The 115,343-nt window shown below is 43.7% G+C and carries 104 protein-coding genes, 1 tRNA gene and 1 other RNA gene (2 of these 106 running past the window's edge); 30 read left to right on the top strand and 76 right to left on the bottom strand.

Features of this window, described 5'->3' with window-relative positions; genetic code table 11:
* The 3 genes in view from NQ546_RS10200 to NQ546_RS10190 are tightly spaced (at most 45 nt apart) and all read right to left on the bottom strand, a layout consistent with a single transcriptional unit that may run on beyond the window.
* Positions 1 to 282 carry the 5' portion of an efflux RND transporter periplasmic adaptor subunit gene (locus NQ546_RS10200; RefSeq protein WP_004294768.1) on the bottom strand. It extends 966 nt beyond the left edge of the window, so only the first 282 of its 1,248 coding nucleotides appear in the window; the start codon lies at positions 280 to 282; its stop codon lies off the left edge, out of view.
* A 16-nt stretch (positions 283 to 298) separates the two neighbouring features.
* A complete protein-coding gene (locus NQ546_RS10195) occupies positions 299 to 619 on the bottom strand; it encodes a hypothetical protein (RefSeq protein WP_147293903.1) in 321 nt (106 codons plus the stop codon).
* 45 nt (positions 620 to 664) lie between these two features.
* Positions 665 to 1,585 (bottom strand): glucosaminidase domain-containing protein, encoded by a 921-nt coding sequence (locus tag NQ546_RS10190; protein ID WP_004290046.1) that lies wholly within the window; start codon positions 1,583 to 1,585, stop codon positions 665 to 667.
* A 99-nt stretch (positions 1,586 to 1,684) separates the two neighbouring features.
* Here NQ546_RS10190 and cdd point away from each other — a divergent pair, with 99 nt between their 5' ends.
* The 6 genes from cdd to NQ546_RS10160 all read left to right on the top strand — a co-directional run bounded on the left by cdd (position 1,685) and on the right by NQ546_RS10160 (position 8,962).
* Positions 1,685 to 2,167, top strand: a complete 483-nt coding sequence (gene cdd, locus NQ546_RS10185) for a cytidine deaminase (protein WP_004290045.1) — start codon at positions 1,685 to 1,687, stop codon at positions 2,165 to 2,167.
* A gap of 263 nt (positions 2,168 to 2,430) precedes the next feature.
* Complete coding sequence (locus tag NQ546_RS10180) at positions 2,431 to 3,939, top strand: 4Fe-4S binding protein (RefSeq protein WP_004290043.1); 1,509 nt, start codon at positions 2,431 to 2,433, stop codon at positions 3,937 to 3,939.
* A 42-nt stretch (positions 3,940 to 3,981) separates the two neighbouring features.
* Positions 3,982 to 5,373, top strand: coding sequence for an aldo/keto reductase (locus NQ546_RS10175; protein ID WP_004290042.1), 1,392 nt, complete (start codon positions 3,982 to 3,984; stop codon positions 5,371 to 5,373).
* Positions 5,374 to 5,378: 5 nt separating this feature from the next.
* Positions 5,379 to 7,271, top strand: coding sequence for a TonB-dependent receptor (locus NQ546_RS10170; RefSeq protein WP_004290041.1), 1,893 nt, complete (start codon positions 5,379 to 5,381; stop codon positions 7,269 to 7,271).
* Positions 7,272 to 7,389: 118 nt separating this feature from the next.
* Positions 7,390 to 7,902 (top strand): hypothetical protein, encoded by a 513-nt coding sequence (locus tag NQ546_RS10165; RefSeq protein WP_004290040.1) that lies wholly within the window; start codon positions 7,390 to 7,392, stop codon positions 7,900 to 7,902.
* A gap of 247 nt (positions 7,903 to 8,149) precedes the next feature.
* Entirely contained in the window at positions 8,150 to 8,962 is an 813-nt protein-coding gene (locus NQ546_RS10160) for a TrmH family RNA methyltransferase (protein WP_004290038.1), read from the top strand.
* Positions 8,963 to 9,023: 61 nt separating this feature from the next.
* On the opposite strand, the gene NQ546_RS10155 is transcribed toward NQ546_RS10160, so the two are convergent.
* The 16 genes from NQ546_RS10155 to NQ546_RS10080 all read right to left on the bottom strand — a co-directional run bounded on the left by NQ546_RS10155 (position 9,024) and on the right by NQ546_RS10080 (position 30,598).
* Positions 9,024 to 10,370 carry an MFS transporter gene (locus tag NQ546_RS10155; RefSeq protein ID WP_004290037.1) on the bottom strand — a complete coding sequence of 449 codons (1,347 nt, stop codon included), beginning with the start codon at positions 10,368 to 10,370 and terminating at the stop codon, positions 9,024 to 9,026.
* A gap of 148 nt (positions 10,371 to 10,518) precedes the next feature.
* The gene (locus NQ546_RS10150; RefSeq protein WP_004290035.1) at positions 10,519 to 11,418 is read right to left on the bottom strand and encodes a glycerophosphodiester phosphodiesterase family protein; all 900 of its coding nucleotides are present in this window, start codon (positions 11,416 to 11,418) and stop codon (positions 10,519 to 10,521) included.
* A 38-nt stretch (positions 11,419 to 11,456) separates the two neighbouring features.
* Complete coding sequence (locus NQ546_RS10145) at positions 11,457 to 12,329, bottom strand: sugar phosphate isomerase/epimerase family protein (RefSeq protein ID WP_004290034.1); 873 nt, start codon at positions 12,327 to 12,329, stop codon at positions 11,457 to 11,459.
* Complete coding sequence (locus NQ546_RS10140; protein WP_004290033.1) at positions 12,329 to 13,408, bottom strand: MBL fold metallo-hydrolase; 1,080 nt, start codon at positions 13,406 to 13,408, stop codon at positions 12,329 to 12,331. Before NQ546_RS10140 ends, NQ546_RS10145 begins: the two co-directional genes overlap by 1 nt.
* A 27-nt stretch (positions 13,409 to 13,435) precedes the next feature.
* Positions 13,436 to 15,442 carry an outer membrane protein assembly factor BamB family protein gene (locus tag NQ546_RS10135; protein WP_021940694.1) on the bottom strand — a complete coding sequence of 669 codons (2,007 nt, stop codon included), beginning with the start codon at positions 15,440 to 15,442 and terminating at the stop codon, positions 13,436 to 13,438.
* 28 nt (positions 15,443 to 15,470) lie between these two features.
* Complete coding sequence (locus tag NQ546_RS10130; RefSeq protein WP_004290031.1) at positions 15,471 to 16,865, bottom strand: RagB/SusD family nutrient uptake outer membrane protein; 1,395 nt, start codon at positions 16,863 to 16,865, stop codon at positions 15,471 to 15,473.
* Between the two features lie 24 nt (positions 16,866 to 16,889).
* The gene (locus NQ546_RS10125; RefSeq protein WP_004290030.1) at positions 16,890 to 20,285 is read right to left on the bottom strand and encodes a TonB-dependent receptor; all 3,396 of its coding nucleotides are present in this window, start codon (positions 20,283 to 20,285) and stop codon (positions 16,890 to 16,892) included.
* A 103-nt stretch (positions 20,286 to 20,388) separates the two neighbouring features.
* Positions 20,389 to 21,381, bottom strand: a complete 993-nt coding sequence (locus tag NQ546_RS10120) for a FecR family protein (RefSeq protein ID WP_239463479.1) — start codon at positions 21,379 to 21,381, stop codon at positions 20,389 to 20,391.
* Positions 21,381 to 22,013: an RNA polymerase sigma factor gene (locus NQ546_RS10115; RefSeq protein WP_004294751.1), complete on the bottom strand. Its 633-nt coding sequence runs from the start codon at positions 22,011 to 22,013 to the stop codon at positions 21,381 to 21,383. Before NQ546_RS10115 ends, NQ546_RS10120 begins: the two co-directional genes overlap by 1 nt.
* A 163-nt stretch (positions 22,014 to 22,176) precedes the next feature.
* A complete protein-coding gene (locus NQ546_RS10110; protein WP_004290027.1) occupies positions 22,177 to 23,400 on the bottom strand; it encodes a clostripain-related cysteine peptidase in 1,224 nt (407 codons plus the stop codon).
* A gap of 21 nt (positions 23,401 to 23,421) precedes the next feature.
* Positions 23,422 to 23,814, bottom strand: a complete 393-nt coding sequence (locus tag NQ546_RS10105) for a hypothetical protein (protein ID WP_004290026.1) — start codon at positions 23,812 to 23,814, stop codon at positions 23,422 to 23,424.
* A 186-nt stretch (positions 23,815 to 24,000) separates the two neighbouring features.
* Positions 24,001 to 24,861, bottom strand: coding sequence for a sigma-70 family RNA polymerase sigma factor (locus NQ546_RS10100; RefSeq protein WP_002561589.1), 861 nt, complete (start codon positions 24,859 to 24,861; stop codon positions 24,001 to 24,003).
* A gap of 190 nt (positions 24,862 to 25,051) precedes the next feature.
* The gene (locus NQ546_RS10095) at positions 25,052 to 26,581 is read right to left on the bottom strand and encodes a trypsin-like peptidase domain-containing protein (protein WP_004290025.1); all 1,530 of its coding nucleotides are present in this window, start codon (positions 26,579 to 26,581) and stop codon (positions 25,052 to 25,054) included.
* 237 nt (positions 26,582 to 26,818) lie between these two features.
* Positions 26,819 to 28,153, bottom strand: coding sequence for a transglutaminase-like domain-containing protein (locus NQ546_RS10090; RefSeq protein WP_004290024.1), 1,335 nt, complete (start codon positions 28,151 to 28,153; stop codon positions 26,819 to 26,821).
* Between the two features lie 52 nt (positions 28,154 to 28,205).
* Positions 28,206 to 29,375 carry a dipeptide epimerase gene (locus tag NQ546_RS10085; protein WP_004290023.1) on the bottom strand — a complete coding sequence of 390 codons (1,170 nt, stop codon included), beginning with the start codon at positions 29,373 to 29,375 and terminating at the stop codon, positions 28,206 to 28,208.
* Positions 29,376 to 29,395: 20 nt separating this feature from the next.
* Positions 29,396 to 30,598 carry a C40 family peptidase gene (locus NQ546_RS10080; RefSeq protein ID WP_004290022.1) on the bottom strand — a complete coding sequence of 401 codons (1,203 nt, stop codon included), beginning with the start codon at positions 30,596 to 30,598 and terminating at the stop codon, positions 29,396 to 29,398.
* A gap of 104 nt (positions 30,599 to 30,702) precedes the next feature.
* Between NQ546_RS10080 and rnpB the strand changes: the two genes are divergently transcribed.
* Positions 30,703 to 31,073: RNase P RNA component class A (gene rnpB, locus NQ546_RS10075), an RNA gene on the top strand.
* A gap of 15 nt (positions 31,074 to 31,088) precedes the next feature.
* The gene (locus tag NQ546_RS10070) at positions 31,089 to 32,408 is read left to right on the top strand and encodes a YihY/virulence factor BrkB family protein (RefSeq protein ID WP_004290021.1); all 1,320 of its coding nucleotides are present in this window, start codon (positions 31,089 to 31,091) and stop codon (positions 32,406 to 32,408) included.
* Between the two features lie 6 nt (positions 32,409 to 32,414).
* Here the strand turns inward: NQ546_RS10070 and NQ546_RS10065 are convergent, their stop codons facing one another.
* The 6 genes from NQ546_RS10065 to pstC all read right to left on the bottom strand — a co-directional run bounded on the left by NQ546_RS10065 (position 32,415) and on the right by pstC (position 37,680).
* Entirely contained in the window at positions 32,415 to 32,954 is a 540-nt protein-coding gene (locus tag NQ546_RS10065; protein ID WP_004290020.1) for a nitroreductase family protein, read from the bottom strand.
* Positions 32,955 to 32,957: 3 nt separating this feature from the next.
* Positions 32,958 to 33,560 carry a riboflavin synthase gene (locus tag NQ546_RS10060; RefSeq protein ID WP_004290019.1) on the bottom strand — a complete coding sequence of 201 codons (603 nt, stop codon included), beginning with the start codon at positions 33,558 to 33,560 and terminating at the stop codon, positions 32,958 to 32,960.
* A gap of 521 nt (positions 33,561 to 34,081) precedes the next feature.
* Entirely contained in the window at positions 34,082 to 34,777 is a 696-nt protein-coding gene (gene phoU, locus NQ546_RS10055) for a phosphate signaling complex protein PhoU (RefSeq protein ID WP_004290018.1), read from the bottom strand.
* A 70-nt stretch (positions 34,778 to 34,847) separates the two neighbouring features.
* Positions 34,848 to 35,612 (bottom strand): phosphate ABC transporter ATP-binding protein PstB, encoded by a 765-nt coding sequence (pstB, locus tag NQ546_RS10050; protein ID WP_004290017.1) that lies wholly within the window; start codon positions 35,610 to 35,612, stop codon positions 34,848 to 34,850.
* Between the two features lie 12 nt (positions 35,613 to 35,624).
* A complete protein-coding gene (gene pstA, locus NQ546_RS10045; RefSeq protein WP_004290016.1) occupies positions 35,625 to 36,485 on the bottom strand; it encodes a phosphate ABC transporter permease PstA in 861 nt (286 codons plus the stop codon).
* A 7-nt stretch (positions 36,486 to 36,492) separates the two neighbouring features.
* A complete protein-coding gene (gene pstC / locus NQ546_RS10040) occupies positions 36,493 to 37,680 on the bottom strand; it encodes a phosphate ABC transporter permease subunit PstC (RefSeq protein ID WP_004290015.1) in 1,188 nt (395 codons plus the stop codon).
* A 222-nt stretch (positions 37,681 to 37,902) separates the two neighbouring features.
* Between pstC and NQ546_RS10035 the strand changes: the two genes are divergently transcribed.
* From NQ546_RS10035 to NQ546_RS10020, 4 genes are all read left to right on the top strand, one after another.
* Positions 37,903 to 38,721 carry a PstS family phosphate ABC transporter substrate-binding protein gene (locus tag NQ546_RS10035; protein WP_004290014.1) on the top strand — a complete coding sequence of 273 codons (819 nt, stop codon included), beginning with the start codon at positions 37,903 to 37,905 and terminating at the stop codon, positions 38,719 to 38,721.
* Positions 38,722 to 38,830: 109 nt separating this feature from the next.
* Complete coding sequence (locus NQ546_RS10030; RefSeq protein ID WP_021940732.1) at positions 38,831 to 40,570, top strand: glutamine--tRNA ligase/YqeY domain fusion protein; 1,740 nt, start codon at positions 38,831 to 38,833, stop codon at positions 40,568 to 40,570.
* 21 nt (positions 40,571 to 40,591) lie between these two features.
* Positions 40,592 to 42,007 (top strand): tetratricopeptide repeat protein, encoded by a 1,416-nt coding sequence (locus tag NQ546_RS10025; RefSeq protein WP_004290012.1) that lies wholly within the window; start codon positions 40,592 to 40,594, stop codon positions 42,005 to 42,007.
* 27 nt (positions 42,008 to 42,034) lie between these two features.
* Positions 42,035 to 42,679, top strand: coding sequence for a DedA family protein (locus NQ546_RS10020; protein WP_004290011.1), 645 nt, complete (start codon positions 42,035 to 42,037; stop codon positions 42,677 to 42,679).
* A gap of 76 nt (positions 42,680 to 42,755) precedes the next feature.
* On the opposite strand, the gene tpx is transcribed toward NQ546_RS10020, so the two are convergent.
* Positions 42,756 to 43,259, bottom strand: coding sequence for a thiol peroxidase (gene tpx / locus NQ546_RS10015; protein ID WP_004290010.1), 504 nt, complete (start codon positions 43,257 to 43,259; stop codon positions 42,756 to 42,758).
* A 126-nt stretch (positions 43,260 to 43,385) separates the two neighbouring features.
* Here tpx and NQ546_RS10010 point away from each other — a divergent pair, with 126 nt between their 5' ends.
* The gene (locus tag NQ546_RS10010) at positions 43,386 to 43,961 is read left to right on the top strand and encodes an HdeD family acid-resistance protein (protein ID WP_004290009.1); all 576 of its coding nucleotides are present in this window, start codon (positions 43,386 to 43,388) and stop codon (positions 43,959 to 43,961) included.
* 126 nt (positions 43,962 to 44,087) lie between these two features.
* On the opposite strand, the gene NQ546_RS10005 is transcribed toward NQ546_RS10010, so the two are convergent.
* The 19 genes from NQ546_RS10005 to NQ546_RS09915 form a co-directional block, all read right to left on the bottom strand.
* Positions 44,088 to 44,684, bottom strand: coding sequence for a master DNA invertase Mpi family serine-type recombinase (locus tag NQ546_RS10005; protein ID WP_004290008.1), 597 nt, complete (start codon positions 44,682 to 44,684; stop codon positions 44,088 to 44,090).
* Positions 44,685 to 44,878: 194 nt separating this feature from the next.
* On the bottom strand, positions 44,879 to 45,466 hold the full coding sequence (locus NQ546_RS10000; protein WP_004290007.1) for a sugar transferase: 588 nt from the start codon (positions 45,464 to 45,466) through the stop codon (positions 44,879 to 44,881).
* 15 nt (positions 45,467 to 45,481) lie between these two features.
* On the bottom strand, positions 45,482 to 46,711 hold the full coding sequence (locus NQ546_RS09995; RefSeq protein WP_004290006.1) for a DegT/DnrJ/EryC1/StrS family aminotransferase: 1,230 nt from the start codon (positions 46,709 to 46,711) through the stop codon (positions 45,482 to 45,484).
* Between the two features lie 134 nt (positions 46,712 to 46,845).
* Entirely contained in the window at positions 46,846 to 47,046 is a 201-nt protein-coding gene (locus NQ546_RS09990) for a hypothetical protein (protein WP_004290005.1), read from the bottom strand.
* A gap of 100 nt (positions 47,047 to 47,146) precedes the next feature.
* Positions 47,147 to 50,044, bottom strand: a complete 2,898-nt coding sequence (locus tag NQ546_RS09985) for an FAD-binding and (Fe-S)-binding domain-containing protein (protein ID WP_004290004.1) — start codon at positions 50,042 to 50,044, stop codon at positions 47,147 to 47,149.
* Between the two features lie 52 nt (positions 50,045 to 50,096).
* Positions 50,097 to 51,119 (bottom strand): glycosyltransferase family 2 protein, encoded by a 1,023-nt coding sequence (locus tag NQ546_RS09980; protein WP_004290003.1) that lies wholly within the window; start codon positions 51,117 to 51,119, stop codon positions 50,097 to 50,099.
* A gap of 31 nt (positions 51,120 to 51,150) precedes the next feature.
* Positions 51,151 to 52,287: a glycosyltransferase gene (locus NQ546_RS09975; RefSeq protein WP_004290002.1), complete on the bottom strand. Its 1,137-nt coding sequence runs from the start codon at positions 52,285 to 52,287 to the stop codon at positions 51,151 to 51,153.
* Positions 52,277 to 53,179: a hypothetical protein gene (locus NQ546_RS09970; RefSeq protein WP_147293902.1), complete on the bottom strand. Its 903-nt coding sequence runs from the start codon at positions 53,177 to 53,179 to the stop codon at positions 52,277 to 52,279. Before NQ546_RS09970 ends, NQ546_RS09975 begins: the two co-directional genes overlap by 11 nt.
* Before the next feature lie 347 nt (positions 53,180 to 53,526).
* On the bottom strand, positions 53,527 to 54,603 hold the full coding sequence (locus NQ546_RS09965; RefSeq protein WP_004290000.1) for a glycosyltransferase: 1,077 nt from the start codon (positions 54,601 to 54,603) through the stop codon (positions 53,527 to 53,529).
* 9 nt (positions 54,604 to 54,612) lie between these two features.
* A complete protein-coding gene (locus NQ546_RS09960) occupies positions 54,613 to 55,746 on the bottom strand; it encodes an N-acetyl sugar amidotransferase (protein ID WP_004289999.1) in 1,134 nt (377 codons plus the stop codon).
* Between the two features lie 17 nt (positions 55,747 to 55,763).
* Positions 55,764 to 57,176 (bottom strand): lipopolysaccharide biosynthesis protein, encoded by a 1,413-nt coding sequence (locus NQ546_RS09955; RefSeq protein ID WP_004289998.1) that lies wholly within the window; start codon positions 57,174 to 57,176, stop codon positions 55,764 to 55,766.
* A 27-nt stretch (positions 57,177 to 57,203) separates the two neighbouring features.
* The gene (locus NQ546_RS09950) at positions 57,204 to 58,109 is read right to left on the bottom strand and encodes a glycosyltransferase family 2 protein (RefSeq protein ID WP_004289997.1); all 906 of its coding nucleotides are present in this window, start codon (positions 58,107 to 58,109) and stop codon (positions 57,204 to 57,206) included.
* Positions 58,110 to 58,116: 7 nt separating this feature from the next.
* A complete protein-coding gene (locus NQ546_RS09945; RefSeq protein WP_004289996.1) occupies positions 58,117 to 59,406 on the bottom strand; it encodes a nucleotide sugar dehydrogenase in 1,290 nt (429 codons plus the stop codon).
* Positions 59,407 to 59,442: 36 nt separating this feature from the next.
* Positions 59,443 to 60,015, bottom strand: coding sequence for an acyltransferase (locus tag NQ546_RS09940; RefSeq protein ID WP_004289995.1), 573 nt, complete (start codon positions 60,013 to 60,015; stop codon positions 59,443 to 59,445).
* A 19-nt stretch (positions 60,016 to 60,034) separates the two neighbouring features.
* Positions 60,035 to 61,168: a DegT/DnrJ/EryC1/StrS family aminotransferase gene (locus NQ546_RS09935; protein WP_004289994.1), complete on the bottom strand. Its 1,134-nt coding sequence runs from the start codon at positions 61,166 to 61,168 to the stop codon at positions 60,035 to 60,037.
* A 26-nt stretch (positions 61,169 to 61,194) separates the two neighbouring features.
* Positions 61,195 to 62,160, bottom strand: coding sequence for a Gfo/Idh/MocA family oxidoreductase (locus tag NQ546_RS09930; RefSeq protein WP_004289993.1), 966 nt, complete (start codon positions 62,158 to 62,160; stop codon positions 61,195 to 61,197).
* A 487-nt stretch (positions 62,161 to 62,647) separates the two neighbouring features.
* Positions 62,648 to 63,241, bottom strand: coding sequence for a zeta toxin family protein (locus NQ546_RS09925; protein ID WP_004289992.1), 594 nt, complete (start codon positions 63,239 to 63,241; stop codon positions 62,648 to 62,650).
* Positions 63,241 to 63,429, bottom strand: a complete 189-nt coding sequence (locus tag NQ546_RS09920; RefSeq protein WP_039953223.1) for a hypothetical protein — start codon at positions 63,427 to 63,429, stop codon at positions 63,241 to 63,243. Before NQ546_RS09920 ends, NQ546_RS09925 begins: the two co-directional genes overlap by 1 nt.
* Positions 63,430 to 63,717: 288 nt before the next feature.
* The gene (locus NQ546_RS09915) at positions 63,718 to 64,233 is read right to left on the bottom strand and encodes a UpxY family transcription antiterminator (protein ID WP_004289990.1); all 516 of its coding nucleotides are present in this window, start codon (positions 64,231 to 64,233) and stop codon (positions 63,718 to 63,720) included.
* A gap of 375 nt (positions 64,234 to 64,608) precedes the next feature.
* Here NQ546_RS09915 and NQ546_RS09910 point away from each other — a divergent pair, with 375 nt between their 5' ends.
* The 3 genes from NQ546_RS09910 to NQ546_RS09900 all read left to right on the top strand — a co-directional run bounded on the left by NQ546_RS09910 (position 64,609) and on the right by NQ546_RS09900 (position 66,803).
* On the top strand, positions 64,609 to 65,073 hold the full coding sequence (locus NQ546_RS09910; protein ID WP_004289989.1) for a DUF4494 domain-containing protein: 465 nt from the start codon (positions 64,609 to 64,611) through the stop codon (positions 65,071 to 65,073).
* A 65-nt stretch (positions 65,074 to 65,138) separates the two neighbouring features.
* Positions 65,139 to 65,807, top strand: coding sequence for a YggS family pyridoxal phosphate-dependent enzyme (locus NQ546_RS09905; RefSeq protein ID WP_004289988.1), 669 nt, complete (start codon positions 65,139 to 65,141; stop codon positions 65,805 to 65,807).
* A gap of 18 nt (positions 65,808 to 65,825) precedes the next feature.
* Entirely contained in the window at positions 65,826 to 66,803 is a 978-nt protein-coding gene (locus NQ546_RS09900; RefSeq protein ID WP_004289987.1) for a dihydroorotate dehydrogenase-like protein, read from the top strand.
* A 101-nt stretch (positions 66,804 to 66,904) separates the two neighbouring features.
* Here the strand turns inward: NQ546_RS09900 and NQ546_RS09895 are convergent, their stop codons facing one another.
* A complete protein-coding gene (locus NQ546_RS09895) occupies positions 66,905 to 68,809 on the bottom strand; it encodes a polysaccharide biosynthesis protein (RefSeq protein ID WP_039953175.1) in 1,905 nt (634 codons plus the stop codon).
* Between the two features lie 78 nt (positions 68,810 to 68,887).
* Positions 68,888 to 70,213: a PhoH family protein gene (locus NQ546_RS09890; protein WP_004289985.1), complete on the bottom strand. Its 1,326-nt coding sequence runs from the start codon at positions 70,211 to 70,213 to the stop codon at positions 68,888 to 68,890.
* Between the two features lie 152 nt (positions 70,214 to 70,365).
* Here NQ546_RS09890 and NQ546_RS09885 point away from each other — a divergent pair, with 152 nt between their 5' ends.
* Positions 70,366 to 71,619 (top strand): bifunctional folylpolyglutamate synthase/dihydrofolate synthase, encoded by a 1,254-nt coding sequence (locus NQ546_RS09885; RefSeq protein ID WP_004289983.1) that lies wholly within the window; start codon positions 70,366 to 70,368, stop codon positions 71,617 to 71,619.
* On the opposite strand, the gene NQ546_RS09880 is transcribed toward NQ546_RS09885, so the two are convergent.
* The 7 genes from NQ546_RS09880 to dnaN form a co-directional block, all read right to left on the bottom strand.
* Positions 71,587 to 71,961, bottom strand: a complete 375-nt coding sequence (locus tag NQ546_RS09880; protein WP_004289982.1) for a RidA family protein — start codon at positions 71,959 to 71,961, stop codon at positions 71,587 to 71,589. The genes NQ546_RS09885 and NQ546_RS09880 overlap by 33 nt on opposite strands.
* A gap of 247 nt (positions 71,962 to 72,208) precedes the next feature.
* A complete protein-coding gene (locus NQ546_RS09875; RefSeq protein ID WP_004289981.1) occupies positions 72,209 to 73,912 on the bottom strand; it encodes a tetratricopeptide repeat protein in 1,704 nt (567 codons plus the stop codon).
* Between the two features lie 2 nt (positions 73,913 to 73,914).
* Complete coding sequence (rlmB, locus tag NQ546_RS09870; RefSeq protein ID WP_004289980.1) at positions 73,915 to 74,655, bottom strand: 23S rRNA (guanosine(2251)-2'-O)-methyltransferase RlmB; 741 nt, start codon at positions 74,653 to 74,655, stop codon at positions 73,915 to 73,917.
* Positions 74,656 to 74,748: 93 nt separating this feature from the next.
* Positions 74,749 to 76,410 (bottom strand): DNA repair protein RecN, encoded by a 1,662-nt coding sequence (gene recN / locus NQ546_RS09865; RefSeq protein ID WP_004289979.1) that lies wholly within the window; start codon positions 76,408 to 76,410, stop codon positions 74,749 to 74,751.
* Positions 76,411 to 76,426: 16 nt separating this feature from the next.
* Complete coding sequence (gene coaBC, locus NQ546_RS09860; protein ID WP_004289978.1) at positions 76,427 to 77,647, bottom strand: bifunctional phosphopantothenoylcysteine decarboxylase/phosphopantothenate--cysteine ligase CoaBC; 1,221 nt, start codon at positions 77,645 to 77,647, stop codon at positions 76,427 to 76,429.
* Positions 77,648 to 77,704: 57 nt separating this feature from the next.
* Positions 77,705 to 78,475: a 3'-5' exonuclease gene (locus tag NQ546_RS09855; protein ID WP_004289977.1), complete on the bottom strand. Its 771-nt coding sequence runs from the start codon at positions 78,473 to 78,475 to the stop codon at positions 77,705 to 77,707.
* Between the two features lie 121 nt (positions 78,476 to 78,596).
* The gene (gene dnaN, locus NQ546_RS09850) at positions 78,597 to 79,721 is read right to left on the bottom strand and encodes a DNA polymerase III subunit beta (RefSeq protein WP_004289976.1); all 1,125 of its coding nucleotides are present in this window, start codon (positions 79,719 to 79,721) and stop codon (positions 78,597 to 78,599) included.
* A gap of 164 nt (positions 79,722 to 79,885) precedes the next feature.
* Between dnaN and NQ546_RS09845 the strand changes: the two genes are divergently transcribed.
* Positions 79,886 to 80,257: a DUF3127 domain-containing protein gene (locus tag NQ546_RS09845; RefSeq protein ID WP_004289975.1), complete on the top strand. Its 372-nt coding sequence runs from the start codon at positions 79,886 to 79,888 to the stop codon at positions 80,255 to 80,257.
* 112 nt (positions 80,258 to 80,369) lie between these two features.
* Here the strand turns inward: NQ546_RS09845 and NQ546_RS09840 are convergent, their stop codons facing one another.
* The 5 genes from NQ546_RS09840 to NQ546_RS09820 all read right to left on the bottom strand — a co-directional run bounded on the left by NQ546_RS09840 (position 80,370) and on the right by NQ546_RS09820 (position 85,798).
* Entirely contained in the window at positions 80,370 to 82,025 is a 1,656-nt protein-coding gene (locus NQ546_RS09840; protein ID WP_004289974.1) for a hypothetical protein, read from the bottom strand.
* Positions 82,026 to 82,097: 72 nt separating this feature from the next.
* The gene (locus tag NQ546_RS09835) at positions 82,098 to 82,862 is read right to left on the bottom strand and encodes an MBL fold metallo-hydrolase (protein ID WP_004289973.1); all 765 of its coding nucleotides are present in this window, start codon (positions 82,860 to 82,862) and stop codon (positions 82,098 to 82,100) included.
* A gap of 38 nt (positions 82,863 to 82,900) precedes the next feature.
* Positions 82,901 to 83,896, bottom strand: a complete 996-nt coding sequence (gene murB, locus NQ546_RS09830) for a UDP-N-acetylmuramate dehydrogenase (RefSeq protein ID WP_004289972.1) — start codon at positions 83,894 to 83,896, stop codon at positions 82,901 to 82,903.
* A gap of 76 nt (positions 83,897 to 83,972) precedes the next feature.
* The gene (locus NQ546_RS09825) at positions 83,973 to 84,821 is read right to left on the bottom strand and encodes a DUF4348 domain-containing protein (RefSeq protein ID WP_004289971.1); all 849 of its coding nucleotides are present in this window, start codon (positions 84,819 to 84,821) and stop codon (positions 83,973 to 83,975) included.
* A 20-nt stretch (positions 84,822 to 84,841) separates the two neighbouring features.
* Positions 84,842 to 85,798, bottom strand: coding sequence for an NAD-dependent epimerase/dehydratase family protein (locus tag NQ546_RS09820; RefSeq protein ID WP_004289970.1), 957 nt, complete (start codon positions 85,796 to 85,798; stop codon positions 84,842 to 84,844).
* Between the two features lie 156 nt (positions 85,799 to 85,954).
* Here NQ546_RS09820 and kbl point away from each other — a divergent pair, with 156 nt between their 5' ends.
* Entirely contained in the window at positions 85,955 to 87,145 is a 1,191-nt protein-coding gene (gene kbl, locus NQ546_RS09815) for a glycine C-acetyltransferase (RefSeq protein WP_004289968.1), read from the top strand.
* Between the two features lie 64 nt (positions 87,146 to 87,209).
* On the opposite strand, the gene NQ546_RS09810 is transcribed toward kbl, so the two are convergent.
* The 10 genes from NQ546_RS09810 to purU form a co-directional block, all read right to left on the bottom strand.
* Positions 87,210 to 87,692 carry a ferritin gene (locus NQ546_RS09810; RefSeq protein ID WP_004289967.1) on the bottom strand — a complete coding sequence of 161 codons (483 nt, stop codon included), beginning with the start codon at positions 87,690 to 87,692 and terminating at the stop codon, positions 87,210 to 87,212.
* 135 nt (positions 87,693 to 87,827) lie between these two features.
* On the bottom strand, positions 87,828 to 90,170 hold the full coding sequence (gene hepB, locus NQ546_RS09805; RefSeq protein ID WP_004289966.1) for a heparin/heparin-sulfate lyase HepB: 2,343 nt from the start codon (positions 90,168 to 90,170) through the stop codon (positions 87,828 to 87,830).
* Positions 90,171 to 90,296: 126 nt separating this feature from the next.
* Positions 90,297 to 91,457 (bottom strand): diaminopimelate decarboxylase, encoded by a 1,161-nt coding sequence (gene lysA / locus NQ546_RS09800; protein WP_004289965.1) that lies wholly within the window; start codon positions 91,455 to 91,457, stop codon positions 90,297 to 90,299.
* A gap of 87 nt (positions 91,458 to 91,544) precedes the next feature.
* Positions 91,545 to 92,861 (bottom strand): aspartate kinase, encoded by a 1,317-nt coding sequence (locus NQ546_RS09795; RefSeq protein WP_004289964.1) that lies wholly within the window; start codon positions 92,859 to 92,861, stop codon positions 91,545 to 91,547.
* 35 nt (positions 92,862 to 92,896) lie between these two features.
* Positions 92,897 to 93,604: a cell division ATP-binding protein FtsE gene (locus tag NQ546_RS09790; RefSeq protein ID WP_004289963.1), complete on the bottom strand. Its 708-nt coding sequence runs from the start codon at positions 93,602 to 93,604 to the stop codon at positions 92,897 to 92,899.
* Between the two features lie 20 nt (positions 93,605 to 93,624).
* Positions 93,625 to 94,233: a bifunctional phosphoribosyl-AMP cyclohydrolase/phosphoribosyl-ATP diphosphatase HisIE gene (gene hisIE / locus NQ546_RS09785; protein ID WP_004289962.1), complete on the bottom strand. Its 609-nt coding sequence runs from the start codon at positions 94,231 to 94,233 to the stop codon at positions 93,625 to 93,627.
* Between the two features lie 76 nt (positions 94,234 to 94,309).
* Entirely contained in the window at positions 94,310 to 95,068 is a 759-nt protein-coding gene (hisF, locus tag NQ546_RS09780; protein WP_004289961.1) for an imidazole glycerol phosphate synthase subunit HisF, read from the bottom strand.
* 33 nt (positions 95,069 to 95,101) lie between these two features.
* Positions 95,102 to 95,824 carry a 1-(5-phosphoribosyl)-5-[(5-phosphoribosylamino)methylideneamino]imidazole-4-carboxamide isomerase gene (gene hisA / locus NQ546_RS09775; protein ID WP_004289960.1) on the bottom strand — a complete coding sequence of 241 codons (723 nt, stop codon included), beginning with the start codon at positions 95,822 to 95,824 and terminating at the stop codon, positions 95,102 to 95,104.
* A gap of 40 nt (positions 95,825 to 95,864) precedes the next feature.
* Positions 95,865 to 96,455 (bottom strand): imidazole glycerol phosphate synthase subunit HisH, encoded by a 591-nt coding sequence (hisH, locus tag NQ546_RS09770; protein ID WP_004289959.1) that lies wholly within the window; start codon positions 96,453 to 96,455, stop codon positions 95,865 to 95,867.
* A gap of 6 nt (positions 96,456 to 96,461) precedes the next feature.
* A complete protein-coding gene (gene purU / locus NQ546_RS09765) occupies positions 96,462 to 97,319 on the bottom strand; it encodes a formyltetrahydrofolate deformylase (RefSeq protein ID WP_004289958.1) in 858 nt (285 codons plus the stop codon).
* Between the two features lie 371 nt (positions 97,320 to 97,690).
* On the opposite strand from purU, the gene NQ546_RS09760 reads away from it, so the two are divergent.
* The 4 genes from NQ546_RS09760 to NQ546_RS09745 all read left to right on the top strand — a co-directional run bounded on the left by NQ546_RS09760 (position 97,691) and on the right by NQ546_RS09745 (position 100,762).
* Positions 97,691 to 97,764 (top strand) — tRNA-Asp (locus NQ546_RS09760).
* A 211-nt stretch (positions 97,765 to 97,975) separates the two neighbouring features.
* Positions 97,976 to 98,875: a helix-turn-helix domain-containing protein gene (locus tag NQ546_RS09755; protein WP_004289957.1), complete on the top strand. Its 900-nt coding sequence runs from the start codon at positions 97,976 to 97,978 to the stop codon at positions 98,873 to 98,875.
* A gap of 23 nt (positions 98,876 to 98,898) precedes the next feature.
* Positions 98,899 to 99,795 (top strand): helix-turn-helix domain-containing protein, encoded by an 897-nt coding sequence (locus NQ546_RS09750; RefSeq protein WP_004289956.1) that lies wholly within the window; start codon positions 98,899 to 98,901, stop codon positions 99,793 to 99,795.
* An 88-nt stretch (positions 99,796 to 99,883) separates the two neighbouring features.
* Positions 99,884 to 100,762 (top strand): PfkB family carbohydrate kinase, encoded by an 879-nt coding sequence (locus NQ546_RS09745; protein ID WP_004289955.1) that lies wholly within the window; start codon positions 99,884 to 99,886, stop codon positions 100,760 to 100,762.
* 17 nt (positions 100,763 to 100,779) lie between these two features.
* On the opposite strand, the gene NQ546_RS09740 is transcribed toward NQ546_RS09745, so the two are convergent.
* The 6 genes from NQ546_RS09740 to NQ546_RS09715 all read right to left on the bottom strand — a co-directional run bounded on the left by NQ546_RS09740 (position 100,780) and on the right by NQ546_RS09715 (position 107,715).
* Positions 100,780 to 101,853, bottom strand: a complete 1,074-nt coding sequence (locus tag NQ546_RS09740; protein ID WP_004289954.1) for a PepSY-associated TM helix domain-containing protein — start codon at positions 101,851 to 101,853, stop codon at positions 100,780 to 100,782.
* A gap of 5 nt (positions 101,854 to 101,858) precedes the next feature.
* The gene (locus tag NQ546_RS09735; protein WP_004289953.1) at positions 101,859 to 103,259 is read right to left on the bottom strand and encodes a DUF4374 domain-containing protein; all 1,401 of its coding nucleotides are present in this window, start codon (positions 103,257 to 103,259) and stop codon (positions 101,859 to 101,861) included.
* Between the two features lie 53 nt (positions 103,260 to 103,312).
* Positions 103,313 to 105,610 (bottom strand): TonB-dependent receptor, encoded by a 2,298-nt coding sequence (locus NQ546_RS09730; RefSeq protein WP_004289952.1) that lies wholly within the window; start codon positions 105,608 to 105,610, stop codon positions 103,313 to 103,315.
* A gap of 247 nt (positions 105,611 to 105,857) precedes the next feature.
* Positions 105,858 to 106,313 carry a preQ(1) synthase gene (gene queF, locus NQ546_RS09725; protein WP_004289951.1) on the bottom strand — a complete coding sequence of 152 codons (456 nt, stop codon included), beginning with the start codon at positions 106,311 to 106,313 and terminating at the stop codon, positions 105,858 to 105,860.
* A 26-nt stretch (positions 106,314 to 106,339) separates the two neighbouring features.
* Positions 106,340 to 106,996, bottom strand: a complete 657-nt coding sequence (gene queC / locus NQ546_RS09720; RefSeq protein WP_017141408.1) for a 7-cyano-7-deazaguanine synthase QueC — start codon at positions 106,994 to 106,996, stop codon at positions 106,340 to 106,342.
* 38 nt (positions 106,997 to 107,034) lie between these two features.
* On the bottom strand, positions 107,035 to 107,715 hold the full coding sequence (locus NQ546_RS09715) for a queuosine precursor transporter (protein WP_004289949.1): 681 nt from the start codon (positions 107,713 to 107,715) through the stop codon (positions 107,035 to 107,037).
* A gap of 153 nt (positions 107,716 to 107,868) precedes the next feature.
* Between NQ546_RS09715 and NQ546_RS09710 the strand changes: the two genes are divergently transcribed.
* A complete protein-coding gene (locus NQ546_RS09710; protein ID WP_004289948.1) occupies positions 107,869 to 109,152 on the top strand; it encodes a porin in 1,284 nt (427 codons plus the stop codon).
* An 83-nt stretch (positions 109,153 to 109,235) separates the two neighbouring features.
* Here the strand turns inward: NQ546_RS09710 and NQ546_RS09705 are convergent, their stop codons facing one another.
* Positions 109,236 to 110,570: an OmpP1/FadL family transporter gene (locus tag NQ546_RS09705; protein ID WP_004289947.1), complete on the bottom strand. Its 1,335-nt coding sequence runs from the start codon at positions 110,568 to 110,570 to the stop codon at positions 109,236 to 109,238.
* A 481-nt stretch (positions 110,571 to 111,051) separates the two neighbouring features.
* On the opposite strand from NQ546_RS09705, the gene NQ546_RS09700 reads away from it, so the two are divergent.
* The 6 genes from NQ546_RS09700 to NQ546_RS09675 form a co-directional block, all read left to right on the top strand.
* Positions 111,052 to 112,053, top strand: coding sequence for a 2-hydroxyacid dehydrogenase (locus tag NQ546_RS09700; protein ID WP_004289945.1), 1,002 nt, complete (start codon positions 111,052 to 111,054; stop codon positions 112,051 to 112,053).
* Positions 112,054 to 112,145: 92 nt separating this feature from the next.
* Positions 112,146 to 112,850 carry a pirin family protein gene (locus NQ546_RS09695; protein ID WP_004289944.1) on the top strand — a complete coding sequence of 235 codons (705 nt, stop codon included), beginning with the start codon at positions 112,146 to 112,148 and terminating at the stop codon, positions 112,848 to 112,850.
* 80 nt (positions 112,851 to 112,930) lie between these two features.
* Positions 112,931 to 113,662, top strand: coding sequence for an MBL fold metallo-hydrolase (locus NQ546_RS09690; RefSeq protein WP_004289943.1), 732 nt, complete (start codon positions 112,931 to 112,933; stop codon positions 113,660 to 113,662).
* Between the two features lie 11 nt (positions 113,663 to 113,673).
* Positions 113,674 to 114,756: a DUF4468 domain-containing protein gene (locus NQ546_RS09685; protein ID WP_004289942.1), complete on the top strand. Its 1,083-nt coding sequence runs from the start codon at positions 113,674 to 113,676 to the stop codon at positions 114,754 to 114,756.
* Between the two features lie 30 nt (positions 114,757 to 114,786).
* Positions 114,787 to 115,164, top strand: a complete 378-nt coding sequence (locus NQ546_RS09680) for a VOC family protein (RefSeq protein WP_004289941.1) — start codon at positions 114,787 to 114,789, stop codon at positions 115,162 to 115,164.
* A gap of 57 nt (positions 115,165 to 115,221) precedes the next feature.
* Positions 115,222 to 115,343, top strand: partial view of a hypothetical protein gene (locus NQ546_RS09675; protein ID WP_004289940.1) — the 5' portion only. It continues 67 nt past the right edge of the window; only the first 122 of its 189 coding nucleotides appear in the window; it begins with the start codon at positions 115,222 to 115,224; the stop codon falls past the right edge of the window.

Below are 115,343 nucleotides of genomic sequence, written 5' to 3'. Positions count from 1 at the left end.
ACTGTCTCCACCTTTCTTATATACTTCCAGGATGCGGGTACTGATGGGCGAATTGATGATCTCCTCGAAAGCCGGGACCACCTTTCCCGAAGCGCTCACGCTGACCTCGATCGTGCCCCGGCTCACCTGTGAGAACACGAGATCTTTCTCTTTCACTCCGGCACGCATCAGCGAAATGAGCAGGCTGACGACAACGATGCCCGCAGCACCCATACCGCCATAACGAATGATTTTCTTATTACGTTCTTTGTTACGAACCTCTTTCGGAATTTCTCTATCCATATCTCTTGTTTTTTGTTTATCGGTTGATGTCTTCGCCGGTTGTCGCACCTCCGCCCCGTTCTGTTGCAGAAACGGACAACCAACGCTTCCCACCCTGATACTTGCGAAATTCGTGCCAAAAGCGTAAACCACTGAAAACAAGCATGAAGGCAAAAAAGAAGAGTGTCCGTTTTCGGACACTCTGTACATTTTCGGATAAATCCCTGACTTTTTTCGTGTATATGGATACCGGATTTCCCAATACGACTGAACGCACCTCCCAATACGACTGAAAGCATTTCCCTATACGACTGAATGAATGTCCCACAACGACGGAACAGAGTGGGACATCAACCATTCAACCAGTCAGCAAGTTACGGTTTTCATTCCGCCCGCCGTCCTGTTATCTCAAGCGCAATCTGTCTCCCACTTCCGGCACATATTCCGCATCTTTCCGATTCATCTTATACAGGTTCTTCAGGCGGATGCCGTACTTCTGCGAAATGGAGTGCATGGAGTCTCCGTCTCTCACGATATAAACGGTGTAGGGCTTGGCGGCTTTCTTGCGTTTTCCTTTCAGATAGATAATGTCGCCGGCCTCCAAAGTATAGTCTTTATGCAGGTCATTATATTTCACCAGTTTCCGCCAGCTGATGTCGAACTCCTTGCCCAAGAACTGGAAAGTGTCTCCGTCACGAGCCACAACATAGGCAATGTCATTGGCAATATACACCTGATGCGGATTGGCAAGCCAAGGCTTCTTCTTCAACTCCTTCTCCAGATTGCGGGCTTCCCGGTTGCTCAGGCCGCGCGTGTCGTACTTATATAAGTCATAATCCTCGATAATGGTTATCAGGCGGTTGGCATAGGAAGGATCTGTGGCATATCCCGCTTTTTTCAGGCCGCGCGCCCACCCTCTGTAATCGGTGATTTTCAGTTTGAACAAGAAAGCATAGCGTGCACCGCGTTTCAGGAAAAGCGAATGGTCTTCATAAGAGTCTTTCGGATTGCGATAAGCGCGGAAACACTCGTTGCGTGCATCATCATCATGCCTCACGCTGCGCCCGCGCCAGTTACTGCCACATTTTATGCCGAAATGGTTGTTGCTTTTACGCGCCAGCGTGCTTTGTCCGGCACCACTTTCCAGCAACCCCTGCGCCAGTGTAATGCTGGCCGGTATCCGGTGTTCCCTCATCTGCTCTACGGCAAGGGGGGCATATTGTTTGATGTATTCATTGTAACGGGAGTTCCTGCGCTGCGCCTGCACAGCTACGGAAATGAGGAGAAGTGCTACGATAGCAGTCAGTCTGAAAATAGGTTTCATGCTTAAAAAGTTGATTTTGACACAAAAGTCTGCAAAAGAATTGAAAAAACCAATCTCTTTCCTATCTTTGTAACATTAATTACAATAAACTATTACTCTATGAAGGACCTGAACATACAAATTGCAATCAAGATATACGAATATGAAGAATTGAGCGCTGCCGACCGCGAGCTGATAGACGCCGCCTGCCAAGCCACCCACCGCAGCTATGCTCCCTATTCGCACTTCTCGGTAGGGGCAGCGGCACGCCTGTCCGACAATACAATCGTTACAGGAACCAATCAGGAGAATGCAGCCTATCCGTCGGGACTTTGCGCGGAACGCACCACCTTGTTTTATGCCAACTCCCAGTACCCCGGCCAAGCCGTAGAGACTCTTGCCATAGCCGCCCGCAACGAGTGCGGAGAATTTCTGGAAGAGCCTATTCCGCCATGCGGGGCCTGCCGGCAGGTGATGCTCGAAACGGAAAAACGCTTCAAACATCCCATGCGTGTACTGCTGTTCGGGAAAACAGGCATCTATGAACTGGGCAGTGTAGGCGCATTGTTGCCGCTGTCGTTCGATGCATCATCCATGTTATAAACAGGAAGTCTCATTCCCTAACCTCAGCCTGTCCCCTTGCCTCGGCCTAAGTGCTGCTTCCAAAGAAAAGACTGTTCTTTGCCGCCCGTTGAAACGGATTGGGCGGTGAGGACGAATCTGTCATACCACCTATAATTCTTAAAAAAAACAAAAACAGAACCGGAAACAAGTTTTTCCTGTAAAATCGGTAAAAACAAACGTAATCCATATACAAAAACTTACCATAAACTCCGTATTTTTGTAACGATAAAACTATTATGCTTATGTTACGTACTATCAGACTGACACTTGCAATTGTATTCTTTGCGCTCATCACACTTCTGTTCCTCGACTTTAGCGGAACACTGCATGGATATATGGGATGGATGGCAAAGATACAATTCCTCCCCGCACTACTCGCACTAAACGTAGGTGTAGTACTGCTGCTTGTTGTATTGACCTTACTGTTCGGACGCGTCTATTGCTCCGTAATCTGTCCTCTCGGTGTATTTCAGGATGTCATTTCCCGGTTTGCCGGCAAACGGAAGAAAAACCGTTTCCGCTATTCCCCCGCACGAAAATGGCTGCGCTATGGAATGTTGGCATTGTTTTTCGTCACCCTCGTTGCAGGCGTACGTTTCCATGCCGTCGCTTCGCTGCTTGAGCCATACAGCTCCTACGGGCGTATCGCTTCCAACCTTTTTGCTCCTGTCTATCAATGGGGTAACAACCTGCTGGCATACCTGGCGGAGCGGGCAGACAGCTATGCCTTCTACGAAACGGAGGTGTGGATGAAAAGCCTGTCCACCTTCATCATAGCCGCAATTACTTTTATCGTACTGTTCATCTTGGCATGGAGAGGCGGGCGCACCTACTGCAACACGATTTGCCCGGTGGGTACGGTGCTCGGTTTCCTGTCCAAATACTCCCTCTTCAAACCCGTCATAGACACCACGAAGTGCAACGGCTGCGGACTTTGCGCCCGCAACTGCAAGGCGTCCTGCATCAACTCCAAAGCCCACGAAATAGATTACAGCCGCTGCGTAGCGTGCATGGACTGTCTGGATAAATGCAAACAGGGAGCTATCACCTATACCCGCCGCCATAAGTCAAACACACACCGGACATCTGCCGGAGAAGAAACCGCTTCCGCCCAACCGGTCGACGATTCCCGGCGCGCTTTTCTCTCCGCAACGGCAATATTGGCCACAACAACCGCCCTAAAGGCGCAAGAGAAAAAAGTGGACGGCGGATTGGCAGCCATCGAGGAAAAGAAAATACCTGAACGCGCCACTGCCATCACTCCTCCGGGCTCAATGAGCGCCCGCAACTTTGCGCAACACTGTACGGCCTGCCAACTCTGCGTATCGGTATGTCCCAACCAAGTGCTGCGTCCTTCCTCCGACCTCACACGACTGATGCAACCGGAAATGTCCTACGAACGCGGCTATTGCCGGCCTGAGTGCACCAAGTGTGCGGAAGTGTGTCCGGCAGGCGCCATCCGCCCCATAACGAAAGCCGATAAATCGGCCATTCAGATAGGGCACGCCGTATGGATAAAGGAAAATTGCATCTGCATCACCGACGATGTGGAATGTGGCAACTGCGCCCGTCATTGTCCGGTTGGCGCAATACAAATGGTAGCTTCAGACCCCGAAAACCCGGAATCCAGAAAAATACCGGTTGTCAACACCGAGCGCTGCATCGGCTGCGGAGCATGTGAGAATCTTTGTCCGTCACGCCCGTTCAGCGCTATCTATGTGGAAGGGCATATCATGCACAGGACAGTGTAGGATGTAATAAAATGATAGGGTGATAAACAATGATAATCAATTATGGAAAAGAACAATAACAACAATAAAATAAACCGCCGGGATTTCTTCAAACTCGCCGGCGCAGGAACACTCGCTTCGGCAACTGCATTGTACGGTTGCTCCGGCCAAAAGAACAGTTCGGACAGCGAATCGGCCGCATCAGGCGAGATACCTACCGACAAAATGGTCTACCGCACCAACCCTACAACAGGCGACCGCGTATCCATACTGGGTTACGGCTGCATGCGCTGGCCCACCCGGAAACGGGCAGACGGAAACGGTGATGAAGTGGATCAGGAAACCGTCAACGAACTGGTTGACTATGCCATTGCCCATGGCGTAAACTATTTCGATACGTCGCCCGTATATGTGCAGGGCTGGTCGGAGAAGTCAACCGGCATAGCACTGAAACGCCATCCGCGTGAGAAATTCCTGATAGCCACCAAACTGTCAAACTTCTCCAACTACACCCGCGAAAACTCAATCGCCATGTATCGGAAATCATTCGAGGATTTGCAGGTGGACTACATCGATTATTATCTGCTGCACTCCGTCGGCAATGGCGGTATCAAGACCTTTCAGGCACGATACATCGACAACGGCATCATCGATTTCCTAATGGAAGAGCGCAAAGCCGGGCGTATCCGCAATTTGGGATTCTCATATCATGGAACGGTGGATGTCTTCGACGAAATATTGGCCATGCACGACCGGATACACTGGGATTTCGTACAGATACAGCTCAACTATGCAGACTGGAAACATGCTTCGGGCAACAACGTCAACGCCGAATATCTGTATGGAGAACTCGTAAAGCGCGGCATACCCGCCATCATCATGGAACCGCTATTGGGCGGACGTCTTTCCAAACTGAACGACCACTTGGTGGCACGTCTGAAACAGCACCGACCGCAAAGCAGTACGGCTTCCTGGGCTTTCCGCTTTGCCGGAACGTTCCCCAATGTGCTGACAGTACTGAGCGGCATGACGTATATGGAGCATTTGCAGGACAACCTCCGCACTTTCTCCCCTCTCGATCCTTGTACGGAAGCCGAAATGGCTCTGCTGGAAGATACGGCGCAGATGATGCTCGCCTACCCCACCATTCCATGCAACGACTGCAAATATTGCATGCCTTGCCCCTACGGACTGGACATCCCGGCCATTCTGCTGCACTACAACCGATGCGTCAATGAGGGCAATGTCCCCAAAAGCAGTCAGGACGAGCACTACCGCGAAGCCCGCCGGGCCTTCCTCATCGGCTATGACCGCAGCGTACCGAAACTTCGTCAGGCCAGCCATTGCACCGGATGCGACCAATGCACCCCGCACTGCCCGCAAAGCATCAATATTCCCAAGAAACTACGGGAAATAGACAGCTTTGTAGAAAAACTGAAACAGGAGACGTTGTAGTACAGATGAGAAAAAAAGTAATATTACTCCTTTCGGTATCCGGCATTTGGGCTATGACAGGATTGGCGCAAACGGCCAAAGACAGCACGCGCGTTGCCCGAAGCCTGACCATAGATGAAGTAGTAGTGACGGGAACAAGAAACGAAACGGACGTACGACATCTGCCGATGACCATCTCCGTAGTCAACCGCAAGGTGCTGGAACAGAGCTTCCAGCCCTCTGTCCTGCCCGTACTGACAGAACAAGTGCCCGGCCTATTCACCACAAGCCGCGGCATCATGGGGTATGGCGTCTCCACCGGAGCAGCAGGCGGAATGAGTCTGCGCGGCATCGGCGGAAGCCCTACGGCTGGTCTGCTGGTACTGATTGACGGACATCCTCAATATATGGGACTAATGGGACACCCCATTGCCGATGCCTACCAGACGATGCTGACCGACCGGGTGGAAGTTCTTCGCGGCCCGGCTTCAGTGCTGTACGGCTCCAATGCAATGGGAGGCGTCATCAATATCGTGACCCGTAAGATGCAGGAAGACGGCATAAAGACCAATGCGCAAATCGGTTACGGCTCGTACAACACATTGCAGACGGAACTCTCCAACCGCATCAGAAAAGGGCGTTTCAACAGTATCGTTACCGGCTCGTACAACCGCACCGACGGGCATCGGGAGAACATGGAATTCGAGCAGTACGGCGGTTATGCCAAACTGGGATATGATTTCAATGCCGCTTGGAAAGTGTGGGGTGACGTAAACATCACCCGGTTCAAGGCATCCAATTCGGGCGAAACCGATAATCCATATATAGACAACGACTCCCGCATCACACGCGGCATGGCTTCATTCGCCCTCGAAAACCATTATGAAAAGAGTTCCGGCGCCCTGAGCTTCTTCTACAACTGGGGACGCCATAAAATCAATGACGGCTATCATCCCGGCGGAACACCGCAGGAATCCCACTTCAACTCTAAAGACAGGATGCTGGGCGTGTCATGGTATCAAAGCGCAACGCTCTTCGCCGGCAACCGCCTCACCGTAGGTTTCGACTATCAACACTTCGGCGGCAAGTCATGGAACAAAATGGTGGCTACCGGCGAACATATTCCGGGAGTAGACAAACAAATGGATGAGTTTGCCGGATACGTTGACTTTCGTCAGGATCTCGGCGACTGGTTGTCTCTCAATGCAGGTATCCGCGTGGACCACCACTCACATGTGGGTACGGAATGGATACCGCAAGGAGGACTCTCATTCCACCTGCCCGAACAGACGGAGATGAAAGCAATGGTGAGCAAGGGGTTCCGCAACCCCACCATTCGCGAGATGTATATGTTCCCGCCGCAAAACCCGGATTTAAGGGCGGAAAGCCTGATGAATTACGAATTGTCATTCTCACAGCGGGCATTGGACGGCGCTTTATTTTATGGCATAAATCTCTATTATATTGACGGAGACAACATGATTATGACCGTTCCCACCGACGGTAAACCCAAAAACATAAATACGGGTGAAATAGAGAATTGGGGCGTTGAAAGCAATATCAGCTACCGCATCACTTCTTGCTGGCAGATAAACGCCAATTACAGCTGGCTGCACATGGAGAATCCGGTGGTGGCCGCTCCCGGTCATAAACTCTATGCAGGGGCTGATTTCACACAAGGGCGTTGGAGGGTTTCGACGGGTCTGCAATATATAAAGGATCTATACACCAACGTGAACAAAGGCAAAGAGAGAAAAGAAAGTTTTGTTCTCTGGAACCTGCGTGCCAATTACCGTTTATGCCGGTATGCCGATATTTTCGTAAGAGGTGAAAACCTGTTGGCACAGCGCTACGAAATAAATGCCGGTTTTCCGATGCCCAAAGCGACTTTTATGGGCGGAGTGAATATCAACTTCTGACTAATTCGGACATTACTGTTGCCAAAACCGTATCTGTTTGAAATAATAGTTATAACTTTGTAAACATAAAAAATGGTTATTCTTTAAACTAAATGATTACTCTTTAAACTATAAGAATATGGAAACAAAAACTGTAAAACTCTATTCGCTGGATTACAGCAACGTAAAAACTTACTTGATAGCCGCATTGTTCATTGCAGGCAATATGGCATTACCCCAACTTTTCCACCTTATACCGCAAGGCGGCATAACATGGTTGCCCATTTATTTCTTCACCTTAATCGGCGCATATAAATTCGGCTGGAAAGTGGGATTGCTGACTGCAGTTCTTTCCCCGATAGCCAATTCATTATTGTTCGGAATGCCGCTTCCGGCAGTACTCCCCGCCATCTTGCTGAAGTCCGTATTGCTGGCAATAGCCGCCGGTTGGGCAGCACACCGTTTCAACCGCATTTCCCTCCCTATCTTATTGGCTGTTGTACTGTTCTATCAGATAGCAGGTACTTTAGGCGAATGGGCCATGGTTGGCAGCTTCTTCCAAGCTGTACAGGATTTCCGCATCGGCCTGCCGGGAATGGCAATGCAGATAGTAGGCGGATATGTATTGATCAGATACAGTGCGTCTCTGTAATACCACAAATACGTTTAATAGTTTAGATGTGTGGTGTGCATAAGATTCTGCATACATAAGTAATGAGAATATCAATTATGTATGCAGAATTTTTCTATTATAGAGTACAGAACATTTGAAACATTGGAAACAACACTCCTGTTGCCATAACAGCACATGTTTCGTTGTGATTACCTTTGCGTAATAAATCATTTATATTACAAATAACAACCAAAGCATCATTCACAAAAAGCCATTTAATAGTAACATGCCCATCATAGAAATAACCTCCCTTTCACAGCCGGGGGTAGAAATCTTCAGTACACTCACCGAAGCACAGCTACGCAACCGTATCGAACCCTCCAAAGGCATCTTCATAGCAGAAAGTCCCAAAGTTATTTCTGTCGCTATGGATGCAGGCTACGAACCGTTAGCTCTTTTGTGCGAGCAGAAGCACATTACAGGCGATGCAGCCACCATTATTGAACGCAGTGGCAACATTCCCGTCTATACCGGAGAGAGGGAGTTGCTCTCCACTCTCACCGGATATACTCTTACACGCGGTGTCCTATGTGCTATGCGTCGTCCTAAGCCGCGCTGTATTGAAGAAGTATGCCGGAAAGCCCGTCGCATCGTAGTAGTGGACGGAGTGGTTGACACTACCAATATCGGGGCAATCTTCCGTTCGGCTGCTGCCCTCGGCATAGATGCCGTACTGCTCACTCCTACTTCCTGCGATCCGCTCAATCGTCGTGCAGTAAGAGTGTCTATGGGTTCGGTATTCCTCGTACCATGGACATGGCTGGACGGCCCTCTCGGCAAACTTAATGATTTAGGATTCCGTACTGCAGCTATGGCACTTACAGATGATTCTATCTCTATTGACGACCCTATCTTGGCAAACGAGCCAAAGCTGGCTATCGTAATGGGTACTGAAGGTGACGGGCTATCACACAAAACGATTGCCGAAGCCGATTATGTAGTCCGCATCCCCATGTCACATGGAGTCGATTCGCTCAATGTAGCTGCCGCTGCTGCCGTAGCTTTTTGGCAGCTCCGCTTCCCGTTATCGCAACCTTAATTACCCCTTCCAATCGGTTTTCGAAAAGGTGATACGCTTCTTCTGTCTCCTCTAAAGAATACTACTCCCTATTCCTCGCATTCCACACCAGCAATGCCAACAATACAGACATCAATGCAGCCCCTATCCAGAACCAGTTGATATAAGTGAAGTCATAAACTTCAACACCGTTGACAACATGCTTATTACCCTCAATCAGTACACCACTCATCACATCCTGCAAACCCGCACCGATATAACTCGCAATGCCAACCACACCCAAAGCTGCCCCCGAAGCTGTGCGGGGAGCAATGTCAACAGCCATCAAGCCACCCAAAAAGCAAATCAGCACACCGATGCCAAGCCCGAAAAGCACCATGGACAAAGCATCCAGCCAAAAGTGTACACCGGGAACAAGCAGGAAGAGGCAGAGAGCCACCACATTCATCAGACCGAAAATCAATGCCGGAATATTACGGCGACCGCCGAAAAACTTATCGGAGATAACACCCGAAAACATCGTACCGACAATACCGCAAACCGAACTGATGGAAATGATGAAACTCGCATCAAGCGTAGAATAACCCTTCTCCGCCTGCAGATAGAACACACCCCAACTATTCACCGCATACCGGCTGATATACATGAAAGCACTGCTGAAAGCAAGTATCCAGATAGCAGGATTCTTCAAGACTGACTTCTGGGCCCGGTTAAACTCCTCAGTTTCCAAAGCATTCATTGCTTTTTTCGCCCGGGGGACGTTGACAGCCGGAAGACCTTTACTCTGCGGGCTATCATGGAAAAAACGCCAAATGACCAAAACTCCTATAAGCCCCACAAGACCGGCACCCAGAAAACCATAGCGCCAGCCAAAGGCACTGACTACGGAAGCCACGATGATAAATGTCATCGCCTCCCCAATATTATGGCTGGCACTCCAAAAACCATAGAAAGAACCGCGCTCCTTGTCAGTAAACCAACGGGAAAGACCGACGACGCAAGAAGCAGCGCCCATGGACTGGAACCAGCCGCTGATGCCCCAAAGAATGGCAAAAAGAATAAAGGAGTGCACAAAACCGAGGAAAAGATTTACCAATGCAGTCACAAGCAACCCGGTGGACATGAAACGGTTGATATTACTCCGGTCGGCTAGAAAACCGTTTGTGAACTTGCCTACAGCGTAGGTAAAGAAAAGCACCGCACCGATAATGCCCAGTTCGGTTTCCGAAAAGATACCTTCCTCTACAATAGGCTTCTTCACCACATTCAGGCTCAGACGGCAGACATAATACATCCCATATCCCAAGGTTGCGGAAAGGAAGGTGGACCATTGCAACCGTTTCAAACTCCTTTGCTGCATGGACAAAGGCTCCCCGCTACAAGGTTTCGGCTGAGAAACCTTGTAAAAACTTATCAAATGTTTCAACATAATACTTTTTAGTTTAAATGTTCAGAAACCGGGGAACGGATGCCTTTCCGGTGCCGGGCAATAGATTTCCCGGCGCCGGAAGGGACGTTCCCCGGTGAGGAATGCCTCTTAGGCAAAGTACCGTTTCCCCAAGAACAAGGTACAACGGTTAGTTGTGTAATTTTTTCGCTCGCAAATAATCAAGCAACAGGGCAGGACGGTCGGTCTGAATCAGCTTCGCTCCCCGGCCGATGATCCAGCCCCAACTCTCATCAGGCTCATGCAGCTCTACGGCACGATCATCATCGTGACCCCCACAGAGTTCCGGCCAAAGGCTGTTGATGAAGATACGGGCACCGCTGGAACGAACTTTATCTATCAGACGCAGTACTTCAGGACCGTCGTTGTTGAACACCAACTCAAAAGCCTTAGGGCTCATGTGCGTGAGATAGCTATCTATGACTGCTTCCGCATCCGCTTTCTGCAAATTCACAACAGGCATGAAAATCATTTTGTCCAATACATCACCGTTTTCAGACTTCACCTGCTCGTAAGGCAAACCGGCTTTCATCACACACTGCCCCACCGTACCTGTCTTTTCAAGAATTGCGTATGCTTCTTTAAAATAGTCATAGCCCTTGTCCACATTCACCATGATCTTACCTTTACATAAAGTCATAACCTCTTCAAAAGTAGGAATTTGATGGCGCGTTTTACAACCGGCACCGTTTTTCAACCTTAATGCTTTCAATTCTGCCAAGGTATAATCCTCCGGACGTCCTTTTCCGTTCATTGTACGGTTAATCAGTTTATCATGCATCAGGACAAGATGCCCGTCCTTTGTTTTCTTCAGATCTATTTCCACCATATCAACCCCCATGTCAATGCAATTCTGAATACCTTGCAAAGAGTTTTCGGGAGCATTGCGCCAATCGGCACGATGAGCGACGACTAAAAGTTGAGAAGTATTTCCACTTAAAAAAGTGTTTCTGATTTCAGTAGCCCTATCCTGCCCCCAGCTCAACTGGATACAAACACATAACAATAAAAACAAATATACTTTCTTCATAAAACATTTCTTTTAACGGTTTATTATACGGCTATTCACTACTCACTGCCTGTTATATTTTTAAAAGTTTCGTAGATACGTGACGGAACAGGACGCGCCTTATTATGGTCGCAATCTTTCATAGCCTCGTACATAAATACTCCCTTATATCCATTGCTTCTCAGTTCTTTTACAAAACGCTGCCAATCTATTTTTCCCTGTGTGGGAAGCCAATGGCTTTCGTTTACTAAGTCAAAATCCGAAGCATGGATTGTTCCTATATGCCGGCCCAATATCTTCATGAAATGCTCAATAGAACCTTTGCTATAATGATTCGTATCAAAGCAAACTTTCACTCCGGGAATACCGCAAATAATCTCCAAGAGTTCTTCAGGCGTATTTCCTAAACAAGTACGCGGCAGATTTTCAATACACAACTGCGCCCCTATACGATCGGCATATGGTTTCAGGTACATAATAGAACGCTGCGCATTCACTATACGCCGGGCACGAACACTATCCGCTATTGGTTCTGAACTTGGATGCAGAACCAACCGGGCCGGTTTGAACTGTCCGCATTGCTCTATCATCTGCGCCATGAAACGAACATTTTTTGCACGAAGCGAGTCATCCAAAACCGAAATATCCAAGGTTCGGGAAAAAGGCAGATGAATAGACCATACCTGAATACCGGCACTATCCACCCTACTCTTCATCAGTTTGATACGAGGTATCACTTCTTCTGCCGGCACTCCCCGATAACACTGGTTAAGAGCCACTTCTATATAATGCACTCCCTGCATTTTCGCTTCCATAAAATCTGCTGCCACCGGATTTTTCCAGATGGCAGTAGTTGTCCCCACTTCATACTGTTGCGCATGGCAAATGAATGAAAGAGTGGACAGTACTGTCATAAGTATATATTTCTTCATCAGTTCAATTTACCATTTTTCCAAACTAACTTTTCACCCCACATAGGCACATATGTTTGTTGACAATTAATCTTTGAAGCACGTTCCCAAGCACTCTGCACAGTCCATCGGGAATCTTCCTCATCTGCATGCGAAAGTTCAAGAACATGTGACAGCAATACATAGTCAGGAGTCACTTGTCCTGTCCCGGTACCGATAATATCATTTTCGGTCAACGCATTGGGAGCATAACGGGGAATCAAAACATTGACATGATGATTGACGTCATTGGCATCGGTAATATCAGCATACTGCACAGGCTTAAAGTTAGAATCTCCTGTATGTATTAAAGTCAAACCGCCTGCATCGTCACCGCAATCTATATAGAAAACGGTTACAAAGTTTTTTAGGCTCGCTTCATTGTGATTGGTAATACATGTGCGAATTTTAAAATTGCCAATCGTATACTCCTCGGATTTTTTAGAATAAAATGGATACGAAGCAACCGGTTGCAAATAATTAGAGAGGACCGGTTTGTCCAAATCATACATAGCCTGAATCAAATTGTTACTATAATGGTCAGAATGTTTGTGCGTAACGCACAGGAAATCCAGATAAGGAGCGAACTCCTCGGCCCAACGATGAGATATATCTATACCGAAACACCCGGAAGGAGTCTTTATTATATATCCCATATTGTAAAGCAACCATATTTGTGCAGTTCCGTTTTCTACGGTAGAGCTTTTCACACCATCCAGAACACGTTCAAACGCTGTACGATAAAAATACAATATGGAATCGGATTTAGCCATATTTAAACTTGTTTGATCATATCCGGAAAGGAAGACACTGAAGTAGTCGGCCTTGCATTTATCTGCATAATCTTGGAGTTTCTCCATTGCATCCGTACGCTTCGCATCAAGAACCAGGGGAGATGTACTCCACAACTCCTGCGACGTTGCATTTACCGATGCGGCAAGGTTATCGAGTATTCCTTCATACCCCGTTACAATGCTATTATTATCATCGTCACTGCACCCCATAATCCCCACTGCCAACAAACAGCAAAGGATATATCGTATTTTTCTTATCTTGTTCATAGATTTTCTATATCTTTAAATTTATACTTATTTCTGCCGATTGGTACCTTGAAGATCACCGCCACGCATACTCCAAGAAGATGTTTCGGAAAGTGTGTTTACAGTGACAGCCTTAACAGAACCTATATTATTACTTTCAACCGTACCAAAATACAAGCGTCTGTCCGGACCGATCGTAACTCCTGCCATCACATTTTGTCCGACATTTTGCACCTCTGTCAATGCTCCGTTACTGTTCGTGTCCAACTTCCACACTTTCTTTCCTCCGCTATGTCCTACATACAAGTAGCCATCAGCTCCCAATGTAACTCCGTTATAAGTTAACTGTTGATTGGTACCTATTTCCTTAGACCACTCCAAATTTCCCGAAGCATTTACCGCATACACATGCGCATTTTTGTTTTTTGCACCTTTATCTGTAAAATAGACCACTCCATTCTTATCCACTATCGGAAAATAAGAGTCTGTTCCTATTCCCGAATTATAAGTCCATTCTTTCTTCCCTGTTACCATATCTACAGAAATCAGTCCACCGGTAGCTTTTAATGTTGCATATAAATGATTCCCATTCAAAGCAAATGAACCACGTTCTGTCACATTGACGCCTGTCAGAGGCTCAAAGCGTTTTCCTCCCGAAGCATCGAAAAAGAAAATTCCAAGACTGGTACCGGCATATACATTGCCATCTTTGTCAACAGCCACTGCGCTGCCATTACCACCTGTACCTAATGTCTCCTGAAATAATATCTTGCCATTGTCTTTGGTATCGAGTGCATACAAAGTAATCTTATTGGTAAGACAATAGAGCACTCCATCTTTCGACAATGCAGGAAAAGCGCCTGTTGCACCGTCCAACTGTACAGTCCATTTTGTATCACCATTAGGAGTGATAGCATATACTCTATTGGTGGCATCACATTGATAAACAGTTCCATCATCACCTACCAACGCACCCCCGCCATAGGTAAGCGCATCAATACCATATACCCATTTAAAATCTCCCGTAGCCACATCTATGGCAAACAAGTGTCCGGCCGGAGTGGAAGTAGGAATATACATTGTCTTTCCATCCGGAGAGAATACAGGATTAGAGACTTTCACATATCCGGTGTAGTTACCCGATTGCAGCTTAATCGAATTCCACTTATAATTCACCACTGCAACATCCATACTTCCCGTATCAGCAGTACCGTTTGTATAAGTCACAGTTACAGATACGGTATATTTATCTTTAACAGTTCCATAGGCATGTTGAGGGCTTAGCTCGGTAGAGATTGTTCCGTCACCAAAATCCCAGCTTACCGACTGAACATCACCACCCATGAAAAACATATCATTCAGCGTAAACGTTGCAGACTCCCAAAGTATCAATTCCGTCTTATCGGATTGGTCTATCAAAATAGGAGATAACTTTCCCGGAGTAGCAGAAGCCTCAACGACTTCGGAATTTCCAGTAGGATAAGAAGCTATCATGCTAAAGGTGTATTCCGTATCATTCACCAACCCGTCTACTACATAAAACTCCAAGGAAGTATCATCCAACGTTATCACCTTACCACCCGGATTCACCGTTATCTGATAGTTAGTGAAACGTTCGCTGTTGGGCTTAGTCCAACTCAGCCGCACCCGTTCACTACCGGCGGTAGCTGACAGGTCGGTCACAGGATAACGTGCATTCTTTGGAGTGCTCTTGACGGAAGTCTTACCGGCCAGCCCGTTCGCATAACGGGGCTGTACGGAAAAGCTGTAAGTCATATCATTTTCCAGATTCTCAACAACCACACTCTTTTTACCAGCTTCCACTGTCATCTGTCCGCCATCAGATCCGGCATTTCCGGCATCCCATACAACCAGATATTCGGACGGACGGGCGTTTTCATAGTCTTCCCATGCCAGCATCACACTCATATCTCCGGCGGTCGCTTCGAGGGATTTCAACTCATACAAATCAAAATTGGCTTTCGGCAGTTCTTCTTCACATGCAATGAAAACTGCTGCAAAGACCAATAACAAACTATATATTACTTTTTTCATGGTCTGTTTCTTTAAGTTTAACAAGAAATCAATATCCGGGATTTTGCCAAAGGAGCTTTTCATTATTGACACGCTCCAGCTCTGTCTTGGGAATGGGATACAGGAACTGATAATCCTGAATTTCATGTCCTTCCGCCTTCATGGCATCTTTGGCTCCACCCATTCGTACAAGGTCGAACCACCGGTGTCCTTCATAGGGGAATTCACGCTGGCGTTCCAACATAATGGCCTTTCGGAAACTGTCTTTATCAGGAAGGTCAGCAATCTGTATCGAAGAGCTGCATGAACGCATGTGAACCGAATTCAGAGCATTCATTGCATCTGAAGTCTGCGAATTGCTGTACTCTATTTCATTTAGAGCCTCCGCATACATAAGCAGGACATCAGCATATCGGAGAACAATTTGATCATTACCCACAGTGTTATAAGTGGCACTCTTTGTATCTTTAAATTTCTTCAGCACAAAGACCTTGCTCTCCACTTGTGTATATTCTATCAATTCCTTACGTTTATCATCAGCGTCCGAATAGCATTTCTTCAAAGCCTCCGTTTGGTTAGTATCATCTCCCAGGTTTGTAATAGAAAACCAATAGCCATGTCCTTCGCCTTCTAATTCCTTATTGAAACGAACTGCAAAAATTATCTCGTTGTTCATCTTATTATCCACATCGAATACTTTATCAGGAGAAGCCATCAAACTGTATTTGCCTATAACCTGAGATAGAATATCCCTCGCTTCCTCCCATTTATGGAAAGTGAGATACACTTTACCCAAAAGCGCTTTGGCAGCCCCCAAAGTGACGCGTCCCACTTCATTGCCCGTATACGACTGAGGTAACATATTATCATCTATTATCTGTTTCAGATCACCGGTCAGGAAATCGTAGACCTGCTGTTCCGAACTACGTCCGATAGCTAAAGCCTCGGAAACAGTTACAACTTTGTCGGTCATCGGTATTCCACCCCACAAGCGATACATATTAAAATACGTTAGGGCCCGTATGAACAACGCCTCGGCCTTATACTGTTTTTTCAACGTTTCATTAAAATCCGCCCCGTCGATTTTATCCAGCACTAAATTGCAGCGGTATACACCATTGTTAAAGTTAGCCCAGGCATTTTGCAGAATACCATTCGATGGTTTATCGGAAAACTGGTCTATGTCGTACCGGTCTTGCGTACCGGTGGTGGGAGCACTTAAATACAGGTTATCACTTCGGTATTCACAACATTCTGTAAAAAAGTTCACCTGCGTTTGCAGTTTTGAGTAACATCCGATGACCGCTACATTGAAATCTTCGGCCGTTTTATAAACTTTGTCCGTAGGCACACTGCTGCTCGGCTCCAAATCAAAAAAACTATCCGTACAGGACACCGACAGGAAAGCGGTTGACAATATTAGAAAGAGTTCATATTTTTTCATATCTCATATCTTTTAGAAAGGTAATTAAAGAGTTATATTCAAACCGAACAAAAAGGTTCTTGCCAATGGATACGTTCCATAATCTTCGCCCGGTGAGAGTGAGTTGCCGGGGCGTGCATTAACTTCCGGATTATATCCGCTATAATCGGTGGATGTCCAAAGATTCTGTCCCGACACATAAATCCTCAGCTTCTCAACAAAGAAATGACGAGTCAGCTGCTGAGGCAGTGTATATCCTAAAGTGACATTTTGCAATCTCAGGTAAGATCCGTCTTCCAGATGCCAAGTAGAGGTTCTTCCGTTATACCCTTTCGATTTGCGGTTTGCACGATTCACCTGGCCGTTTCCCGGATTGTCAGCGCTTTTCCAACGGTCCAAAGCAAGCGTTGTTCCATTCACATTGCCTTCCATATTGTCGATATACCTCCTGTTCAGATTCAAGATTTCATTGCCATAGACACCCTGAAAGTTAAAGTCAAGGTCAATCCCCTTATACCATACCTTTCCACCGAAACCATACGTAAAATCGGGCATATAATTACCGACAATCGTGCGGTCCTTATCCAAATCCATCACACCGTCACCATCTACATCTACAAAGCGGAAATCTCCCGGCTTGGTATTGCTGAAATGGGGATACTTCTTAAGCTCTTCCTCATTGGAGAAAATGCCGTCCTGCACCAGCAGATAATAGCTGCCGATGGGTTCGCCCACTTTGGTGATATAATAGGCATGGTCTACGCTACCGGTAGAGATAATGGGAGCGTCACCGGGCCCCAAAGCCTTCACCTCGTTCGTATTGGTTGAATAGTTGGCATTGAATGAATATCCAAAGTCCTTTGTGAAGTTCTTCTGGGAAGTCAAGGCAATTTCCCATCCCCGGTTATTCACCTTACCAATATTCATCAAGGCTGTGCTATAACCAGTCAGATGGGGAACAGGGACGTTCAGAAGCATGTTCGAAGTATTGGTGTTGTAATAATCCACCGTGACGCCGAGCAATCCTTTAAACATCTGCACATCGATACCGGCATTGACCATCGCATTCTTTTCCCAGCTTAAATCCTCATTTTTAATGGTATTGGGTTTGTACCCGTAAACGAGTTGGCCGTTATTTGTTCCAAGTATGTAATTATCGAGCGCCATCAGTGAAAGATGATCGTAATTGCCTATCTGGAAGTTACCGGTAACACCGTAGCTGGCCCTTATCTTCAGATCGTCTATGAAAGAGAGCGCCTTGGCATTCTGAAAGAAATCCTCACCACTGATTCTCCATGCAGCAGAAGCTGACGGGAAATATCCCCAACGATTATTCTTTCCGAAACGGGAAGAACCGTCGGCTCGTATAGCGGCAGAAGCCATGTATTTACCTTTATAGCTATACTGGGCACGTGCCAGATAAGATGCTATGCTCCATTGCGTCTTGTCGGAGTTTCCTTTCGTCACCGTACCACCTCCAATAGTCTGGATATAATCGTTCGGGAAATCGGTAGCCGTCACGTTGTTACCCTTATAAGTTTCTTTCTGTGCAGACTGCACCAGTACGAGGTTCAGGGAATGATCCTCATTAATGGTTGTATTGTAATTTACCTTATTTTCTATCAACCAGTTGAAGTAGAATCCGGAAGAGCTGTAAGCTATGGGATTGGACTTCGTGTCATAATACTTCTGTCCCAGCAGCGGCAACTCCGACGAGCGATACGTATCGTTGTGCGAACCGTAATAATCCCCGCCGAAAGAAATGTTATAGGTCAGTCCTTTAAAGAACTCTATTTCCGCAAATACCTTTCCGACAATCGCCATGCGGTCCACAACATCCGATTGCAGGTTTGCCATTGCAACGGGGTTCAATATGGCGTTATGCTGATAATCGTTCCCGATTCTCCAGTAACCGTTTCCCTGATAATTATAGCTTCCGTCGGCATTATACACAGGCCATACGGGCGGCATCATCAGTGCAGACTGTACAACGCCACCTGCTCCCGATGCATCTACACGATTGGAAGTTGAATAAGACGGAGAGAAATTAACTCCAAACTTGAATTTCTTATACTGTCCGTCAAGATTCATACGCATGCTGTATTTCTTGAAATCGGAATTGATAACGACACCCTCCTTATCGTAATAATTGGCCGATACGAAATAGCCGACCGTTTTTCCACGTCCTGAAACAGAGATATTATGGCTTTGCGTACCGGCAGTACGGAAAATGGCATCCTGCCAATCAGTGTCCGTCAGTCCGCGGTCACCGTTCAGATAAGGAAACAGTTCGGTAGGGATACGTTCCCAAGAGTTGGGACGCATGCCGTTCGGATCATCGGGCGAAGCTCCCGGATTGGCATCCAGATAGGCATTATCGTGACCGTCCTTGGCAAACTCCGCAAACTGGTAGGCGTTCATCATATCAAGTTTCTTCGATACATTCTGTATGCCGTAATAGCCGTCATACTGTATCTTCACTTTTTCCGACTGCCCCTGTTTGGTCGTAATAATAATAACGCCATTGGAACCGCGGCTACCATAGATAGCGGCAGAAGAAGCGTCTTTCAACACTTCTACCGACTCAATGTCGTTGTTGTTGAGATTGGCAAAGCCACGTTCCACCGGCACGCCGTCTATGATATAAAGCGGATCGCTACCGGCATTGACGGTACTGATGCCACGCACGCGGATACTTACGTTCCCTTCCGGATCACCGCTTGGAGTAGTCACCTGTACACCCGGCATCTTTCCTGCCAATGCCTGACGGAAATCCGAAGCAGATGTCTTGGCTATGTCCTCCGCTTTCACCGAAGATATGGAAGTGGACACATCGCTCTTCTTCTGGACGCCATAGCCCACGACCACCACTTCTTCCAGCAGTTCACTATCCTCTTTCAGGGTTATGTTGGCGAGCGCTTTGTCTCCGGCCGAGAAAGTTCGTGTTTTATAACCGATAAATGAGATAACAACTTCCGCTTTTTCGGGAACACCCATCAAGGTATATTCTCCGTCAACATTTGTAATCGTTCCCAAAGAAGTTCCTTTTACGGCAATGCTCGCACCTATTACGGGCTCTCCTTTCTCGTCGACGATTACGCCGGAAATCTTTTTCACCTTCCCGCTTTGGTGTGTGGCTTCCGAAGCGGCTTTTGCTTTCAGATAGACTTTCTTCCCGCTTATCTCGTAAGTGACACCCATGCCCGCCAGTAATCTGTCAAGCACATGGGCAAGTTCTTCTTCATCGGCCCGGACAGTTACAAGTTTATCGGGATTCACCGTCGGACGGCTGTATGCCACCGTCAGTCCGGTCTGTTGGGTAATGGCATCAAAGACCTTCGCCAGTTTCACCTGCCGGAAATCCATTGAAACTTTTTGAGCAGTGGCTGTGATACAAGCCATAGAGCTTAAAAGCAGAACAAGCAGAATCTTGTGTTTCATAACTTTAATTTTAGATTAGCAATAGTATAAAATTCTCTTTATACTAAGTAGACACACAAGACTCCCGAACGGGTGAGAGAAAATCTATCTTTTTTCTAAAAAATTATTTAGTGGTGACAGTCACTTCCTTTTCGACTTCGTCATAGCGGAAGTGCAGCGGAGCAATCTTCTCCAAATCGCGCAAAACTTTTTCAAGAAGTGTATTTTCAGAAGTCAGCGTGAAATATACATTCCAAGCGTCTTGGTTCTCCACTTTAAAGTTGACATTGTACCAACGGTGCAGCACTTTGATGACCTCCACCAGAGGAGCGTCTTTGAAAGCGATCACATTTGTTTTCCATAAAGAGGAAAAGCGGGTGTCGCTGTTTCGGGAAATGGTGCAGCGGTCGTCGTCGCGATTATAAACCAACCTTTCACCGGGCCGCACCGGATATTTCTTGTCCGAAGGAAGCATGAGATTGATATGCCCCTCATCCAGACATACGGTAATATCCTTATTATCAGGATAGGCATTGACATCAAATGAAGTTCCCAATACATGGATGGCGGGCCCGTTCAGATTGACGATGAAAGGACGGGCAGGATTCTTGGACACCACAAAATAGGCTTCACCTTCCAAATAGACCTCACGACTGGAAAGAGCAAACTTCTTGGGATACTTCAAGCGGGAATCCGAATTGATATATACGCGTGTACCGTCCTGAAACATCATTTGCAGACGCTCGCCCTTCGCCACATAGATTTCTTCGTAGCCGGAGCCGCCAAACAAGTCCACCCGCTTGTCCAACTGCACAACCAAGCCTGCCAGCACAACAAACGGTATCAATACCGCAGCCACCCGGAAAACTATCCGGCGGACACGCTTCCTACGGATATTCCTGCGGATGCGGGCAAACAACTCATCTGACGCTATCTCGTGGTCCACGTAAAGTTCTTCATAACCAAGTTTCACCTGCTCCACGTCGCAATCCATGCTTCGGGACAAATAGTCCGTTCCTTCATCCGTAGCAAACCATTGCGCCACGAGACGGGCTGTTTCAGGAGTAGATGTTCCGGCAAGTACTTCCCGTATCTGTTCTTCGGTGGGTTTATTCATCATCTTATTATCCATAGTATAAAAAGGACACTTAAATACTTCAACAGGGTGAGATATGTAACAAATATTAGCAATTTATGCAGATGTGCACGCAACAGTTTCAACGCCTCCGAGTAATGGGTTTTGATTGTATTGACGGAGAGCTGCATACGTTCGGCTATTTCCGGGTTGGTAAGTTCGTCGCGCACTTTCATCAGGCAGATTTCACGCTTTTGGGGCGGCAACTTGTCCAAGGCCTTATAGAACAGCGACATCATTTCTTTCTTCTCCAGATTCTCTATCAGTGTATCTTCATACTCGGGGATGCTCTGCGCTATCTCATAATTCTTGGCAATTGCATTGTTCTCATTACGGATTACGTTCAGAATATGATTCTTCGTCATCGTCACGAGGTAATTCTTCAGGCTGATGCCTACGCGAAGCTCCGAACGGAACTCCCAGAAACGCGTAAAGACATGCTGCACCGCATCCTCCGCCATAGCCTTGTCCATCAGGTAGCGATAGGCCAGCACATAAAGCAGTTTGTGGTACTTATTATAGACCACAGTGAATGCTTCCACATCTCCCCGCTCTACCTTGGCGAAAAGAGTTTCATCATCCATATCCGGTGTCAGTGAAACAAACAAGGACATCAGCAGTTGCTTTTAAGGTTACAATAACGGGTCAAATATAGGTATTTATAGATTGAGTAGTGCACAAAAGGATAAAAAAATGAATTCCATCCGTCACGCTGTTATGGAGCATATCGGAAGATGCGGCAACTACTTCTACAAGGCGAACAAAACAGGGAGTGTATTACCACCCTATCTTATCAAGACCGGCAGCGGTATACCAAGCGGTAGAACGGTATGCGACCATAGCGGCTGGAGCGCTTTCCATTGGAATGTAATGAGTTACGCCGCAAGTCGTTTCTTGGGGAACAGGAAACATCGCGTGTATCATACCCGAATAGTTCTTGGGGGTAGCTCTCCAATAGACAATTGCTTTATCGGCGGCAGAAGTCCATGCCGTTACATCAGAAGACAGGCGTTCCATCAACTGTTTCATATCATAATATCCCACATAGTTTTTACTGTACTCGCTTCGCAGGTCATAATTATAGATCTCGCCGACATTCAGTTCATTCTTCGCTATTGTTTGTTTCGTCACAGAAGCCAACTCATCCAAAGCCGCACAATCTATAACGGAAATAGCAACCCCACCTGTCCAAGTCATAGAGGGACTAACTCCGGTATACAACTTCTCATAAGGTTCATAATACGCTTTTCCTATCTCCACACCCACATTGGTTCCCTTGAACATAGCCGGCACAACCGACTCATAAGGTGCGCCGGGTCCCGGTATTTCCGTAGGTGAACCGATTACATAATCTGTGCAATTGCGCAGTTCGTAAGCCACCTCTACCGTCTGTCCGAAACAGGCATCGAACAGAATAAAATCGAAGCGGGGGAATTCGCTTAATATGGCGGCAATATCGGATATATTCAAATAAGTAGTGCCGCCGGTAGTGTCCTCTCCTACCCAACGGGTAGAAGCCTGCTTTGCAAGAGGCAAAGGATTGGGAATCCAGCCCTCGCCATGAGACCAAAGCACCAGACCGTAACTTTCCGCAGGATATTCAGTAAAAAGGAGCTTAAGAACCTCTTTCATCACAGCAGGATCGGTAGAGACTTGCTCCTTCTTATATTCCCTTACAGTCTCTTTTACCACATTTCCATTTTTATCCTTCGACAAACGATAGAGCGTAGGAAACTTATAAGACTGGGAACCCTCCCGGCTCGCGTCATCCACATAAACCAAAAGATTGTACAGCGAAGCATCGACAGCCTCCATTCCTTTCATCATTTCATCAATATCAATTGATGCAAAACCCGACAAGCTGTTATCCGCCATTATATAGGCCAATACTGTTCGTGTAACTTTCTCTGCCGGTACAGGATCGTCGTCCTGATTACAAGCTGTAAATATCAAAAGGAAAGATATGCACAACAGGGTATAAAGTTTCAGTCTCATAGTCATTCGTATAATCCGGATTTAAAATCACTCTTCCGGTTTCTTAAAACTAAACTTGTCCGGCGCAATAGTCTGCAGCGCCATTGTACCCTTCTTATACTTTGCTTTCACTTTAACAGCTTCCTTTTCCAGCTTCTTTTTACTCTCACTAAAATAGATCATACAAGTATAATCGGGTTTCTTCAAGTCATATTCCAGATAGTTTTTCAACTGATAGCTGTACAGGTCGCGCTTGGGCAGAAAGCCGTTCTTGTCCAATGCCGTGCTGTCCAATACCTGGATTTCCGTACAGTACACCACCGAATCGTTGAAGGAAGCCGCTATGCCAAAAGCATAAACAGGCTTATGACTTTTCATTGTAAATGCCGTACATAAAGTAAATACGAGCATCACTGCAAATACTATTTTTACGTGTTTCATAACTTCTATTGGTTTATTTTATTGGGGCAAAGATAGTGTAAACCGAAAGCAGAACAAAATAAGCCCGCTTATTTTTTATGCAGAAATGCCTCTTATCTCACTTAAAGATAGAAAAAAACCGGCTGTCCATGTCGGACAAACCGGTTTTCTTAATTTCTTTTATTTGTCAGAAACTGATATTCTTATTTATCCCAAATAAGATTTGAGCAATTTGCTACGATTACTTTGTCTTAATCTTCTGATTGCTTTTTCTTTAATCTGGCGGACACGCTCACGTGTGAGACCGAATTTGTCGCCAATTTCCTCTAATGTCATTTCCTGCTGTCCGATACCGAAAAACATCTGTATGATTTCTTTTTCCCTATCGGTTAACGTAGAAAGAGCTCTATCAATTTCCCTCGCAAGAGACTCGTTCACCAAAGAGCGGTCGGCCATAGGAGAGTCGTCATTGACCAGCACATCAAGCAAGCTGTTATCTTCTCCTTCAACGAAAGGTGCGTCCACCGAAATATGACGGCCGGAAACCTTCAGCGTATCAGAGATTTTATCAACAGGGATTTCCAGTTCATCGGCAAGTTCCTCGGGAGACGGACGGCGTTCGTTTTCCTGCTCGAACTTAGAGAAAGCCTTACTGATTTTATTCAGTGAACCTACCTGATTCAAAGGAAGACGCACAATACGCGACTGCTCTGCCAAAGCCTGCAAAATGGACTGACGTATCCACCATACTGCATAACTGATGAACTTAAAACCACGTGTCTCATCGAACTTTTCGGCAGCCTTAATCAGTCCTAAATTGCCCTCGTTAATCAAGTCGGGCAGACTCAAACCCTGGTTCTGGTACTGTTTGGCTACAGATACAACGAAACGCAGATTGGCACGTGTTAATTTCTCCAGTGCAACACGGTCACCCTTGCGGATGCGCTGAGCGAGCTCTACCTCTTCTTCGACTGTAATGAGGTCTTCGCGACCGATTTCCTGCAAATACTTGTCGAGAGAAGCGCTCTCTCTGTTAGTGATACTTTTGGTAATTTTTAGTTGTCTCATTCTTATAATACAGATTTGGGTTGCAAAGTTACGACAAATTATTTATTACAAACAAACTTGCCTGAACTTTTTCACCTTATTTATACCTTGACTACATAACAAAGAGGGTATTGACAAGTATTTGCCAACACCCTCTTTTTCGTCTTTCTTTGCTAATATTACAATCTTCTTACCTATTTACCTGTTTCGATTATTCCTGAGTTAAATCCACCGCATAGCTTGCACGCTTACCCGATGGGAACATACCGGTGATGAACAATACCTGATCGGGAGACTGAGTGGCAGCTTTCAGCACTTTCTCCAAGTCCTCCACCGACTTCATCTGCACATTGTTCGCCTTGAGGATGATAAATCCCTTGCGAATACCGGCATCTGCCATTTTACCGTTGGACACTCCGGTCACTTCCAAACCATAACCCAGGTTAAGTTGTCTCTTCAGTTCAGAAGATACAGGCTTGAAGGCTGCGCCCAGAAGTTCCATTCCGGCATCTTTCACAACTTTCGTATTGCCTTGAGAATTTTTCAAGGTCAGCTCAAATTCCTTCTCCTTCTTGTCGCGAACCACTTTGACTTTCACCTTGTCACCTGGGCGATGTTTAGCCAAAGCCTCCTGCAGGTCGCTGAACTTATGCACCTTCTTACCGCCAAGACCAATGATAACGTCATCCGACTTCAATATTCCGGCAGCAGAACCACCTTCCACAACCTCAGCAACCAATACACCTTCTTTCACTCCAAGTTCATCGGCCTTCTTCTTCATTTCCTCTGCCAGTCTTTCGTCCATTTGCAGGTCCGTGCCCAGTGTAGTACCGGTGATGCCCAGCAAAGCGCGTTGCACTGTACCAAACTGTTTCAAATCAGCCACAACTTTTGTCATGATGCTGGTGGGAATTGCGAAACCGTAACCGGAATAGGCCCCTGTCGGTGAATAGAGCATAGCATTGATACCTACCAGTTCACCTCTCGCATTAACCAATGCACCACCACTGTTACCCTGATTGATGGCAGCATCCGTCTGAATGAAAGACTGGATATTTGCAGCCTGTCCATTGGATGCAGTAGTGCCGATGGCACGAGCTTTCGCGCTCACAATACCGGCTGTAACGGTGGAGTTCAGGTTGAACGGATTACCTACCGCCAATACCCATTCGCCAATTTTCAATTCGTCGGAATTGCCTACCGGTACTGTGGGGAAATCATCACCTTCTATTTTAATCAGGGCAAGGTCCGTACTAGGGTCGGTACCGATGATCCGTCCTTTCAGTTCGCGGTCGTCATTCAGCTTTACGGTAATCTCATCGGCGCCTTCAACCACGTGATTGTTGGTCACGATATAACCGTCTTTAGAAATAATCACACCGGAACCAAAGCCTACACGCGGTTGGGTCTGTATCTGACGCTGCTGTCCGCGGCCATCACCGAAGAAGAAATCAAAAATATCAGGCATGCCTTGTACGGTTTGAGTCTTGCTCAACTGCTTAGCGCGTATATGTACCACAGCATGAACCGAATTCTCTGCCGCCTGTGTCAAATCGACAGGCTGCGCATCCGTTGCATTATAAGCAGCCAACTGTAAATTATTAGGGTTCTGTTCGAACAACTCGCTAAATGTAGCAGGTTTTTCCTTATTCAGCATCTTATAAGTGGTAACACCGGCCACTCCTGAACTAAGAATTACAACGGCTGCAACTCCAAGGATGTTTTTTGTTGTCTGTTTCATACTACTCTTATTCTCTTTTAATTGTTAATATTCAAATCTTATTTAACATTCTGACGTTAAAATAACGACAAAAATCGTTCAGTTATTCCGCTTGTCACTCTTTTTTGTTCTCTTTTAACAGTGAATATTTGGGACTTAACAGCGGTTAACGACAGAGACTGACAAATTAGCATTTATGCACGATTGCAGTTTGTTAAAAGACTGACAGATAGACAAAACAAAAACGCATCACACTCCCTAATAGTTGAGATAATCAATCTCCATGTGGTAGCTCCATTGCGGAAAGTAAAGATTCCCTCCTTCCCACTCTACCTCTCCACGCTGGAAATCCACAGTTTCACTGCGCGGATACTTCTTTTCGGGAACCAACGGCATGCCGTAATCAGTATTCACAATCATACGCCAAGAGTCAATGCCACCCAAGAAGAAAAACTTCTCATCAGCATTACGGGCGAAAGCCGGCATGCCGAATGACTGATCGACGGGCACCCACCCCACCCCTTCAAAGTACACTTCCGCCCAGTCGTGCAGGTTCCAGGCACGAGGATGCATCATAAACCCACTCTGGAAATGCGCAGGAATACCACTGATACGACACAAGGTGATGAATAAAAGACTGACCTGTCCGCAGTCTCCATGACGGTTGTCCAATACGTACTCCGGGATATTCTCAATCGTGGAATACTCGCGTGCAGACGCCCAGGGAAAATTATCGTTAATCCAACAGAAGATGCGTTTTGCCTTTAAATACGGGTTCGTTTCACCTGCTGTCAGTCTGGCAGCCAACTCACGCAGACGCGGCGAGAAAACGATATGCTTCTCCCGTTCGGCGGTATATTCTTTATAAAGGGGAGCAGTCGTGTCATAAGGACGGACATCTTCGGGCCGCAGATTGTGCCACTCTCCACAAGAGGTGTATTCGAATGTTTCGGAAAATACCGTAGGCTCGCCCTTTACGGCGCGTTTCTCCATGTAGAGCGTACTGTGCCGGCAGTCTTGCGGAGAGAAAACATATTCCGGCTCACTGGCAGAAACAAACTTCACATCCCGCTGGCGTGCCTGATCTTTGCGGGGATAGGGCAACCAGCAGCGGATGAGTTTTCCGGCAGGAACAGCATTAGTATCCACCGTCAATGTATAAGTAACGCGCATCCGTTTAGGAACGGCAATCGCCTTGCCATTCTTCTGCACAGCAGTAATGATTTCCGGCAGATTCTCTTTATTCACCTTCTCGCTCCCACTCAGCGCAGTGCCTTCCTTAGCTATTTTCACATCATAACAGGCTGAATCCACACGAAACAAATTGGGACCGGCATTGCGGAAATAGCGCTTCTCACCGTCCAGCATCATATACTCCAAAGCATTGGATGCTTCCCATTGCCTCATTTGCTCATCGGTGACATCGGGAAGGTACTTCCTGATATAGTCCTTCACCTGTGATTCCGTCAGGCAAAAGTCCGTAAGCAGACGCTGGTGCAAATCATCGTCCCAACTATATGGTTTGTTTTCCGGCTTCGTGCCGCAAGCAGAAACAAAAACAAACAAGAAGACAGTGTATAGCAGATTCTTCATGAATTACGAGTTTGAATTATAAATTATGAATTACGAATATTCTCTGTGTTTTCTATATCTTCACTACTCCGATACCCGGCAGATCCGGCAATGTAATCTTCCCCTTCACGACTTCCATACCCTTGAAACGGTCATTGGCTATCAGCAGGCTGCCATCCAAATCGGCAAAGTCCACCGCCGGAGAAAGTTGCGAAGCGGCAGAAATGGCGCAGGAAGTTTCAGTCATGCAGCCCACCATCACTTTCATCCCCAAAGCACGCGCCAACGTCACCATTTTCCATGCCTCACGCATGCCGGTGCACTTCATCAACTTGATATTGATGCCGGTAAAAGCATCTTTCAGTCCCACGATGTCTTTTAAACGCTGAATGGACTCATCTGCAAATATCGGTAACGGACTTTGCCCGGTCACCCATGCAATATCGTCCAATTGTTCTTTGGGCATAGGCTGCTCTACCATAACAATGCCCTTTTCCTTCAGCCAATAAATCATGTCGAGTGCATGGCGCTTATCTTTCCAACCCTGATTGGCATCAACGGCAATAGGAAGATCCGTAACCGAACGGATCGTCTCAATCATCTCCTTATCGTTGTCGCGCCCCAGCTTCACTTTCAGTATATTGAATTGTCCGGCACATTCTTTTGTCTTTTCACGCACTACATCGGCTGTGTCAATGCCAATGGTAAATGTGGTAGAAGGTGTTTTCTCCCTGTCCAGTCCCCATATTTTATACCAAGGAGCCTGCAATAATTTACCCACCAAATCATGCAAAGCGATATCCACCGCTGTTTTTGCCGCCGCATCCCCTGCCGAAAGCGTGTCTATATAACCCAGAATATCTTCCAGCCGGAAAGGATCGGTAAACTGTCCGATAACATCCTGCACCTTTTTCAGAAAAGCCAGCACACTGTCCATTGTGCCCAACTCATGCTGCAAGTAAGGAGGCATGGAGGCTTCTCCATAACCGATGATTCCGTCATACTCTATTTCAACCTGCACATCAGGAGTAGTGGTGCGCGAATAGGCAGCCACCGTAAAGACATGGCGCAGTTTCAGCTCATAAGGAAAGAAACGCAGCTTCATTCTGGGCACAACGCCGCTTTTATTGATGTTGAACAATGCAGGCGCTACCCTTTCACTTGCCAATACGCCATTGATAGCCATGCCCGAGCCTAATGCGGCAAAGGCAGCGGTCTTTAAAAACTCTCTTCTGTTTTGCATGTTATTGATTTTTTATCAGTTCATTCATAATACTCATTTGTTGCTGTCGTATTCAGTCCCGTCTTCTTATTTATATAAGGTAACACGCGCGTGGCAAACAACAAACGTCCGAGGTTGTACTCATCAAACAGTTCGTCCAACGGATCAAAACTGCTGATATGCACATCCCCCTGTGAGTGAATGAAACGCTTGCCGCCGATATACATCCCTACGTGTACCACCCGTTCCTTACGTTCCGCAGTTGCTTTACGGCCGAAGAATATCAGATCGCCCGGCTGCAAATTGGAAAAGTCGGACGCAATGTCAATATGTTCACCTACGTAAGCCTGCTGGGAAGCGTCACGCGGGATAATGATGTCGTGCATAAAAAGTATAGTACGCACGAATCCGCTGCAATCCACCCCTTTCGATGAAGTCCCCGCCCAAAGATAAGGTATTCCTATCATTGTGCGTGCAGTGCGGATAATATCGGCTGCATCCTGTTTCAAGCCGGAGCGCCATTTCTTTTCGGGCATGGCTATGGATTTGGAGATATATCCTTGGCGGCCATCGGGATAAATCACTTTATAGAAAGCCCCTTTGCTTCCGTCCCATTTAAAACGGTTGCCTGCCACCACGTCCGAGATTGTCTGTGAAGTCCGGTCCGGCTTGGAATAGACAAAGCCGTAATGAGCCGTTACCACAATTTTTTCGGCATTGTTCCATGCAGCCATTTCCGCTTCATTCACAAGATGCACACCCACACGATGTACCCATGCAATGTAATTATCGGGAGTCTGAATGTGAATCCAGCCGTCGCGCTGCAACACATGTACGGGCATCCCCATTAATCCCTGCGTCATCATTTCCGAAGAGAAATCGGGAGCCGCACGCAGGTTGGCCACAGACACATTGATAATACCGTACGTCTTTCCTTCCAATCCTTTCACGTCAGGAAGCACCTGGATACAATCCATTACTTTATAATCTGCTTTTGCCAATCCCTGCAACAATGCAGCTTTCGCTTCAGCTGAAGTTGTAACACCACGCAGCATTACGTTTTTACCGGCAAAAGAATAATCTACATCGAACAAGGCCACACGCTTGTCCGGAGCATACATACGTTTCAAACTGTCAGAAAGTTGTGCCACTTCTACAGGAATAGTACGGTCACCGACTTGCGAAGCAAACGTAAAAAAGGGTATAAAGAGAAATAAAACCAAAACAGAGGATAACTTTTTCATAGGCTACATTGATTATGGGGGTTGTTAGTGTTAGCAAAGCTACGAAACATTTCCAAAATAGACACACATTTTTCATTTATTTTCCCTATCTTTGCCGTCCTAAAGCAGTTGGTCGGTTTGTCGCTTGCGCCTTGCGCGTATGAGGAAAGTCCGGGCAACACAGAGCATCCTACTTCCTAACAGAAAGCTGTCCGCGAGGGTAGAGTAACGCAGAAGAAAACAACCGCCATAGCCCTTCAGGTCGTGGTAAGGGTGAGAAGGTGGGGTAAGAGCCTACCAGTTTTGTGGTGACACAAAAGCTGTGCGTCTTAGGAGTTGTAAGGTCATGTAAACCGACGTTATGAGAGTTGCTCGCTCCATGTCGGAGGGTAGACCGCTAAAGCATGTATGGTGACATACGGCTCAGATAAATGACAGACACCTTTATTTATTGACAATGAAGGAACAGAACCCGGCTTACAGACTGACTGCTTTTTTTTAATTATCAATTATGAACAAGCGTATTGCCACTCTCTGGAAGTTTCTGACATACGACATTTGGCGTATCACAGAAGATGAAGTCACCAAAACGACTTTCTCCTTATATAATATCATCAAAACCATTTACCTCTGCATCAACCGTTTCACCAAAGACAGGCTTGTGAACAAAGCATCTGCTTTGACATACAGCACTTTGCTTGCCATTGTCCCCATTCTGGCGATTGTATTCGCCATTGCACGCGGGTTCGGCTTTGATAATCTAATGGAGAGCCAAATTGTCAAGGGCTTCGGCGGTCCGTCGGAAACAACAGAAGTGATCTTTCAGTTTGTCAACTCCTATCTGTCGCAAACCAAAAGCGGCATATTTATCGGGATAGGTCTGATCATGTTGTTGTGGACCGTACTCAACCTGATCAATAACATGGAAATCACCTTCAACCGCATCTGGCAAGTGAAGAAAGCAAGAAGCATGTACCGCAAAATCACCGATTACTTCTCCATGCTTCTGCTGATACCACTCCTATTGGTGGTTTCGGGCGGCCTCTCCATATTCATGAGTACCATGCTGAAGAATGTGGCGGACTTCACCCTACTCGCCCCCATCGGAAAGTTCCTAATCCGCCTCATACCGTTTGTCCTCACGTGGTTTATGTTCACAGGACTGTACGTCTTTATGCCTAACACAAAGGTGAAACTCAAGCATGCGCTGATTTCCGGAGTTCTGACGGGTACGGCGCATCAGGCTTTCCAATTCCTCTACATCAGCAGCCAGTTATGGGTGTCACGTTATAATGCCATTTACGGTAGTTTCGCGGCACTCCCCATGTTTCTGTTATGGCTGCAAATATCTTGGACAATCTGCCTTTTCGGAGCGGAGCTGACATATGCGGGGCAGAATATACGCAATTTCAGTTTCGACAAGGACGCACGTAACATCAGCCGACGCTACCGCGACTTTATTTCCATCCTTATCATGTCTCTCATAGCCAAACGTTTCGAAAAAAACGAACCTCCCTACACCGCCGAGGACATATCCGAAGAGTGCCAGATTCCCATACGTCTCACCAATCAGACCCTCTATGAATTACAGGAAATCAACCTTTTACACGAAGTAGTGACCGATGCCAAAAGTCAGGATATTGCCTACCAGCCCTCCATGGACATCAACAAGCTCAACGTCGCCCTCCTGCTGGACAAGCTGGACACCCATGGCTCCGAAGACTTCAAGATAGACAAGGACAAAGAATTCCATGGACAATGGGAAACACTGATGAAAGCGCGGGAGGAATATTTCAGAAGCGCAAGCAGAGTGCTGTTGAAAGACCTGTAAAGGAGCCTAATAATGATTATAGGAAACGACCTTCTCTTGGGACTTTCTGGATTTCTTCCGTTTCTCTTTCACCGGATATCCTATCGTTATATCAAGCAGCAGCCGTTTATTGGCCGGAATACCAACGAGTTTCTTAATCTCCTTTTCATCGAACCATCCCAAAATACACGATCCCAACCCCTCACTCTCGGCAGCAAGCGTGATGTGGGCAGCAGCAATACCGATATCTATTAAAGGAAAATATTTATCCTTTATCTTAGCTCCTAAAAAGGAAGTGATATTCATTGATTCTTCCACAACCAGAATATGTACCGGCGCATCTTTAGCAAACTTATTCATCCCCAGTCCGGCAGTAGCCTTGCCTACTTTTACAGCAAGCTCCGGATCGGTAACCACCACAAAACGCCAGGGCTGGGCATTACAAGCCGAAGGAGACAGCCGGGCAGCTTCCAAAATACGTTCCAATTTATCATGCTCTACGGCGCGAGACATATCATAGGCCCGGTCACTTTGACGCGAGGCTACCAATTGCAAGAAATCATCCATAACTCACTTGTACTGTATCATTCTGCTAATATACTTACCGATAATATCGAACTCCAGATTCACCACACTACCTTTCTTGAAAGCATGGAAATTGGTATGTTCAAAAGTATAGGGAATAATGGCCACCTGGAAAGTGTCATCCGTAGGATTGCACACAGTCAGACTGACACCGTTTACGGTTACGGAGCCTTTATCTACAGTGATATAGCCGCGCTTCGCCATTTCCTTATCAAACTTATATTGGAACGTAAAATAATAACTGCCTTCGGCATCCTCTATGCCAATGCAAGTTGCAGTCTGGTCTACATGTCCCTGAACAATATGTCCATCCAAACGGCCGTTCATCATCATGCTGCGCTCCACATTCACTTCATCGCCCACCTCCAACAAACCGAGGTTGGAACGGTCCAAAGTCTCTTTCATCGCTGTCACCGTATAGGTATCATCCGTCATACTGACCACTGTAAGACACACACCATTATGAGAAATGCTCTGATCTATCTTCAACTCGCTCACGAAAGAACACTTGAAAGTAAAGTGCACATTTTCTTGGTCTCTAACCATAGCCACCAGCGTGGCACATTCTTCTACTATTCCGGAAAACATATTGGTATTTACAATTTTACGGGTTACTATTTTCAGAAGACAAAGATAGAAAAAGGTTCTTATTATGCCATGCGGTTTTAAAAAAAATGAGCGGGTGTCTGTCTCTCCACGAATAGAGAAGTACTAAAAGTGGTGCTAAATATGGTGCTAAAACGGTATTCCACTAATATGCTCCCATTTCAATAAAACGTTAACACACTGATTTACAAATATGAAATAAAAGACAAAAAACGCCCACATACGTGTATAAAAAAAGGAAGCTTTTCACAAAGCCTCCTTTTTCAGTTTTCAATAGGTATTAGTTTTTTTTAAGGTAAAAAGATTGTTTTCAGGATAACGTTGCAAATATAGGCGCTTTTCGTGATACCAACCAAATTAAAAAACATGTCTTATAACATCTTTTCCGTAATTCTTTTGATTTTATTATCATTTCAAAGGACTTTTCTACATCTGCAATCGTTTTCAATGGACAAATATAGGGTTATTTTCTATTAAACACTGAAAATTTCCTAAAAAAGTGCTTATTTCTTATCATTCGGGTACTGTTCGTCCGTACGCCCGCTATGTTTTAGCACTTTTGCATCGATAAAGAACACTATTTCTTCAGCTATATTCGTGATGTGGTCACCGGAACGCTCCAGCTTACGGAATACACTAACCAAATTCAGGCAAGAAAGTGCGCTTTCGGGATGTTTGCCGATATAGTCTGCAAGAACAGCAGTGCCATTCGCATTGATTTCATCCAACAGATTATCTTTGGCAAACACAGCGGTTGCCATTTCCTGACTCTCTTCCTGAAGCGCTTTTTTGGCAAGTTCAAGCATGGACAATACCTGACTGATCATTTCTTCCAAACGCAGTTTCTGTAACAATTCACCATCCAAGACAGGCTCTTTGCAATTTATGGCAAAGCGGGCTATGCCTTCAGCAAAGTCACCCAAACGTTCCAGGTTCGAATTGATTTTGAGCATGGCGAGCACAAAACGTAAGTCGATAGCCACAGGATTATAGAGAGCGATGATATCTTCTATATCACTGTCTATTTTAAGCTCAAAAGCATTGACACGACGTTCGCGCACCAATACTTGCTGTGCCAGTTCTTTGTCCAGGGTCAGTACGGCTTCTCCTGCGCGGTCAAGCTGGTTATACACCAAAGTCCACATTTCGTCTACTTCCTTTTTCAGCAAGACGAGCTCTGATTCGATAAACTTTACCATAATGTTTCTTCTATTTCAAAATTATCAATTCCATAATCATATCACTTGTTCCAACGCATGAAACAACCTGTTATCCGAAGCGCCCTGTAATATAGTTCTGTGTCTCCACCTTATCAGGATTGGTGAATATCTTCTTCGTATCACCGAACTCTACCATTTCGCCCATATAGAAAAAAGCGGTACTATCGCTTACGCGGGCAGCCTGCTGCATGTTATGGGTGACGATTACAATGGTGTACTGCTTCTTCAGCTCATGGATAAGTTCCTCCACCTTAGCCGTCGAAATAGGATCGAGAGCAGATGCCGGTTCATCCATCAGCAAGACAGACGGAGATACCGCCATGGCGCGGGCTATGCACAGACGTTGCTGCTGTCCGCCGGAAAGGGCGTAGGCAGATACCTTGAGTTTATCTTTCACTTCATCCCAAAGGGCAGCTCCTCTCAAAGCCTCCTCCACCCGACGTCGGATAAACGCACTGTCTGTAACGCCATTGACGCGCAATCCGTAAGCAACATTTTCAAAGATGCTTTTCGGAAAAGGATTGGGACGCTGAAACACCATGCCGACATTCTTACGCAGCTCGTCCACTTGCACACCTTTCTTATATATATCCTGACCGTCAATAAGAACCTCACCGGTCAGACGGGTATCGGGTATCAAATCGTTCATACGGTTCAACAAGCGGAGAAAAGTAGACTTACCGCAACCGGAAGGGCCGATAAACGCCACAACCGATTTCTCCGCAATATCCATGCTGATTCCTTTCAGCGCGTGGAAGTTACCATACCAGAAATTTACATCGCATGTTTCTATTTTATTCATCACGTCATTCATGATTTTATCGGTTTAGTTCATTTTTATTTTCTTCTCGAAATATTTCCGCAAAGCATTTGCCAGCAGATTCACCAAAAGAATAATTATTATCAGTACCAAAGCTGTTCCATAGGCAATGGGCAACTGGGCTTCCATATCCGTACCACTGGTGGAGATGACATACAAATGATAGGGCAACGCCATACACTGATCGAAAATACTGCCGGGCAGTTGCGGCAGGAAATAGGCTGCACAGGTAAAGAGAATAGGCGCCGTTTCTCCGGACACACGCCCTAAGGCCAGAATCAGTCCGGTAATGATGTTGGGCATCCCCATCGGCAGAATTACGTGCCAGATTGTTTGCAGTTTGGTGGCTCCCAATGCGCGGCTGCCCTCACGCAGACTGTCGGGAATCGCCTTCAAGGCTTCCTCGGTGGTACGGATCACTAAAGGCAGACTCAACAATCCTAGTGTAAGCGACCCCGCCAAAATGCTGTCACCAAAGTCCATATAGTTAACAAACAATGCCATACCAAAAAGACCGAATACAATAGAAGGTATGCCACTCAAGTTGTTCGTCATTATGCGGATGAAGCGCACAACCCAACCTTTAGGTGCATATTCATTCATATAGATGCCACTCATCACCCCTACCGGAAAGGCAAATAACGCGCTGCCCGCCATCAGGCAAAAAGTGCCGACAATAGCCGGCAGAATACCGCCCGAGGTCATACCGTCTGTCGGCGCACTCGTCAGGAACTCCCAGTCTATAACTCCTACACCTTTATATATGATGAAGCCGAGAATAGCAAAAAGTATTCCTACCACACTTAAACTCAGCAAACGGAACAATCCGAATGCAATGTTTTGCGAAAGATGTTTTCTATTTATCATATTCTTTTTATTTTCTTTTGCCCGAAGATACAGCTTCTACTGTGAAGTTTATCAATAAGCTGATGAAAAACAATACAACTCCCAAAAGGAACAACGCTTCGTAATGCGCTCCTCCTGCCGGCGCTTCACCCAGTTCCGCTGCAATGGTAGCGGGAATTGTGCGCAAAGGTTCCAGAATCGTATGGGGAATCACAGCAGCATTTCCCGTCACCATCAGCACTGCCATCGTTTCACCAACCGCACGACCGATGCCCAAGACAACACCGGACGTAATACCGGAAATGGAATAAGGTATCACCACCTTATATATAGTCTGCCACTGTGAAGCGCCGAGCGCCAGACTGGCTTCCCGCATGGCACGCGGACAATTACGCATGGCATCCTCCGTCACCGTAATGATAGTGGGGAGCGCCATAATGGCAAGCACAATACTTCCCGCCAACCCGCTTTCCCCCACAGGCAGATCAAAGACTTTCTGCAAAAAAGGAACTATCACAATCAACCCGAAGAAACCGTAGACAACGGAAGGAATGCCACTCAACAGTTCAATAATAGGCTTCATCAGGTTCCGTATCTTATGGTTTGCCACCTCAGACATATAAACAGCCACTGCCAAGCCGAACGGCAAGGCTATGAGAATAGCGAAAAGGCTCACCCACAACGTACCCGTTATCAGCGGCAGAAAGCCGAATTGCGGAGCAGGCGTCGCTGTCGGAAACCATTCAGCTCCGGCAAAGACATCTTTCAGTGAAATGGTGTTGTCTGGCAGCAAACGGACAGCGCCGGAACTGCCAATGAACTGCTGCGGCACAAAAGCCACGATTCCCGGTGTACGTTCCACCAGATCCGTAATGCATGCCCCCACATTCTCATAAGACGCTCCCAACTGCTCTTCCGTATAGTAGCGTGTAACATCTTCCAAACGAAAAAGCCGGATAGGGAGATTCTCCCCACCGACTTCCTGCCAATTGGTTATCTCTTCATCGAAAATATCCTTTATCTGAACCGGAGTTAGTTCGCTTACCTTATTATCTTTATTCAAAGCCAGCACATATCCCTCTTCTATCACCCGGCTGTTGAACAGTCCCACCGCTTCAGAAAAAAGGAATAAGACGATTAGCACAATCGTAAGACTCGTTACAAAGCCGCTACAAGCCAATATGCCCTCCACAATCTTCTCGAAAACTTTTTTCATACTACCTATCAAATTTCTGTGCACAAAGAAACAGGGTAGATGTTAAGACAATGTGACTATCATTTGAAAGAAATGTTTCAAACATATTACAAAGCTGTTACAACAGTCAAAAAACCACCGCATGTAACTGAATTGTAATATGCATTGTTTTTCTTTGCAGCAAGAAAGGACAACAGGAACATACCCACCGTTGTTTAAATATCATTCAAAAACGATCAGAATATGATGAAACATGCAGTTCTAATTATCCTTGCACTGGTATTTGCCACTACCCGCATTCAGGCCCAGCGCATCAAAGGCAGCGACACTGTCCTTCCCATTACGCAACAAACTGCCGAACGTTTTATGAAATTAAATCCCAACGCGCGCGTCACCGTCACCGGCGGTGGAACCGGTGTAGGCATTTCCGCCCTACTGGATGAAACCACTGATATTGCAATGGCTTCCAGAGGTATCAAGTTCAACGAAAAGATGAAAGCGAAAGCAGCCGGAGAGGAACTGGCAGAGATAACGATAGCCTATGACGCACTGGCCGTTGTGGTGCATCCCTCCAATCCGGTGAAGCAACTGACCCGCCGGCAACTGGAAGATATTTTCCGCGGTAAAATCACCAATTGGAAACAAGTGGGCGGAGACGACCGTAAAATAGTGGTCTACTCACGCGAAACATCTTCCGGTACATACGAGTTTTTCAAAGAGAGCGTGCTGAAAAACAAGAATTATATGAGCAGCAGCCTTTCCATGCCTGCCACAGGAGCAATCATACAATCGGTCAGCCAGACACGCGGAGCTATCGGTTACGTGGGACTTGCCTATGTATCGCCCCGCATCAAGACTCTTGCCATATCCTACGATGACAAACATTTTGCTACTCCCACTCTGGAGAATGCAATCAACAAGACCTACCCCATCGTGCGTCCGCTCTACTACTATTATAATAAGAAAAAATCGGACCAGGCAGCCCCTCTCTTGCAGTTCACATTGTCACCCGCAGGTCAAGAAATCATTAAAAAGAGTGGATATATTCCTGTAAATGAATAATAAATAATGAAGAACGAGGAATGAAGGACAAGAAATTCTTCATTCTTCATTATTCATTCTTCATTATTTTGCGCTATCTTTGTACCACTATATGAATAACAATAGCATTATGGCAGAAATAAAAAGCGAAGAAACAAGCGAAAAGAAGAGCCTGAACTTCATAGAACAAATAGTAGAGAACGATTTAAAAGAAGGTAAAAATGACGGAAAAGTACAGACACGTTTCCCGCCGGAACCCAACGGCTACCTTCATATCGGACATGCCAAGGCCATATGTCTGGACTTTGGTATTGCAGCCGCACATGGCGGCATCTGTAACTTGCGTTTTGATGACACCAACCCCACCAAAGAGGATGTGGAGTATGTAGAGGCTATCAAGGAAGATATTCAATGGCTGGGCTACCAGTGGGGCAACGAGTATTACGCTTCCGACTATTTCCAGCAGTTATGGGACTTCGCCATCCGCCTCATCAAAGAGGGCAAAGCATACATTGACGAACAGACATCCGAACAGATTGCCGCTCAAAAAGGCACCCCTACCCAACCCGGCGTAGAGAGTCCTTACCGCAACCGCCCCATTGAAGAGACCCTCGAACTGTTTCAGAAGATGAATACCGGCGAGATTGAGGAAGGGGCCATGGTGCTTCGTGCCAAGATTGACATGGCAAGCCCCAACATGCACTTCCGCGACCCGATTATCTATCGTGTGGTGAAACATCCTCACCACCGTACGGGCACTACCTGGAAGGCATATCCGATGTATGACTTCGCTCATGGACAAAGCGACTACTTTGAAGGGGTGACCCATTCTTTGTGCACACTGGAATTTGTACCCCACCGCCCTTTATACGATCTCTTTGTGGACTGGGTGAAAGAAGGAAAAGATTTGAATGACCACCGTCCTCACCAGTACGAATTCAACAAGCTTAACCTGAGCTATACACTCATGAGCAAGCGCAACCTGCTGACTTTGGTAAAAGAGGGTCTTGTCAATGGTTGGGATGATCCCCGTATGCCGACTATTTGCGGCTTCCGCCGTCGCGGTTACTCACCGGAGTCTATCCATAAATTCATTGATAAAATCGGCTACACCACTTATGATGCACTTAACGAATTCGCCTTGCTGGAAAGTGCCGTACGTGAAGATTTAAATGCCCGGGCCACTCGTATATCTGCTGTGCTGAATCCGGTGAAACTTATCATCACCAACTACCCGGAAGGACAGGTTGAGGAAATGGAAGCTATCAATAACCCGGAACGCCCGGAAGAAGGCAGCCACAACATCGAGTTCAGTCGTGAACTATGGATAGAGCGCGATGACTTCATGGAAGATGCACCGAAAAAATACTTCCGCATGACACCCGGACAAGAAGTCCGTTTGAAGAGTGCATATATTGTGAAGTGTACCGGTTGCAAGAAGAACGATGCCGGAGAAATCACAGAAGTATACTGCGAATACGACCCCGACAGCAAAAGTGGCATGCCCGGCGCCAACCGTAAAGTAAAAGGAACGATCCACTGGGTAAGCTGCGCACACTGTCTACAAGCCGAAGTACGCCTCTATGACCGCTTGTGGAAAGTTGAAAATCCGCGTGATGAACTGGCAGCCATTCGCGAAGCAAAGAATTGTGATGCGCTGACAGCCATGAAAGAAATGATAAATCCGGACTCCCTGAATGTATTGCCATGCTGCTACATTGAGAAATATGCTGCCGGAATGAAACCCCTCTCCTACCTGCAGTTCCAACGCATCGGCTACTTTAATGTAGACCGCGACTCCACAACGGAGAAAATGGTATTTAACCGTACCGTAGGTTTAAAAGACACTTGGGGTAAAATCAATAAATAATATAAGGAGTAAGAAGAGTTAATGAGTAAAAAGAACCTGCTGTCCGGAAGAGACAAGGAATTACAAGAACTTGCAGAACAATATGAAGCTGCAAAAGCCGAAAACAAACCGATCTATCTGGACGCAGACGACTTAGCCGACCTTGCCGACTGGTATGCCATGCGCGGAAAGAGTGAACAAGCTGCCGAAGTCGTAGAATATGGTTTGCGCTTACATCCCAACAGCACTCCTCTATTGGTGGAGCAAGCCTATCTCTTCATGGACGCCCAAAAAAGAGATAAAGCCAAACAGATTATAGACCAAATCCCCGAAAGTTATTCTTCGGAAGTGAAAGTCCTTAAAGCGAACATCCTTTTGGGTGAAGGAAAAGTGGACGAAGCCGAACAGCTTCTTGACAGCATAGAAGACAAAGATGAATTAGCCAATATCGTGGATATAGCCTATATGTATATCGATATGGGCTACCCGGATAAAGCTCTGTCATGGCTGAACAAAGGATTGAACAGTTACTCCGAGGAAGAAGCATTTCTTGCAGCCACAGCCGACTGCTTCCATGCGCAAGGATTGAATCAGAAAGCTGAGACATTCTATAACAAACTGATAGACAAGAATCCATATTCGGCTCCCTATTGGTTCGGATTGGCACGCTGCTATTTCGAGCAACAGCTATTTGACAAAGCCATTGAGGCATGTGATTATGCAATCGTGGCAGATGAAGAGTTTGCCGAAGCCTATATAATGAAAGGACATGCTTTCTATCAGTTGGGAAATGAGGAAAGTGCATTGGAAAACTACACTTTAGCAGAGAAATACAAAGCCATCAATCCCGATTTCCTCAAGATGTTCATGGGACTGAATGAAATAGCCAAAGGACACTGGGAAGAAGGATACCAGTATATTGAGCAGATCATACAAAGCGGGGATATCGACTTTACGATGTTGCCGTCCTTATATGCACATGCAGGGCTTTGCCTTTACAAATTAGGAAAAAAACGTAAAGCCAATCAGTATTTCAAGAAATCCCATGAAATAGACCCGGAGGATGTAGACCCATACCTGATTGAGGGCCGCATGTATATGGAAGACGATAACTTTAACAAAGCGATAGAAAAATGGGCAACAGCCTTAGATTATGCACCCTATGCCGATACTTGGAATGAGATTGGCATATACTGCATGGAACTTGGCCAGTTGAGCTATGCTCGACTGGCGTTTGAACATGTCCTAGATTTAGACCCACACTTTGAAAATATCAATGAAAAACTGGCCTCTCTCTCTATGTTGCTTAAAGACAAAGAGAATTTCCTGAAATACAACCAGCTTTGCAAGCATCCGTTCCAACAGGAAGACCTGGAGAAATTAAAGGAACTGCTGGAAAGCGAAGATAAAGAGGAATTGGTAAAAGCCATGAGGAATATTCTGAATGCGTTACAATAAGAATCCAAACCAAGCATTAATACAAATATGGAATCATCAGCAGAGCTCATTAAATGGGTATTAGAAAATTTGAATTATTGGGTAGTCACAATCTTTATGACTATTGAAAGCTCATTTATCCCATTCCCCTCGGAAGTCATAGTGCCACCGGCTGCGTGGAAAGCGATGACTGACGACAGTATGAACATCTTTTTGGTTGTCATTTTCGCAACCATTGGTGCTGACCTCGGTGCGCTCATAAATTATTATCTTGCGCGTTGGCTGGGTCGCCCCATCGTCTATAAATTCGCCAATAGCCGTTTCGGACATATGTGCCTTATTGATGAAGCAAAAGTACATCATGCTGAGGAGTACTTCAGAAAACATGGTGCTGCGTCCACTTTCTTCGGACGCCTTATTCCTGCGGTACGGCAACTCATCAGTATCCCGGCAGGGCTGGCAGGCATGAAGTTAGGACCATTCCTGCTTTATACAACTCTTGGCGCCGGAATATGGAACACAATACTGGCGTTGCTCGGTTATTTCATATACCGGTTCACCGATATCAAAACAACCAATGACGTCTATGTATTAGCCACGAAATATAGCCACGAAATCGGTTATGTCATTATAGCGGTAGCAGTATTGATTGTAGGCTTCCTTATCTATAAAGGCGCAAAACAGAAAAAATAATCAACGAAAAAAGCGGTGAATGAAAACAATCTTCATTCACCGCTTTTCTTATAATAAATAGTTAAGTCCAAAGAACTCACTTCTTGACCGCCGCAATCGCTTTATCATAATCCGGTTCCTGCGTGATTTCCGGAACAAGTTCCGTATAGGCAATCTTTCCATCCTTACCCACAACAACCACCGCACGAGCCAGCAAGCCACTCAATGGCCCGTCTGCCATACGTACACCATAGTTTTCATCAAAATCCGAGAAACGGAAGTCAGACAACGGAACTACGTTCTCAATACCTTCTGTGGTGCAGAAACGGGCATGTGCAAAAGGCAGGTCTTTTGAAATAGCCAGTACTACCGTATCCGGCAAACCGGCAGCCAGTTTATTAAACTTACGTACAGAAGTAGCGCATACTCCGGTATCCAAGCTCGGAAAAATATTAAGAATTACATTCTTGCCATTCAGTTCTTTCAATGAGAAAGAAGACAAATCGGTTTTTACCAATTCAAAATCAGGGGCAACTGCTCCCACTTTTATAAACTCACCGATCACTTTCACCGGTTGTCCTTTAAATTTTGTTGTAGCCATAGTTTTATCAAATTATATGGTATAGTAACAAACTAAGTGGAGAAAAAGTTCGATAGAAACTTTTCACTCTGCGGATTGTTATCTCCCCAACGAACTTATAATAATCATTTTTAAATTAAGAATCACATGAAGACAATTTTTGATGAACTAAAGCAAGAAGTAAAAAACTGGTGGATTTCACTTATCCTTGGTATCTTGTATGTTGTGGTAGCATTAAGTTTAATGTTCTTTCCTCTTAACGGATATGCAGCATTAAGCATCTTATTCAGCATTTCCATGCTGGTCAGTGGTCTGTTGGAAATATCCTTTGCCGTCAGTAACCGCCGAAGGGTATCCAGTTGGGGCTGGTATCTGGCAGGAGGCATTATTGATATGATTTTAGGATTCTATCTGATAGCCTATCCACTATTGAGCATGGAAGTCATTCCATTTATCATCGCCTTCTGGCTGATGTTCAGGGGATTCTCATCGGCAGGCTATGCAATGGACTTGAAAAGATACGGAACAAAAGATTGGGGGTGGTACATCGCATTTGGCATTCTTGCCATTATATGCTCACTCATCATCCTGTGGCAACCGGCGGTGGGTGCTATCTATGCAGTTTACATGATTTCGTTTGCATTCCTCATCATAGGATTCTTCCGCATTATGCTGTCCTTTGAGCTGAAGAGCCTGCACAAACGAGGGCTTCAAAACTCGTAATCCACAGCAAATTACACAGATACATACAGAGATAGAATATCCCGCAGTCATCGGCTGTTTTCTCAATCCACCTGCTATGTTCTGTGTAATCTGTGTTATAATCCATTCCGACCGGAAACAGCCGGCTTATCTTTTATGGTGCAAAAAGCGGAACATCGTTGTTCTGGACACCCCCATTTGTCGGGCGAGTTCAGAACACGATGTTCCTTTTCTACGTTTCTTCATCAGTTCTTTCTTATTTTCGGCAAGTATTCTCATCTTAGGCGTATACCCCTTTTTCCGCCCTAAACGTTTTCCTTCTTGCTTCCTGCGGGCCAGCGCTTCTTTAGTCCGCATCGAAATCAGGTTACGTTCAATCTCAGCCATTAATCCGAATGCGAACCCCAGCACTTTACTGTTAATATCATTCTGAAAGACATACCCTTCTTTAGTGCTATACAATATCACCTCCTTTTTTATGCACGAATTAAGGATAGTCATAATCTCAAGCAATGTACGACTAAGCCGGGAAATTTCCGTAACGATCAGAGAATCACCGGGACGCATCTTATCCAAAAGCCCTGATAACTTACGTTCCTTACTACTGATGCTCCCACTCACAGTCTCTGTGTACCACTTGTCGATACTCATTCCATTCTTCTCTGCAAAACGCGTAATTTCCTCTCGTTGGTTTTCCAAAAATTGTTTTTCTGTACTTACTCTTAAATAAGCTACTACTGCCATAAATTTTGTTGTTTTTTTATTGGTTTAACGTCACCAAAGAACGGCTATTCCAATAAAATTGCCAACGTATCAATACGTATCCTTTACAAAAGGATTGCAAAATGAACAATAAGGTTAAAAAAACTCCCGGCTGTATTCAGCAACCGGGAGTCCCTTTCAATTCTAAATAAATCAAATGTCCAATTTTCAACCAATCAACGCAGAATCCTCCAAAATGTCAAAAAGATTATCTTGAAATATTCTTTCAGAGAACGATTATTGATATATTTCATATTATACCTGATTTTATCAGGCATGATCAACGTCACGTAGGCTTCATCCGCATCATCCGCTTGCCCCAATATCGTATTCTCATCAACATATTCTATCGAAGCATAGTCTGTTATTCCCGGTCTCACAGACAGAACTTTACGCTGTTCTTCCGTATAAAGCTCAACATACTTCCTTACCTCAGGACGCGGTCCTACCAGACTCATATCCCCCTTCAGGACATTAAATAATTGAGGCAGTTCGTCTAATTTATATTTCCGTATAAAGTAACCGACACAGGTTATTCTCGGGTCTCGTTCTCCTACTGTAATTAGTCCCTGTTTGTCAGCTCCTACACGCATCGAACGAAACTTGTAAAGATAAAAATCTCTACCGTAACGCCCTACACGCAATTGACAATAGAATCCTCCCCCTTTACTTTCCAGACAAATCAATACGTAAAGAATAAGAAAGATTGGAGATAGCAGCAGAATTCCCAAAAAGGAAAAAAGAATATCAAAGAAGCGAATCATAATTTTACAACCGTATCACTCAGCAATTTTATCACCCGCCACCTTATGATACGCCGCTTTTACTATATCAACAATAAAAGCCAGCTTTTCTTCATCCAGTTGCGGATATATGGGCAAAGAGATTTCTCCCTTAAAATTGTCATAAGCCTGGGGATAGTTCTTTATATCATATCCCAAGGAATTAAAGAATGACAACATTGGCATCGGAATAAAATGTACATTTACAGCCACTTCACTTTTGGCTATCTCGTCAATCATCCGGTCGCGTTGTTCTTCTGTAAACCCTTTGATACGTAGAGCGTAAATGTGATAAGAGCTCTCTTTATCCCCGTCTATTGAAGGTGGTACAATTGCCCAGCCACAGTGTTCAAAGGCTCTCGTATAAGTATTGAATACTCTTTTTCTTTCTTGCAGCAGTTTCGGATATTCCCGTATCTGTGCAAGACCGATAGCGGCATTTACATCGGCCATATTGATTTTCATCCCCAAACCTACAATGTCATAGCGCCAACCGCCGGCTTTAGACTTGGAAAAAGCATCCTTAGTCTGGCAATTCAGACTCATCATACGAAGCTCTTTATACAACTCTGCATTGTCAAAAGGCATAGGCAGATTCAAACAAATCGCTCCTCCTTCGGCTGTTGTCACATTCTTTACGGCATGAAGAGAGAAAATTGCAATGTCCGTTTCACAACCGGTACGCTGGTTTTTGCTATAATATGCCCCCAATGAATGAGCAGCATCGTTCATCACAAGGATACGTCCCAGTTTTTCTTGCGCCGCACTCTCCGCTTTAAACATCTCGCGTATTTCAGGTGCATTTACCAACTGCATAATACTATCGTAATCACAAGGAAAACCTGCGATATCCACAGGAATAATAGCTTTGGTTTTTGAAGTAATCGCATTGCGAATGGCATCTACCGAGATATTGAAATCCGTACCGGAGTCCACCATCACAGGTTTAGCACCTGCATGCAACACTGCCAATGCTGTTGCACTATATGTATAAGCCGGTACAATAACCTCATCATCTGCCTTCACCCCCAACCAACGAAGCATCATAATAGCCCCCGAAGTCCAGGAATTTACGCAAAGCACTTCTTTGGCACCGGAGAAAGACTTTATTTCTTCTTCCAATGCTTTTACTTTAGGTCCGGAGGTTATCCAACCGGAGCGCAAAGAATCAACTACTTCATTGATGACAGTATCATCAATGTAAGGAGGAGAAAATGGTATTTTCATGAGTTAAAAAATATGTATTGATTAGGGCTATCCCGGGAAGGGATAGCCTATAAAAGGAAAATCAAGAGGAATGAATTAATCAGAAACCTGAGCTATACGCTCCTTTGCTCGTAAGGAAACAATTAGAAAAAACATTAATGGTGCAATGAATTTACAAAATCCCACGCATCAAGATATTCTCCCCTTGAAAATTGTTCAAATCCGAGAGAAATATCTTCGCGTACATAAGTCGAAACAAAATGTTGTTCCAAAGAAATAGAAACGTATTCAGCTATCGATTCTCCGGCAACTTGCAGAACTTCTTTCTGTTCTTTATAGGGTTTTATCTTGTCCATAAACTAATCGTTTATTACTATCTACAAAGATACTACTTTTATCCCAATAACAAGGTAGCGAGATATTTATTATTGTAAGCACTATGATATATATATACTTCTAAAGTAAAGCATCATACAGAATTTCAATTGGATGATAAGCTTCTCTTCCAGTACCATCCTTTATTTGCTGCCGGCAACTTGTTCCCGGAGCTGCTATACATATACTCTCCTTTGCCTGACGGATTGCAGGAAATAAAATCTGCTCCCCTATTTGCATAGACAGCTCATAATGTTCTTTTTCATAACCAAAAGCTCCCGCCATACCACAACATCCTGTTGGCATAATATCGACCTCATAATTTTTAGGTAGAGAAAGCATTTCTTTAGATGGTTCTACAGATGCTAATGATTTTTGATGGCAATGTCCATGCAGCTTTATATGCAAAGGAGCTTTAGTAAATTGCTCTTTTTTTATATTTCCTTTATGTATCTCACGTACAATAAATTCATCAAACAATAAGCAATTTACCGAAAGATTACGAGCTTCTTCTTTCAATTCATCTACCACTAAGTCCGGATACTCATCACGAAAAGACAAAATGCATGATGGTTCTATACCTACTAATGGAGTTTCTTCTGATATAATATCTTTCAATAAACCTATATTCTTCTCAGCGATTGACCTTGCTTTTCTCAGAAGTCCCTTCGAAAGTTCAGTACGCCCACTTTCCACATGTTCAGGAATTACAACCTCATACCCCAATGTACGCAGAAGTTTTATAAACTTAATACCTATTACTACATCTATATAATTGGTAAACTCGTCAGCAAATAAATACACCTTGCCGTTTTTTGCAGAAAAGTTATCCCCATGTTGTTTTAACCAATTACGCAAAGTTGTTTTATAAAGGTTTGGAATAGAACGTTGAGGTGCAAACTTTAATATTTTTTTCAGTATTGCCGAAGTGATATTATTGGATACAATAATATTATATACTCCAGGTAAGAGTATACCTATTTTTTGTATACTTGTCAAATTAGCAACTAGCCAGGAACGTAATGGAACGCGAGACACATCATAATAATGTTGCAAATACTCAGCTCTAAAACGTGCCATATCTACATTGGAAGGGCATTCAGACTTACAGGCTTTACAAGATACACATGTATCTAATATATCAAGAATCTCAACTTGACTGAATCTATCTCTTTGCTGCGGATGAATTAACAATTCTCGTAAAATGTTAGCACGTGCACGAGTGGTATTTCTTTCATCCTTTGTTGCACGATATGTTGGACACATTGTTCCTCCAAACAAATCTAATTTGCGACAATCACCAGCACCATTACATTGTTCAATAGCACACAACCAGCCTTCTTGTCGAGAATAATCAAAAAAAGTATTCATTTCCAACTCACTCTGATCATAACGCAAACTAGTATCCATTGGAGGAGTATCCACTATCTTCCCCATATTGAAAATGCAAGCTGGATCCCAAGTTGTTTTTACTTCTTTCAAGAATCCATAAACCTTGTTACCCAACAATAATGGAATAAATTCTCCGCGTAACCGGCCATCTCCATGTTCTCCGCTAAGCGATCCCCTATGTTTCTTTACCAATTTAGCAGTTTCTGTCGCTACCGCTCGAAATAATTTTCGGTCTTTTTCCTCTTTCAAATTCAAAACAGGACGCAAATGCAATTCTCCTGTACTTATGTGTGCATGATATACACAACTCAATCCATATCTGTCCAGCATTCGCTTCATATCAGCAATATAGGCAGGAAGACGTTGAGGGGTAACAGCAGTATCTTCAATTACAGAAACCGGCTTGGCACTTCCAGGCATACCAGACAATAGTCCCAACCCAGCCTTACGCAAGCTCCATACGCGAGCAATATCTTTTCCATAAACACGCGAATAATACGTTCCATAGCTATGTGCTTTCAAATCAGCTTCTATCTCATCGGCTTTCTTATCAACATCCTCACGAGTTTGTTCTGCCAATTCTATTATAAGAATAGCTGCTGGATCTCCTTGAATAAAAAAACGATTCTTATTTTGAGATATATTCTGTTTACTCAATTCCAAAATATTGCTATCCATAAGTTCAATAGCAACCGGACGATGCTGTAAAGCAACAAGATTAGCAACAAAAGCTTCTTCTAGCGTATTACAATGTACACATATTACAGCTTTCTCAACAGGTGGTAACGGAACTAAATTTAGTTTAAGTTCTGTCACAAAAGCCAATGTGCCTTCTGAACCCGCCAATAATTTACATAGATTAAAAGATTCTGAACTTTCGGCATCAAAATAGTTACAATGAAGTAACTCATCAATTGCATATCCAGAATTACGTCGTCTTAAAGAAATCTCAGGATAATGATCCATAATTTCCTTTTGATTCTCCGGTTTTGATAATAGTGTAATAATCTGGTTGTAAATTAGGTTCTCCAGCGTATTGCCTTTGCATTTTTCATCTACCTCTTTAGGAGTCAGCCCCTTTAAAATAGCTTCCGAACCATCACTCAGTATTACTTTGGCTTCCAATAAATGATCACGCGTACTACCATATACCAATGAATGCGAACCGCATGAGTTATTTCCTACCATTCCGCTCAAACAGCACCGATTAGAAGTGGAGGTTTCCGGACCAAAGAATAGACCATACGGTTTACAATATAGATTCAATTCATCTAATACCACTCCTGGTTGAACACGTACCCAATGTTCCTCCTTATTTATTTCCAAAATGCGATTCATGTATTTGGAAATATCTACGACTAATCCTTTACCCACCACTTGTCCCGCAAGCGAAGTCCCTCCTGCACGAGGAATTAAGTCAATATGTCTCTTCGCTGCAAATCGCACAATTTCTTGCACATCTGCTTCATCCTTTGGATAGGCTACGGCAAGTGGAATCTCTCGATAAGCAGAAGCATCGGTAGAATAGAGAATACGTGAAAGTGAATCTGTCTTCACTTCACCATGAATATGCAAATATTCCATCATCGAACTCACCTGTACAAAGAACTAAACTTATCTAACAAGTAAAATAAGTACTTCATCTATTCGTTTTTGCCGAAAATGAATATCCCATCAAGACTTGATATATTCCCTTGAAATATCCCCAACCATAACTCAGATGAATAATAAGAAAAGTAATTGGTAGAAAAAATATCAAATTCCAATCTCTCCATTTTTTTACCTCTTTCAATGAAAAATAAACAGCCAATATACAATAAAACAGAATAACTACTAAATAAATAATTGCAAAATAAATATTTATATAGCTCAATGGGATACCAACTATCAATCCTAGAAGAAACATAACTGGAAAAAATTGCCTTATTGTCGCAGGTGAACCGAGTTTCTTGTTTACCAATGGTTTAAACAAACCATATTGATAAAACATTTTAGACATCTTTGATATTTTATCTCTAGCATAATAATCAATCACTAAATCTGGTATTAAAAATATCTTTCCGCCATTTTTTATTATACGAGCATTAAATTCATCGTCTTGATTTCTAACCAAATCAAGGTCAAAGCCTCCCAGTTTGTCAAATATTTCTTTTTTGAAACACCCAAAAGGTACAGTATCAGCTTGCATCACTTCATTAGCCCCAATCCTACATAATGAGTTTCCTACACCAAACCGATGACTCATTCCTATTGCAATAGCTCGACAGACGGAAGTCTCATGAGCAGGTAGTGTATTTAAAACAGCACCAACATTATCTGCTTTCAGATGATATAAGTTATAAACTAATCTTGATATATAATTTGAAGGATAAATACAGTGTCCATCCAAACGAACTATAACATCTCCAATAGAATTATTAATACCAATATTTAATGCAGGAGATACTATCTTATTAGGATTATCCAATAACTTTATAAAACTATATTTTTGCACATAATTTAGTATTATAGAACGAGTGTTATCGGTACTCATCCCATCCACATATAGAATCTCCATCAATTCCTTAGGATAATCTTGTTCTATAACAGATTTCACACAACGCTCTATATATTTTTCTTCATTAGAGACTGGACAAATTATGGAAACAAAATGTTTATTCATGTATTTTCACCTATATAATATATCCTTTCCCCTATACCACTCTCTTGCATTTATTCTTCAATAGATTAGTATAGAGTTGTAGTGTCTTAACACCTATTTTTTCCCAGCTATAATATTCAGATAGTTCTTCGAATATTTTTTCACTTAAAAGTACTCCTTTTTCTCTATTAATCAATATTTGTTCCAATATTGCTTTCAAATTATCGGATGTATTTTCCTCTAAAATATATCCTAAGTCATTAGATATAAATTCAAAAGGTTCTATTAATGGTGGCAAATTAGAAACGATAACCTTCTTTCTATTAGTCAAAACGGTTAATAATAATCCACTTTGCGAGATTTCCTTATATGGCATCAATATAAAGTCCGAATGATTAATACAAAACTGAAGTTCATTGTTGTTTAACATTCTGTTCAACAGTAATACATTCTCACATAAAGATAGTTTTTCTATATTAGGAATCACTCCACTTCCAGCTATCAATAACTTTGCATTGGATTTTTTCAATGCATTTGATGACAACCATGTTTCAACTACAATATCAATCCCTTTATAATTAGAGATATTTCCTAAAAAAGAGAATACAATTCCGTCTGCGTTCTCCAAATGAGATATCAGATTTAAATCTATATCACTATCCTCTTGTAACAATTTCAGGTCTAATAATCCATGTGGGATCACGACCGTGTTTTGCAATGAAAAAATATACTTTAATTGAACTTGAGCATAATGTGTATGACATATCACCTTATCTACCTCATGATAAATCAATTTATAAATCCACATGTACTTTTTCCCCGAATCGTGGGGTAATGCATTATGAGCTGTATAAACGACTTTAATCTTTCTATACTTAAGAATTTTGATTATAATATAGTCAAAGAAAGGGAATTTTAGCCATTGGAAATGAACTAAATTTACTTTCATTTTTTCACATATTACAAGAATCTTAATCATAGAAAACACATAACTCAGAATTTTTCTCAACAAAGTATATTCTTGGTATGAAAACAAGTGATATATCGTATGCGGAATTGATAAATCAAATTTTTTATTACATGCAAATATTAATCTTTTATGTTTTATATGTAAAAGAAGATTATAATCATATAATGCTAAATTATGATAAGACATCGGGTCAACAAACAGTATAGTTTTATCCTTCATAAGAATACTTTTGCTCTTTCTTTTTATAAAAACTAATCAAAAAAATTAATATTGCAACTAATATTATAAATCTTACAGAAGAATAATTTCCCCTATATTGACAGCATAAAAATAGATGAATAAAAAACAAAGCTGGTAAATTACTATATTTTATACTAAACGCCTTTCTATATAAATACACGAATAGTATTATCAAGAATAACACTCCAAACAATCCATTATCAACAAATAAATCTGCAAAAATGTTATTAGTAGAAGAATGCACTTTTTCACCTGTTCCGTCAATAGTAGTAATCTCTGATATATAAGACAACCCTTTAGGCCCTATTCCAAATAACAAGGTAAATATATCCATATTCGACATCGTATCAATGATTGTTTCTATTAATAAAAAGCGTGTACTATCTTCTACATTTATAAGACGATATAATATAAATTCATTCAAATACTGAAAAAAAGAGATAATAATTATTGACGATATTCCTAATACAATTATAGTTGAGAATTTTATTTTATTTCTAAAGATCATGATTAGAAATAGAAAAAAGAATTCCATATATGTAGAAGGAGACAGAGTAAAAACTGATACAAATAAAGTTACTCCTATAACCACATTTAAAAGAAATTTATTCCACCCTAACTCTTTAAAAAATAAAGACAAAACAAATAATTCAACTAGTAAAGGACTAAAAAAACTTGGTTCTCTAGCTATTGATGTTATCCTATGAGTGGGTCCAACACCAACGACACTATGCGCCATGTCTCTTGTTTCAAAAGATATAATTGGAATATCAAAATAGAAATGAAAAAATTGCCATAGTCCAAAAAAAAGAAAAACTAACAGTGCGAAATAAAACCATTTAATATTCCGAATACTATTCTTTTCATCCATCTCAGAAAATGATAAGAATAAAATAAGTATTAAAAGATAATTTATTAGTCTAGGTAAACCTGTCATAAGAACCTGAAAAGAATAATGGATATTATCAATTAAAAAGGAATTAACAAGTACTCCAAATATAGACCATAAGATCGGCGTAAAAAACAGGATTAATATAACTCTTCTCAGCCGATTAAGATTTGGATTAATTCTAAATTGACAAATAAGTAAATATAGAAAAGTAAAAAAGAAAAGGCCATAATATGAACAAGATTCCAATGGAATAGAAAAAAGTTCTGCTGCAATTATAAAATTAGATATAAAAGAAACTCCAAAAAGGACACAATACTTATTTAGCATCAGACTATTTTATTTTTTATTTTAGAGATATTCTGATACCATGTTTCAATAGAGAAACCTGTTTTAATTTTGAATTTTGCATTTATTGAGTAATGATTCCAAATATCACAATTTAAACAATCTAAGATAGAATATACAAAATCATTTATATCCAAATTATTTATACGACCATCTACTTCATCATCAATTATTAGCTCAGCACCTTCTCCATTAGAAATAATAGGCACACACCCATAAGACATAGCTTCCAACAATGTATAATTACAAAAGATGATATCTGCTGGGAAAATGAATATTTTAGAAATTGATAATAAAGAATGGGAATTAGAGACGAACCCAAGTGTTTTTATTTTATTCTTTAATCCTATTTTTTCTATTTTATGAAGAACTTCATATTGATAATCTTCTTCAATATGATTATCTGAGCGGTCCAAAACACTAAAGCCAGCTATAACGATATTTAAGTAAGGCTTTTCTTTTAATATCTGAGCAAAAACATCGATTAGAAAGAGGACATTCCGAGAAGCCCGTGGAGTATTTAAGAATAGTATATCAATCTCTCTTTCAGTATATTCTAAACTAGAATTAGATTGAGGAACAGCATTATGAAGAAAAGAAGTCTTATACTCTAAAGAATATTTTTGAATACTTTTCAAAAGATTATATTCCTTAACAATTATAACATTTGCCATTTTCAGTGTATACAAATTTAACGATAAAGATTGTACCTTACCATCAAATTCAGTTCCTCTTAATATTACGACTAATTTTCTGAAAAAGATTTTAGCAAATAAAGCATAGAATACAGTGAGTCTCCCTGTACAGTAAAGCTCCACATACTTTGACCTATAATTCATCAAAATAAAAACATACGAGAATAATCTTAATATAGCATTATTAGGTAAAATGTAAGCATCTGCATTATATTTATTAATAAAGACTTCGCTTTTACCACTGACATCATTTATTAGATACTTAATAGTTTCACCATTTTTATTATATACAGATGATTGATAGCCTACCTTATCTATAAAATGTTCTAATCCAATACAAATATTATCAACATATTTCCTCATTGAAAAAAATTACTTCATAAAAAAAATATTCCTTTTAACAAAAATAGCTATTTTCAATAACACATTTAAAGCTACTGTATAAGAAGGATAAAATGTATGCTTTCTAATTGGTAAATTCATCAAATTATCAAACTCTATTTTCGTCAATCCCATCTGTGATAAAAAGAATTTTTCATCTTCTATCAACATATCTTTCTCATATAAAGGTTCATGAAGTAGCTCAATCGCTTCATCTCTTGTTAATTGACTTGAACATATTAATGATGAATAATGTGCCTTTCTTTTATCAATATCAAATTTTTTAGGTAAAATATAAGCTTGATAAAATCTTGTAATTATTGATTCAAAATGCTTACCTCCATAGTCCGACCATCCCAATTCCTTTTGTATAAATAGTTTCACATTATCTTTGTTATAATCCACATAATTTAAAATTGCAAACTGTTTCATATACGATAATCTCATCATATATTTAAAAGCTTCCCAAAAAGAAAATGTCGGATATGATATTAATTTTCTTTTCGATCCAAATTTTTTATATATAGCTCTTATATTCAAGCCATCATATTTAAATTCTGCAATCCATGATTTAGGCAAAATAGCTTCTGTTGCATAATTACAGCCATTTATAAAATATTTTATTTTATATTTTTTAGCTAACCTGCTAAATATTACATGAATCAAATTATCAGAAACAGCTTCTAAGTCCACGACAGATGCTTTCAAAAATGCCAATTGTAAATCTCGGAATTCTACTGGATCAACTTTAATTCTTTCAAAATCAATCTGCAATTTATCGACAAGATTTTTTATATTCTGTTCTGCTAATTCACTATTCCACCCATTATCTAAATGTATAGCTAAAGGCCGTAGACCGTACTTTACACATAAATATGCAACATACGTACTATCAACTCCCCCACTAACACCAATTAAACAATCATACTTATTATCTTTTCCATCTTCTTTAATTTTAGAAATATAATCTTGTAATGCTTGTTCTTTTTCGATACAATCTAAAGAGTAGGGAGGTCTTTTGTAATCTGACAAAATTCTATTACAATGATTACAGTAATTATTATCGTCAAAACGAATTAAAGGATCTGTTGTATCCATAACACAACGCTTACAAACTTGCTTCATAATAAAATTATTATTGTTTATTGCTTTTTTATATGAGTAAATATATATTTAAAAAAATATTTAGTGAGAGAAATGTTATAAATCAAGAAACCTCCCAACAAGATACAATTAACTACTATTTGTAAATTCTGATATGGAATAAACGTATTAATAAAAGCATCAATAAATAAGATTATTAAAGATACAAACACTTTTATATCCAAATGAAAAGGGAATAGCTTATTCGCAACAATAGTTCTGATTAGGAAATACGAAATATATGATAATGCAAGAGATAATGAAGCCCCTTTTGCCCCCCAAATAGGGACAAACAATACATAAAACAACACAGAGATAAATATCAAGGCTATAAAAATATAAACATAATACCTTGTTTTATTCATAAAATTAATGCCAATAGTAGTTACTTCGGTCAATGTATATGATATAGGCATAAATACCAAAAATGGAACAACATCTATACATGAATAATATTGTTCATCTAAGAAAAGCACCAAGATTTCTCTAAAACCTATTACTAAAAATGCAATTAAAATCAATATAAATGCAATATTCTTAAATGTCTTTTCAAATAGCGTTTTTTCAAATTTATTTTCTTCATATGTTTTATAGCTTAAAGGAGTCCAAAATGTAGAAAAAGAGCTTTGAATAATAGCCAATACAGCAACTATTTTGAAAGCAACATTATAGATTCCCAATTCTGAAAACGTTGAAAATTGACGTAACATAATTTTATCCATCCCTTCAAAAAACATCGCAATAAAGCCTGTAAATAATAATGGAAAACCAAAAACAAATACTCTTTTCATTATATTTATATTGGGGAGAGTAATTGAAAACCAGATTTTCTTTTCAAGAACAACTAATATACTGAATGACACTAGTAAAGAAACTATAGTGGAATATATAACTGCATAGAAATTTGCATTTACATATTTAGCATATAATATTAAAGTTAGTGGAGTAAATAAAGCACTAACTACTCGCACCATAGAAAAACATATTCCTTTTTGTTGCATACGTACGATTAGAAACGAATAACGTTCAAAAAGCATAATGAATAGTTGTGAAATCAATAAATACACTATAAGATTTTCCGAATAGCCAATAAGCATATTTGAAACATAATCTTTCATTCCCAAAAGAGCTAAAGATACAATAAACCAACAGCCTATAGAAGGAAAGAGAGAACTCCATAAAAGGGTGGGCCATTTAGATTTACTTATTTTATAAAAAAAACGCATAAATCCAGAATCTCCACCTAACAATATTACTTGAAAAATGACATTAGCCCAAAGAACAAATAAAGTAGACCTTCCAAACTCAGCCGGGACAATAAGCATAGTAGTTATAGGAACTGTAATAAAGCTTATTATTGAAGCGATCCATGAACCAAAAGAAAACTTTATAAATTCTTTAAATATAGTCATAAGAAAAAATCTGACACAATTATTGAATTAGAAAAAACGACATTTACCTAGTAGTAACCTAACAAAAAATACTACTCCCATTTTTACATAATACCACATTAATCCTAAAATAAAAATAGGCAATAAGAATAGCACATATATACTGCCCAAATTTGAAGCTCTTATGACTTCCCCAAGACATTTTACATAAACATTAAACTTCCATAAATAATTAGCAAATAATCCTCTACAAAAACTATTGGCGTACGGCAGCTTATGATTCACATGATTAGATGTTTTTTCTCTATTAAACCAAAGAGGTTCTCCTTTATGCATTACAAAATTACCTTTAGTCAAATAGTAAAATAAAGTAGGATATATATTATTATAAGCTCTTATTTTATTAATCCACCACCAAACAGGGAAATTGACATTCAATATTTTATCTCTGACAAACAAACCATACCCAAAGCCATCATCCCAATAATAACACAACTTCAGCAGACGTATTAATGTAAAGGAAGATGCATAATTAGATCTATGAATATTTTTTTCTTTAATTATATTATCATCTTCATTTATAGATACCCAAGGAGTAAACGCAGCTATACAATCCGTATTTTTTTTTAATAAATCATATAAAACTTCTACAAAATTTGGCGCCCATAAATCATCATCTCCAGCCCACATAAAATATTCCCCAACAGCTTTACATAAAACGAATTTCATATTATTAGAGATTCCTATGTTTTTTGCATGTCTAATATACTTAATTCTTGAATCTAAGTTTGCATACCTCAAACAAATATCCTGACTTCCATCCGTAGAACAATCATCAGAGATTATTAATTCAAAATTACAGAATGTCTGATTTAATAATGATTGTATAGATCTCTCAATAAAATCTCTATCATTAAAAACTGGCATTCCAATACTTATTAGTGGTTTTTCCATATTCCGTTTACAGACTCCAATATTTCAATTCATGTATCTTATCTCTATACATTCCCTTAATATCTACCAGCACCGCATGATTATAAGTCATTTTCTTAAAGAATTTTTCATCCAAATCCTTATATTCATCATGTGCCACAGCCACTACCACTGCATCGTAATTATCCCTTGGTTTTTCAACTAGTCGGAATCCATATTCATGCTGCACTTCATCACTATCTGCATACGGGTCAACCACATCCACATCGCATCCAAAGTCTTTCAATTCGTTGATTATATCAACAACTTTAGAATTACGAATATCTGCTACATTCTCCTTAAAAGTAACACCCATCACAAGAACCCGAGCACCCAATACACCTTTGCCTAAAGAGATTAGACGTTTTACCAGCTTTTTAGCGATATATCCACCCATGCTGTCGTTAATGTAACGACCGGCGCTAATAATCTGACAATGGTATTTCAATTCACTAGCTTTTTGTACCAGATAATAAGGGTCTACACCAATACAATGACCACCAACCAAGCCAGGATAAAATTTCAGGAAGTTCCATTTCGTTCCGGCAGCTTCTAATACGTCATAAGTATTGATTCCAATACGACTGAAAATAATAGAAAGTTCGTTCATTAAAGCGATATTCACATCACGTTGGGTATTCTCTATAATTTTGGCTGCTTCGGCTACCTTAATATTCGGAGCTCTATGAACACCCGGCTTCACTACCAGTTCATATACTTTAGCAATTGTATCCAATGATTCAGGGTCACAACCGGAAACAATCTTGATTGTATTCGGAAGAGTGTGTACTTTCTCACCCGGATTGATACGTTCAGGAGAATATCCGTATTTAAAATCAATCCCAGCTTTCAAACCACTTACCTCTTCCAATACAGGAAGACAATCGTCTTCTGTACAGCCGGGATAAACAGTCGATTCGTAAACGACATAATCACCAGGCTTCAATGCTTGCGCTAAAGAACGGGATGCTTTCAACAAAGGGGTCAAATCAGGTTTATTATATTTGTCAATCGGGGTAGGAACTGCCACGATGAAGAAAGAAGCTTCTTTCAACTTCTCAATGGATGAAGTAAACTCAATATCTACATTTTCAAAAGCTGAACCATCCAATTCATTACAAGGATCAATTCCCTCGCGCATTTTTGCCAAACGTGCTTCATTGATATCAAAGCCTATAACAGAAATTTTCTTTGCAAATTCCAAAGCAATAGGTAAACCTACATAACCTAAACCTACTAACGCAAGCTTAGCTTCCTTATTTACTAATTTATTATACATGATTATTTCAGAATTAAAATATTACAGAAGTTTAAATTAAAGTTTGGTGACTCTACCATCTTTGAGCTGATAATGTTCCTTACTTTCCGGACATACGGCAAAACCATTTTTATCAAATTCAAGACGGTGCCCATACTCGCTCATCCAACCTATCTGACGAGCAGGATTACCGACCAATAGAGCATATGCAGGAATGGTTTTAGTAACTACTGCACCTGCGCCTATAAAAGCATACTCACCAATATCATGCCCGCAAACAATCGTAGCATTAGCGCCAATGGTAGCCCCTTTGCCAACATGAGTTTTAGCATATTCAGCCTTACGGTTAATGGCACTACGAGGATTGGTCACATTGGTAAAAACACAGGAAGGACCAAGAAATACATCGTCATCGCACGTCACTCCAGTATAGATAGATACATTGTTCTGTACCTTAACATTGTTTCCAAGTACTACATCCGGAGAGATTACTACATTCTGACCGATATTGCACTTCTCACCAAGTGTACAGCCTGACATTATATGGCTGTAATGCCATATTTTAGTACCTACACCAATCCGGCAACCATCATCAATAGTTGCTGTTTCATGAGCAAAATAATCTTGCATAAAAATGATTTTTGAAGAACTATTTGAAGAATTCTTTGATACGATTGATAACCAAATCTTGTTGATCGGTAGTTAGTTCGGTATGAACCGGAAGAGAAAGAACAGAATATGCTAATGTTTCAGAGTTATCCAAAGATTCCGCAGAACGAGTTATACCTTGAAAGGCTTCTTGTTGCTGCAAAGGCAAGGGATAATAAATCATACTCGGAATATCGGCATCTGCCAAATATTTTTTCAATGCATTGCGTTTATCATCCAGTACTTTCAATGTATATTGGTGATATACATGTGTACTCTGAGGTAATTCCTCCGGAGTAATGATGCCTTGCACTTCTTTCAGATGCTGTGTATAATAACAAGCGGCTTCATAACGGGCACGACAATATTCATCCAAGTGTTTCAGTTTGGCTATCAATACGGCTGCTTGAATAGTATCCAGGCGTGAATTGCACCCAATCACCTTATGATGATATTTCACTTGCTGACCATGATTTGCTATCATTCGAAGCTCCTCTGCCAGAGTATCATCATTCGTAAAGATTGCTCCCCCGTCACCATAGCAACCTAAATTCTTGGAGGGGAAGAAAGAGGTACACCCGATATGTCCAATTGTACCGGTATGTTTTTTCGCTCCGTTAGAAAAGGTATACATAGCGCCAAGAGCCTGTGCATTATCTTCCACCACATACAAATGGTGTTTTTCTGCAAACTGCATGATTGGTTCCATGTCACACGATTGTCCGAAAAGATGCACCGGAATAATGGCACGTGTCTTGGGGCTTAATGCTTTTTCCAGATTAGCAACAGTCACATTAAAAGTGGCATAATCCACATCTACCATAACCGGAGTCAATCCCAACAAACCTATTACTTCTGCAGAAGCCACATACGTAAATGCAGGTACAATCACCTCATCCCCCGGCTTCAGATTCAGAGCCATTAATGCTATCTGAAGCGCATCAGTTCCATTGGCACAAGGAATAACATGTTTACAACTGGCATAATTAGCTAATTCGGAAGCAAACTGCTTTACCTGAGGACCATTGATGAAAGCGGATGTTTCAATTACCTGCCGGATACCGACATCGATCTCTTCTTTTATCTTTAAGTATTGACCTTGAAGATCAACCATCTGAAGTTTCATATCTTTCATTGCTTCATTTTATATAATGAACCGACTTACCAGCCAAAAGGATGTTTAGCCAAAGGTAGCTTTGCCAAAGGATGATAATCACCTTTCAAACCGATAGGTTCAGCATGACGAATGTCATATACAATATTAATGGCATTACGGGCATCTTCAATGCCGAAACCTTTACCTGCCAGAATGTCTTTATAACTTTCGGTATGTAGTTCAGTAAATCCTTTGCTGAATTCAAACTCTTCACCATCAATATTGATTGTACGATAAGTACGTTTTTCACCTTCAACTGCATTCTCAGGGAGATTATCAGCATTGATACTTAAGAAATAGCGGACACGAGCCTTTTCAAGTTCCAGATATCCTGCTGCCCGATCATGTGTATAAACATGAACTATATTATTCTTTACCGGACCAAATATCCACGAAAGCATATCATAGAAATGTACACCTATATTAGTAGCTATACCTCCACTTTTGTGTACATCACCCTTCCAACTTGTATAATACCAATTACCACGAGAAGTTATATAAGTCAGGTCTACATCATAAATTTTATCTTTAGGACCATTTTCTATTTTTTTCTTCAAATCAATAATTGATTGGTGTAAACGAAGCTGAAGAATCGTATATATATGATGCCCGGTCTCTTTTTCTACTTCCTGCAATGCATCCACATTCCATGGATTTAAAACCAACGGTTTCTCACAAATAACATCAGTGCCCAATCGTAGTCCATAGCGCATGTGAGCATCATGAAGATAATTTGGAGTACAGATGGATACAAAGTCTACTTCTCTATCCGTACCCTTTAGTTTTGTACAATGACGATCAAATAACTCTTGTTCTATAAAAAACGAAGATTCAGGAAAAAAACTATCCATAATACCTACACTGTCAAACTTATCGTAAGCTGCAACTAAACGATTTCCCGTATCTTTAATGGCACGCAGATGGCGAGGAGCAATATAACCTGCTGCCCCAATTAATGCAAAATTTTTCATTGATTATTATATTTATTATAAAAATTCCGAAAGCTTTGAAATAAACAACTGATATTCTATCAAATCAACTTTAACACAACATTAAAGTTAACTTCCTGTAAGTACTCAATGTAGAACATATCCTTTAATTAAGGCACTAAACAGTGCCCTAAACCAAGTTTATAAAAAAAAATGAATTTAACATTAGCTGGGTGCCAAAGTCGTTTTGTCAAAAACTATATCAACATAGTCCCTGTACCCGTTAAATATATTTTTGAAAAAATTCCAATGAGATTTCAGAAAGAGCAACCATGAAATTCCACTGTTCTCGACACACTATAATAAATTGCGGCCATTTCAGAAAATGAGAACATTTGAACTATTCTAGGCTATCATTAGCTTTAACTTCAACTACTTTACATAATGATTATTTTGTCCACATGAAAGTATCACTTCTATTTCATAACCCTAAGTTGAGGGGGTACTATAAATATAGTCAGAAGTTAGATTATTTTAGCAAGAACTGCGCCCACTCAGGAATTACTTTCACATATTGTTTAAAAAGAATCCCATTTACAGTGCGAAACAATAGTTGAGGTATTTGATTTTCTATTGAATTATCATAAATATATACCCTATCTGCAAAAGGTATAGCATCATGAATATGTAACAATGATTTATAATAACGTGAAATAATTTTAGATATTGGCACTTCATGTCCGCCATTTAAATAACGCTGTGTTATGCGCCTTACATTTATCTCCGGATTCTCTGTACAAACAAAAAAAATTCGAACAAAAAAGCCTAGTCTCTTTGCATCTTTTACAAATTGTAACTTTTCCTCAGAAGAAAAAACTGTTTCAAAAACAAAATCTTGTTTTTTTTCCAAACACTCATAACGCATTTTAGTAGCCAACTCAGCAGCTTTCAATACGGCAACGGGAGAATTCCAGTCACCAAACTGTTCTTGTGCAATGTTATCGGGATTGATATAAAAACTATTTTCTGTCCACTCATTATGAAGCAACTGCACAGTGGTAGAAGTTTTACCCGAACCATTTGGTCCGGCAACAATGCATAATGTGGGACGTTTTTCTTCCATTACAATTCAATTTTCCCCTCTTTTCTTTTAAGCACAATCTGTACTATTTCCTGCATTCTACGTTCCATCTCTATTTTGGCTCTACGAGAACTTTCACGCGCAGCAATGGCTACTTGTTCCATCAAAGCGTGTAATTGCTCTTCAGTAGGTTCTTCCAAAGAAGTCAAACGATAAGTATTCAGTTTCATAGCCATATCACCTATATTTATAGTGTAAACAAAGGTACTCACTATCTTGAAAAAAACAAATGATTTGCAACAAATAATATTTTATATCATATTAATTTATTGACCATAACGAAGTTAACTTTAACGAGATGTTAAAGTTAACTTCATCTTATCTATAAAATTAACATCCCAAAAAGCTGAAGTTAACTTCCTGAAACAAGAAAATCTACTATCGTTTTTCCGTCTTAACACTGTTAAATTTACTGCCACATTTTATACAACACTAACATGCAAAATACAATAAATGCCTTACCCGCGTCTCACATAGCTCACCGGCACACTAACCAATGCGCACCCCAATTCCTGCAATCTCACAGCGATATAATATTTACTTTCGTATTTCACCATTTCGCCGCGGATACCCTGCATGCTTCCTTTTGCCACAGTTACCATAGTTCCCGGAGCAATCGGTTCATTAACCATTAATATAGAAGTGTCGGAAAGGTCGACCATGAAGCGAAAGTCCGCCATTTGTTGGTCGGGAATGATGAGAGGGGCATTAGTGCCGCGTTTACTAAAGAAATGATGAACATTGGGAGCATGTTCTACAATGGTAAGTTCAGGACGGGAAAGACAGACAAAAAGCATACCGCTAATTACCGGTTTAGTCACTTTAATACGCTTTCCGGCATGTTCCCGATAGACATCCTGCACAGGTAAATAAATTTCTATACCTTGCTCACGAAGCCACGACTCTACTCTGAATTCAGTATTGTGGCGAACATAAACAGCATACCAATGCCTATGAACCGTAGTAGTTAACAAATGCTAATAATAAATTATTAATAGTTTAGTAATAAGCGTTTTATGATTTCACTGAATTTGAGCTATTTTTATGGCTCCGCCGAACGTAGCTTTCACTACGTCTCTTTTTAAGAATGGTATTTACGTCCACGATTAGTTCGTTTTGTGAGCGCAAAGATAAACACTCCGCATGGAACTACAAAATATTTGATAGATAAAAAGTTTTGAATTAACATAATCTTCTTCCACGTACATCGAACATTATTCCCCTTTTTCGTTTATCTTTGTACACCCTTTCCAACGTACAAAGGAGAGGAAATCTTCAGCAAGTCTCAGAAAGACAGGAAGAAAAAAGATATTTTATTAATTAAAACACTAACTAAAAATTAGAAAATTATGGCAATGCATACATGGTTTGAGTGCAAAATCCGTTACGAAAAAACAATGGAAAACGGAATGAACAAGAAAGTAACCGAACCTTATTTGGTAGACGCACTCAGCTTTACAGAAGCAGAAGCACGCATCATCGAGGAAATGACTCCGTTCATCTCAGGAGAGTTTACCGTATCAGACATCAAACGGGCAAATTATAGTGAATTGTTCCCTTGTGAAGAAGACGCGGCCGACCGTTGGTTTAAATGCAAATTGGTCTTCATCACATTGGATGAGAAAAGCGGTGCAGAGAAGAAAACATCTACCCAAGTACTGGTACAGGCCGCTGACTTACGCGATGCTGTGAAGAAGTTGGATGAAGGTATGAAAGGCACAATGGCCGATTATCAGATTGCATCCGTAGCGGAAACTGCCATTATGGATGTATATCCGTACAGTGCAGAACCGAATGACAAACCTGAAGTATAGAAAAGGGAGAAGCAAATAATAGAAATTGAAAATTTTATTGTGTATACATTATTATATTATATACGATGAGTATTGCAGAAAACATTAAAAAAGTGCTGGACGAGTTGCCTCAAGGAGTGCAACTGGTAGCTGTTTCCAAGTTTCATCCCAACGAAGCGATAGAAGAAGCTTACAGCGCAGGGCAACGTGTGTTCGGAGAAAGCAAAGTACAGGAGATGACTGCCAAATACGAAAGCTTGCCGAAAGACATCGAATGGCATTTCATCGGACATCTGCAAACTAACAAAATCAAATATATCATACCCTATGTAGCACTGATTCATGGCGTAGATTCCTATAAATTACTCACCGAAATCAATAAACAGGCAGCCAAGGCAGAGCGTACCGTAAACTGCCTGCTGCAACTGCACATCGCACAGGAAGAGACGAAATTCGGTTTCAGCTTCGACGAATGTCGGGAAATGCTTGCTGCCAATGAGTGGAAACAGCTTAAGAACATCCGGATATGCGGCTTGATGGGCATGGCAACAAACACAGATAATACCGAACAAATCAAAGCCGAGTTTTGTTCATTAAGTAGCTTCTTTCAAGAAGTAAAAGCCACATGGTTCGCTGATGCGGAATGGTTCCGGGAGTTGTCTATGGGAATGTCACACGATTATCACGAAGCAATCGCCGCGGGCAGTACTTTAGTTCGTGTAGGAAGTAAAATATTTGGAGAAAGAATATATTAATAACTAATAACTATTATCATGGCAACATTAGAAACTACTTTTGCAGGGTTGAAACTTAGAAATCCGATTATTATCAGCAGTTCCGGACTTACTGACAGTGCAGCCAAGAATCAGAAGCTTTATGAAGCCGGTGCAGGCGCTATCGTACTCAAGTCTCTTTTTGAGGAACAAATCATGATGGAAGCCGACTGGCTGGGAGATCCTAATATGTACCCGGAAGGAAGCGATTATCTGGTGGGATATATACGCGAGCACAAATTAGGTGAATATTTGAATTTAATCAAAGAGAGCAAGAAAGTTTGTGACATTCCTATCATTGCCAGTATCAACTGCTATCAGGATGCTGATTGGATTGAATTTGCCAAAAAGATAGAAGAAGCCGGCGCAGACGCTTTGGAGGTCAATATCCTTGCTTTGCAAACCGATGTACAATACACATACGGTGCTTTTGAGCAACGCCACATCGACATCCTGAGCCACATCAAAAAAACAGTAAACATCCCTGTTATCATGAAATTGGGAGACAACCTTACCAATCCGATAGCTCTTATCGACCAGCTTTATGCCAACGGGGCAGCGGCAGTGGTAATGTTCAACCGTTTCTACCAACCGGACATTGATATTGAAAAAATGGCCCAAAGCGCCGGAAACGTATTCAGTACAGATGCAGACTTGTCCAAGTCTTTACGCTGGATAGGCATTGCCTCCGCAGCAGTCAACAAGCTGGACTATGCAGCATCGGGCGGCATACATGCTCCCGAAGGAGTAGTGAAAGCTATCCTGGCAGGTGCTTCGGCAGTAGAACTATGCAGCGCACTCTATCTGAATTCCTATGCTGTCATTAGTGAATACACCCGCTTCCTGAACACATGGATGGACCGCAAAGGAATGGAAAATATCAATCAGTTCAAAGGCATGCTGAATGTCAGCGACCTGAATGGTGTAAATACATTCGAACGTACACAATTCCTGAAATACTTTTCATCACACAAATAAAAAGGAGTTGATACCATAAAAAAACGGATGATGCGTTCATTGAAGATGCATCATCCGTTTTTTTAATTCATAACCTCGTTAATTCAAATCCTTTTTTATCTTCATTTCTTCTTATCCAACACTTCAAAACAAGAATTCTTGCTGACAAATTCGGGAACGATATCCTTCATGGCAGCTACGATTTTCATCTGATCATAAGTATAGCTGACATCAATCAACTTCTGGATACGCTCATTCACTTCATCATAGTCGTACTCGCGCACAGTAGCAATCATAATTTTTTCATGATAAGTGGGCTTAGTAAGTTCTTTGACATTCAGCAACTCCTCGTACAACTTCTCACCATGACGCAAACCCGTAAATTCTATCTTGACATCCGTACGCCCGGAAAGGCTGATCATTCGCTTGGCCAAGTCCACAATACGCACCGGCTTACCCATATCGAAAATATAGATCTCTCCCCCATTTCCCATGCTTCCGGCTTCAAGCACCAAACGACAGGCTTCGGGGATAGTCATAAAATAGCGTATAATTTCAGGATGCGTCACAGTCACAGGGCCTCCACGCTGTATCTGATCGCGGAAACGAGGAATCACCGAACCATTCGAACCCAGCACATTACCAAAACGCGTAGTGATGAACTGAGTGACATGTCCGCCCTCTGCCAGCAATTTCTTTGCCAGTGAGTGCACATATATCTCACAAATACGCTTGGAGCATCCCATCACATTAGTAGGATTCACTGCCTTATCCGTAGAAATCATCACAAACTTCTCCGCACCATACTTCACAGCCAAGTCGGCAACCGTTCTCGTACCGTAAACATTTACCTGAATAGACTCGGACACATTGTCCTCCATCATCGGCACATGCTTGTAAGCTGCCGCATGGAAAATGTACTGAGGCTTGTAACGTCTGAAGATTTCCTCCATACGCGTCACATTGGAAATATCGGCAATGATAGTCTCGGCATCAATATCCCTCCAACGGTCTTGCAACTCCAGACGGATATCATGCAAAGGAGTTTCAGCCTGGTCCACAAGAATCAGTTTATAAGGATTGAAAGAAGCCACCTGACGCATAATCTCACTACCGATAGACCCGGCAGCACCTGTAATCATCACTCGCTTGCCTTCCAAATGAGAAGCAACTTTGTGAATATCAATTTCGATAGGATTACGTTGCAGCAAATCCTCTATTTGAATTTCTTTCAGCTGGGTACGATCCAGAAATTGATTGTTCCACTCGCTCAATGGAGGAGCCGTCATCAGCTTTATGTTATGTGCCAACAGGCGGTCTGCCATATCAGAATGTTTGAGCGCTTCCATTTTTGCAGGAGAAATGATAATGGTATGCACATCCCGGTCATCCAGATTCTCAATCAACGTGTCATCATTAGGGAAAACCTTAACCCCCATCATCACCTTGTTGATCAGTTCCGGTTCATCGGCTATGAAACCGCGCAGGCGGTAATGATTACGAAGACTGACGCGCAATGCCTTTGCAATATTTACTCCGGCCTCTTTGGCTCCATAAATAAACACATTGGCACTGCGAGAACCATCAAAATTCAACGCTTCGAAGAAGATCTTCACAACAATGCGGGAACATGCCATCATGGCAAAACTGATGATATAGGACATGAACAGCACCGTTATGGGAGCCACATTTATGTTTGTGAAGCTTTTCACCACTATACTCGCTATCAGCAGCAATGCATACGACACAGTCAGTGCCACGAAGATGCGCATGATATCTACAAACGATGAAAAGCGAAGGACATTAGAGTATGTACGGAATGCCCTGAAAAATATCAGGTTTACGGCTACTGTACATACAATCGTTACGTCTATGGACGACGACTCCGAAAAAAGACTCCGAAAATCATATCGCAGTGCATAAGCCAGCAAACTGGATACAACAATAATAAGGACATCTATCAATAGAACAGTCCATATCGGTAATACCTTTGCTGAAAGGTACCGATGAAAAAAGTTTCGCTTCATCACGTTTGACAGTTTTTGTTTTAGGCACCGCAAAGATACACTATTTTTTATCAAAGCGAAGAAGAATTTGATAAAATATTACATCAGGTTACTTGCTAACTCACTCAACTGGCTACGCTCCCCTTTCACCAAATTGACATGAGCAAACAAATTCTGATCCCTCATGCGATCTATCATGTAGACAAGCCCGTTGGACTGGCTATCCAGATAAGGTTGGTCAATTTGCTGAATATCACCCGTAAACACCATCTTGGTTCCCTCTCCGGCACGCGTTATAATGGTTTTGATTTCGTGAGGAGTAAGGTTTTGCGCCTCGTCAATGATACAATAAGTCTCGCTCAGGCTACGTCCGCGAATAAATGCCAAAGCCTCAATAACAAGCTGGTCACTTTTCTGCATATCTTCCAGACGTTTCACCTCGCTCGAATTGGAAGCGAACTGATGCTTGATTACGTTCAAATTATCAAACAAAGGTTGCATGTAAGGAGCCACCTTTTCATTGGCATCACCCGGCAGAAAACCGAGATCCTTATTGGACAATGCAACGATAGGACGTGCCAACAAAATTTGTTTATAATCCGTCAGTTTGCCTAAGGCTGCAGCCAATGCCAACAGGGTCTTACCCGTCCCCGCCTTGCCGGTAAGAGCTACCAACTTGATATTCGGATCATTCAGCACTTCAAAAGCAAAACTCTGTTCGGCATTGCGCGGTTCAATACCATAATTCTTCGTCTTGTTTACGCGACAAACGGAATGGGTAAAAGGATTGTAACGGGCAAGTACGCTGCTACGATCGCTCTTCAATACAAAACATTCATTAGGATGAATAATATCTTTAAAATCGAATTCGCTAATATCCAATCCTTCTTTAGAGGAATAGATACGATCGATCAAAGTGGGGTCGACACCTTCGAACACCTCGTTCGATTTTTCAAATATATCTACATTTATTACCTTATCATTGATATAATCCTCACACAGCAACCCGATAGAACGTGCTTTCATGCGAAGATTGACGTCTTTGGTGACAAGAATGGATTTCATTTTCGGTTTCTTCTCCGTCAGCCAGTCAACGACGGACAGTATCTGATGATCGGGAATCCGTTCCGGGAAAGAGTTGTGCACACGCGATGAATCTATCGAACCGGCAACCACAAACAAACGTCCTAAACCTTCACCCAACGGAGCACCTTTAGTAAAGAGGTTGTCATCGGTGATCATGTCAAGTTCCCGAACAAACTCACGAGCATTGAAATTTATCTGTTCGTTTCCTTTCTTGAATTTATCAAGTTCCTCAAGTACTACAATGGGAAGATAAATGTCATTCTCTTGAAAGTTCTTCAAACAATTATAGTCGTGAAGGATAACATTGGTATCAATCACAAAATTTTTTTTAGCTCCCATACTCTTCAGATTTAAATGGTTTATAACTTCACCGGCAATATTAAAATAAAACAAGCATGCACACTTAAGCAAAATTGCCTTATCTTTGCCGTTTCTAAAGATAACACTTTAATGAAGAGAAAGGATTACTTTCCCGTTAATTTTTATGAAAGATGAACTATCAGAACACTTTAACTTACTTATATAACAGTGTGCCCATGTTCCAACACGTAGGCGGCGCGGCATACAAAGAGGGATTAGAAAACACGCAGGTACTGGACAAGCACTTCGGACATCCCCACCATTCATTCCGCACAATTCATGTGGCGGGCACTAACGGCAAAGGCTCTTGTTCGCATACGCTGGCCGCCATACTGCAAGAAGCCGGATATCGTGTGGGGCTTTATACTTCTCCTCATTTGGTAGATTTCCGCGAGCGCATCCGCATAAACGGACAGCCTATACCGGAAAAATATGTAGTGGATTTTGTAGAAAAAGAACGGGATTTCTTTGAACCGCTGCATCCTTCGTTCTTCGAACTGACTACCGCCATGGCATTTCGTTATTTTGCCGATGAAAAAGTGGATGTAGCCGTCATAGAAGTGGGATTGGGCGGCCGTTTGGACTGTACAAACATCATTCATCCGGATTTGTGCATCATTACTAATATCAGTTTTGACCACGTCCAGTTTTTGGGAGATACACTGGCGAAAATAGCAGGAGAAAAGGCCGGCATCATCAAAGCCGGTATTCCTGTTGTCATCGGAGAAACCACGCCCGAAACCAAACCGGTCTTCCTGCAAAAAGCGGCAGAAGAGAAAGCTCCGATCATTTTCGCAGAAGATACGATGAAAAATGATTATCCTAAGATGAAAACAGAGTTGCAAGGACTCTACCAGATAAAGAACACGCGCACTATCCTCGCCGCCTTGCCGCTGTTGAAAGAAGCCGGTTACCGGATAGACGAGCAAAGCATACGCAGCGGTTTTGCCCATGTCTGCGAACTGACAGGACTAATGGGACGATGGCAGAAACTGCAGGATGCCCCCACCCTGATATGCGACACCGGACACAACGTAGGCGGCATCACATACATTGTAGAGCAACTGAAACAACAGACTTATCGCCAACTTCATATTATAATAGGTATGGTGAACGACAAGGACATCAGCGGTGTGCTCTCCTTGCTTCCCAAAGATGCCACCTATTATTTCACCAAAGCCAGCGTGAAACGCGCCCTCCCAGCAGAAGAGCTATGCAAACTCGCCGCACAAAACGGACTGCAAGGAAGTTGCTATCCGGATGTTCCTGCCGCTGTGACTGCCGCACAAGAAAAAAGCCACCCGGAAGATTTCATCTTCGTAGGTGGCAGCAGCTTTATTGTAGCGGACTTATTAGCGAACCGCAATACACTCAATCTCCACTAAGGCATCTTTCGGTAGTGCCTTTACGGCAACTGCCGAACGTGCCGGAAAGGCTCCGTCAAAATAAGTGGCATACACCTTGTTCATATCGGCAAACAAGGACATATCCGCTAAAAAGACGGTAGTCTTCACGATATTCGCCATGCTCAATCCTGCTTCTTCCAGGATGTGCTTTACATTCTCCAACGATTGGCGGGCCTGTGCCTCTGCTCCCTCCGCCATTACTCCGGTAGCTGCATCAATAGGTAGCTGACCTGAGACAAAAACCATTCCATTCGCTTCAATCGCTTGGCTGTAAGGGCCTATTGCGCCCGGAGCCTTTTGGCTACAAATCACTTTCTTCATAATCTTCTACTTTTTTTTTATCTATTCATTATCAAGTATATCACATTCTTTTATAACATTCTCAAAAAAAAATCAGCAAAGTCATGCAGTATTTCCAAGAACGGTGCATTTATTAGATGAATACACAAAAGAAATTTACACATATAACCTGTTAATACCTAGACTTAACTTTTATTTTAGTATGGGGAAGTTTCCCAAACAAAGGCTCTGCTTGCGAAAGCAGGGCCTTTATATTATTATCTATATGCTATTTACAGTGTTTCTCAATCAGCTCATCCACATTCGGATCACCCAAATCCTTTGCCTTGGCAAAGCTCTGGCACGCTTCCTGTTTCTTCTTCATCTGTAACTGTGCAATTCCCATAAGACGATAGGCCTCGGCATATTTAGGATCGATTGCCAAAGCATCCTGCAATATTTTCAAGGCTTCTTCATTGCGTCCAACACGAATATTGACAACAGCAAGTTCAGCACGATAAGTCAAATCTTTCGGGTTCAACTCAATGGCTTTCTCCAAATCATTCAGTGCACGCTGGAATTGCTTGGCTTTCAAAGCAGCCTGTTCACGATAATAATAGAACACATCATTTACCTTACCGTTCACCGTTTTATAATATGCATCATAGTCGAGCATCGCGGCACGCGCCTGATTTGCATTCATACGTGCCTGAGCACGTTCCAACAGATAAGGAGCAGCTTCTTCCGTATACGGCTCATTGAAATGTGTCATACAACTATCCATGAGTGCCAAAACTTCCTCGGCAGGTGCTTTCATCAGCTCTTTAGTCTTGGCTGCGCTAAAGAAAGTCGCTGCCGATGCCAAATCAGATTGGTTGACCTTTTCGTAACAGGCCAGCGCTGCCGGATAATCTTGCTTTGCAAACAAAATGTCACCCTCTACCTGCACATACACCGGGAGTTCTTGAAGAGCAATCGCTTTTCTGATTTCATCTGCTGCCCTGTCGTAAGACCAGTCCTTATAAGGCTTCTCCGGATTGCTCAGCATGTAGTTATATATCAATTTGGCACGATTGTAATACACATCGTCTTTCTTCTGGGCCACACCCAGCGCCTTATCCATATCGGCCTCTACTTTTTCCATCGAAGCATCGTCTTTGGACCGGTACATCTGATTAGTGGCACGCCTCATATAGCCGTCTGCGCTATTGGGATATTCGGCAATAAAATCATCCAACAGCTGGGCATACTCATCCTGACTAACTTGCGAGGAAACCATGAAAAGGAACACCAACGCTTCTTCTTCCGTATCAGGTAATGCTTTTTTGATGCCGATATTCTTTAAGGTCATATCTCCGAAAGAGAATGCCGATACGCTTTGAGCCATTGCAAAGTTGGCATCAACCGCATAACAAATCGTAGCGGTATCAGCGCCGGATGATTTCTGTGCAAGAGCAAAAACTTCTCCTTCTTCGGTCATAACAGGACAGCTCACCATCTTATCTTTCAGACTCAAGTTGAGCGTATAGTAATAATATTTCTCAGAAAACTTATCCGCAGCCTTCACCTGACCGGCTGTATAGGAACGGTCTTTCTGGGTTGAATAAGGCAAGATATATACATTAGCACCCACTGCCGGAGATACGGCTGCCAAATTTAGCGCAGGCACTTTCTTGGCTGATATGTCTACGCGAAACTTAATGACATCGTACATATCATTTGCACCCAGAATAGAGACTACCGGCATCTGTACGCCCGCCGAATTCACCACTACCGCCCGCTGTGCTCCCTTAAACAAGGAATAATCGGACAAGGCAATGCCATCTTCCGTTACGAAGAATCCGTTACCGGTATTCAAAATCTTGTCATTCTCTCCATAAGTAACCACCGAGAATACGGCACGCTTAGCTTTCTCCACCCATTTGGGGGCTTGTGCTACACTCCACTGCGCTAAAAGGCACAGAGTGAAAAGCAGGAAAATCTTCTTTTTCATATTTAGTTGGTTCTTTGTTTCACAGCTTCATAAATCAAGATTCCGGCCGCAACAGATACATTCAGGGACTCGATCGTTCCCAACATCGGAATCTTTACCCATTCATCGCATAGCGCAAGATTATCATAGGAAACTCCTTTGTCTTCGGCTCCCATAATGATGCACATAGGACCTGTATAATCGGCTTTCGTATAGTCATAATCACCTTTCTCCGTAGCCGCCACAATGTGGAATCCACTATTCTTAAGGTACTGCAAGGTATCTTTCAGATTCTGTTCCCGGCATACGGGTAAGGTGTGCAATGCGCCAGCCGAGGTTTTCACTGCGTCAGCATTTACCGTCACACTGTTCTTGGCAGGAATAATAACGGCATCGACTGCCGCACACTCACAAGTACGGGCTATCGCTCCAAAATTACGTACATCCGTTATGCCATCCAGCATAACAAACAAAGGATTCTTGCCTTCTTCAAAAAGAAACGGCACTAAATCTTCCGTTTTCTGGTAGGTTACGGCAGAAACAAATGCTATCACACCTTGATGATTTTTACGCGTAAAGCGGTTGATACGCTCTACCGGCACACGCTGCACAGGAATCAAAGTTCCTTTTAAAGCGGCAAAGAGTTCTTTGGACAAATCACTTTGAATATCCTTTTTGACCAATATTTTGTCGATGTCCTTACCTGCTTGAATAGCTTCTATAACGGCACGAACGCCGAAAATCATTTCACTTTTATCTATCATTGTATCTTATTGTTTTTTGTTCTACTTTAGCCTGCTAAAGTCCTATACTACGGTCATAAACTTCTACTTTACAACCGCAGAGTACTACATTCTTCAGGCGATGCCTAACAGTGCCTTTGCATTGTTCAGCGCGGCATCAGTCAAGGTGGCACCACTCAGCATATGAGCAATTTCCTCTATCCGTTCTTCGTCAGCCAAACGACGAATATGACTGTTGGTTTCCGTCTCATTATCCTGCTTGTACACCTTATAATGAGCACGTCCGCGAGCTGCAATCTGCGGCAAGTGAGTGATGCTGATAACCTGACGGTCGCTATCCCCCATTTCCTGCATAATGTCCGCCATACGATCGGCTATCTCGCCAGAGACTCCGGTATCTATTTCATCGAATACAATAGTGGGCAATTTCACAGCTCCTGCTATCATTGCTTTGACGGACAGCATGACGCGGGCTATCTCCCCCCCCGAAGCCACCGAAGATATACTCTGCAAAGCTCCGTTCTTATTGGCAGAGAAAAGGAAGTTCACCGTATCCGCACCATGTACCCCCGGCTCCTTACGTGCTCCTATTTCCACCCGGAAGCGAACATTAGGCATACCCAAAGGTATCAGACGGGCGGCCATTTGTTTTTCAACCTCACGAGCAGCAGCAGTACGCAATTTAGTAAGTACGGCAGCCTGTTTCTTCACCTTACTATATAATGCTTCGCTACGAACCTTCAGTTCTTCAATCTGCTCGTCCGATGAAGTGATATTGGCAAGCTTAGCCGCATAATCATCTGCCAAAGCCAAAAGCTCATCTACCGTAGTGACGCGATGTTTTTGCTGAAGTGTATAAATCAGATTCAAGCGGTCATTCACCTCTTCCAAACGGACAGGATTAAATTCTATTTCTTCCTCCTTTCCAGAAACCTCCTGAGAGATATCTTTCAACTCAATATAGCTGCTTTCCAGTCGCTCGGCAAGCTCTCCGGCAGAAGGATATACTTTCTGTAACCCCAACATCGTGTTCAGACATTCTTTCAGAGCAGAAAGCAAACCGCCTTCATCGGAGTTCATCACCTGTCCGGCACGAAACAACCCGGCTTTTATTTCTTCTGCATGACTCAGTGTATCCGCCTCCTGTTCCAGTTCTTCCTGTTCTCCGGCAGCCAACTGTGCATCTTCCAACTGCTCCAGTTGAAAACGGATATAATCTTCATCAGCCTTATTTTGTTCGGCAAGGACGATAAGATCTTCCAAATCCTGCTGCACCTGTTTCCATTCCCGGTGCAAAGACTGATAGTTGTTCAGTTCTTCTTCATCATGCGCCAGTATGTCCAACACATTCAGCTGAAACCCTTCTTTGTTCAACAATAAATTTTGATGTTGCGAGTGCACGTCAATCAACTGTTCGCCCAATTCTTTCATCTGCACCAGCGAAGCGGGCGTATCATTAATAAATGCACGACTTTTACCCGAAGCGTAAACTTCACGACGAAGGATACATTCATCCTCATATTCCAGTTCATTTTCTTCAAAGAAAGGCCGCATGCCATAACCGGCAATTTCAAAACGGGCTTCAATCACACATTTTGCAGCCCCTTGCCTGATAGACTTCACATCGGCACGCTGTCCCAACAGCAGACCGATAGCTCCCAGAATAATGGACTTTCCGGCCCCCGTTTCACCAGTAATTACCGAGAAACCGCTACCAAAATCTATATCGAGTTTCTCGATAAGCGCATAATTCTGTATGTATAGAGAACGCAACATTTTATTAAATTAAGAATTAAGAGTTCATCACTTCCACCAAATGGTCGATGATATCCGCAGCCACTTCCGCTTTGGACTTTAACGGATAATCCTTTTTACCACTCCGGTCTATGATACTGATTTTATTGGTATCGCAGCGAAATCCGGCACCTTTGTCATTCAACGAGTTGAGCACAATAAAGTCCAGATTCTTACGCTTCAGCTTATCTTCGGCATTATATTGTTCATTGTTGGTTTCAAGGGCAAACCCTACCAATATCTTACCGGGATACCTCTCTTTCATCTCTCCCAAGCAGGCAGCAATATCCTGCGTAGGTTTCAGGTTCAAAGACATGTCTCCGGTCTTTTCCCGCTTTATCTTTTTATCGGCAACCTGTTCCGGCGTGTAATCGGCAACAGCAGCAGCCATAATGGCAACATCAACATTGTAAAACAAGGATGTGGCCGCATCGAACATCTGTCCAGCAGACTCCACACAAAGATGCTGATGCATGGGATAATGAGTGTGTAGTTGCACAGGGCCGGAAACCAAAATAACTTCCGCCCCTCTCGCCGCACATTCATCGGCAAGCGCAAAGCCCATTTTGCCCGATGAGTAATTACCGATGAAACGCACCGGATCAATTTTCTCATATGTCGGTCCTGTAGTTATCATAATCCTTTTCCCTACCAGTTCACCCTCTTTCGCTGCAAAAAATTCCTCCAAATGACGGATTATTACTTCCGGTTCCTCCATTCTCCCTTTGCCAACCAAATGACTCGCCAACTCACCTGTTCCCGGCTCTATAATATGATTGCCATATGAACGGAGCGTCTCCAAATTCTTTTGGGTGGACGGATGAGCATACATATCCAAATCCATTGCCGGGGCAACAAAGACGGGAGCTTTAGCAGACAGATAGGTAGTTATCAGCATATTGTCGGCAATACCATTTGCCATTTTGCCGATGGTGGAAGCCGTAGCCGGAGCTATCAGCATGGCATCCGCCCACAAGCCCAAATCCACATGGCTATTCCACGTACCGTCACGCTGTGCAAAAAACTCGCTAATGACAGGCTTGCTCGTCAATGCCGACAAGGTAATAGGAGTTATAAATTCTTTTCCCGCAGGAGTTATAACGACTTGCACTTCTGCTCCTCGTTTTATAAGTCCACGAATGATGTAGCAGGCTTTATAGGCAGCAATGCTTCCTGTAATACCCAGCACTATTTTCTTTCCTTTCAGTGGATTTGCCATGAAATCTAATTACTAAGTTTTTAATTATAAGTGCAACATTTCTTGCCAGCGTACCCGTTACTTCTGAGTAAATTCACGCAAACGGATTTTAGTCAGCATAGCTTTGGTATTCAGTGTAAAATCACTGTTCAGTATCCAACTGTAATACCCCGGATCACGTCTCAACACATCAGCCACCGACATACCCTTATATTTGCCAAAGTTAAATACTTCCACCCCTTTATCATCGTAAACCATACGTCCTGCAAAGTCTACATTCTTGTTGAAACTGGAATAATCCGACAAGAAAGCCACATCATTTTGCAATTCAGGATAACGATCCAATTGTGACATCAGCACCTCATAGGTTGCACGTGTATCGGCCTCTGCCGTATGGGCATCTTCCAGATTCTTACCGCAATAGAATTTATAAGCAGCAGACAAGGTGCGTTGCTCCATTTTATGGAAGATAACCTGCACATCCACAAACTTACGGCGGCTCATGTCAATGTCCACATCTGCACGCAAGAATTCCTCCGCCAATACCGGAATATCGAAACGGTTGGAATTGAAACCCGCAAGGTCACAGCCTTCAATATCATTGGCAATACTGCGTGCCACTTCCTTAAAGGTCGGACAATCCGCCACATCTTCATCATAAATGCCATGAACGGCAGAAGCTTCTGCCGGAATATGCATTTCGGGATTGATGCGCATGGTCTTGGATTCCTCATTCCCGTTGGGATATACCTTGAGATAACAGATTTCGACTATTCGGTCGGAGTTGATATTTGTTCCCGTAGTCTCCAAATCAAAAAAGACAATCGGATTTTTCAGATTTAACTTCATTGCTCTATTTTTATTGTTGATACGAAGACGAGTTGACCATTAACTGAAAGAGAGTTCATGCAATGTCCTCTCCCTGCCTTGTTAACCGGTCAACCCGTCTTCGTATCAACAGTATTTATTATTAATCATTCAGCATCATAGGCATCAACAACATCAGCAGATCTTCGTTTTCTTCCTGTTCTACCGGGACAATGACACCGGCGCGTGACGGGTCAGCCAGTTCGATAACTACTTCATCCGCAGATATATTATTCAGAATATCAATCAGGAAAGTAGACTTAAAACCAATACTCATCGGATTACCGGCGTACTGGCATGTCTGTGTTTCCTCTGCTGAAGTGGAGAAATCAATGTCCTGTGCAGAAATCACAATCTGGTTCTCCTGCATACGAAGTTTGATGAGGCTACTTGCCTGTGAGGAAAAAATAGACACACGACGCAGTGCACCAATCAACTGCTGACGGTCTACCGTCACTTTATAGGGATTGTTCTGCGGAATTACCGAATTATAGTTCGGATAGCGTCCTTCAATCAAACGACACACCATACGGTAGTTCTCCAATGTCACAACGGCGTTACGTTCATCAAATTCGATAGTTACCATGCCCTGCTCTTTCGGCAACAAGTTCTTCATCAAGTTGGCAGGTTTCTTGGGCAGAATGAAAGCTGCACGTTCGTTGCCCTTAGCCGCCAGCGTCTTACAACGCACCAGCTTATGGCCGTCAGAAGCTACCATTGTGATATCTTCAGTCGTAATATCGAAATAAATACCGTTCATAACAGGACGCAGTTCATCATCAGCAGTAGCAAACACCGCGCGGTTGATGCCGCCCAGTAGCACCTGTGCATCCATTTCCACACGAACAGCGTTGTCGCCCAACATAGCCGACTGCGGGAATTCATCCGCATTCTGTCCCATCAGGCTATATTTACCGTTCTGATACTGTACCGTAATCTCCAAAGAGTCTGTGTTGATGTCAAACGTCAACGGCTGTTCGGGAATCTCCTTTAAAGCATCCAACAAAGTCTTGGCAGTCACAGCAAAACGTCCGTCAGTATCACTTTCGTTCACTTCGACCGTAGTAACCATGGTTGTTTCGCTATCAGAAACAGTTACAGACAGTGTTCCGTCTTGTAGTTCAAAGAGGAAACAATCCAAAATAGGCAGCGCATTCTTCGAATTAATCACGCGGCTGATAGCCTGCAAATGGCTGGAGAGCGCAGTACTCGAAACGATAAATTTCATATATTCTGTGTATTTAAGTTTTAATTTCAGCTAACTTGTTAACTAACGGACAAAGTTAAAAAAAGAATTCCCTACGACAAAGAAATAGTAAGAAAAAACAGCCGTTTATTCGTTTCATATCCCTAAAAAATTGTAACTTCGCCGCATCATTTAAAAAGAGAACAATGGAATTTACAGGAAAAATCATCGCTATACTCCAGCCCAGAGGCGGAGTTTCCAAAGCATCAGGTAATGAGTGGAAAGCACAGGAATACGTCATCGAAGATCATGGACAATATCCGCGTAAAATGTGTTTCGACGTATTCGGGGCAGATAAAATAGAGCAATTCAACATCCAAATGGGTGAAGAATTGACAGTTTCTTTTGATATAGATGCACGCCAATGGCAAGACCGTTGGTTCAATAGTATTCGTGCATGGAAAGTAGAACGTGTCAGCGCCGCTGCTCCTGCAACGGGTGCACCGGTTCCACCGCCCGCACCTTCCGCAGCCCCGGAATTCCTGTCCGGAGATGCGAAAGATGACTTGCCTTTCTAAGGTGGAAGCAGGGAATTAAGAAATAAAAAAGAACCATGCATATATCTAATGGTATATGCATGGTTCTTTTTTATTAGATAAATTACTATTCTTACTGCTTAACTTTTCATTTTCAATTATCAACTTCTTCCATTTTATCCCCTTTATACAGCAAGACCAAATTCGGATATACCATTCCCTCAGCACAGGTAAACTGTATGCCGATCATAAAGTGACGGAAGAATTCGGACTGACGAAAGAAAAAGTTCGGTATCAGCCGCACATAATTTTCCGGCTGATGCATCATCTCTTCCATATCCACCATCATGGCGAAATTATAATACGGAGAAAGGCTGCCTGCACCTTCTTCATACGCCGAAGTACCATCCAGTACATCCTCATTCTCCATTGCATCTATATAAGCCGAAAGACTTTGTGCATCAGGTGCCAGCAACAATGCCCCCTTATAAAAACAGGCATACGTGTGAAGTGCAGATTCCGTAATACCGGTCAATTGCGTCAACACAGTGTTTCGCGGCAACATATATTGGCGATATTTCCGCGCACGTGGATATTGCTTATAATTAGGAGAGGTTTGCGGAACCGGCGGAGCATCCTTTTCTTTCGGAGTGGCATAGAGCATGTTTTGCAAATAACGCTCTGCCTGCACTTCATCCTTTACAGCAATGCTCATTATGGCACAAGGATGTCTGTCAGCAGAATCTTTGGACTGAAACAGACAGGATATAACATTCTCTCCCGCATATTCTTTCATAAAATCCACCCATTCTTCATCCCGCTTCTTGATATAGTCCGAATAAGTAGCTTTAGCATACTCCTGTCGAGAAGTAAAATCGAATATGGATTCCAAGTCCGAAATGGCCCACTGGTTGTAGAAGAAAGTTGAAGACGGGAGACGTTCTCCTCCAAATCCCATTATCGGCTTTTGTTTACGCAAAGCATTGATAAAAGTCCGGGTAGTATCCACTCCATGACTGATACCGGAACAATAAATAGCCTCCTCACTGAATTTCATATCAAACTCCGCCCAGCTCCCCAAGCGCGTCTGAGAACGAATACCATCCGTATCCTTGCCCATATCCACTTCTTTCATACGTACATATACCGTTGCCGCTACATTATTACGTTTGCCGGCATACATGGTGCGGAAAGAAAGCATATCCATTAGTGATTGTTTGGAACGGCGTGCATCAATCACCTGCTCAATCAAACGCTTCTGAAAACTGACTGCCAGGAAATCCGATGTGAAATAAGCTGCAAGAAAACGTCCGTCCGTCATGGGATAGATACGTATTTCCTCACCATTATAGTCAAAATACTTGGAAGGGAAAGTACTGGAGCAGTACTTGCGCACAAAAGTTTCCACCAATTCATAATCCCCCGTTCCTAAACTACAATACAGCACTTGGTTCAGCGGAGTGTCCGGCTCGTGAAAACTAATAAGCATCTTATTCATCTGCTTGCTCAACCCATGTGGCGTATCGCCAACCAGCGCATTGAGATACTTCTTCAAATAGACAAAAAGATCCGAAACATAGAGGAAATGGTCGTCTTTGCTACAATACAGTCCGTTGATATCTTCCATCAAATCGGCCATACGATCCGTCTCAAGTATAGCGGTAGCATCCTGCGGCACTAATGTGAAAAGATTAAAGTCCTGTTGATTTTCCACTGCGTTCATACGCAGGAAAGAATATGCACCGAACCCCGTACATAGCAACACTATGGACACAATAACGGCTATTCGTATCAGAACTCGGAGCTTCATGGCATATATACATCAACTGTTGGCAAAAATAGGTATTTCTACTAATAAAACAAAACAAATGTTTCAATAAGTTTAGAAATTTATTTCCATACCGTCATAAGCAAAATGTACATGGGGCGGCAATTGGCTATTGATTTCGGCATGCAACCCAACATGATGGCTCATGTGGATGAAATAAGTTTCTTTTGCGCCAATACGCTCCGCAGCTGCCAGCGCCTCCGATATGCTTTGGTGCGTTGGATGCGGTTGCGGCCGCAAAGCGTTCATTACCAAAACGTCCAACCCTTGTAATTGTTCATACGAAGCGTCCGGCATCGTAAGCATATCCGTTACATATCCCAAGCGCCCACCGATACGATAACCAAGAATAGGCAAACGTCCATGCATCACAGCAACAGGCAATACTTCCGTTTGCCGGATAAAGAATGGCTTGCCGGCCTCCACTTCCTGCAAATAAATGCGCGGTACTCCCGGATACTTCTTATCCACAAAGCAATAAGGCATCCGTACCCGCAGATGAGCAGCAGTATAAGCATCCGAATAGATAGGTATCTCAGAAAAACGGCAAAACGGACGCAAATCATCCAGCCCGCCCGTATGGTCATAATGTTCGTGAGTGATCAACACACCATCTATCTGTTCATAAATAGACGTACGCAATATTTGTGCTCTGAAATCGGGGCTGCAATCTATCAGTATCGTCGCATCATCCGCATGCAGCAGAGACGATGCCCGCAAGCGGTTGTCCCGCGGATCGGCAGACGTGCAAACAGGGCACGTACAACCAATCTCCGGCACCCCGGTAGATGTTCCACTTCCTAATATAGTCAATTTCATAATAACAACGATATGGTTAGCGATTAATCACTAAATCACTATATAAAGTTCACTTCCGGCCTTATTTCCACTCCAAACTTCTCCTGAACCGAAGCCCTGACGGCGTCCGACAATGCAATCACGTCTCTTCCGGTTGCACCACCCAGATTCACAAGCACCAAAGCCTGCTTGTCGTGTACAGCGGCAGACCCTAAAGCTTTCCCTTTCCAGCCGCATTGATCTATCATCCACCCGGCAGGAATCTTAACCCGATCGGCATCCACCTCATAGTGAGGCATAGAGGGATAGCGACGTAACAATAATTCAAACTGCGCACGCGGCACAATAGGATTCATGAAAAAACTTCCGGCATTGCCCAGCATCTTTGGGTCGGGCAACTTACTTTCGCGGATATTTATAATCACATGCCGCAACGTAATCAAGTCTACCGCCGGATAGTTGGCGAGTTCCTGGCGGATCGTACCGTAATCCAGTGTATATCGCTCTTTCTTACTTAATGCAAAATTCACATAAGTTACAAAAACAGACTTCATTTCGGGCTTTTTGAAAAGGCTTTTCCGATAGGCGTATTCACATTCATTATTCTGATAGACACGCTTCTCACCACGAATATTTATTGTTTCCACAGATGAAATGAGATCCTTCACTTCTACTCCGTAAGCACCGATATTCTGTACGGCACTTGCCCCCACTTCACCGGGTATCAGCGACAGATTCTCTGCTCCGTACCATCCCCGCTCTACACAGCAAGCCACAAAGTCGTCCCATATCACACCCGCACCCACGCGCACAGACACCCGTTCGTCATCTTCTGCCGTCACTTCCACCCCTCCAATACGTGAATGCAGTACAGTGCCCTCATAATCTTTCTCAAATAGCAAGTTACTGCCACATCCTATATGCAAAAAAGGAGAAACGATGCACCCGCAGGCGATCAAGTTCTCCAATTCCTCTACAGAGTCATAGTCTGCATATGAAGCAGCTTTCACATCAAATCCAAACGTATTGGGTATTTTCTTATTTTTATAAATCATATTTCTTCATCACAGATTACACCAATTTACCCTGAATCCTACCCACACTCTATTTCCCTGCCGTTCCAGCACTTTTTCAAATACTCGTATCCTCGTATTTATACATTTCCCACTCCCCTCCACGTCTCCGGAAATAGAAAACATTGGAATACCCGTTGCCAATGCCGTTCACTTTAAGGATCTTCGTCCTCGAAGTATCCTCATTCTTCTGCCCATAATTAATATTGGACAACCTGTCTGTTGGCAATGAAGGGCGAAAAGCGTACCACTGATTTACATCAAGGGTCGTTTCCAATATTGAAAATTCATCGTCAGGGTCAATGGTGACAAACTGCAGCGGAGTGGTGATATGTTTGCTCTGATATACGCTGTCCGTCACGAAACGGGTATAGAAATCCACAAAGTTCTCACCTTCCCCTTTCTCTATATGGCGCAGATTAATGGCTTCAAGCATCCACATGCCTTCCTTACGTTCAAAGTAGTACTTCTTCACCATACGCGTTTTCAGATAAATCCACTCCACTTGTACGGATTTCAGTGTTGTGTCTCCCACCATATCCATGTCGTTCTCATTATCAAAAAGCAGCGTATAGTAATTTTGTTTGGTGAACAGGTAGTCATGTTTCCAGAAACGCTCTTCTATTTTTATAGGAGTATCCCTATTGTAATAAGGCAAAGGAAATACCGTCCTCTTCCGTTGCAAAGCATCGTCCGAAGCATAGTTGAAGATAAAATCATCAAACAGTTCGTCCGCTTCCAACGGTTGGGGCTCTTCCTGCACTTCCACCTGTTGCAGCGTATCGGCCTTATGGCTTGCCGAATCCACCATTTCGGTAATGGTAGTAAAGGGATCCATTTTCGGCTTCTTGTTTCCACATGAAACCAAAAAGACCAGTACAATAAATCCCGCTAATAAATGTTTCATTCCTTACCGACCCTCTACGGTCACTTATTTAATTTTGCTCTTAATTTTTCAAGCATATCTACTGTCATGGAGTCCAGATCGAACTGTGGCATCCAATCCCACTCCTCGCGAGCACAGGAGTCATCCAGCGAATCGGGCCAACTATCTGCAATAGCCTGCTTTAAAGGATCTATCTGATAGGTCATTTCAAAGTCGGGCACATGCTTCTTGATAGCAGCATAGATCATTTCCGGATCAAAGCTCATCGAAGCAATATTGAAAGCATTCCGGTGTTTCAGACGTGCCGGAGCAGCCTCCATTAGCGAAATAGCAGCATTAATGGCATCGGGCATGTACATCATATCCATAAATGTACCGGCTTTTACAGGGCAAACGAATTTCTCACCTTTCACCGCTGAATAAAAAATATCTACTGCATAGTCTGTTGTACCACCCCCCGGAGGTGTCACATTGGAAATAATTCCGGGAAAACGTACTGCGCGGGTATCCACTCCATATTTCGTATAATAGTAATCACTCAGCAGTTCTGTCGTCACCTTAGTTACGCCATACATGGTACGCGGACGCTGAATGGTGTCTTGCGGCGTCTTCACATGAGGAGTATTTTCTCCGAAAGAACCGATAGAACTAGGTGTAAAAACGGCACAACCATACTCACGCGCAACTTCCAGCACGTTCCACAATCCATCTATACCTATCTTCCATGCCATAGCCGGACGGCTTTCGGCAACTACCGACAGCAAGGCTGCCAAATTATAAATTGTATCAATCTTGAATTGTCGAGCCACCACTTCGATAGATTGACGATCCGTCACATCGGCGATAGCCGAGGGCCCTGAAGCTTTTAATTCACCCTGCGGCATAGCACTCGGAATGTATCCGGCTACAACATGATCATCACCATAGCGCTTGCGCAACTCCAATGTTAACTCTGAGCCAATCTGTCCTGTGGCTCCAATTACCAAAATATTTTTCATACAACTTATTTATAAGGTATTCTTTCGTTACCGAAGTGCAAATATACACACTTTTTTTTCATTTTTCTATCAAAAAGATATTGTTTATTCCAAGAAAAATGATGTCCTTTGTAGAGCTTCAGCCAGCAATGTATCACCTAATTAAAATAAAAAGTTATGTATGGTAAAATGAAAGAGCATCTCAGCAAAACTCTCGCTGAAATAAAAGAAGCAGGACTCTACAAAGAGGAACGCCTGATTGAAAGTGCACAACAAGCTGCTATTACAGTGAAAGGCAAGGAAGTACTGAACTTCTGCGCCAACAATTATTTGGGTTTATCCAATCACCCCCGCCTGATAGCCGCTGCCCAAAAGATAATGGAACGCCGCGGTTACGGCATGTCGTCTGTCCGTTTCATCTGCGGCACACAAGATATTCACAAAGAACTGGAGGCAGCTATCTCCGATTACTTCAAGACGGAAGACACCATTCTCTACGCTGCCTGTTTTGATGCTAACGGTGGTGTATTCGAACCTCTTTTCACCGAAGAAGATGCCATTATCTCCGACTCACTGAACCACGCTTCCATCATCGACGGCGTACGTCTTTGCAAAGCCAAACGCTACCGCTATGCCAATGCCGATATGACCGAACTTGAAAAATGCTTGCAGGAAGCGCAAGCACAGCGTTTCCGCATCATCGTGACAGACGGAGTATTCTCCATGGATGGCAATGTGGCTCCTATGGATAAAATCTGTGATCTTGCTGAGAAATACGATGCATTAGTAATGGTAGACGAATCCCACTCCGCCGGTGTGGTAGGCGCTACCGGTCATGGCGTGAGTGAACTATACGACACTTACGGACGCGTGGACATCTATACCGGTACGTTGGGCAAAGCCTTTGGCGGTGCTTTAGGTGGTTTCACCACAGGACGCAAGGAGATTATCGACCTATTACGCCAACGCAGCCGTCCGTACTTGTTCTCCAACTCTCTTGCTCCGGGCATCATCGGTGCCAGCCTCGAAGTATTCAAGATGTTGAAAGAAAGCAATTCGCTACATGACAAGTTAGTAGAAAACGTAAGCTATTTCCGCGACAAAATGACAGCCGCCGGATTCGACATCAAACCTACCCAAAGCGCCATTTGCGCCGTAATGCTGTATGATGCCAAGTTATCTCAGATTTATGCAGCCCGCATGCAGGAGGAAGGTATTTACGTAACTGGCTTCTATTATCCTGTCGTACCCAAAGACCAAGCGCGTATCCGCGTTCAGATTTCTGCCGGACACAACAAGGAACACTTGGATAAGTGTATCGCAGCATTTATAAAAGTAGGAAAGGAATTAGGAATATTGAAAGGATAATATAAAATGATAGGGTGGCAAGGCTTGTCGCCTTTACCACCCTATCTCTTTATTACTTTTTCTCTTATTTTCTTTCACCCAGCTTCGCATCAACAAAGAAAATTCCGGTAGCACCGGCTTTCTTCACCATATCTACGATGCCCGATGCAGTAGCTTCTTCTTCTACCTGCTCACGAACAAATCCCCACAAGAAATCTTGAGAAGCTTTATCCTTTTCAGCAGCGGCTACATCTACAAGAGCATCAATCATCTTTGACACACGACATTCATGTTCATAAACCTGTTCGAATACTTCCAGCGGAGTACCGAAGTCATTAGGAACAACATCAATTTTATCCAATTTTGCCTTACCGCCACGCTTAATAATATATGAGGCCAGTTCACAAGCATGTCCATGTTCTTCGAATGACTGCTTCTTCAACCAAGAAGCCATACCACAATAACCCTCTTTCTCCATATAGAAAGACATTGCTAAATAAAGGTTGGATGACCACATCTCAGCCGTAATCTGCTCGTTAATTGCATTCTGTAATTTTTCTGTTATCATAATTGTATTTATTAATTAAATTGAAATGATTACAAATATAACAAGAACACACATAGATTGTTCACACCGATAACATTATTTAGTAAAATAAGTAAAATCTAACCTTACAAATGTTCCAGTTACATTACAGGACAGCTACCGGCAGAACTCATAATTCCCGGCTGTACCTTCAAAAGAGAGAACACCCTCGGAAGCCCGCACCTCAGCCAGCGGAATAAAAACACGACCGTCTTTCTTTACCTGCCAGTTGCCTGCCTTAAGGTCAGTGATAACAAACTTAAATATTCCCGTACCACTCACAGAGAAAGCAAAGTCCCGGCATAATTGTTCGCTATTCTTAGCAAAAGTTACTACGCGATCAGCCAATTGAGCGCCTACAACCAGCTCATTTTCAATACGCTGTACGGCATTTAGTTTATTGCATTGATTATCGGCGACCTGTATTACATTCAAAAAGTTGTCGGTAGCGGCAGGAGCAACAGGAGACACCTCTACTCTCCACGCACCACGCTCATTGGCATTGTCAAGATAAGGGGCTACGGCATCATTGGGATAATTGGTTCCGAACACCCAATTTTCTTTGCCGGGACCGCCTACCTTATCAATATGCATATTGTCCGCTTGGGGCAAAAGTACGGTGTTATGTAACATACCGCTATCACCATCTTTGGTACGTCGCACTGTGAAAGTGTTGCTTTCAAGTGTAGGTTCCTCAATACTATGTAATAACCAGTATTTACGATAACCGGGATTGGAAACCACTACTTTGTCATAGACAATAAGCGCAGCAGGCACCTGCTCCGATTGCAGGTTGAGGAACACAAATGAACGTTTGGCCTCCTTCACCTTCCGGGTGTAGGCTTGAGTAATATCTCCTTTCAAATAAGAATAATCGGGCGTTTGCGCATCAGGACCAAACCCATGCGCAAACACTTTGCCCACCGTATACTCTTCGGACAAGAGACTATCAAGCGAATTACAAGTTTTCCAACCCTCGCCACACATACGCTGCCCGCCGTCATTGGCTGCAAACCGGGTCTTTCCACCTCCTCCATAGTTCCAACATTCAAATTTTTCATCAGGATCGTACACCAACAATGAATTGTGAGCAATGGTACGTTTAAAGTAGTTCTTGTTGTTGGGACTGTTATAGCCACCTGAACTACCGCTATAAGCGCCTGCATCAATTGCCAAAGGTCCTTTGTGATAAATCTGGAAGCTACCTCCGTCCATGTGCTGGTGGTTACCCACAAACTGTTCATTTATCTTCATTTCGGCAATCACACTATTGGCATCCCACCCCGTACGGGCAATCATCCAGCCATAAGGAGTACCGGAATAGCGGGTCAAAGGAAGATCATCAGGAGCTTTACCTTTCAGATTATAGTCACGCCACAGTAAATCGTATATCAGACAGTGGTTCATAGATTCATTGCCCGACTTATTCAAATGAGGATTACGCTCGAACTCATAAGCAAGATATTCATCCTTATAGTAACTGGAAGCTAACATCATTGGCGTAGGCATCGTGAGCAGTGCAGGACGATTTTGCGGATAATCATCGCCCGAAGGCAACAACACCCCGTCGGGACGCCGGCGATAAATAATGTCATAAAGCACAAATCTTGCCGAAGAATCATAAATGCTGCCCGCCCCCATTTTCTCTAAAATCCAAAGAGGAAAAAGGTCACAGGCAAAACGTACATGCACATAGTTAGTACCCTGATGATAGTTCTGTCCTCCGTAGAAATAGTTACGAGCCGGAATATAATCACGATAGAGCATAGTAATGACATGGTTGTACATATCGGGATATTCATCATAAATAGCAATGCCAGCCGACAGCATATCACGCATAATCATCCATTCTGACGGATGGCCTGCTATGGGCTGGTTGTTGCGCGGCGGATAACCACACTCCATACTTTTTGCCAACCGGACAAACTCTTTGATATAGGCTTGTTTCTCCGAACTTTTCATTTGATCGTAGCACCAGTCATATACCATAGCACCCGTTATCAGCATAGTCCCACTGGCCCTCGACATATCGGAACGGGTACCAAAACTGGCACGTTGCAATGTGTCGAGCATGGCGGTAATAGCCCTACGAGCCAAGCGTTTATCACCATCCAAAAGATAATCGAGAGCCTGTAACTGTACTCTCGTCGTGACACCGCGCATTTCATAATAATAGCGAAATCCGCGATTTGTTACGGCAGCTTCTTCATCAGGCGTACGATCCTTGCCCAACTCCTTCATGAGAGAAAGGGTTTGTTGTGCCTGCGGAGTTTTCATTCGCTCCTTTAAAACAGGTAAATCGGACGAACGGACGTACAACCGGGGATGCGTTTGAGGTGGAATCGGTACATTAACCCCTTCTACTTTTTGCCAAACCACCTCTTTCGGCAATTCCTGTGCCGAAAGGGAAAAAGAGCTTAGTATCAGACTGATTGAAAAGAAAATTGATTTGTGTTTCATAATGGAATTTATATCAGATATTACTGTTGTAAAAATACAATAAAAAAATCAAGTAGCTATAAAAAATAAGCACAGAAACAAAAAGATTGTTTCTGTGCTCTATAATTCCTCTATAAACTTGTACGCTTACACTAACTCATCCGATGTATAGCCCTGCGGCAGCTCACGACAGTTATAGCCCGAAGCCATAATTTCACCGTAGGCTCCGGCAGAACGAAGCGCCATGAGGTCACCACGCTTCACGCCATTCAAATCAACAGCCTTACCAAAGACATCGGATGACTCACAGATAGGGCCCACAACATCATAAGTCTGCAGCGGAGCGTCGGACGTAAGGTTCTCTATCTTGTGGAAAGCCTGATAGAGTGCAGGGCGAATCAAATCCGTCATACCTGCATCCAAAATGGCAAACTGCTTATTAGCACCTTGCTTTACGTACAACACTCTCGAAATAAGCGAACCGCACTGCCCTACCACCGAACGTCCCAGCTCAAAATGAAGCGTCTGATAAGAACGAAGTTTCAGGCAATTGTCGTACGTTTCAAAATAGCTTTTGAAATCGGGTATCGCCTGACGGTTGGGATGTCCGTAATCAATGCCGAGCCCCCCCCCCACATTGATATGTTCAATGCGTATCTGGCGAGCTTCAAGCCTGTCCTGCAATTCATTGACACGATTGCACAAAGCTACAAAATCGCCCATGTCCAGTATCTGTGAACCGATATGAAAATGAAGTCCGATGAATTTGACATTCTTCATTTCCTGCGCCACATCTATCACATGGTCCATATCCTGCATACTGATGCCGAATTTATTTTCAGCTAATCCGGTAGTGATATTGGCATGAGTATGTGCTCCAACATTGGGATTGATACGGAAAGCGACATTAGCTATCTTACCTTTCGCCTCAGCCAGTTCATTAATAATCTCCAATTCGGGAATGGACTCTACGTTAAAGCAGAAGATGTCATAATCCAACCCGAGATTTATTTCCCAGTCTGCTTTGCCTACTCCGGCAAACACTATCTTATTGGCAGGAAACCCCGCCTTGATTGCCGCACGAATTTCACCACCGCTAACACAGTCCGCCCCCAATCCGCTTTCTCGGATAATAGTAAGTACTTTGGAATTGGCATTAGCCTTTACCGCATAATGCACCGAATAATTATCGTAGCGTGACGCTTCAGTGCGGATGCAAGTCAAAGTATCACGCAATACTTTCGTATCGTAATAATAAAACGGTGTACGCAGTTCGCGGAATTTATCAATAGGAAATGTTCCTTTCATACAATTATTATGGGTTGTTCGTCATTCAGTTAAAAAGAGCGCTTTTATCAAAAGGTAAAAGCGCTCATAATCTACTATTTCTTTATATTACTCATTGAACAGCGCATCACTGAGTGACTGCAAAGCCTGCTTCTTATCACATTCACGAATGAGGAAAGAAATGTTATAGTTGCTGCCGCCGAAAGAAATCATACGCACCGGAATATCACGCATGGCATCAAGAGCCTTAGCTTCAAAGCCTACATTTTCCCATTCAAGGTCACCCACTACGCAGATAATGCACATATCCTTATCCACCGTCACCGTACCATATTTCTTCAAGTCATCCAATATTTCGTTAAGATGCTTGGTGTTATCGATAGAAACGGACACTCCTACCTCGGATGTACAAATCATATCGATAGAAGTCTGGTAGCTTTCGAAAATTTCAAATACCTTACGTAGGAAACCATGAGCAAGCAGCATACGGCTGGACTTAATTTTAATAGCCGTAATATTCTCCTTGGCTGCTACTGCCTTGATCTTACCCTTCTCCGTATCATTGGAAATGAGTGTGCCCGGAGCTGTGGGATCCATTGTATTGAGCAGACGTACGGGGATGTTAGCGTACTTGGCAGGCTGGATACAAGTGGGATGCAGGATTTTTGCACCAAAGTATGCCAACTCAGCCGCCTCTTCAAAGTGGAGATGACGCACAGGAGAAGTCTTATCTACAACACGCGGGTCATTATTATGCATACCATCAATATCAGTCCATATCTGAATCTCAGAAGCCTTGACGGCCGCGCCGATCAATGAAGCGGTATAGTCACTGCCACCCCGTTGCAAATTATCTACCTCGCCATAGGCATTGCGGCAGATGAAACCTTGCGTGATATAGATTTCGGCATTGGGATGCAGTTCGAGCTGAACCTGAAGTTTATCTTTGATATAAACCGGATCGGGCTCGGCATTTTTGTCCGTACGCATATATTCTAAAGCCGGGAGTAAAACTGACTTCACACCACATTCTTGCAGATAATAGTTCATCATAGCGGTAGAAATCAACTCACCTTGTGCCAGCACAACTTTTTCCTCGAACAGTGTGAAAAGGTCTTTGGTATAAGAACGGATATAATCGAAATGAGATTTGATAAGTTCCAAACCCTTCTGTTTATATTCAGGAGTAGCATAGAGTTCATCGATATGCTGGCGGTATTTTGTTTCCAGTCTATTGATAATCTCGTTAGCACCTTCCGGATTTTTCTTGTACAGATAGTCCGAAATCTCAACCAATGTGTTTGTGGTACCCGACATGGCGGAGAGAACCACAATCTTACGTTCACCATCGGTAATCAATTTGGCTACTTCCTTCATTCGTTGAGCCGAACCTACTGAAGTACCTCCAAACTTTAAAACTTTCATTTTCGTTCCTGTATTAAAATGTTATATAATCTTGTTTATTTTTCTTCTGTCGGCACTGCAACGGAATACTGCTCCGTCACATCCGTTATCAAATGATCTGCACAGCGATATACGCGTCCCGGATACTCCCAAAGCAACTGCATATTGTGCGTAGTCATAATGACAAGTGAACCTGCCGCACTGATATCATGCAGGAGTTGAGTAATGGCAAAACCGGTCTCCACATCCAAATTCCCCGTAGGCTCGTCGGCAAGAATCACCTCGGGAGAATTGAGTACGGCGCGGGCTATCACGATACGTTGTTGCTCTCCGCCCGACAATTCATTGGGATACTTATAACCTTTATTACTCATGCCCACCAACTGTAAAACTTCGTTAATACGGTCTTTTATTTCCCCTTTGTTTTTCCACCCGGTGGCGCGAAGCACAAACTCAAGATTATCATGTACCGTACGGTCTGTAAGCAGTTGGAAGTCCTGAAAGACAATGCCCAGCTTACGACGTAACTGCGGAATATGCTTACGCTTGATACGCAGCATGTCATATCCCAACACCTCAGCATCACCCGCAGCAACATCCAGTTCACCATAGAAGGTTTTGAGCAAGCTCGTCTTGCCCGAACCTACTTTACCGATAAGGTAGACAAACTCCCCCTTATGCAGTTCCAGATTCACACTGTTCAACACGCACAGCTCCTGCTGGTGTATCTCCACGTCTTTATACCGTATCAGCGCTTCGTCCATGATAATAATTACTAATTAGCTTAGTGTTTTTTCCAAGTAGCACTGTGGCGCTCTTCCAGCTCACGTGCCAGGTCTTCTATACGATAACCTTTGGATGTCAACAATACAATAAGATGGTACAGCAAATCCGCACCTTCATATATCAGACGTTCGTCCGTACCATTACATGCCTCGATGACAGTCTCAACAGCTTCCTCGCCTACCTTTTGCGCCATTTTATTGACGCCGGACTGAAACAGACTGGTAGTGTAGGAACCTTCAGGCATTTCGGCATGACGCTTGTCAATGAAATCCTGAAGAAGTTTTAGAAACATAACAGGCTGTTCGTTTTTCTCGCCCCAGCAGGTGTCCGTACCGGTATGGCAAACCGGACCGACAGGATGTACCTGAATAAGCAAAGTGTCCTTGTCGCAGTCTTCTTTCATGGAAACCACATTCAGGAAATTACCACTTTCTTCTCCTTTCGTCCAAAGACGGTTCTTTGTGCGGCTAAAGAATGTCACCTTACCGGTTTCTACCGTCTTATCGTATGCTTCCCGGTTCATAAACCCCAACATCAGCACTTTAGCTGTATCGGCATCCTGTATAATTGCCGGAACAAGTCCGTTCATTTTATCAAAGTCCAACATCTTCAATATATATTATTAGGTATTTATCACTTTATCATCCCTGCCACTTCATCATCTTTTTCAAATTACCACCTTTTCAAATCCGGCGCATTACAATTCCCTGGGCGCAAAGATACGATTTTAAATCGGGAATTTTAATTTCTCCGAAATGAAAAACACTGGCTGCCAAAGCGGCATCCGCTTTTCCTTCTACAAAGACATCGCGGAAGTGCTCTTTGGCTCCTGCCCCACCCGATGCGATGATCGGTATGGAAAGCCCGTCAGCAAGAGTTGCAAGGGCTTCATTGGCGTATCCGGTCTTTACTCCGTCATGGTTCATACTGGTAAAAAGGACCTCGCCTGCGCCACGTTCCTGTGCTTCTTTTGCCCAAGAAAAGAGTTCTTTGCCCGTTTCTACACGTCCACCATTGAGATAACACCACCAGCCTTTCTCTGTCTGTTTAGCATCAACGGCAAGTACACAGACCTGTGACCCGAAGTGCTTGGCTATTTCATCAATCAGTTCAGGACGACGGATAGCAGAGGAATTGATAGATATTTTGTCAGCACCCGCATTTAAAAGCCGGTCCACATCACTCAATTCATGGATGCCACCGCCTACGGTGAAAGGGATGCTGATGTTGGCAGCGATACGCTTTACCAGTTCGGCAAACGTCTTGCGTCCTTCAAAACTGGCAGTAATATCCAGAAACACCAGTTCATCAGCCCCCTGCCCGCTATAAGCACGCGCCAGTTCAACCGGATCGCCTGCATGGCGCAGGTTCACAAAATTAGTTCCTTTTACAGTCTGTCCGTCTTTGATGTCAAGACAGGGAATGATTCTTTTTGCTAACACTCTTCTTTTATTTATGATTTTAGATTTATGATTTCAAATCATAAACCCTTCCAGTTCCTTGAAAGTTATACGTCCCTCATACAAAGCCTTACCGAAAATTACGGCAGGCACGCCCGCAGCCTCCAGTTGGCGAATATCATCGGCACAGCTCACTCCCCCGCTGGCAATAAGGTACAATCCGGAGTTCGCCTCTAATATTTCTTTGTACAAAGCCGTAGAAGGACCTTGCAACATACCGTCACAGTTGATATCCGTACAGATGACCTTGCGAATACCTTTCTCCACATAATCTTTCAGAAAAGGGAACAGTTCACAAGCACTCTCGTCTTTCCAACCGTTAACGGCAATCTTATGATCTTTAACATCAGCTCCGAGGATTATTTTTTCAGAACCGTATGTTTGCAACCAGTGGCAGAAACGTTCGGGGTTCTTTACTGCAATGCTCCCTCCCGTCACCATTTGTGCACCGTTTTCAAATGCAATGACCAGATCCTCATCGCTCTTTACACCACCACCAAAATCTATAATCAAGGAAGTACGAGAAGCAATCTGCTCCAATGTGCGATAGTTCACCACATGGTGGGAAGCAGCACCATCAAGATCCACCACATGAAGGCGGCGAATACCATGCGCTTCAAGTTCCTTAGCCACCTCTACGGGATTCTCATTATACACTTTCTTGCTATCATAGTCACCCTGGGAAAGACGTACACACTTTCCGTCGATGATGTCAATAGCGGGGATCAGTTCTATCATTTCAATCAATTACAAGTTATCAAATACCAACTCTTTTCGCTTATAAGTCCAGAAAATTTTGCAGGATACGTTCGCCTACACTACCGCTTTTTTCAGGATGAAACTGGGTGGCATAGTAATTATCCTTATGCAAGGCAGCGCTGAATGGGAGTATGTAATTTGTTACGGCAGCGGTACAATCATTAACCGGGACATAGAAACTGTGTACGAAATAGACAAACTCCTCTTTCGTAAAACCTTTGAAAAGGTCGCTGTTCGTTTGCGTAATCGTGTTCCATCCCATGTGAGGCACCTTATCTTCATGTTTTTGCGAGACAAAACGCTTCACATCAACATCAAAAATACCCAAGCAGTCCACATTTCCTTCTTCCGAATGCCGACACATCAACTGCATGCCCAGACAAATCCCCAGCACCGGTTGACGCAATTCCTTTATCAGCTGACCCATATTTCCCCCATTCAGAAAATTCATGGTCGTTTCCGCTTCTCCTACTCCGGGAAAGATAACTTTATCCGCAGCACGCAGCACAGCTTCATCCGCCGTAATCTCCGCCTCAACACCCAAGCGCCCCAAGGCATAATCCACCGATCGGATGTTACCTGCATTATATTTAATGACTGCAACCTTCATCAGCTACTAATTAAATATTACGGTCTTATTCTTATACGCCAATACCTTACGTTCAATATGTTTCTGGACGGCACGTGAAAGAACAATCTTCTCCAAATCCTTGCCCTTATTCACCAAATCCTGCACAGTGTCCTTATGCGTGATGCGCACCACATCCTGTTCGATAATTGGCCCGGCATCCAGTTCCGTAGTAACATAGTGACTGGTAGCGCCAATAATCTTTACGCCACGCTCAAATGCCGCATGATAGGGTTTCGCACCTACAAATGCCGGAAGGAAAGAGTGGTGTATATTGATAATACGGTTGGGATAAGCATTTATCATCTTCTCGGAAATAACTTGCATATAACGCGCCAGCACTATGAAGTTCACTTTATGCTTGGCAAGCAGTTCCATTTCTTTCTTTTCCTGTTCCTCCTTTGTCTCCTTAGTAATAGGAAAAAGATGGAAAGGTATGCCAAAACGCTCCGCTACATGTTGCAAGTCGGGATGATTACTTATTATAAGAGGTATTTCTACATTCCACTCCCCTGCCGTATAGCGCGCCAACAAATCGAAGAGGCAATGCGACATTTTCGACACAAAGATAGCCATACGCGGTTTGGCATCTGAGAAATAAAGGCGGAAGCTCATTCCATACTTCTGTGCATACAACGTTTCAAAATAATCCTCTATTTTCTCCTGAGGAACCAGAAAATTTTCCAATTCCCATTCAATACGCATGAAGAATATATTTTCCACATGATCTACATATTGATCCAAATAGATAATATTTCCTTTGTTCACCGTTATAAAGTCTGTTACCTCTGCCAGAATACCCGGTTTGTCGGGACAGTGAAGCAACAGTTTGGCTGTTTTCATCATCCTAAAATATCTTTTTTGTTACTTTCTAATTACAACATTCTTGTTTTGAGTTCGCAAAAATAACGATTTATTGCAAAATAACGAACTTTTCGAGCAAGAAGTTTAAAAGTAGGCGTAAAATGTTTCGTTTTCTCCAAAAACAGTTTTCTAATCGGGTACTAAATGCTACATAAACACAACTGGAACATGTTTCTAAATAGTTGTTAAATCACATTCTCCTTGTTTTTTACAATATTCTCAATATGAGGATATAAAGCAAACACAGCCACACACTATCAAAAAAAAGTTCATCACAGCTATTGCAGGTTCAAAAAAAACGCCTACCTTTGCAACCGCAATCGAGAGAGATAGCGACGGAAAAATAAAATCATGGTGCGTTAGTTCAGTTGGTTAGAATACATGCCTGTCACGCATGGGGTCACGGGTTCGAGTCCCGTACGCACCGCAAAGAAAAAGCTCTGAAATTCAATAATTTCAGAGCTTTTTCTTTATCTCCACTTTATACCATGGCTTCCCCTAATAGCGAATAAATCCATCTCGCGAAACATGTAAATGAATTACAGACATTTGTAACCTATTTACTGATTCTGTACTGTACGATGTACTACGTACGATTTAATTCTTTACATTTGTGCAGGACTAAAAAATGATATCGTATGAAAGAAGTTATTAAGCTGGACACAGTAGATCAATACAACCGGCTCTTTGGACTCGAAACATTACATCCGCTGGTCAGTATAGTAAACCTGTCGGAAGCTCCTCGGTTTCCCACACATTTCACGATGAACTACGGAGTATATGCCCTTTTTCTGAAAAACGTCAAATGCGGAGACATCCGTTACGGCAGGCAGACTTATGATTATCAGGAAGGAACGGTTACCAGTTTCGCTCCGGGACAGGTCGTTGAGGTAGAGATGCAGCAAGGAGTAAAGCCAAATGCCCATGGCCTGTTGTTCCATCCCGATTTGATCAAAGGAACTTCTTTGGGACAGGATATCAAACATTATTCGTTTTTTTCGTATACCTCAGCCGAAGCCCTGCATCTGTCTGAAGAAGAAAAGGGAATATTCATAGATTGTTTGGAAAAAATAAAGATGGAGCTGCAACGCCCCATCGACAAGCATAGCAAGCGTCTGATATCACGAAACATCGAGTTATTGCTGGATTACTGTATGCGGTTCTATGAAAGGCAGTTCATCACCCGTTCGGAAAGCAACAAAAGTGTATTGGTAAAATTCGAAACACTGCTCGATGACTATTTCCAAAGTGACAAACTGCAAACAGACGGACTGCCTTCCGTAAAATACTTTGCGGACAAAGTGTTCCTGTCCCCCAACTATTTCGGTGACCTGATAAAAAAAGAAACCGGAAAAAGCGCACAGGAATATATCCAGAACAGGATGATCGACTTAGCCAAGGAGATGATTGCAGGAACAGAGAAAACCGTCAGCCAGATTGCTTATGAGTTAGGGTTCCAATATTCACAGCACTTCAATCGTATATTCAAAAAGAATGTAGGATACACACCCGGAGAATACAGAAAGCTACAAATATAAAGGTTGCGGTTCAGATTGTCCTTATGAAAAAAAAGATACTAAACATAGATACCGTACATCAATGCAATTGCTGTATGGGCCATAAGACGTTGCATCCGCTGGTGAGTGTCATCGACTTATCCAAGGCACCCCTGGAGCAACGTACTGTCAGATGTGATTTCTATACAATCACCCTGATAGAAGGAGAAGCAGAGTATCTTACGTACGGACGCAAATACTACGATTATTCCAATGCATCGCTGATATTCCGTATCCCCGGAGAAACCATGAAGCTGGACACAGGCAATACGCTTGCCCGGAAAGGTTGGTTATTGGCCTTTCATCCGGACCTGATAGCATGTACAACACTGGAAAGCCACATCAAAGATTATTCATTCTTCTTCTATAAGCTGAACGAGTCACTGCACCTTTCATTACGCGAAAAGATGAAAATTATAGAGTGCATCCGCAATATCGAAGAGGAGCTCCAACACGCCATAGACTGCCATAGCAAGATTTTGATTTCGCGCCATATCGAGTTATTGCTGGATTACTGTGCACGTTTCAACGAACGCCAATTCATCACCCGCTGCGAAGCCAATAAAACAATCTTGCACAAGACAGACCTACTGTTGAGCAAATACATCCTGTCCGGTAAACTGGCAGACGGTGTATTGCCGACAGAAGAATACTGTGCGGATGCCTTCCACCTGTCTCCCCGCTATTTCAGCGATTTATTAAAATTCGAGACCGGAAAAAGCATTCACGAATACTTTCAGCTGATGCGGCTGAACATCGCCAAAAGAATGTTATTGGACAAGGACAATACGGTCCATATGACAGCCAAGAAATTAGGTTATGCAAACGTCCGGTATTTCACCCTCCTATTCAAGAAAATAACAGGAATAACACCTGCAAAATACAAGTACACACAGAACTGAAATAAGCCATTTTACGATTTTTCTCAATAAATCACTACCTTTGCGGCAAAATTGCAAATAAATAAACGAATAAAAACAACAGGGAACAATGAGTGTACACGATTTATGCTGCATCGGTTATATCACACAAGACAAGATAGTTACCACAAAAAATACGATATACATGCCGGGCGGCACCTCTTTCTACTTTGCGCATGCCATTAAGCATCTCGATCCGAGCGGTTTTTTATTGGTCACGGCCCTTGCCGACACAGAAATGAATGTCGTGGAGGATATACGGAAAGAGGGCATCGAGGTGAAAACTCTGCCCAGCGTCCATTCCGTCTGCTTTGAAAATATATACGGAGAAAACCAGAACGAACGGACTCAGCGTGTCACAGCAAAGGCCGATCCGTTCACAATGGAAGGGTTGCAAGATGTCAGTGCCCGGATCATCCACTTGGGCAGCCTGTTGGCCGATGATTTTTCATTGGATGTCATCAAGTACCTTTCAAGCAAAGGGGTGCTATCGGTAGACGTTCAGGGGTTTCTGCGCAAAGTGGATAATGAGAAGGTGCTGCCGGTGGACTGGACGGAAAAGAAAGAGGCCTTGAAGCATATCCACATACTGAAAGCCAACGAAACCGAAATGGAAGTGCTTACCGGATGCAAAGATCCCCGCGAAGCCGCCTTGCTCATTGCCGACTGGGGCGTGAAAGAAGTATTGCTCACATTGGGAGATAAAGGTTCGCTGATATATGCCAAAGGACAGTTCCATGAAATCCCCGCCTACTCCGCCCTGCAAATAGTAGATGCTACGGGGTGCGGAGACACCTATATGGTAGGCTATCTGTATATGCGTAACAAAGGTGTCTCCTATCAGGAAGCAGGCTGTTTTGCCGCTGCCATGTGCACAATCAAGCTACAAACTCATGGACCGTTTTGCGGGACCGAGGCTGAAATCAGAAGAATAATCACTCCTGCTTAAAAAGGCATACAAATGTTTCATGCACGTCCGATGCGCCTCATCCACAAATAATAGCCTGTCAACGGAAGCGTTCCACCCAACAATGCAGCAATGAACGCCATGATACGGGTAACGATACCTCCCCAGCTTCCCACATGCATAGAATATATCCAGCCGCGTATCTTGCCCGAAGCATCGGTATCCTTATACAATACGGTTCCGGTGATTTCGCCGTTCTGCGGATTAAAGGAGTAACGGTCAACAGCCCGCCGGTTGCCCAACCGCGCGAATGACACGCCGGCAGAACCGTCGGAAATCGTAATCAGCCTGTAATCGGCATTGCGCGCTTTCAGTTCCTCATACACTTGCTGCCAGCAAGCATAAGAGGTTCTCCCTTTTCTTTCTTTCCCATGACCTTCCTGCTTCATCTCCGCTCCGAACACTTTGTAAAAACCTGTACGGTACCATGAGAAAGACCAGGTGAGTCCCGTCAAAGCCATTATTAAAAGAAACACAAGCGCATACATGCCACCCGCCACGTGCAAACCATACCAAAAGCGCCGCCAGCCTTTATTGACAGTAATCTTCAGGCTGTTTTTCAGAACTTTTTTTGTGCGGGGCCACCAAATGACGGCACCCGATATAAGTACGAACACGAACATCAAAGTGCTTACCCCTACAATCATCTTGCCCCAAAACACACCATCGCCCGGCTTCATGCTGTCCATCAGCCAGCGATGCAGCCTGAACATGGTGAGAAAGAACGGTGCACGTTCATTCCGTCCTTTCACCTCACCCGTATACTGATCCACATAGATGGAAGCCCGACGCGGTTTTGACAGGCTGACCTGATACGCACGTTCCGCATCAGAGGAAATGGAGACGCCCGTAACGGTAACGCTGTCCGGCAATGTTTCGGCAACTTTCCCAATCAGGTGTTCCACCGGAAGCGGAGTGCCGCCTGCTTTTTCCACATAATAGAGGTCGTGCCTGCACAACTCCATTACTTCATCTTCAAACACCAGTGCAGCACCCGAAAAACAAATAACCGTAATAATCAATCCGAATGGGACGGACAGCCATAAGTGTATTCTACGAAATGCCTTTTTCATGGTATTCAGTTCAAGGGACTCAACTTACCGATACCCGTAATCTGTGTAGCCTCTACCGCCACACCTTTCGTAGCAGTTGCGCTCGACGGGTCTATCTTATAGACGGCAGGATATCCGTCCGTAGTCGTCACAGCCATATAAGCATAGCCGTTCTCCGCATACAGAGTATTTCCGAAGCCGGAAATCAGGTCTGCCGACGGAAGCCCGGTCACATATGTGAGTTTCTTGCTTTCCGCTTTAAAGACAGCCAGTTCTTTGGCTTCAAAGCCTGTCTCCGTCAGAGGGCGGTCGTACATCAGCAACAGGAAGTAGTCATCCGCAATATGCCAGCAACGCAGGAAAGATTTTCCGCCGCTTTGTTTCTCCAAATCGCAGTAGTAGCTGTCAAAGTCCTCCTGACCGTTGGGAATACGCACTACACCTGCCGGCAACGTTGTCTGCTGACGGGCATCTTTCATTGTTTTGGCATAGCTTGGGGAGAACACATAAACATCGCCGTTGCCTGCCTCCCAGATAGTCTGGTAATACTGGGACTTGAAACGCCCACAGGCATAACTGATTTTATCAGTCTTGATGAGTTTCTTGGTCGTCATAGTAGCATCATCGAAGATTGCCACCCAACACTCGTTGGGATACTGCGTCCATTGCAACTCACCTTTCTTATAGGCGCTGCTGTTGGAACCGCCGTCTTCGGTCTTCACCAAAGTCTCATTGCCCGGCAATATATACTTGCCGCCGTCTACGGCAGCGCCATACTGGCTCAATCCCATAGGAACGGCTGCGCTGTATATCTTCTTGTCATGCTCCAAGATGCCCGCCAATGTCACAAACTCACCATTACCCAAGAAGTTCTCAGACATATAGGCCTTTACTTTCGTGTCGTTGGTCTCGAATGTTTCGGCCGCTACATCCAGATAGGAAAGCAAGAACATCTTAGGCAGATACAGGTTGCCGTCGGCATATTCCGTAGGACCGTCGCCGGTGGAAGCAGTGATGATATATTTGTCATAAATGCCATAGGTAGTAAATCGCTTGACGGCAAACTCTCCCGAACGCGCCTGCACTTCGTTGTTGGAGTTCATTACATAAGAACGGGTGGTACCGGCATTTCCCTGATTATAAGTCAGCCCATAGAGATAGCGGTCTTTATAGAACACCCACTGGGAAGCGCCGTCGTTGACAAGTCCGTTGTTGACGGTAGAGATGACACCCTCGTCCAAAGTCTTGGAAGTCAGCAACACGTTCACCGTATTGTTTGAAGCAGTGACAGAGGAGGCGACTACAAAATCGCCTTTGGACCCATTGGCGTTTCCGCCGCCCGGCACTTCCGTATCCGTACAAGATGTCAATACCGGTCCCGCCATTGCAGAGGCGAAAAGTCCGGCTAATAAAAGATTCTTTTTCATGTTGTTGTTACTTTAATTATATTACACTAATCGTTACCGGTTTATTCATTGTTTCAATTGCCGAAGTATACGCGTACCTTTCCATAAAATGCCCGTCCGGCCTTCTGCAAACTGAAATTATCATACAGTTGCTCGTCCGTAAAGTTCCTGCACTCGAATGACAGATTATAACGTCCGTCGCGAAGGCTGTAGGATAGGGACAGATTATGCGAGAACTGGCTTGGAACCACATAGTCGCCTTTATTCGAACCGATTTTGGACGAATAGTACGTGAAGCTGTGCAAGTACTGATTATCGTAGGACACAGTCAGTGCATTTCCTTTTCGTCCGAGGTCCCGCCAGTAGAATGTCACGTCGGAATCGGCAAAGATATACGGCAGGTTGGGCATACGTTCTTTGTAGGCAATGTTCTCCGCACTGCCGGATATGGAAGTCTTCATATTATCGCGCACGTCCATCTGCGTGAAATTACCGCCGACACTCACCCATTTGCCGAAGCCGTAACGGGCGGATATGTTATATCCCTTCGTCAGTACCTTTCCGTAGTTTATATAAGTGGCTGCCGACTTGCCGCCACTCAGATCGGTTATGTTGCGCTGGATATAATCCTTGGTATTGCGATAAACCAGCCCTCCTTCCACATATACGGAATGTCTGCCGAAAGTCCTGTTATAGCTTAGGTTCAGGTTTACGTTATCGCTGTTCTCCGGTCTGATGCCAATGTCTCCCATTTCCAGATCCTCATTGCCGAACATCTCTTCTATGGTGGGCAGGCGGTAGGCTTTTTCATAAGAGAGTTTTGCCTGCAGTCCCGGCAGGATGAAATAAGTTCCGGCAGCCCCATACCCTATGGAGCTTACGCTACGGGTAGTGCGCACATAGTCGTTTTGGTTAGCATCGGTGGCTACCGGTCCGGCAACAAACTGGTTGTAATACTTGCCGAACACAGATAAGTTCCAGGTTTCGGACGGCATCAGACGGTAAGAGACACCGGAGATGTTCTTGCGGGTCTCCTTCGCTATGGCATCCGACTGTTCCTCTTTGGCAAGCAGAGAAGTATTGGAACGGCTGAAAGTGTTCAGCACATGGTTGAAAGTCAGCATGTGCATCTTGCCAAGGCGATAATTGGCGGTGAACGTACCATTCCAGTTGTTATTGTCGGCACGCGAATGTTGGTAGGACTGTTCTCCGGGAGAGTTCAGCAACTTCCTGTCTCCATACCAGTTGTATTTATAGGAAGCGGTGTCCACATTCGTTGTCAGGTTCTTGTTGTAGTTTACGGTCAGCGCCACATCCAGCCCTTTTGCCAACAAATTACGCTTGTAATATTCCAACGAAGGCATCAGCGAATGTCCTTTCCTGTGTTTCTGGCCGTAAACGATGTCCTGACGCACTCCGGTCTGTATGTCCTGATACATATTGGAGTAGGTGAAACCCAGCATCAAACGGTCCGCCCATTTCTTGTCGACCACCCCCACTTTGCCAACGACCGCTTCATTATGGTACGTATCATTGAAACGTTTGACGCGCACCTTTTTATCGCGGTCTATCCTGCCCGTCTCAAAGTCTTCTACCGGAGCTTCAATGTGATAATCATTGTCCGAATAGTTCTGAAAAGCATTGATCTCATAGGTGAAGCCGTTCTTGAAGGTCTGTCCGAAGTTCACGTTGGATTTATGCGTATTGAACGAGCCGTAGGAATAGGATGCATCCAAAAACCAGCGGCGGCGTTTCTTGTTCGTGACGATATTGATGACCCCGCCGATGGCATCCGTCCCGAACCCCACAGGCACTACGCCTTTATAGACTTCGATACGGTCTGCAAAATTCACCGGAATATTATTCAGTCCGAAAGAGCTTCCCACACCTTCCTGCGGAACGCCGTCGATAAACACCTTTACATGTTTTCCGCTGAAACCGTCCAGCATAAGCTGCATGTCCGACCCTACCCCGCCCGACTCGCGCAGCTTCATGCCCGGCGCTTTGGCCAGTGCGTCACTCAGGTTCTTGGTTGTATTCTGCAATTCCTTCGTATCCACTGCCACAGCATTGAACGCCGAACGCTTGAGGCGGCTTACCCCCGTCGACACTACCGTCACTTCGTCCAACTGCTGGGTTTCGGGACTGATTGTTATGTTCTGCCTCACCCGTTGCCCTCTGAGCAGCGTCACCGGTTTCTCTACGGTTTTATAGCCGACAGCCGACACCACCAGCGTATAGTTTCCCGCGGGCGCACTCACATGATAGATACCTTCCTGATTGGTTATTCCCCCATGACCGGTTCCTTTCAGATAGACCGTCGCAAAGTCCACCACTTCTTTTTCCGTAGATATGACCTTACCGGAAATCATTGTTTTTCCCGGCTTCTGCGCATAGGTGGAAAAGGCGCACGCCGACAGGAAGAACAAGGATAGATTTAATATGGCTGTTTTCAATTTTAAATGACTGTTAAGTTGTTACTAATACCGGATGCAAAGGTCATCAGAAAAAGAAAGCCCCGCAATCACCTGTTTTAGGTAATTACGAGGCTGCCATATTCAGAAATATATCATACCCACAATCACTATTGATAGGTATATCACATAAAAAAGGACAGTTCTACTCCCGACTCATCAAACGATGTTCCGCCATTTGTTCGTATTTCGTGCCGGGACGGCCATAGTTGGCATAAGGATAAATAGAGATCCCGCCACGCGGGGTGAAAATTCCCGTAACCTCGATGTACTTGGGGTTCATCAGGCGGATAAGGTCTTTCATTATGATATTCACGCAGTCCTCATGGAAAGCGCCATGATTGCGAAAACTGAACAGATAGAGTTTCAGGCTCTTGCTCTCCACCATTTTCACATCGGGAATATAGCTGATGCGGATTTCCGCAAAATCCGGCTGCCCCGTTATGGGACAAAGGCTGGTGAATTCCGGACAGTTGAAACGTACCCAATAATCATTACCGGGATGCTTGTTGTCAAACGCTTCCAGCACTTCCGGAGCATAGTCCTGTTTATATTCGGTTTTTCTTCCCAGCAAGGAAAGCTGGTCTTTTAACTCGGCCATATTATTCTTGATTAAAATGTTAGTAATTATCCTTTTCCCGCCAGATACTTCTCCAGCCCCTCACGCCTCAGCTTACATGCCGGACAATGTCCGCACCCGTCACCGGGGATGCCGTTATAGCAGGTGAGCGTTTCGTGGCGGATCAGGTCGAGCACTCCCAGCTCATCCGCCAATGCCCAAGTCTCGGCCTTGTCAATCCACATCAGGGGCGTGTGAAAGACAAACTGCCCGTCCATGGCAAGGTTGAGCGTTACGTTCAACGATTTGATGAAAGTGTCCCGGCAATCGGGATACCCGCTGAAATCCGTTTGCGACACACCCGTCACGATGTGATTGATGCCCTTTTCGCGGGCATAGACGGCGGCAATGCTAAGAAAGAACAGGTTGCGTCCCGGCACAAAAGTGTTCGGGAAACTATCCGCCGGTTTTTCCTCATCCATAGCCATACCGGTGTCCGTCAAGGAGTTGCGTCCCAGCTTACCGATGAGCGATACATCCATCACTTCAAACTCCACTCCCGCTTTACGCGCTATCTCCCGCGCCAAGTCCACTTCCTTCCGGTGCTTCTGCCCATACAGGAAACTCAACGCATATACTTTCTTAAACTCACGCTTTGCCCAGAACAGGCAAGTTGTCGAATCCTGCCCACCGCTGAACACGACCAATGCTGCTTCTTTGTTCACCCTTGATATTAATTTATTGTTTGACGATTGAGAGACCATTAAATCTCACTGATTTTCCACACTTTATAGGATATTCCCTCATCATAGACATCGCTTCCGTCTATTCTCTTGATTGCGTTCACCACCCGGATTGTCACCGGAAGAATCAGCACCTCATACAGGGATTTCAGCACAATCTGGATGCACATCATCACCAGCAGCTCCTGCCACGCGATGATGCCTCCAAACGCCACCGGAAAGAAGATCAGCGAATCGGCAGTCTCACCCGCCACCGTCGACCAAATGGCGCGTGCTGAGAAGTGCCGTCCGCCGCTTGCCACTTTCATGCGGCTCATGACGTAGGCATTTAAAAACGAGCCCACCAGAAATGCCGACAAACTTGCCGCGACAATGCGCGGCGCCATGCCAAAGACAAAATTGAAATGGGGCGCCCCTTCCCAAAAGGGAGCAGCCGGCAGGGCAACGGCAATCAGTCCCAGCATCACCACAAAGAAGTTCATGGCAAAGCCGCTCCAGATGATCAGGCGCGCCTTGCGAAATCCCCACACTTCGGCAATGCAATCGTTGATGATATAGGAAACGGGAAACACTAACAGTCCGGCAGTAACGGTGATGCCGAAAACCTGAATGACTTTTGTCTCAAGAAGATTGGCCGCTATCAGACAGACATTGAACAGAATGCCCAGCAGCATAAAAGGTACAGATACTTTTTGCTTCATACTCCTGTTTTTTACGTGGTGTTCTAGAATACACGACCGCTATTCGCGGCATCTCATTGTTAAACCGGGCGCAAAGATACGCTTTCTTTCGGTGACCTCAAAACCATTTTAAATTTAAGTTGTTCAAAGCACATTCACCAAAACCTAACTTAAATGAAAACAATCTTAAAAGCAGTGTTTCTGCTGTGCTGTGCAATGCTGCCGGCATCCGCAGCCCGCGCACAAAAAAAAGTGATTATCGAGGAAGAATCCCCCAAAGGCGTCGTACTGGTGACCATAGACAAGGCAGGCGACGAAATTATCCGCATCATGAACGAGTCGCAACTCACCTACATCCACGAACCGCAAGCGCCCCGTTTCCTGCTGACGGACAGAAAAGGCAAGTTTGCCCTGGGTATCGGCGGCTACGTACGTGCCACAGCAGAGTATGACTTCGGAGGTATCGTAGACAACATCGACTTCATCCCGGCATATATCCCCAACGGAAGCAAAATCAGGAACCAGTTCCAAATGGATGCCGGCACTTCCACCATTTTCCTGAAACTGGTGGGGCATACCAAAATCCTCGGAGATTTCGTGGTGTACACCGCCGGCAACTTCCGGGACGGCTCCAGCAAAGGATTCCAACTGCGCAATGCCTACGTCTCTTTCCGGGACATAACGGTGGGCTACACCTACGGCGGCTTCATGGACTTAGGCGCACTGCCTTCCACAATCGACTTCCAGGGTCCCGACGGAGCGACTTTTTATCGCGCCACCCAACTGGCATATACCTACAAGGGACTGAAGAATTTCCGCTTCAACGCTTCCATCGAAATGCCCTCCGTAGACGGAACAACCAATGACGGACTCACCATCGCACAACAGCGCATGCCGGACTTCACCGCCTATGCACAGTACGGCTGGAACAGCAAAAGCCATTTGCGCGTGGGCGGGCTTATCCGCAGCATGACCTACACCGATGCGCAGAGCGACAAGGCGCATGCCGTCACCGGGTTCGGCGTACAGGCATCCGCCACTTTCAATCTGGGCAGGCAATGGCAGGTGTTCGGGCAGGCCACTTACGGAAAAGGCATCGGACAATACCTCAACGACATCAGCAACCTGAATGTGGACATTGTTCCCGATCCCGACAACGAAGGAAAGATGCAGGCACTGCCCATGCTGGGCTGGTATGCAGGCCTGCAATACAACATCAGTCCGAAGGTGTTCCTTTCGAGCACATACAGCATGTCGCGCCTTTATTCCGAAAACGGCTATCCTGCCAACGAAGCGGATACCTACCGTTACGGGCAATATTTCGTAGCGAATCTGTTTTGGAATGTCACTCCCGACATGCAGGTAGGCGCGGAATACCTGCGCGGCTGGCGTACGAATTTCGACAGTTCCGCCAATCATGCCAACCGCATGAACCTGCTGGTACAATATTCTTTCTAATCTGTATAAAAACGAAGAAGGGGGATGTTCCGAACCTCGGAGCATCCCCTTTCTTCCATATATAAAGGTTGGATTATGAAATATCAGAAGCGATAGTCTATACTAAGGCCGAAAACCTTGTTGGTGCGGCTGTACACGTTTGTGCCCGGCACGCCTATGCCATTATAGTTTTGAGTTGTCTTTGTATAATCTTCATAATTGGTCCACATATAGCCCACATTCAAATCGGCTCTTTCCGAGAGCTGCAACTTTGCTCCGAATCCCAAAGAGTATGAGTCGCAAGAGAAACTGGTGTCAGACTGATAATCATCGGACAAACCGTAATCGGTGAACTGTACACCGCCACTCAGCGTCAGTCTGCTTATCACGTCCCATTCTATACCTGCCAGGTACTCGTTCGTTCCCTTTGTCAGATACTTCTGTTTGCCGTTGGCCATACCTGCGTTTTTATCATCATAGAAGTGATATTCCACCGATGCACGCAGCACAGGAAGGAACTCATAGGCAGCAGCCACCGAAAGCATGGCAGGGATGTCGTTCGGAGTGTTCACTCCATGCTTGTAGTCACCCAGCTCGGTTTCGGGAGCGCCCAACATACGGAGCGAGTTCACTTTGGTATTATTCTCTATGTTCAAATTGGCCTTAAACTCATATTTCGCACCAATGTTCAACTTACCGAATTTGGCATCCAAGCCGATAACCGGAGTAAATCCCCAACCCGTCTGGCTGCAATCCAAATCAATACCGATGAGTTCGGTGCCGGTGGGTATCGTTCCTCCTGCGGGTGAAGGCAATTCAACGGCGGAACTTGCTTTCAGCGCTCCTTCGTACCCACCTGTGAAGTAGTTCATACGTCCGCCCGCAAAAGCGGAAAGCCAATCCGTTATTTTATAAGTCAAGCCCAACTGTACGGAATAGATATACTGTTTGCCGTCCATGTAGCTTTTCAATGAATAGGCATTGCCCGGAATACCCTTTTGCCCCAATCCGCCTATCACCATGGCGTCGAACATGGACAGACCGTCATCGAACGATGCCTTTCCTCCACCGCCGGTAATGGCAAAGAAACCGGAAATAGTCCAGTCGCCTTTCTTATAAGCGGCAAACACACTGGGGATGACGGGCGCCGATGCCTTACCCTCATAATACTTATCCAATCCCAAGGCTTCACACGAAGCATCAATATCTCTTGTCTGAAAAGCGCTTTGGACACTCAAGGATGTATAAAATCCGTCTTTCGGCAAAAAAGCCAGACCCGCAGGGTTGGACAAGGCAGCATCTACACCGGTAGTATTTGCACCGCGAGACAGCATACGAAGGAAAGCAGGATGTTGATTTGTATTTGTCAGGAGACCTCCCGCAAAAGTTGGAATTGAAACGATTAGCATCGCAATGCTAATCAATGAAATTTTTCTCATCTAAATCTTTTTTATTGTTTTCGGGCGCAAAGGTACAATAATCCTGCACATGAAAAACTGTTTTGTGCATTAATTTTATGACAGGGCAAGGAATTAATTGAAAAAATCAATAGTTTCTATTGAAACATTTAAGATATACACCTATATAAATAAGGTGTTTCTTTATAAGCCGGACATTTCTTTCCTTGCCACTACTATGTTCAGCACACAGCGTTCTTATCATTAAGAGAAAAAACCACTGAAGCTAAATCTTTCCACCATGGAGTAGTTTTCGTTCCTCCATGGGGTAAGTTTCTTTCCACCATGGTGGAACGAAACTTACCCCATGGTGGAAAGGAATGGGCAAAGCAAGGAAAAGCATTAACCGTCGGAAAATGAAACTATAAGATTAACCCGCCCGATATTTCCTAAACCTTATTATCTTTGTATGTGTTATTTCTATGTAATAATAAAGCATAACATTGCTAAAAACTAAAAACTCATGGCATATACTATTGCATTCTTCGGCAGCAAGCCCTACGATGAGGCTTCATTCAATGAAAAAAACAGCGAATACGGTTTTGAACTCCGTTATTATAAAGGGCATCTCAACCTGAACAACGTCATACTGACGCAAGGCGTGGATGCAGTGTGCATCTTCGTGAACGATACGGCCGACGCGGAAGTCATCCGGCAAATGGCGGCAAACGGCGTGAAACTGCTTGCCCTGCGCTGCGCCGGATATAACAACGTAGACTTGAAAGCAGCCGCCGAAAACGGCATCACCGTAGTACGCGTGCCCGCCTACTCCCCCTATGCGGTGGCCGAATACACAGTCGCCCTCATGCTTTCCCTCAACCGGAAAATACCCCGCGCCACTTGGCGTACGCGCGACGGGAACTTCTCGCTGCATGGACTTCTGGGATTCGACATGTACGGCAAGACAGCAGGTATCATCGGGACGGGAAAGATTGCCAAAAAGCTCATTACCATTCTTCGCGGTTTCGGCATGAACATCCTTGCCTACGACCTCTATCCCGACTACAATTTCGCCAGGGAACATCAGGTGGTATATACCACACTGGACGAACTGTACCATAGCTCGGACATCATCTCCCTGCACTGCCCCCTTACCGAACAGACCAAATACCTCATCAACGACTATTCCATCGGCAAGATGAAAGACGGCGTGATGATTATCAATACCGGACGGGGACAACTCATCCACACCAACGCTTTGATAGAAGGACTGAAAAACAAGAAAATCGGTTCCGCCGGACTGGACGTGTACGAGGAAGAAAGCGAATATTTCTACGAAGACCAGTCGGACAAGATCATCGACGACGACACCCTGGCGCGTTTGTTGTCATTTAATAATGTAATCGTAACCTCCCACCAGGCATTTTTCACGCGTGAGGCACTCGCCAACATTGCCGCCACCACCCTGCTGAACATAAAAGACTTCATGGAACATAAGAAACTGGAAAATGAAGTCAAACTGTAAAAGACTTTTTATAGAACATTAATCATCCGCGGCCCAAACTTTCCTACACGCTTGCTTGTTACATACAGATAAACCATTAAAAAAAACAGGTTATGAAAAAAGTAATAGACAAAGCCGAGAGCCGCGGACGTTCTTTATACGATTGGCTCGACAGTTACCATACATTCAGTTTCGACGGATACTACAACCCGCGCCGTATGAACTTCGGAGCCTTGCGCGTACTGAACGACGACCGTATAGCCCCCGGCGAAGGCTTCGGCACCCATCCCCATAAAAACATGGAGATTATCACCATTCCCTTGAAAGGCCGGCTGCAACATGGCGACAGCAAGCAGAACCACCGCACCATCACCCCGGGCTACATCCAGACGATGAGCGCCGGCACAGGCATCTACCACAGTGAGATGAACGGCAGCGACACCGAAGAAGTGGAACTCCTTCAAATCTGGGTGATGCCCGAAAAGCTGAATACCCCTCCCGCCTATCAGGACTATGACATCCGTTCCTACCTGCACAAGAACGAGCTTGCCCTCATCGTGTCTCCCGACGGCAACGCTCCCGCCAAAATGCTGCAACAAACCTGGTTCTCCATTGGAGAGGTGGAAGCCGGAAAAAAGACGGGCTACCACCTGCACCAGTCACACGCAGGAGTGTACATATTCCTGATAGAAGGCGAAATAAAAGTGGACGGCACAGTGCTTTCACGTCGTGACGGCATGGGAGTGTACGAAACCAACAGCCTGGAAATAGAGACCCTGAAAGACTCGCATATCCTGCTGATGGAGGTCCCGATGTAGGGCTTTTGCATAAAATAACAGCGAAAGCGGAAGTTTGTGTAGCGTTTTTCGTAATATTGCGCTATAATTGAATCCGTACAATGAAACTTGATTATATCTACCATAGCGGCTTCGCGATTGAAGCGGACGGCGTGACAGTCATCATCGATTACTACAAAGACACCTCGGAAGAGGCGCCGAACCGGGGAATCGTGCATGACTGCCTGCTAAAGAAACCGGGGATACTCTACGTGCTTTCCTCGCATTTCCACCCCGACCACTTCAACCGCGAAGTTCTTTCATGGAAGGAAGAACGCCCCGATATCCGGTATATCTTCTCCAAAGATATTCTGAAACATCGGCGTGCAGCGGCGGAAGATGCCACCTATATAAATAAAGGCGACGTCTACGAAGACGGACACATCCGCATCGAAGCCTTCGGCTCCACCGACGTCGGCATCTCCTTTCTGATAGACTTGCAGGGCATCCGCCTGTTCCACGCCGGCGACCTGAACAACTGGCACTGGAGCGAAGAGTCCACCCCGCAGGAAATACGCAAGGCCGAAGGCGACTTTCTCGCAGAAATAAAAATCCTGCAACAAAAGGCCCCTCTGGTAGACGTAGCCATGTTTCCGGTGGACAGCCGCATCGGAAAAGATTACATGCGCGGTGCGGAACAATTCGTGGAACGAATAAAAACCACTATATTTGCACCAATGCACTTCAGCGAAGACTACCGGGGCGGCAACTCATTCCGCACTTTTGCCGAAAGCAAAGGCTGCCGTTTCCTGACGATTTCCCGCCGGGGTGAGAGTTTTGATATTACTAAATAAAACATAGCATTATGAAAAATTTAACACAAGTTCTTTTTGCACTATTCTGCCTTTGCATGCCCGCCTTGCTGCACGCCCAACGGGATGACAGTAAGTATCTGGCCGGCGCTGTTCCCGAAGCAGACGGAAAAGTGGTATTTACCAAAGATTTCAGTATCCCCGGCATGTCTCAAGATACAATCTATTCCCGCCTGCTGAAGTGGATGGACACACGACTGGCCAAGAATGAGAATACCAGCCGCGTGGTCTATTCCAACCGGGAAAAAGGACAGATTGTGGGCATGGGCGACGAATGGATCGTGTTCAGCTCCACAGCCCTGTCACTGGACAGAACCAAAATACTCTACCAACTCACCCTCACCTGCCAGCCGGAGAAATGTACCCTCGAAGTAGAAAAAATCCGTTTCAGCTATCGCGAGGGAAAGGAAAAATATACCGCCGAGGAATGGATTACCGACAAATACGCTTTGAACAAGTCCAAGACCAAACTGGTACGCGGCCTTGCCAAATGGCGCAGAAAGACAGTGGACTTCGTTGACGATCTCTGTGTCGATATAACAGAAGCCCTAAGCGCCAGCACTGTCGCCAAAGCTCCTGCTGTGGAAAAGAAGGAAGAGAAGAAAGCGGAAACAGCACTTGTGAATTCCGGCACAACGGTTATCACTCCCAAGACGCAGGTTACGGTGGAGACTCCCAAAACATCTGCAACTCCGGTTGCCGCCACCGAATCAGCCTCCGCCGCATACAGGGAAGTGTCTCCGGATGCCATCCCCTCGGATGCAATCCAGACCGGAAACGGCAAATTGGTAATCGTAATCGGCGAAGAACCTTTCAATATGACAATGATGACGGCCAATGCCGGCGGTTCATTAGGCAAAATAGCCGGCAACAAAGCGGTGGTATTCACCATCCTGTCGCCCGACCAGCCTTACGGACAAATGGATGCGGCACAGAATTACACCGTACGTTTCTATCCTAACGGACAGAACGAGCCTTCCATTATACTGGAATGTAAGAAGTTCCCGTCACAGGCTCCGATAGAAGGCATGCCGCGTACGTATATAGGCGAAATCCTGAAAGCGAAAATCAAATAAATCAATAATCAAACCTAACAACGGACAACAGTGGAAATAAAAAGTAAATTTGACCATTTCAATATAAATGTCACCAATCTGGAACGTAGCATCACTTTCTACGAAAAGGCATTAGGACTGAAAGAGCATCATCGGAAAGAGTCGTCGGACGGCTCTTTCACGTTGGTCTATCTCACCGACGGCAGCACAGGCTTCCTGCTGGAACTGACCTGCCTGAAAGAACATCCCCAAGCCTACGAACTGGGCGAGAATGAAAGTCACCTGTGTTTCCGCGTAGCCGGAGACTACGATGCCATCCGCCAATATCATAAGGAGAATGGCTGGGTGTGTTTTGAAAACACCGCTATGGGACTGTACTTCATCAATGATCCGGATGATTACTGGATTGAGATACTACCTGCCAAATAGCATATATCAGACTTGTGGCACAGCAATTTACATTATAATATTTAATACAATAGCAACGTGAGTATAGAAGAAGCAATGATGGGCGGTATTGTTTTCAAAGGCAAGAAAGACAAGCCTAAGGAAGAAAACAAGGTGAAAACCAAAGCCAAGAAAAAGACCTATATTACCGGCCTTCATGG

The organism is Bacteroides eggerthii (assembly GCF_025146565.1).
Classification (GTDB): domain Bacteria; phylum Bacteroidota; class Bacteroidia; order Bacteroidales; family Bacteroidaceae; genus Bacteroides; species Bacteroides eggerthii.
Note: the sequence above shows the minus strand (reverse complement) of the source record. Positions and strands in the feature narration are given on the sequence as shown.

What these genes read in the sequence shown, in the direction of transcription:
- hepB (WP_004289966.1), bottom strand. Translation starts at nt 90,170, where the DNA reads ATGAAACACAAATCAATTTTCTTTTCAATCAGTCTGATACTAAGCTCT.
- dnaN (WP_004289976.1), bottom strand. Translation starts at nt 79,721, where the DNA reads ATGAAATTTATCGTTTCGAGTACTGCGCTCTCCAGCCATTTGCAGGCT.
- NQ546_RS09920 (WP_039953223.1), bottom strand. Translation starts at nt 63,429, where the DNA reads ATGAAACTGAATACTTATCGTTTGACTTCTTTGGAAGAACCTACTGAA.
- hisH (WP_004289959.1), bottom strand. Translation starts at nt 96,455, where the DNA reads ATGAAGGTTGCAGTCATTAAATATAATGCAGGTAACATCCGATCGGTG.
- NQ546_RS09705 (WP_004289947.1), bottom strand. Translation starts at nt 110,570, where the DNA reads ATGAGAAAAATTTCATTGATTAGCATTGCGATGCTAATCGTTTCAATT.
- NQ546_RS09990 (WP_004290005.1), bottom strand. Translation starts at nt 47,046, where the DNA reads ATGGACAAGATAAAACCCTATAAAGAACAGAAAGAAGTTCTGCAAGTT.
- NQ546_RS10160 (WP_004290038.1), top strand. Translation starts at nt 8,150, where the DNA reads ATGCCCATCATAGAAATAACCTCCCTTTCACAGCCGGGGGTAGAAATC.
- NQ546_RS10090 (WP_004290024.1), bottom strand. Translation starts at nt 28,153, where the DNA reads ATGAAGAATCTGCTATACACTGTCTTCTTGTTTGTTTTTGTTTCTGCT.
- NQ546_RS10005 (WP_004290008.1), bottom strand. Translation starts at nt 44,684, where the DNA reads ATGGCAGTAGTAGCTTATTTAAGAGTAAGTACAGAAAAACAATTTTTG.
- NQ546_RS10135 (WP_021940694.1), bottom strand. Translation starts at nt 15,442, where the DNA reads ATGAAAAAAGTAATATATAGTTTGTTATTGGTCTTTGCAGCAGTTTTC.
- pstC (WP_004290015.1), bottom strand. Translation starts at nt 37,680, where the DNA reads ATGAAAAAAGTTTTCGAGAAGATTGTGGAGGGCATATTGGCTTGTAGC.
- NQ546_RS09945 (WP_004289996.1), bottom strand. Translation starts at nt 59,406, where the DNA reads ATGTATAATAAATTAGTAAATAAGGAAGCTAAGCTTGCGTTAGTAGGT.
- NQ546_RS09695 (WP_004289944.1), top strand. Translation starts at nt 112,146, where the DNA reads ATGAAAAAAGTAATAGACAAAGCCGAGAGCCGCGGACGTTCTTTATAC.
- lysA (WP_004289965.1), bottom strand. Translation starts at nt 91,457, where the DNA reads ATGAAAGGAACATTTCCTATTGATAAATTCCGCGAACTGCGTACACCG.
- NQ546_RS09905 (WP_004289988.1), top strand. Translation starts at nt 65,139, where the DNA reads ATGAGTATTGCAGAAAACATTAAAAAAGTGCTGGACGAGTTGCCTCAA.
- NQ546_RS09925 (WP_004289992.1), bottom strand. Translation starts at nt 63,241, where the DNA reads ATGGAAGAAAAACGTCCCACATTATGCATTGTTGCCGGACCAAATGGT.
- hisA (WP_004289960.1), bottom strand. Translation starts at nt 95,824, where the DNA reads ATGATAGAACTGATCCCCGCTATTGACATCATCGACGGAAAGTGTGTA.
- pstB (WP_004290017.1), bottom strand. Translation starts at nt 35,612, where the DNA reads ATGAATGACGTGATGAATAAAATAGAAACATGCGATGTAAATTTCTGG.
- NQ546_RS09820 (WP_004289970.1), bottom strand. Translation starts at nt 85,798, where the DNA reads ATGAAAAATATTTTGGTAATTGGAGCCACAGGACAGATTGGCTCAGAG.
- tpx (WP_004290010.1), bottom strand. Translation starts at nt 43,259, where the DNA reads ATGGCTACAACAAAATTTAAAGGACAACCGGTGAAAGTGATCGGTGAG.
- NQ546_RS09995 (WP_004290006.1), bottom strand. Translation starts at nt 46,711, where the DNA reads ATGAAAATACCATTTTCTCCTCCTTACATTGATGATACTGTCATCAAT.
- NQ546_RS09965 (WP_004290000.1), bottom strand. Translation starts at nt 54,603, where the DNA reads ATGAGGAAATATGTTGATAATATTTGTATTGGATTAGAACATTTTATA.
- coaBC (WP_004289978.1), bottom strand. Translation starts at nt 77,647, where the DNA reads ATGGCAAATCCACTGAAAGGAAAGAAAATAGTGCTGGGTATTACAGGA.
- NQ546_RS10165 (WP_004290040.1), top strand. Translation starts at nt 7,390, where the DNA reads ATGGAAACAAAAACTGTAAAACTCTATTCGCTGGATTACAGCAACGTA.
- recN (WP_004289979.1), bottom strand. Translation starts at nt 76,410, where the DNA reads ATGTTGCGTTCTCTATACATACAGAATTATGCGCTTATCGAGAAACTC.
- NQ546_RS10140 (WP_004290033.1), bottom strand. Translation starts at nt 13,408, where the DNA reads ATGAACAAGATAAGAAAAATACGATATATCCTTTGCTGTTTGTTGGCA.
- NQ546_RS10195 (WP_147293903.1), bottom strand. Translation starts at nt 619, where the DNA reads ATGGTTGATGTCCCACTCTGTTCCGTCGTTGTGGGACATTCATTCAGT.
- NQ546_RS10155 (WP_004290037.1), bottom strand. Translation starts at nt 10,370, where the DNA reads ATGTTGAAACATTTGATAAGTTTTTACAAGGTTTCTCAGCCGAAACCT.
- NQ546_RS09875 (WP_004289981.1), bottom strand. Translation starts at nt 73,912, where the DNA reads ATGAAAAAGAAGATTTTCCTGCTTTTCACTCTGTGCCTTTTAGCGCAG.
- NQ546_RS10020 (WP_004290011.1), top strand. Translation starts at nt 42,035, where the DNA reads ATGGAATCATCAGCAGAGCTCATTAAATGGGTATTAGAAAATTTGAAT.
- NQ546_RS09880 (WP_004289982.1), bottom strand. Translation starts at nt 71,961, where the DNA reads ATGAAGAAAGTGATTTGTAGCCAAAAGGCTCCGGGCGCAATAGGCCCT.
- NQ546_RS10190 (WP_004290046.1), bottom strand. Translation starts at nt 1,585, where the DNA reads ATGAAACCTATTTTCAGACTGACTGCTATCGTAGCACTTCTCCTCATT.
- NQ546_RS09715 (WP_004289949.1), bottom strand. Translation starts at nt 107,715, where the DNA reads ATGAAGCAAAAAGTATCTGTACCTTTTATGCTGCTGGGCATTCTGTTC.
- NQ546_RS10060 (WP_004290019.1), bottom strand. Translation starts at nt 33,560, where the DNA reads ATGTTTTCCGGAATAGTAGAAGAATGTGCCACGCTGGTGGCTATGGTT.
- NQ546_RS10095 (WP_004290025.1), bottom strand. Translation starts at nt 26,581, where the DNA reads ATGAAACAGACAACAAAAAACATCCTTGGAGTTGCAGCCGTTGTAATT.
- NQ546_RS09970 (WP_147293902.1), bottom strand. Translation starts at nt 53,179, where the DNA reads ATGGATGAAAAGAATAGTATTCGGAATATTAAATGGTTTTATTTCGCA.
- NQ546_RS09955 (WP_004289998.1), bottom strand. Translation starts at nt 57,176, where the DNA reads ATGACTATATTTAAAGAATTTATAAAGTTTTCTTTTGGTTCATGGATC.
- NQ546_RS10035 (WP_004290014.1), top strand. Translation starts at nt 37,903, where the DNA reads ATGATGAAACATGCAGTTCTAATTATCCTTGCACTGGTATTTGCCACT.
- NQ546_RS10175 (WP_004290042.1), top strand. Translation starts at nt 3,982, where the DNA reads ATGGAAAAGAACAATAACAACAATAAAATAAACCGCCGGGATTTCTTC.
- NQ546_RS09940 (WP_004289995.1), bottom strand. Translation starts at nt 60,015, where the DNA reads ATGCAAGATTATTTTGCTCATGAAACAGCAACTATTGATGATGGTTGC.
- NQ546_RS09930 (WP_004289993.1), bottom strand. Translation starts at nt 62,160, where the DNA reads ATGAAAAATTTTGCATTAATTGGGGCAGCAGGTTATATTGCTCCTCGC.
- NQ546_RS10170 (WP_004290041.1), top strand. Translation starts at nt 5,379, where the DNA reads ATGAGAAAAAAAGTAATATTACTCCTTTCGGTATCCGGCATTTGGGCT.
- NQ546_RS09810 (WP_004289967.1), bottom strand. Translation starts at nt 87,692, where the DNA reads ATGATAACAGAAAAATTACAGAATGCAATTAACGAGCAGATTACGGCT.
- NQ546_RS10030 (WP_021940732.1), top strand. Translation starts at nt 38,831, where the DNA reads ATGGCAGAAATAAAAAGCGAAGAAACAAGCGAAAAGAAGAGCCTGAAC.
- NQ546_RS09885 (WP_004289983.1), top strand. Translation starts at nt 70,366, where the DNA reads ATGAACTATCAGAACACTTTAACTTACTTATATAACAGTGTGCCCATG.
- NQ546_RS09835 (WP_004289973.1), bottom strand. Translation starts at nt 82,862, where the DNA reads ATGAAATTGACTATATTAGGAAGTGGAACATCTACCGGGGTGCCGGAG.
- NQ546_RS09745 (WP_004289955.1), top strand. Translation starts at nt 99,884, where the DNA reads ATGAGTGTACACGATTTATGCTGCATCGGTTATATCACACAAGACAAG.
- NQ546_RS10025 (WP_004290012.1), top strand. Translation starts at nt 40,592, where the DNA reads ATGAGTAAAAAGAACCTGCTGTCCGGAAGAGACAAGGAATTACAAGAA.
- NQ546_RS10120 (WP_239463479.1), bottom strand. Translation starts at nt 21,381, where the DNA reads ATGAATAAACCCACCGAAGAACAGATACGGGAAGTACTTGCCGGAACA.
- NQ546_RS09855 (WP_004289977.1), bottom strand. Translation starts at nt 78,475, where the DNA reads ATGAAGTTAAATCTGAAAAATCCGATTGTCTTTTTTGATTTGGAGACT.
- NQ546_RS09750 (WP_004289956.1), top strand. Translation starts at nt 98,899, where the DNA reads ATGAAAAAAAAGATACTAAACATAGATACCGTACATCAATGCAATTGC.
- phoU (WP_004290018.1), bottom strand. Translation starts at nt 34,777, where the DNA reads ATGGTAAAGTTTATCGAATCAGAGCTCGTCTTGCTGAAAAAGGAAGTA.
- NQ546_RS09755 (WP_004289957.1), top strand. Translation starts at nt 97,976, where the DNA reads ATGAAAGAAGTTATTAAGCTGGACACAGTAGATCAATACAACCGGCTC.
- NQ546_RS09975 (WP_004290002.1), bottom strand. Translation starts at nt 52,287, where the DNA reads ATGAAGGATAAAACTATACTGTTTGTTGACCCGATGTCTTATCATAAT.
- NQ546_RS10080 (WP_004290022.1), bottom strand. Translation starts at nt 30,598, where the DNA reads ATGAAAAAGTTATCCTCTGTTTTGGTTTTATTTCTCTTTATACCCTTT.
- NQ546_RS09700 (WP_004289945.1), top strand. Translation starts at nt 111,052, where the DNA reads ATGGCATATACTATTGCATTCTTCGGCAGCAAGCCCTACGATGAGGCT.
- NQ546_RS10115 (WP_004294751.1), bottom strand. Translation starts at nt 22,013, where the DNA reads ATGTCCTTGTTTGTTTCACTGACACCGGATATGGATGATGAAACTCTT.
- murB (WP_004289972.1), bottom strand. Translation starts at nt 83,896, where the DNA reads ATGATTTATAAAAATAAGAAAATACCCAATACGTTTGGATTTGATGTG.
- NQ546_RS10100 (WP_002561589.1), bottom strand. Translation starts at nt 24,861, where the DNA reads ATGAGACAACTAAAAATTACCAAAAGTATCACTAACAGAGAGAGCGCT.
- NQ546_RS10070 (WP_004290021.1), top strand. Translation starts at nt 31,089, where the DNA reads ATGAACAAGCGTATTGCCACTCTCTGGAAGTTTCTGACATACGACATT.
- hisIE (WP_004289962.1), bottom strand. Translation starts at nt 94,233, where the DNA reads ATGTTGGACTTTGATAAAATGAACGGACTTGTTCCGGCAATTATACAG.
- queF (WP_004289951.1), bottom strand. Translation starts at nt 106,313, where the DNA reads ATGGCCGAGTTAAAAGACCAGCTTTCCTTGCTGGGAAGAAAAACCGAA.
- NQ546_RS09740 (WP_004289954.1), bottom strand. Translation starts at nt 101,853, where the DNA reads ATGAAAAAGGCATTTCGTAGAATACACTTATGGCTGTCCGTCCCATTC.
- NQ546_RS10145 (WP_004290034.1), bottom strand. Translation starts at nt 12,329, where the DNA reads ATGAAGAAATATATACTTATGACAGTACTGTCCACTCTTTCATTCATT.
- NQ546_RS10105 (WP_004290026.1), bottom strand. Translation starts at nt 23,814, where the DNA reads ATGAAACACGTAAAAATAGTATTTGCAGTGATGCTCGTATTTACTTTA.
- NQ546_RS09950 (WP_004289997.1), bottom strand. Translation starts at nt 58,109, where the DNA reads ATGGAAAAACCACTAATAAGTATTGGAATGCCAGTTTTTAATGATAGA.
- NQ546_RS09710 (WP_004289948.1), top strand. Translation starts at nt 107,869, where the DNA reads ATGAAAACAATCTTAAAAGCAGTGTTTCTGCTGTGCTGTGCAATGCTG.
- NQ546_RS09825 (WP_004289971.1), bottom strand. Translation starts at nt 84,821, where the DNA reads ATGAAACATTTATTAGCGGGATTTATTGTACTGGTCTTTTTGGTTTCA.
- NQ546_RS10065 (WP_004290020.1), bottom strand. Translation starts at nt 32,954, where the DNA reads ATGGATGATTTCTTGCAATTGGTAGCCTCGCGTCAAAGTGACCGGGCC.
- NQ546_RS09910 (WP_004289989.1), top strand. Translation starts at nt 64,609, where the DNA reads ATGGCAATGCATACATGGTTTGAGTGCAAAATCCGTTACGAAAAAACA.
- NQ546_RS10110 (WP_004290027.1), bottom strand. Translation starts at nt 23,400, where the DNA reads ATGACTATGAGACTGAAACTTTATACCCTGTTGTGCATATCTTTCCTT.
- NQ546_RS09845 (WP_004289975.1), top strand. Translation starts at nt 79,886, where the DNA reads ATGGAATTTACAGGAAAAATCATCGCTATACTCCAGCCCAGAGGCGGA.
- NQ546_RS10000 (WP_004290007.1), bottom strand. Translation starts at nt 45,466, where the DNA reads ATGATTCGCTTCTTTGATATTCTTTTTTCCTTTTTGGGAATTCTGCTG.
- NQ546_RS09980 (WP_004290003.1), bottom strand. Translation starts at nt 51,119, where the DNA reads ATGAATAAACATTTTGTTTCCATAATTTGTCCAGTCTCTAATGAAGAA.
- rlmB (WP_004289980.1), bottom strand. Translation starts at nt 74,655, where the DNA reads ATGATAGATAAAAGTGAAATGATTTTCGGCGTTCGTGCCGTTATAGAA.
- NQ546_RS09935 (WP_004289994.1), bottom strand. Translation starts at nt 61,168, where the DNA reads ATGAAAGATATGAAACTTCAGATGGTTGATCTTCAAGGTCAATACTTA.
- NQ546_RS09795 (WP_004289964.1), bottom strand. Translation starts at nt 92,861, where the DNA reads ATGAAAGTTTTAAAGTTTGGAGGTACTTCAGTAGGTTCGGCTCAACGA.
- NQ546_RS09895 (WP_039953175.1), bottom strand. Translation starts at nt 68,809, where the DNA reads ATGAAGCGAAACTTTTTTCATCGGTACCTTTCAGCAAAGGTATTACCG.
- NQ546_RS10150 (WP_004290035.1), bottom strand. Translation starts at nt 11,418, where the DNA reads ATGAAGAAAGTATATTTGTTTTTATTGTTATGTGTTTGTATCCAGTTG.
- NQ546_RS09890 (WP_004289985.1), bottom strand. Translation starts at nt 70,213, where the DNA reads ATGGGAGCTAAAAAAAATTTTGTGATTGATACCAATGTTATCCTTCAC.
- NQ546_RS09985 (WP_004290004.1), bottom strand. Translation starts at nt 50,044, where the DNA reads ATGATGGAATATTTGCATATTCATGGTGAAGTGAAGACAGATTCACTT.
- NQ546_RS09690 (WP_004289943.1), top strand. Translation starts at nt 112,931, where the DNA reads ATGAAACTTGATTATATCTACCATAGCGGCTTCGCGATTGAAGCGGAC.
- NQ546_RS09735 (WP_004289953.1), bottom strand. Translation starts at nt 103,259, where the DNA reads ATGAAAAAGAATCTTTTATTAGCCGGACTTTTCGCCTCTGCAATGGCG.
- NQ546_RS09840 (WP_004289974.1), bottom strand. Translation starts at nt 82,025, where the DNA reads ATGAAGCTCCGAGTTCTGATACGAATAGCCGTTATTGTGTCCATAGTG.
- NQ546_RS09730 (WP_004289952.1), bottom strand. Translation starts at nt 105,610, where the DNA reads ATGATTTCCGGTAAGGTCATATCTACGGAAAAAGAAGTGGTGGACTTT.
- NQ546_RS10130 (WP_004290031.1), bottom strand. Translation starts at nt 16,865, where the DNA reads ATGAAAAAATATGAACTCTTTCTAATATTGTCAACCGCTTTCCTGTCG.
- cdd (WP_004290045.1), top strand. Translation starts at nt 1,685, where the DNA reads ATGAAGGACCTGAACATACAAATTGCAATCAAGATATACGAATATGAA.
- NQ546_RS10085 (WP_004290023.1), bottom strand. Translation starts at nt 29,375, where the DNA reads ATGCAAAACAGAAGAGAGTTTTTAAAGACCGCTGCCTTTGCCGCATTA.
- purU (WP_004289958.1), bottom strand. Translation starts at nt 97,319, where the DNA reads ATGATGAAAACAGCCAAACTGTTGCTTCACTGTCCCGACAAACCGGGT.
- NQ546_RS09685 (WP_004289942.1), top strand. Translation starts at nt 113,674, where the DNA reads ATGAAAAATTTAACACAAGTTCTTTTTGCACTATTCTGCCTTTGCATG.
- NQ546_RS10180 (WP_004290043.1), top strand. Translation starts at nt 2,431, where the DNA reads ATGTTACGTACTATCAGACTGACACTTGCAATTGTATTCTTTGCGCTC.
- kbl (WP_004289968.1), top strand. Translation starts at nt 85,955, where the DNA reads ATGTATGGTAAAATGAAAGAGCATCTCAGCAAAACTCTCGCTGAAATA.
- pstA (WP_004290016.1), bottom strand. Translation starts at nt 36,485, where the DNA reads ATGATAAATAGAAAACATCTTTCGCAAAACATTGCATTCGGATTGTTC.
- NQ546_RS09960 (WP_004289999.1), bottom strand. Translation starts at nt 55,746, where the DNA reads ATGAAGCAAGTTTGTAAGCGTTGTGTTATGGATACAACAGATCCTTTA.
- NQ546_RS10010 (WP_004290009.1), top strand. Translation starts at nt 43,386, where the DNA reads ATGAAGACAATTTTTGATGAACTAAAGCAAGAAGTAAAAAACTGGTGG.
- NQ546_RS10125 (WP_004290030.1), bottom strand. Translation starts at nt 20,285, where the DNA reads ATGAAACACAAGATTCTGCTTGTTCTGCTTTTAAGCTCTATGGCTTGT.
- NQ546_RS09790 (WP_004289963.1), bottom strand. Translation starts at nt 93,604, where the DNA reads ATGGACGAAGCGCTGATACGGTATAAAGACGTGGAGATACACCAGCAG.
- NQ546_RS09900 (WP_004289987.1), top strand. Translation starts at nt 65,826, where the DNA reads ATGGCAACATTAGAAACTACTTTTGCAGGGTTGAAACTTAGAAATCCG.